An 89,085-nucleotide genomic window follows, 5' to 3' on the forward strand; every position below is an offset into this window, starting at 1 on the left:
GCCGGCTTGCTGGCGAATGCGGTGGGTCAGCAACATCAACAGTAACTGACCCATCGTATTGCTCGTGAAGCCGCCTTGCAGCAAAGAGCCTTCAGAACTGATGCTGACGGTCCAGCTCGATGGCCTTGTCCAGCGTTTCAAGGAAGTCCTTGCGCACTTTGAGTTTGGTCTGCTTGTGGGCCTTCATGTTGATCTTCTTCAACTGCAAAGCCACAGTGCGCGCGGCGTCGGTGAGTTCTTCGGGCGCGACGACCTTGTCGAGGAAACCCGCTTGCAGTGCGCCTTTGGGGTCGAACATCTCGCCGTTGATCACCGAGCGGCCGAACGCACTTTTATTCAAACGATCACGGGCCAGTTCGATCCCGGCGTTGTGCATGGTCATGCCGATCTGTACTTCGTTCAGGCCAATGCTGAACGGGCCGTCGACGCCAATGCGGTAATCGGCCGACAACAGCAGGAACGCGCCTTTCGCCACGGCATGGCCCGTGCACGCCACCACGATGGGGAAAGGGTGCGACAGCATGCGACGCGCCAGGGTCGAACCCGCCGCGACCAGATCCATGGCCGCCTCCGGGCTTGAGGTCATGATCTTCAGGTCGTAGCCGCCGGAAAGGATGCCCGGTCCACTGGTGATGATCACGACGGCGCGATCCTTTTCTGCCTGGTCCAGCGCGGCATTGAAAGCAGCGATGACCTCGTTGCTGATGGCGTTGACCTTGCCGTTGCTCAGGGTCAGCGTGGCGACGCCATCGTCCAGTTGATACGCGACCAGATCACTCATGGGACGAGTCCTTATTGTTGTGAAGTGGCGCAGACGTTACCCACACGAAGGGGCGAGGTAAAGCGTAAAGGGTGACCGATGGGTCAGGAATACGGGCCGCGTGGAGGGCAGAGAAGGGCGCGGCCCGAGGAGGGAAGAAGCGGGATCAGGCCTCGACAGCGTTCAGTGCGCAGTATTCTTCCCAATCCATGTCCAGAGCCTCGGCGGCTTCCTTATGGACAGCAAACCGCAGCGCCCTCACTTCTTCCTCTGGTTTGCCGCTGAAGTTCAGCGCCAATTCCCAGGTTTCAATGTTCAAGGCTTCGGCTTCGTCCTCGAAGGCCCAGCGGATCTGGTCTTTTTGATCTTTCTGGCTAAGGCCTGATATCTCTTCCTGCAGCGCCGGGTTGGTCACGATGTAGTTCGGCAGGGCAGCTTCGATCCATTCTTCTTTATTCATCTGAGGTAGATCTCCTGTGGGTCGAGCTGACAGTTTCTGTTGTAGGGATACTGAGGTGCGGCCCGATTGTGCGGGATGTCTGCGGCGCATGCCAGCCGCACGCAGTCCGTTTGTCGGTGTCGCGAATGAGAAGGGCTCGCGTGAGGTGCATCGTTCCCGATCCATTTCAGTTCGGGACACTCGGAATGCAATGCCTCTTTTATTGAGCGCCTGAGTGGAACAGCTTGCCCTTCACCGGTTGCCGGATCTGGCCGCCGGACGGGTCGAAACACGCACTGTCGTACTGCGGGGCAATGCAGGTCGACGGAACGCCAGGAGGCGGAGGCCGAATAGCCTGCATGTGGTCAGAGATTTCTTTTTCGTTGGTGATGATGATTTTCCTCCGACGGCTCACCCGGAGGATTTCAGTCGCGTTCTTGTTCACCCGATGCGGGAAGTCAGCTTCCTCCCAATCACTGGAGAGACGAGAGGGGACCGGGGGCAGCGGTATCGTATCGCCCACATAGGTCGGGCACGGCGTCGAGGCGAAACTGATCCTGCCATCGTGCGCCATGCACTTGAACACCTCCGCAGAGGCCATATTCCCTACGCCCAGCGTAAGCATGGCGAGTACGCCGGCAAACCGTCTCATCGAAAGAACCCCTCCCTGTCTGGCGCAAGGCTACCATTTGCGGAAAGGTGCTGTCAGCGTCGGCTCAATGCGTTTCGTGAGTCGCCTTATGCACTCTGGCCAGCGCCAGCGCGACGAACATATCGGCATCGCCCTGAAGGACCCGCAAATGGTCCTCGACATGATCGCCGTTATTCAGCTCTCTGGAGTCGATCAATCGGGTGACTTCGCACAACGCGTTGGCGGTGACCCACAGGCTCTGACGCAACTGACCAATGATTTTGACCACACTCTCGGTACTGTTGTCTTCGCTGTCCGAATACCCGTTGCGCCCTGCCGGCGGAACGGGCATAACGGGCACTTCCATTCGATTGTGCGAATCAATGCCCGTCACCACGCGGCTTATGTCGACGCCTGCCGCGGCGATTCGGAACAGATAGTCGGCTCTGGGTAGACGCTGTCCACTCTCGTAATGACCTTGAGCGTTGGCTTCCACGCCTCCGATGGCTCCGAGGGCACTTTGCGTCAGCTTCAAGCGTTTCCTTTCCTGTTTCAGGCGTTTGCCAATACCGTTCATCAACCTACTCCTGCGAGATCCACGCCCTGGTCTTCATTCTGGTCGGGCGTGCAATGGGGGCCGGAATACGGGCTGGGGGGATCTGTGTACAACTAGCCTCGTACTAACGCGCTACTTCCAAAATGGAAAGCACGGATAAACATTAGCTGGTCAATTGAAAGTGCGGCGCCCTTTCCGATGTTCTGCGGTTGAATCAGTGTACGGGTGCCAGGATTACCCGAAAAATACATCGTATTGGATGGGTGGCTCATCCGGGCGGATGTTTTAGAGGCGAGGATGTGCGAAAAGATTGCCGAACAGCGGGTGCCCACGTCCTGGGCCGTTCCCTCGTTTGGATCGGTGTCCACGGCGGGCGGAGGAGATGAACCCTGCTGGGTTGACGCCGGCACAGTGCTCGAATGTTCCAGATCAATTTTCAATCGGCCCGTTAAGTCAGTCAGTGCAGATGATGGTGATCCCTGATGCTTTATCTCAAGGCTTGTCGATTCCATCGTATTGTTCTGGATCGACAGACCCATACTGAGCCATGAGTACTCAACACAGGGCTTGAACTGGAGTCTCAGTTAGCCCAATTGCGGGCTGATCGGATTGCACGACGGTAGTACTACGCTTTGTCGGTATTGCCATGGCGATGACAATTCTCAAATGGATTGATATTCGCAGCCGCTTCAAGCCCGTCCTTCAAGCGAATGTCAGACAGCTCCCACCTCACTTTTTCGTGCTCACGCTTCAACGTGGTCAGCTCGTTTGAAAGGCTACTGTTCATCTGTACGAGCTTGGCGACATTCTTCCGCGATTGCCTCACCTCAAGCCATGCATCATCCAGCTCATCAATGAGTAATTTGCATTGCTGCTTATAGGCTTCCAGTAGGGAAGGCATGCCCAAGTCGAAAGCAAAATCGTCAGAAGGTTGATTGTCGTCAGTCATAGTGATCGCCACCGAAAGAGTACGGATGTTCTCCTTTCAGGGTAGCGCTAAGCACTGGATGGATCAACAGTGGTCTGATGAAGTGAGCAGGGTTGGAATCGAGGTTGAGCTGGCTGGACAGCTTCCGGTGTTGGCTTCACCGGTAGCTGTCGATGCTCCTGTGGTGGTATTGAAGCGCTTCGAAAGCTTTGCTAACGAAGGGGTGCACGATCTATTCGGGGATGTGCTGGACGCTGCGCCTGTGATGTTTAATGCCGGCGCTGACGTTCCCTGCGATGATCCTGTGCCGTGGTAATCACAACTGAGCCGGAAGACCTCCTTGCTCGTTGTCCTCGTGAGGTAGATTTGCAGTCTGATGCGTCATTTCTGGAGGCACGGATATTTCAGGATTAAACTTCTTAGTTATTTCTTCAGCGTCAAATTGCCATTTCGGCATGTATGCAGTTGCTTCATATGGCGTCGGTGTTGGAGGCGTTGATGTTGGTGGCGGGGTTATTACTGGTGTGAGCATTGCGTCGGGATTGGGCGCTGGCGTGCTTGGAGGTTTGCTTAGTGATTGATTAGCCTGAGTACCGCCCTGGGCTGTTTTTTCTAAAACGATATTCGGCAGCATAGGTGTTATCTTGATCGAATTCACTAAGCTGAATACGAGTATTCCAGCGCCAAACAGCGCAAAGAATATTCCCGGACTCACGTCTTTAAGACTAAGTTCTAGCTTTTCGCCTGTCTTAACGGTGAAGTCGCCTTGTTTGGCTTGCACTACGTAGAAAAGCCTGTAGCCGAAGTAGATACAGATGATTCCACCAAGAACTATCGAGGCTCTATATAGAATCAACGATTGTATATAGTCCATTGAGTTTGCTTCCTAGCGTGAGTTACCGTTGCTGAATGGCCTAGTCAGCCTAGCATGTGTCATCAAAAGTCGGCGAGCTATCCAAGGAGCGAGAGCATGAGCAAGGGAAAGAAACGGCGCCAACGCAGGGGCCAACCCAGTATCCCCAGAGATGAACACATCATTGGTCACACGGCTGGTGTGGTGACATCCCTCAAGGTAACGGCTCACCCAGTTCACGGAATCACCATCGCGGAGTTAGACCCGCTCAGTATCCGCCGCGAGCTGACACACGCCAGAGAGGGCAAGACTGGCAAGGTGATCACCTCCACGCCAGTGAGCGATTTCAACTTACTACGTGGTGGATTCGCTGAGCTACAGGCACGCTACGATTACCTCGCAGCGGTGGATACCAACACACTCAAAGACAAGAACGGTTTGGTGCGATACCGAGGGTATGCGGTAAGCGCCTGTGCACTCGCAGTGATAGCGGAGCCGTTGCAGACGCTGACCGACGTAGCACGGTATAGCGGGCTTGTGTGTTACCTGATCTTAGATTCCAACCCTGCCCCAGAGGTTAAACATGAGCCGCTAGGCTGGCATCTCGCACTCAATCACATGGCTACGCCATTTCTCCAGACAAAACGCATCGGCGTCATCGTTGATAGCGAACTGCGCGATCACCTAAAGATTAACACCCGTCAGAGGCCGTATTACGGTGATCACATTTTGCCTGCCCACGCGACTCTAATTTACGCATCGGCCGATAAATCCGAGACGCTATCTAACCAGATGATCAAGCATTCAGACGCTTTTGCTAAACAAGTCCTTTCGGAATTTCAGCGTCTTGGTATTGATTACATATTGGTGCAACCTTATACGGAAATGGGCACGGTTCGGTGTTATCGCATTATTCCAAAAACCAGCCTTTAACCTCTCTAAACCTCGAATAACCTCCGATCGAATGCAGTTGTCAGGTAGCATCGCCGCCAGTGAGCGTCCGGGCTTCACCAAGCTGATGGAACGCATGGAATCAGGAGACGTGGTGATCGTCACTTAGCTGGACCGGCTAGGCCGCAACGCTGTGGATGTCCGTCAGACAGTTGAGCGGCTGGCAGAATCAGGCATCCGTGTTCACTGTCTCGCCCTTGGTGGCGTAGACCTCACCAGTGCTGCGGGCAAGATGACTATGCAAGTATTGGGGGGTGGCTGAATTCGAGAGAGACTTGCTGGTCGAGCGTGCGCAACAAGGTCTGAAGCGAGCCAAGGCAGAAGGCAAGAAACTAGGTCGTCCAGAAGCAATCGACACAACAGCATCAGTGCAACGTCTCAAAGCCAAAGACATGACACAGGCAGCAGCCGAACTCGGTATTGGCATTGCTACAGTGAAGCGTCATTGGAACAAAGCGTAATCAATCCAGCCTCACCACAGCCCGCCATAGAGCGCGCTTTGTCGTCTCTGGTGATCAGGTTAGGCTCTCGCTGAACGTTCTCTAACAGCTCCACAGGCCACCAGATAACCGGGTGCGGCAAGGGCTAGGCTTATTTCATTTTTAAGAACGATTCCCATCTAACTCAAAACTACCGCAATCAACACCCCCGGAAGAACTGACAGGAATCGGTCTACTTCCCTATCGCCCCACCATTATTTTTGCCAGCCAGATTTGAAGCGGTTCGAACAGTGCGAAACCTCTCCGGGCGGCGGGGATTTTTGGCGGCAAATCGATGTGAACATTTCAAGCAGTGGTACGCTTCGCCCTTCACATAACAGGAGGCGGTCATGGCAACCACATGGAAGCTGAACGAGTTACAGGATTGGCTTGAGACAAATCGCCCTGACGACATCCAAACGGCCAACCTACCGAAGTCGCTTAGCCGCTCAGCGTTCATACTTCATTATCACGTACGACTCGCAAGGGACGCATTTGCAGAGTTCAAGGAGCCTGATGGAGGCTCCGAAAAAATGTTCGTTGCCATGATGAGTTTTGAACCTGACTTCAGCAGAGCGGCGCTCGTCCAAGAGGCCAATCTAATCGCCGCCATTCACACCGTGCGAAACTACGCCGACATCTTCGCCCAGTTGGTCAACACGCTGCTGATACCAGTGCCCGCGCCTCAAAAATATTGCAGCTTTGGTAGGGTGGCCGGAGACCTGCCAGAATCGGCCTTCAAGCAGCTTATGCAAGAACTGAATTCATCTCACTGGTTTCGCTACCTTGCCGCGTTCAGCAATATCTCCAAACACCGCCATCTGTTAGAGAGTCAACCGAGTGCATCTTTCGACGAGGATGTCATCGGGTTGCGAGTACAAGAATTCTCGTACGAATTTAACCCTAAGGAAGCGGAGACCGTCTTTCCCCGCTGTTGGGGGCACGATCTACTTGAGGAAACATACACCGTGTACCGGAGGATTCTGGAACTAGGGCAGATGTTGAATGAGCACGTCTTGCTCAGAGAGGTTGGCTCGATTTGCCAAAGTGGTGCCAGCCCCAGCCCCAGCCCCAACGACTGATCGCGATGACGCATTTGCCGCGCCCATCACTATTTTGCAGCGGTGCATGCACTTACTGTGACCAATACAACCTTTTCTTCGCGGCACGGCCACCTTCCCCGCAATGCGTTGAGGGTTTCTTGGACCTCATACCTCTGAGTGGCGTTATTGCCCCCAGTCTCCCCGCCCCATTCCTCAATTAAGGAGGCTAGAACTCTCCTTGTGAGGGCGCTGTACTCTGGAAAGTGACGGAGTTCATATATGTATGCTCGTTGGCTGACGAGCTTTAGCTGACCGGCACCATCGCTGCCTGTGCTGATGTCTCTGATTAGCTGGTGATACTTGCCGTAGCGTTTGTCCTTTAGTTCGTCTCTTCGGATGGTCACGTATCTATAGGCGGAGAAAGCGAGAACCACAATCGAGACCACGAATGCCAAAATCGTAGCAACTGTCCCAAGATTGTTCATGTTTAACGCGAACCACTGCACTATTTTGTCGAGCTGATCCATTGCGTTTGTTGCTCCTGATATTAAGCAGGTAGGGGCAGGAGGGGATGGGGAGTGGCAAGGGTTTTTTACGTACAATCAGAAAAGAAAAACCCCCGCAAACCATTGATTTGCAGGGGTTTTCGAAATGTGGCGGTGAAGGAGAGATTCGAACTCTCGATACAGTTTCCTGTATACACACTTTCCAGGCGTGCTCCTTAAGCCACTCGGACACTTCACCGTATCTCTTCAGACGTTCAGTCTGTCGAGGCGCGCTAATGTAGTCGAAAGTTCTGATGAAGGCAAAACTTTTTTTCAGAATTTTCATGCGGTTAAGCAGAAAAGCACGAAGCGCCGGCCTCATCGTGAGGTGACGGGCTTCGTGCGGGCGGTGACGACGTCTGTATCAGGCGCCGAAGCCGCCGTCGATGGTCAGACTGGCGCCGGTGACGTAGCCCGCTTCCGGTCCTGCGAGGTAGGCCACCATCGCGGCAATTTCTGTGGCTTTGCCATAGCGAGGCACCGCCATCAGGCCCATCAGCGAGGTTGCGAAATCGCTGTCCGCCGGGTTCATGTCGGTGTCGACCGGGCCGGGTTGCACGTTGTTGACGGTAATGCCGCGTGGGCCGAGGTCGCGTGCCAGGCCTTTGGTCAGGCCCACCAGCGCCGATTTACTCATGGCGTACACGCCGCCGCCCGCGAAGGGCATACGGTCGGCGTTGGTGCTGCCGATGTTGATGATGCGACCGCCGTCCTTCATATGCCGGGCTGCTTCCTGGCTGGCGATGAAAACGCTGCGTACGTTGATGGCCAGGGTGCGGTCGAAGTCTTCCAGTTTGAACTCGTCCAGAGGCGCGATCGCCAGCACGCCCGCGTTGTTGACCAGGATATCGAGGCCTTTGAAGGCCTCCACTGTTTTGACGACGGCGCTGCGAATCTCGTGTTCATTAGCGCTGTCAGCCTTGATCGCCAGGGCTTTGCCGCCTGCGGAGGTGATTTCCTCCTGCAGGGCGCGGGCCTTGTCTTCGGAGCTGACGAAGGTAAACGCCACTGCGGCGCCCTGTTCTGCCAGACGTTTGACGATCGCAGCACCGATGCCGCGGGAGCCGCCTTGAACCAGTGCGACTTTGCCGATGAGGTTGGTTGGGTGAGTCATGTCGATCTCCTGTAACCGTTTATCAGTGAGTGGATGGGTTCAGTATCTGTCGTGGATTGGGTTCTTGGTAGCCGGTAATCGCTATAGTCTGTGTAAACCAGAAGTTGTGAATGAGCGAGATGGAATACTTCAGCAGCATTGAGTGTTTTGTGCGCAGCGCGGAGGTCGGGAGCTTCGCTGAAGCGGCCCGGCGTCTGAGCCTGACCCCGGCGGCGGTGGGTAAAAGCGTCGCGAAGCTTGAAGGTCGTCTTGGCGTGCGGCTGTTCCAGCGTAGTACGCGGCGGCTGACGCTGACGGAGGCCGGACAACGGTTTCTTGAAGAGGTCCGCGCGAGCTTCAATACCATCCAGAATGCCGTCGCCAATCTGGCGAGTGCCGAAGGCAGTCCGGCAGGCACGCTGAAGGTCAGCGTGGGGACGATGTTCGGCTGTTTATACGTGGTGCCCTTGCTGGGCGAGTTTTTGCGTCGCTACCCGGCGATCACGCCTGACTGGCATTTCGATAACCGTCAGGTGGACTTGATCGGGCAGGGCTTCGATGCGGCGATTGGCGGCGGATTCGATCTGCCGCAAGGTGTCGTTGCCCGCAAGCTGGCGCCGGCCCATCGTGTGCTGGTGGCGTCTGCGCAGTGGCTGTCGATGCATCCGGGGCTTGATCACCCTGACGATTTGAGTGCGTGCGACGGCATCCTGATTCGTTCGCCGCAGACGGGCAGAATCCGTGCCTGGCCGCTCACTCATCGCAGCCAGGAGCAAAGCCCGCTGCGCCTGAAGGTGCGCATGACCCTGAGCGATTCCGAAGCGGCGTGCCGGGCGGCGATTCAAGGTTTGGGTGTCGCGTTGGTGAGCATGCCGTTTGCGCTGCCTTATTTACGCAGTGGCGCGTTGCAGCGGGTGTTGCCGGACTGGTATGTCGAGGATGGTGCGATCTCGATTTATTACAGCGAACACAAGCTGCTGCCTGGAAAGACCCGGGCGTTTGTCGACTTCATCATCCAGCAGTTTGCCGAACAGCAGTTGGCCAGACATTTCAGTGCCGTGTGAAGAGAGTGATTTCATGAACATCCATCCTAAGGCCGCGCTGGTCATTATCGACATGCAGCAAGGCATCAACCACCCGAAACTGGGGCGGCGTAACAACCCTGATGCAGAGCGACAGATGCTGTCGCTGCTTGAGGAGTGGCGCCGAACCGGCCGGACGGTGATTCACGTCCGGCATTTTTCCCGCGAACCGGACTCGGTGTTCTGGCCCGAACAGTCGGGGGTCGAATTTCAGCCTGCGTTTCTGCCGTGGGATGGAGAAGGCGAGCTGCACAAACAGGTGCCGGACGCGTTCTGCCACTCGGCGCTGGAGGGCTGGCTGCGCGCGGACGGAATCAATCAGGTGGTGATCGTTGGTGTCGTGACCCACAACTCGGTGGAGTCCACGGCGCGCACCGGCGGCAACCTGGGGTTTGAGGTGATCGTGCCCCATGACGCCTGTTACACCTTTGACGGTGCGGATTTTTTCGGTCATCCGCGCAGCGCCGAGGAGATTCACGGGATGTCGCTGGCGAACCTGCACGGCGAATACGCGCAGGTGGTGGCGACTGAGGCCATTTTGTCGGGCCTGGATTAGCGGGACACACGCTGTACCTGTGCGAAATTGCTCGCGAAAGCTGAGTTTCATTCGCTGGAAACGGCGCGAATGTACAGACTTCCTCGCGAGCAAGCTCGCACAGGTTTTGTATTCCGACAGCCACTCCAGTGGTTGATTACAACCTGAACCGCGCCATCTGTGCCGCCAGATGCTCCGCTTTTTCCGACAACCGCTGGCAGTCTTCCCGGCAGGCCTTCACATCGCTGGCCGTGGACTGCGCGAGGTCGGCGATGCCTTGCACGTTGCGGTTGATCTCTTCGGTCACGGTGCTTTGCTCCTCGGTGGCGGCGGCGACCTGATGGTTGCGGTCGGTCAGTTCTTCGACGTGTCCGGCAATGGCATCCAGTGAGTTGCCCGTCCGGCGACTGGCTTCGACGCCCGTGCCTGTCGCCGCTTGTCCGGCGCGCATGGACGTTACGGCCTGGTCCGCGCCACTTTTCAACTCCCCCATCATCTGCTGGATTTCCGACGTCGCGCTTTGGGTGCGGCCGGCGAGGGTGCGCACTTCGTCGGCAACCACGGCGAAGCCACGGCCCATTTCGCCCGCGCGCGCGGCTTCGATGGCGGCGTTAAGCGCCAGCAGGTTGGTCTGCTCGGAGATGCTGCGAATGACGCTGAGCACCTGGTCAATGGTCGAGATCTGCGTTGCCAGGTTTTCCACGGCACCGGCGGCAGTGCCGACGCCGTCGGACATGCTCTGGATGTGATCGATGGATTCGCCGACCACCTGCTTCGCCGACACCGCTTCCTGATGGGTATTACGCGACACGTCTGCGGCGGCGCCCGCGTTACGGGCGATTTCCTGCACGGTCAGGCCCATTTCGTGAACCGCAGTGGCGACCATGTCGGTCATCTGTTGCTGCTTGAGTGCGCGGTTTGAGGTGCTGTCGATCACACGCGCCACATCGACCACGCTGTGGCGCAGTTGCTCGCTGGTGGTCAAGACGTCGCCAATCAACAGGCGCAGGCTTTCGATGAATCGATTGAAGCCTCGGGCCAGGTCACCGAGCTCGTTTGCACGGCTGTCGTCAAGGCGCCGGGTCAGATCGCCCTGGCCGCCTCCGATGTCCACCAGTGCGTTCGTCACTTGTTGAATCGGCCTCACAATGCCTCGGGCGATCCACGCGACGAAGCCCAGGAAGCACAACACCACGGCCAGACTGATCGCCGAAATCGTCGTCAAAGCGTCCTTCGCCGGGCCATAGACTTCTGCCAGAGGGACCTCGCTCACCAGCGTCCAGCCCAGTGATGCAACGGGTTTGGCGACTGCCACGTAGGCTTGTCCGTCGCGTTCGAACTCCAGCGCGTGGCCGTCGCCATTCTGGCTCAACAGCGCCCGCGCGGCGGAATCGCCCACCCGTTGCGTTAACGTTTCACGGTCATTGAACTCCGTATTCGGGTGGACTTTGATCTTGCCGTCCGGGCTGACCAGATACACCTGGCCTTCCTCGCCGAAATGGAAGTCGCGGACCATCTGCGACAGTGCGCTCATGCTGAAGCCCAGGCCTGCCACACCCACCACGTTGCCGTCGTGCTCGATGCGTTGGTTAATGAACAGTGTCGGCACCTTGGTCGTGGCATCGATGTCGATGTCCAGCGAACGTTGCTTGTTGCTGTCAAGAAATCCGTAGAACCAGTCGTTCTCGGCGGGGCCGCGATGCAGTGTGCGGTCCGCCCCTTTGTTGGTGATGTAGTGGCCGCTTTGCCTGGCGACGATGAAGGTGGTCAGCGCGTGGTGCTGGTCGTTGATTTTCGCCAGGTAACGGATGAAGGACGGCTGCTGCGTCGGGTCTTCGCCAGTGCCCAGCCAGTCGGAGACCAGCGTATTGTCGGCGATGTCGCTGGCCGCGGTCAGAGGCGCTGCAAGGAGGCGTTCGAGGTCGTTCCGGATCGCTTCGACGCTGGCCGGCATGGCTTGCTGGAGCAGGTAGCGATCAGTGAGTTTATTCAGTGCGAAGGCGTAAATCGCGATGACGATCAGGCTGCTGATCACCAGTGCAGCTCCCATGCTCAGTGTCAGTTGCCACTGAATACTCTTTCGCCAGACAGGCATATAGAACTCCGCAAATACAAGCGCACAACCACGATGGAACAGTGCCGATGGCTTGCCCTGAGCAATAACCGGGCCACGATGTTGATCGAATGGTCAGCTTGCGGGTCGGCAATGCTCTCGAAAGCCCCACGCAGGGTGGATAGGGGCCATCAGAGGGATCGTTTCAGGCGGGCTGCGGTTGGGTTTTGTGTACAAGCAATGGGTAGTTTTGTATCGGGTTTCCTTGCACTACGCACCAATCTGGCAAACGGCCGGAAACACTGCCCCCGAACTTGTCATTTGTCTGACGCGAGCGTGGTGGCCGCTATCGCTCACACAACTGTCAACATCCGGGCATAAAACCTTCACCTGCGATTGATATAAGCCTCTGCAGCGATAGAAACGCCTTGGCCATCGAGCAGAGCAACGTATGGATGTGACCGTTCCCGGTAACCGCAAGAAAATCCTGATCACCGGCGCTGCAGGGTTTATCGGTTTTCATACCGCCAGACGGCTGTGCAAGGATGGCCACGACGTGGTCGGCATCGATAACCTCAACGGTTATTACAGCGTCGAACTGAAACAAGCCCGGCTGTCACTGCTCACGGCACTCCCCAACTTCGCGTTCAGGCTGCTCGACCTGGGCGACAAGCAGGCGATGTTGACGTTGTTCGCCGAACAGCGGTTCGACCACGTCATTCACCTCGCCGCTCAAGCCGGGGTACGCTATTCCATCGACAGCCCGGATACCTACGCGCAAAGCAATCTGGTGGGGTTCCTCAACGTGCTGGAGGCCTGCCGTGCCCACGTGCCGGCGCACTTGATCTACGCCTCCAGCAGCTCGGTGTACGGGTTGAACGATCATCTGCCGTACGCCACGACCGACCCGGTCGAGCGGCCGATGTCGTTCTATGCCGCCACCAAACGTGCCAATGAGCTCATGGCCCATTCGTACGCTCACCTCTATGGCATTCCCACGACCGGCCTGCGTTTTTTTACCGTGTATGGCCCGTGGGGCAGGCCCGACATGGCGCTGTTCAAATTCACCGACGCCATTCTCAACAGACGGCCCATCGATCTTTACAACGATGGCGCCATGTCGCGCGACTTCACCTACATCGACGACATCGTCGAGGGCCTGGCGCGCCTGATCCCGTTGCCACCGACCTCCGAAAGCGGGGCGCCGAACAAGGTCTACAACATCGGATTCGGTTCCCCCGTGAAGCTGCTGGACTTCGTCGAATGCCTCGAAGACACCCTTGGTATCCGCGCCATCAAGCACTTCATGCCGTTGCAGCCGGGTGACGTTCTGAACACCTGGGCTGACACCCGTGAACTGGAAGCGCGCACGGGGTTCCGGCCTCACGTCACGGTGTCGACTGGCGTGCCGTCCTTCGTTGACTGGTACTGCAGCTATTACCGCGTCTAACCCCTCATCTTCCAGCCTTGTGACAGGAACTTCATGTCCGAAACTCCTTACGTGTCGGTGCTTATTCCGGCGAAAAATGAAGCCGGCAACCTCATTCCGCTGTTGGAAGAAGTGCGCGCCGCGCTGGCCAACGAGACCTTTGAAGTCATTGTGGTGGACGACGGCAGCACCGACGCCACCGCCGCCGAATTACGCAGCTTGCAGGCCGCTGGCTACCCTCAGTTGCGAGTGCTCAGCCATGCGCGCTCCCTGGGCCAGAGCACCTCGATTCATCACGCTGCCGAGGCGGCACGGGGACACTGGTTGGCAACGCTCGACGGCGATGGTCAGAACGATCCTGCCGATCTTCCGAAGATGCTGGATCTGGTTCGTGGCTCGGAAGGAAAACCCGGGGGCGTGAAGCTGGTGGCGGGCCATCGGGTCAACCGTCAGGACACCGCGAGCAAACGCTGGGCGTCGCGATTCGCCAACCGACTGCGCAGCCAGTTGCTCAAAGACCAGACCCCCGACACCGGCTGCGGCATCAAGCTGATCGAGCGCGAAGCGTTTCTGCGCTTACCGTATTTCGACCACATGCACCGCTTCATTCCTGCGCTGATCCGTCGTCACAACGGCCGAATGCTGGTGCAGCCGGTCAACCATCGCGAGCGCGGGGCAGGGGTGTCGAATTACGGCAACCTGGACCGTGCGCTGGTGGGCATTCTCGACCTGTTCGGTGTGTGGTGGCTGATAAGGCGCACCCGTCTGGACGTTACCGCACAAGAAACCGAGGTCTGACATGGGCAGAGAATCGTTGTGGCTGGCCGTCGGATTCATCGGCCAGTTGGCGTTCACCGGGCGTTTTGTCCTGCAATGGCTGTACAGCGAATACAAGAAGCGCAGCATGATCCCGGTCGGGTTCTGGTACCTGAGCATCCTCGGCAGTGCGTTGCTGCTGGCGTACGCGATTTACCGTCAAGACCCGGTGTTCATCGTCGGGCAGTCCTTCGGGTTCATCGTCTACTTGCGCAATCTGCAATTGATCGCCAAACACGGTGAGAAGGCGTCTCCTGAACCGAACAAGGGAAGCTGAGGCCGTGCGGATACGATTGGCGTCTTCGCGGCTGGAGTGTTGGGCGTGTGTCGGGTTGGCCATCGTGCTGTTGGGCGCCGGTCTAGGCTGGCGGCAACCGCTCAATGTCGATGAAGAGCGCTTTCTGGGCGTCGCCCTGGAAATGCTGCAGAACGGCTCCTGGTTCATACCGCACCGCGCGGGTGAGATCTACGCCGACAAGCCGCCGCTGTTCATGTGGGCAGTGGCGCTGTGCGTGCAGTTGACCCATCTGCCCAAAGTCGCGCTCTACCTGCCGGCGTTGCTGGCGGGCGCGGTGTCCACCGGCTGTCTGTATGACCTGGGCCGGCGTCTGTGGGGACGGCGTGTCGGGGTGATATCGGCGCTGCTGTTCCTTTCGACCTACCAGACCTACAGCATCTTGCAGACCGGGCAGATCGACGGCTTTCTCGCACTCTGGATGATGCTGGGGATCTACGGCCTGTGTCGGCATGTGCTGCTGGGGCCGGCGTGGGGCTGGTTCTACATCGCCTGTGCGGCCATGGGCCTGGGTGTCATCAGCAAAGGCGTGGGTTTTTTGCCGGCCCTGATGTTGATTCCGTATGCCTACGCAGTTCGCAAAGGCTGGCACGGGGTGGTGCCGATGCCGGGCAAGGCCAGGGCCTGGTGGCTGGGGCTGGTGGTGGCGTTGGCGGCGATTGCGATATGGCTGCTGCCGTTGATGGTGATCGTGTCCCAGGGCGATGCCGACAGCCTGGCGTACGCTCGGGAAATCCTGTTGAAGCAGACCGCTGGCCGTTACGCCAACGCGTGGGACCATCGCGAGCCGTTCTGGTATTTCTTCGTCCAGGTCATCCCCAAGTACTGGATACCGATCATCTTCATGCTGCCTTGGCTGGTGCCTGCCTGGCGCAAGCAGTTGTCCAAACGCGACGGTCGAGTACTTGTTCTGCTCGGCTGGGTACTGCTGGTGCTGGTGTTCTTCAGCCTGAGCACCGGCAAGCGCAAGATCTACATTTTCCCGGCGGTGCCTGCGTTGGTACTGGCGGTCGCGCCCTTGATCCCCTGGATGCTGCGTCGCTGGTTCAGCCGCAGGCCTTGGCGCCGAACGCTGTTCGTGACGCTGACGGCGGTGTGGTTGTGTGCCTGGTTCGTCCGCGGTTTCGTCGAGCCTCGGCAGGAAGGCGTCAATCCGCACGAAACCATGATGCAGGACGTGGCGCGGTTGACCGGCCATGCAGAGATGGTGCTGGTGGGCTGGCGAGAAGGGCATTGGTTGTTTGCGCAGCAACCTGTCGTGCACTTTGGCTTCATGGACAAAACCCCGCTGGAGCACTCGGTCATCTGGTTACGCAGCCATCCGAACGCCTACGCCCTCGTGCCCGCCAACGATATGGCGCGCTGCTACGACCCGGCGAAGGCCCGCAGCGTGGGCGACACCTCGCGGGCCGAGTGGTACCTGGTCGGGGCGGATGCAGACAACGGCAGTTGCCAGTCCCCGCCGCCGGAGAAGGTGTATGTGTTTGAGTGGACGCAGCAGCGGGTGAGTGGTGTCGTTTCGCGTTGACCGGTAAACGACCACAAACCCTGTAGGCGTGAGCTTGCTCGCGAAGGCGATGGGTCAGCACTGTCACCCGTGACTGACACACCGCATTCGTCCGAATGGCGGCCCATACCCTCGTAACCTCGGACGTCTCCCACTGGGGCCGCGTCGTTCCGAAGACATGAGGACAACGCTGACAGGCTGTCAGTGCTGCACGCCGGCTCGCTTGAGCAGTTTCTTGCAGCGCTCGGACAGGTGCACGACCCGCAGGTGTTTGCCGGCTTTCTGATAGCGCTCGCGCAAGGTTTTCAAGGCGGCGATGGCCGAGTAATCGACGAAGCGCACGTGTCGGCAGTCCAGCGTCACGTGCTCCGGGTCATTGAGGTGATCGAACTGGTCGAGGAACAGTGTGGTCGAGGCGAAGAACAGGGTGCCGTGCAGGTGATAAAGCTTGCTGCCGTCGGCTTCGGCATGGCTGTCGGCATACAGCTCGCGAGCGTGTTGCCAGGCAAAGTTGAGGGCTGCGATGAGAATGCCGAACAGCACAGCGGTCGCCAGGTCCGTGAGCACGGTGACGAGGGTCACGGCGATGATCGCCAGCACGTCGTTCAACGGCACTTTGCGCAGTACCCGCAGCGACGCCCAGGCGAAGGTCTGTTGAGCGACCACGAACATCACACCGACCAGTGCCGCCAGTGGGATACGTTCGATCAGCGGCGACAGGAACAGCACGAACATCAGAATCATCACCCCGGCCACGATGCCTGACAGACGTCCACGTCCCCCGGAACTGAGGTTGATCACGGTCTGGCCGATCATGGCGCAACCGCCCATGCCGCCGCAGAAACCCGAGGCCATGTTGGCGACGCCCAACGCCACGCATTCGCGGTCCGGATAGCCTCGGCTTTCGGTTATTTCATCCGTGAGGTTAAGCGTCAGCAAGGTTTCCAGCAGACCGACCATTGCCATGAGGACGGCATACGGGGCGATGATGGAGAGGGTGTCCAGGTTCCAGGGAACCTCCGGCATCGCGACCCCCGGCAGGCCGCCCGCGATGTGCGCCATATCGCCGAGCGTGCGGGTCGGCAGGTTGAATAGGTACACCAGCAGCCCGACCCCAAGTATGGCGACCAGCGCCGGCGGGACCGAGCGGGTCAGACGCGGCAGGATGTAAACGACGGCCATGGTCAACGCCACCAGACCGAGCATCAGGTACAGCGGCGCGCCGCTGAGCCAGGTGTCGCCGCTTTTGAAATGTTCGAGTTGGGCCATGGCAATCACGATCGCCAGACCGTTGACGAAGCCGAGCATCACCGGGTACGGCACCATGCGCACCAGTTTGCCCAACCGCAACACGCCGAACGCAATCATCACCAGACCGCCGAGCACCACCGTCGCCAGCAGATACTGCACGCCGTGCTGCACCACCAGCGCGACGATCACCACCGCCATTGACCCCGCAGCGCCCGACACCATGCCGGGCCGACCACCGAACAGCGCGGTCAGTGTGCAGATGATGAACGCGCCATACAGGCCCATCAGCGGGTTGAGATGGGCGACCAGGGCGAACGCGATGCACTCGGGCACCAAGGCGAAGGATGTGGTCAGGCCGGCAAGGACATCGGCGCGTAGGCGGGCGGGTTTCATGAAATACCTGTGTGACGGCGCGGCGCTGGGACGGCCGCGTCAGCGAAAAAAGGGGTGATGTTACGGAATGTTGCGTGCGTAGGCCAGCAGGGGAGCCGTGCGCGTTTTTTCGTCGAGAGGCTGACGCGTCGTGCCTTGGGCCGATCGCAACGTCGCCGTCAGGTCCTTGCCTGTGGTCATGGCAACTGATCGATGGCCACTCATTCTTTTGGCGCCGCAGTCGATACACGTTCCATGACTGACCGTGGTGACCCCTTGCGAATTCCTATGCCAACGCTTCCCCCTTCGGACGCTTTAAATCCGAAAAGCCATCGGTCCAGTGTGGCGCTGGCCCGTGCCTCGCTCTTCAAATTCGTTGTGTTGTTGATCGGTGTGTTTGTGCTGGGAGCCTGCATGCTGGCTTATCTGGCCCGGGATCTTGACCGAGTCGAGGAAGCTGAAAGCGCGTTCTACACCCACAAGGCGATGCATTCGCTGGAAAAGTCGCTGAGTACGACCATCAAGGACTACGCCTTTTGGGGCGACAGCTACAAGCACCTCCACCTGCGTGTCGACGCCGACTGGGCCTTCGTGCGTCAAAACATCGGCGCGACGCTCTACAGCGATTTCGGGGTGGAGGGCCTGTTTGTCGTCAACGATGCCGATTCCACGGTTTACGCTGTCACCGAGGGAAACCTGACGACGGTTGACGCCGCGAAGTGGTTGGGGTCATCGATGAGCGAGATCCTCGCCCGTGCGCGAGAAGGGGCCGAGCAGGAAACCCCGACGACCGCCTATATCAAGGTCAACGGCGTCCCCGCGCTGGTCGCCGCCGCCGCGATAACGCCCGGCACTGACCCGACCGTCATAGCGGATGACCGGTCCCCATCGGTGCTGATATTTGTCACGTTGCTGACGGACGCGAAGGTCGCAGCACTGGGCAGGGACTACGGCGTCGATGCGCTTCATGTCGTCACGCGGAACGAGCCGGGGCAAGCATCGATGCTGACGCTTGGACAGGACGGCGAGGCGGGCGCCCTGGGCTGGACCCCGCCCCAGCCAGGCAAGCGTTTGTTGATGTTGGGGTTGCCGTGGGTCTGCGTGGCCGCACTGCTGGTCTGCCTGATGGGATGGGCCATTTTGCGTCGAGCCACCGCCAGCGCCAGATCGCTCGATGACAGTTACGCATCCTTGCAGCGCAGCCAGATCGCGCTGGCCACCAGTGAGGCGCGGTTTCGGGATGTGGTGGAAGCCAGCTCCGACTGGGTATGGGAAATCGATGAGCAGGGCCGGTTCACCTATTTGTCGGAGCGATTCGAAGCCGTCACCGGTCTGCCGCGCGACGGTTGGGCCGGCGCTTCCATGGATGATTTGCTGGGCACTGAAATGGGGACCGTCTCGCAGTGGCTGGCGATTCCGGATCGCAAGCCTGAGATCAGTATCCAGTGCCGTTATGCGGACTCGCGAGGGCAGGCGCGGATCACGCGCCTGTCCGCCCGGAAAATGAAAGGTGGAGGCTTCCGCGGAACGGCAACGGATGTCACCGAAGAGGTCGAGGCGCGACGGCGCATCGAATTTCTTTCGCAGCACGATGCCCTGACCGGCCTGCCAAACCGGGTCAGGCTTCAGGAGTTTCTGGACGGGAAGCTCAAGGCGACGCCGACGGTGCAGCGCCCGCTGGTCATGCTCAGTCTGGACCTGGACCGATTCAAGCCGGTCAACGATCTGCTGGGGCACGCCGCAGGTGACACAGTGCTGAATGAAGTGTCCCGACGGCTTTCCGATTGTGTCCGCCATGGCGACCTGGTAGCTCGCGTGGGGGGTGACGAGTTTGTGCTGATCCTGACCGATGTCGAGGGGCCGCAAGAGATCGAGGCGTTATGCCAGCGATTGATCGGGTCCATCGAGCATCCCGTGCAGCTTGGTGATCATGAGGTGTTCGTCAGTGCCAGCATCGGTATCGCAATGGCGCCCACTGACGCCCGTGAAGCCGCCGAACTGCTTCGCTATGCCGACATCGCGTTGTATGAGGCCAAAGCCGGCGGCAGGAGCACCTGGCGTTTTTACGCCGGCGACATGAACGCCCGGATCATCGAACGGCGTCGGCTGGAAAGTGATTTGCGCTTTGCCATCAAGCATGGCGAGTTAAGGTTGCATTTTCAGCCACGGTACCGCATCGCCGATGGGCAAATGGTAGGTGCCGAGGCATTGGTTCGTTGGCAGCACCCTGTCCGTGGACTGATCGCTCCCGACACCTTCATCCCGATTGCGGAGGAGACGGGGCTGATCATTCCGCTGAGCGATTGGGTCATTGCTACCGCATGCAGCCAGGCCACCACCTGGCCGTCTCCTCTGTTCGTGTCGATCAACCTGTCGCCTGCAGAGTTCAAGCGCGGCCAGGTTGCGCTCCGGGTTCAGAAGCTTCTGGAGGCGAGCGGCCTGGACCCGTCGCGCGTCGAGCTGGAGATCACCGAAGGGGTGATGCTGGAGGATGCCGCGGGCGCGCTGGAAGTCATGCGATCGCTCAAGCGTCTCGGCGTCAGGATTGCGATGGATGACTTCGGCACGGGGTATTCGTCATTGAGCTATCTGCGCACCTTCCCGTTCGACGGGTTGAAGATAGACCGCAGCTTTCTCACCCGCCTGAGTGAAAGCGAAGACGACCAGTCGATCGTCAAAGCCATCATCGGCTTGGGGCGAGCGCTCTCGCTGACGGTGACCGCCGAGGGCATCGAAACGGCCGAGCACCTCGCGCTACTCAAGGCCGTGGCGTGTGACGAGGGACAGGGTTATTACCTGAGCAAGCCATTGAACACGAGCGACTTCAAATCGCTGCTGGGGCTGACCAGTCCGGTCGAAAGCGACTGCTGACGGGCGGGCAAATTTTCCCGGTGTCCAGTCAGGCAAGTTTGTGTAACGATGCCTGGCTTGAATGTTCGTTGCCCACCCGATCCGCACGCCTTTAAGGACAGAACACGGATGCTCGCTGCCCTCAGACATTACCCTGCGTCAGTCAATCTGCTGCTGTCCTCGTCACTGTTTCTCACGCTGGGCAGGGCGATCACCTTGCCGTATCTGGTGATTTACCTGTCATCCAGCTTTGTATTGAGCATCAGCGACATCGGCATGATCGTCGGCAGTGCGCTGATCGTCGGCTCATTGTTGAGCCTCTACGGCGGTTATCTCACCGACAAGCTGTCCAGCTACAAACTGATCCTGAGCTTCACCGGGTTCTTCATCACCGGCTTCGTCGGCATGTGCATGACCAGTAAGCTGTGGCTGTTTTTTCTGTTTCTGGTGTCCTTCAACTTCGCCTATTCAGTGATCGACATCGTGGTCAAGGCGGCGTTTGGCAAGCTGCTGCCCGTGGCCGAGCAAAGCAAGGTGTTTTCGGTTCGCTACACGCTGATCAACATCGGTTATGCGGTGGGGCCCTTCATTGGCGCGGGGTTGGCACACTGGAACATGAAGCTGCCGTTTATGATGTCGGCGCTGCTGGGTCTGGGGTTCTTCGTGGTCTACTCGATTTTCGGCGACCGCAAACTCAGCTCGGCGGACCCTGCAAACGCGCCGGTATCATTCCTGGCGGTCGGGCGGATTCTGCTCAAGGATTATCGGTTGGTCTGCTTTACCGTGGGCGGTGTGCTGAGCGCGGTGGTGTTCGGCCAGTTCACGGCGTATATCTCGCAATACCTGGTGACCACCAGCACCCCGGAGTTCACGTATCAGGTCATCAGTTCGGTGGTGGCGGTCAACGCCACGGTGGTGATCTGCCTGCAGTATCTTGTCGGCAAACACATCAGTCATCAGTACCTGAATCAGTGGCTGACAGCAGGTTTCAGTCTGTTCCTGATGGGCGTGGTCGGCTTTGCCTTGTCGAGCACGGCGCTGCACTGGTCGCTGGCAGTGGCGATTTTCACCCTTGGCGAAATCATCGTCTTCCCGGCCGAGTACATGTTCATCGACCGCATCGCGCCGACGCACCTGCGTGGCATGTATTACGGCGCGCAGAACCTGTCCAACCTCGGCGGTGCACTGGGTCCGGTGTTGTGCGGTTTTGCGCTGGCGACGCAGTCAGCGCACTTCATGTTCTATATGCTGGCGGCCTTTATCGTGGCCGGCGGCTGTTTCTATCTGCTGGGAGCGTCCTATTCCAGACGTCACGATCAATCCTCCAGCCCGCGGTGAAGTCTTGCGATGAGTGTTCTGTCTCCTCTGGATGCCTGGCAACAGGCGGTCGATGCACAAGGTTTCCAGCCGGACGAGGCTCAGCGTCAGGCGGCGCAAAGGCTTCAGGAGTGCTGGCAGGCCCTGCGTGATCGCACGGCTCACGGGTCGCCGAAGGGCGTGTACCTGTGGGGCCCGGTCGGGCGTGGCAAGACCTGGCTCATGGACCGTTTCTACGAAAGCCTGCAGATTCCCGCACGTCGCCAGCATTTTCATCACTTCATGCGCTGGGTGCATCAGCGGCTGTTTCAGTTGAGCGGCGTCGCCAGGCCGCTGGAGGTGCTCGCCCGTGAACTCGCGCAGGACGTACGCGTGCTGTGCTTCGACGAGCTGTTCGTGAATGACATCGGCGATGCAGTCATTCTGGGCGGTTTGCTGCGAGCCATGTTCGAGGAAGGCGTGGTGCTGGTCTGCACGTCGAATCAACGGCCCGAACAGCTGTATGCGACGGGGCACAACCGCGATCGCTTCGTGCCCGCCATCACAGCGATCAATCACTACATGACCGTCGTCTCGGTGGACGGCGGTGAAGACCATCGCTTACACCCGGGGCAAATGCAGCAGCGTTATTGGGTGACGAACGCGCAGGGTGCCAGCGCCTTGGTCGAGGTCTTCGAAACGCTGAGCGGCGGTGAATCGGTGTCGACTCAGCCTGTACCGGTGGGGCGTCGTCATCTGCCGGTCGTACGTGCCAGCAGGACGGTGGTCTGGTGTCGGTATGCCGATCTGTGCGAGCAGCCCTTTGCGGCGATGGACTTCATCGAACTGTGCGATCGCTACCAGGCGGTGTTGCTGAGCGAGGTGCCTGCGTTGAGCGCGCCGCAGCGTGAAGGGCGCATCGCACGGGGAACGGAGGACGCCGTGGAGCAGGTGGCCGCGGGCGATCGTGAACTGCCGCAGTTGTCACCTTATGATGACGGCGTGCGGCGGTTCATTGCCTTGGTGGACGAATGTTACGACCGCAAGGTGCCGCTGTATGTCGAAGCGGCCCTGCCGATGCAGGAGCTTTACACCGAGGGTTATCTGTCCTTTGCCTTTCGCCGGACGCTGAGCCGCTTGCAGGAAATGCAGCTGGCGCGGTTCGGGCATTGATCGGTTTTCGGTCAGACGTTTGAGTCTGCGCCCTTGATTCCGGGCGCAGCCCAGGCGCTCCTGCGGGGGACGCCGCTAAACACGGTTTCTGCGTCGTTGCGCCAACACGTGCTTGCCGCCTTCACCCATCAGCACCATGACTGCGAGCCAGATCGGCAGGTAGGTCATCCATTCATCTCGCCCGATGGACTCACCCAGCAGCAGGGCGACGCCGACCAGCAGCACCGGTTCGACATAACTCAACAGGCCGAACACGCTGAATGCGAGCAGGCGACTGGCGAGGATGTAGGAGACGAGGGCCGAGGCACTGATCGCACCCAGTAGCGGAATCAACAGGTAGAAGCGCGGGTACTGTTCGACGATTGCCGGGTTGCCCTTGCAGATGAAGGTCACCGCCACCGGCAGGATCAGCAACATGTCCCACCACAGCCCGCCGAGGTGATCGGTCTTGAGCTTGCGACGCAGGACGAAATACACCGGATAGCCCAGGCACACCACCAGGGTTTCCCAGGAAAAACTGCCCAGACGCAGCAGCTCATTGCCCACGCCGACCAAGGCGCAGCAGGCGGCGATCTTCTGCAAATGCGAAAGCTGTTCGCCATAGACCAGGCGCCCGGTGAGGGTCATTGTCAACGGCAGCAGAAAATAGCCCAGCGACACCTCCAGACTGCGTCCGTGCAAGGGTGCCCACATAAACAGCCACAGTTGCAGTCCCATGAGAAATGCCGACAACGCCATGGCGCCGAGCAGTGCCGGGGTTTGACGAATGCGCCCGGCCAGCGCGCGGGCCAGCGGCCAGTCGCCACTGGACAGCATGAAGACCGTGGCGCAGGGCAGGGTCAGCAGCATGCGCCAACCGAATATCTCTTCACCACTCAACGGTGTGAGCAGTGAGGTGTAGTAGTACATGACCGCGAAGAGGCAGGAGGCCATGACCGATAACGCAACGCCCTTGTACACAGGGTCTCCTTGGTTTCGATGCTGGGGATTTTAAAGGCACGTATGGCGTCAGGCTCTGGCGGTCTGATCGCGGGAAACGGCGCTCAGTCTAGCTGAAGGTGCCGACCTCGTCGGCACGGAATCTGGTAAACGCCAGATCAGTTGGCAGTAAACGATGCACGTTTGGCAGAGAAAGAAACCGTGCCGGTTGAGGGATGACCGGCAGCGATGTACCGGGTCTGCCTGCGTCTTCACGAGCAAGCTCACTCCCACAGTATTGTGCAGTGCGCCGGGAACGTGCGTTGATCGTTGATTCCGAAAGACAGTTAAGGCTACTGTCTTCGGCATTGCGCCAACCTTTGTTAGGCTCGCTGCTTGTCAGTCCATGACGGGCGGCGTTTTCTACCGACAAGCAAAGGAGCAGCAATGACCTCCATTGGCACCGCAGCACCGACCGTGCCCGGGCGGCTCGAACAGTTTTCCACCCGCGTCACGTACTTCATCACCGGTTTCAGCATTTCCGCGTGGGCGCCGCTGGTGCCGTATGCCAAAAGTCGGCTAGGGCTGGACGATGCCAGTCTTGGCTTGTTGCTGCTGTGTCTGGGCATCGGCTCGATCATTGCGATGCCGCTGGCAGGGGCCATGACGGCGCGCTACGGCTGCCGTCGCATCATCACCGTAGTGGGCAGCATCGCCTGCCTGTGCTTGCCGCTGCTGGCGACGCTCTCCAACGTGCCGTTGATGGTGGCCGTGCTCTTCATTTACGGCGCGAGCATGGGGGCACTGGGCTGCGTCACCAACATTCAGGCGATTATCGTCGAGCGCGCCAGCGGCAAGACCATGATGTCGGGCTTTCATGGGTTGTTCAGCTGTGGCGGCATCCTGGGCGCGGCGGGCGTTTCCGCTCTGCTGAGCATTGGCGTGTGGCCTTGGTTGACCGTTTCGTTGGTGTCGGTGTTCATCGGCGTTGCCTTGTACAAGGCGCGCCCAAACATGTTGAGCTATGGCAGTGAGCCCGGCGGCCCTGCATTTGCGGTGCCCCACGGGGTGGTGCTGTTCATTGGTCTGATGTGCTTTACCGTGTTTCTCACCGAAGGCGCAATGCTGGACTGGAGCGCGGTGTTCCTCAGTGCGCAGCGCGGCGTCGAGCCGTCCTACGCCGGTTTTGGTTACGCGGTGTTTGCCTTGGCGATGGCCATCGGGCGCTTGTGTGGCGACCCGATCGTGCGTCGACTGGGTGTGCACAAGATCATTCTGTTCGGCGGGCTGTGCGCAGCGGTCGGCATGACGGTCGCGACGCTGGTTCCGTACTGGCAAGCGGCCTTATGCGGTTATGCGCTCGTGGGGCTGGGTTGCTCCAACATCGTGCCGGTGTTCTACAGCGCGGTGGGTCGCCAGAAAACCATGCCCGAAAACGTCGCCGTCCCGGCCATCACCACGCTCGGTTACATCGGTATCCTGATGGGGCCGGCCGGTATCGGATTCGTCGCCCACCTCAGCAGCCTCGGTGCGGCGTTTCTGATCATCGCCGTGATGCTGCTGGGTGTCGCGGTCAGTGGTCGCTATCTGAAGGTGTAGCGTCAGGCCGGAACCATCGCAAAGCCCACACCGAAGCGGTTCCAGGCATTGATGGTGGCGATCGCCAGGGTGATGTTGGCGACGTCCGTTTCGCTGTAATGCTCCAGCAGCGCTTCGTATTGATGCTGCGGCGCGTGATGGATCGACAGTTGCGTGAGGCTTTCGACCCAGGCCAGCACAACCTTCTCTTTGTCGGTAAAGAACGGGGTGTCTGCCCACACGCTCAGAGTCTGCAGGCGGGCTTCGGTTTCGCCAGCCTTGCGGGCGTCGTTGGCGTGCATGTTGACGCAATAGGCGCAGCCATTGATCTGCGAAGCGCGCAGGCGGATCAGTTCCAGCAGCGCGTGGTCCAGGCCGGATTTGGCCAGAGCGGCCTCTAGCCCGATCATGGCCTTGTAGGCTTCTGGCGATTTCTGTGCCCAGGCGATTCTCGTGTTCATGTGTGTGGCTCCGATGAAGTCAGTGGGAAATTCGTTGGATGTGGCACTACATTACGCGTGAGCCCACGATGGCCGAATAGCCAATGGATCAGGATTTTTGGAGTCCAATTGCCTGGGGTTCTGCAGGAGGGAGCTATCGCATCTCGCACCTGCGTCGTGATCTGTGAACACGCTTCATGAACCGCGCGGCCACGCTTTGCGCCTTGCCGCTCAGGCTCAGCGATCTAGCATGGGCGCCAACCATCACAAGGAGTCATTCATGTTTGCCGGATTCCAGAAAGACCAGCGTCTGGTCAACGGTGTACAGATCAGCTATCGCATCGGCGGTACCGGCCCAGGCCTGTTGCTGCTGCACGGCCACCCGCAGACACACGTGATCTGGCACAAGATCGCCGAGCGCCTGAGCCAGCATTTCACGGTGGTGGCCGCGGATCTGCGTGGTTACGGCGACAGCAGCAAGCCGCCTGCCACACCAGACCATTCCAGTTATTCCAAGCGCGAGATGGGCCGCGACATGGTCGAGTTGATGCGCGAACTGGGCCTGCCGACGTTCTCGATCCTGGCCCATGACCGTGGCGCGCGTGTCGCGCACCGGCTGGCGCTGGATCACCCGACGACGGTCACGCGCATGGCCCTGCTCGACATCGCGCCGACGCTGGCGATGTACAGCCAGACCAATGAGGCGTTCGCCCGTGCCTATTGGCACTGGTTCTTCCTGATCCGTCCGGCCCCGTTACCGGAAATGTTGCTGGAGGCCAATCCGGAACACTACCTGCGCAGTGTCATGGGCACCCGCAGCGCAGGGCTGACGCCATTTACTGATGAAGCCTTCGCTGAATACCTGCGGTGCGCGAGCCTGCCGGGTGCAGCGCGTGGCGTCTGCGAAGACTATCGCGCCAGTGCCAGCATCGACCTGGAACATGATCGGGCGGACATTGAGGCGGGTCATCATCTGACGTTGCCGTTGCTGGTTTTGTGGGGTGGCGAGGGGACGGTGGGCAAATGCTTCGAGCCGCTCAAGGAGTGGCAGAAAGTCGCCACCGACGTACGCGGCAAGCCGCTGCCGGGCGGGCATTACCTGGCCGAGGAGATTCCGGAAGAGTTATTGGCAGAGGTGTTGCCGTTCTTGAGGTGAGACCTGGGGCGTGATCTGTTTCTGGTGGCAAGCCGGCTCCCAAAGGTTTCAGGTCTGGGCATTGGTTTGTGCGTCACCCCGGATCCTGTGGGAGACGTCCGAGGTTACGAGGGTATGGGCCGCAATTCGGACGAAGGCGGTGGGTCAGTCACTGGTGATGTTGCTGACCCACCGCATTCGCCAGCAAGCCGGCTCCCACAGGTTCTGCGATCTGGACACAGGTTTGTGCATCAACAGGTTTGAAGTCTGGGCACCGGTTTGTGCGTCAACCCAGGTCCTGTGGGAGACGTCCGAGGTTACGAGGGTATGGGCCGCAATTCGGACGAAGGCGGTGGGTCAGTCACTGGTGATGTTGCTGATCCACCGCATTCGCCAGCAAGCCGGCTCACCACGGCATCTGGCCAGAATCAAAAGCCGGTCAGCGGGATGTGGCGCGGGTGTTGACTCGCTGGCTTCGCGCAACAACCCGCTCGCGCACCTTGTCCCACGCCATGTTGAACAGCATCGTATAAGGCAGGAATAACAGCAGCAGTCCGATATCCAGCAGGAACGCTTCCCACAGGCTGATCGACAGCCACCACGCCGCCAGCGGCACGACCGCGACGATCAAACCCGTTTCGAACGAGATGGCGTGCAGCGCGCGGGCCTTCAAGGTCATGGCAAAGCCGAGCCGCGCCCGCAGTCGGTCGAAGCCGGCATTGAAGACCATGTTCCAGAGCATCGCCACGGTGGAAATCATCACGGTCATCGCGCCCATTTTGCCGAGGGACTGGCCGAGGACCCAGGCCAGTCCCGGGGCAAACAGCAAGACACCGATGAGTTCGAACACCACCGCGTGCAGCGCGCGCTCTTTGACGGATTTAGCAGGGACAGCCGACTTCGCGGCCTTCTCCCTGGACAAGGCGTTAACAGGCATGACGTGTTCACTTTGTTACCGGGCAGGCGTGCATTGTCCACGGGCGATGGACTAAAGTGAAAATCGTTGCCATCGGAAAAACCGATGGATGCACGAGCGAGCGTGAGCATGAGTTATTCACCCGAAGCGCTGGAAGCGTTTTCCCAAGTGCGGGCGCTGGGTTCGTTCAGCGCCGCGGCGCGCCGTCTGGGCAAGAGTCAGTCAACCATCAGCGAGGCGATTTCCCGACTGGAAATCGACCTGGGCGTGACGTTGTTCGACCGGTCGTCCAGGCACCCGACGCTGACCGAGGCGGGCAGGGCGCTGCAAGGACGGATCGAAGCGCTGCTGGGCGCCTCGGACAAGCTGCGTCGAGCCGCAGCCCGTCTGGCCGAAGGCATGGAGCCACGCTTGACGCTGGTGTTGTCGGACGCCAACCAGTTCGCCGAATTCGAGGCCCGCATGGCCGAGCTCGATCAACGTTTTCCCGAGATTGAACTGGAATGCGTGTTCGCCGAACACGGTGATGCGATCAACCTGATCCAGAGCGGCCGAGCCTCGCTCGGGTTGCTGTCGGCGCAGGCAAGTTACCCGCCAGAGGTGGGTTACGCCACCATCGCCGAGCGGGCCGATTTTGGTCTGTTCGTGTCCCATACTCATCCGCTGGCCTCCGAGATGGCGGTCGACTACCCCATGCTCGCGCAGCATCGGGCGCTGCGCCTGAACACCATCGTTGATGAAAGTGTTCCCACCAATGACCTGCCCAGTGGTGCCCGTCGCAGTTGGTCAGCACCCAATTACCTGTTGTTGATGGACATGGCGGTGTTCGGGTTTGGTTGGTCGGCGCTGCCGCGCTGGCTGGTGCGTGGCTACGCACAAGGACGGCTCAAGGAGTTGCGGGTGCCGGGATGGCCACGCAGTTCGGCGGTGGATGTGATCTGGTCGCGGAAAAAGAGCCTGGGGCCAGCAGGCGCATGGTTGCTGGACACGTTGCTGGAGGGGCGAGGGGATTATTAGGGGACGACTCGCAGGAACGTTGCTTCGGCATTCCTGCGAGTCTGCTCTGTCGCTTACGTGATTACGCCGGGAACCTCAGCGCATTGGTCAGATCGCCCATCGGCGCCTGGCCGCGAGCGATCATGGCGTTGTCACGCTCGACGATGCCGTCGAGCTTTTCGAGTCCGTGGACGCGGGTGATCAGGCGCAGGATGGAGGCCGTGTCATAGACCGTATGGTCGACCGTGCCTTTACGGGCGAATGGCGAAATGACAATCGCCGGAATGCGTGTCCCAGGGCCCCAACGGTCGCCCTTCGGCGGTGCGACGTGATCCCACCAGCCGCCGTTTTCGTCGACAGTGACGACGATCACCATGTTTTTCCATTGCGGACTGTTACGCAGCATCTTCACGGCGCGGTCGATGTGTCGGTCCCCGGCCGCGACGTCAGCGTAACCCGCGTGCATGTTCAGGTTGCCCTGAGGCTTGTAGAAGGTTACCGCGGGCAGTTTGCCCGCCTCGACATCGGCGAAGAACTTGTTGGTACTGGAATCGTCGCCCAACCCGCCATCGCGCAGGCGTTTGTTGCGCTCCTCGCGGTTCTCCGGGCCCAGACGCTTGAAATAGTTCAGCGGCTGGTGGTGGTACTGGAAGTTCGGGATCTTGGGGATGCCCGCCGAATCCTTGTACTCGTCCAGCGTGACTTGCCAGGCGCCGGCGTACCACGCCCAGTCGACATTCTTTTTCGTCAGCTTGTCGCCGATGTGGTCATGGGTTTGCGGCACCAGCATGTTGGCCAGGTTGGGTTGCGAATAGTCCGGCTTTTCCTTGTCACGCAGCCAGGTCGGCCAGTATGGCGGTGCCATGGTATTCACCGCGTACCCGTCCGGGGTCAGCAGGCTGGGCCCAAATTGCGGTGGACCGTCCATGGCGCTGGCCGGGGACTTTTCCAGCGGCTTGAGACGGGTTTCCAGCGGGTCGTTGCTTTCCAGCGTGGCAATCTGCGACTTGGCGGGCGAGTTGGCGGCGTCAGGGTAAAACGGCACCTTGGCCGAAACCAGGTACTGGTGATTGAGGAACGAGCCACCGAAAGCGCCCTGAAAGAAGTTGTCGCACAGCACGAACTCCCTGGCGACGTCCCACAAACGAAGGGAATACTGGGTCTGCCCATAGTGGCCCATGGTCAGGCTGCCGGAGTCGGCCCATGCCACGAAGCCGTCATTCTTGCCGCCGTTGATCTGCATCTGGTTCTGATAGAACACATGCCAGAGGTCGCGGGTGACAAGGCCCAACGGCAAGTCTTCCCCGCTGGGCCCTTTGAGGGCATACGGTGCGTTGGGCAGGTTTTCCTGATACTGAACGCCGGTGGCGTAGGTCACGCCATCGATGCTCTGCGGGCCGATCTGGCAGACACCGCCCCAGCATTGCGGCAGTTTGTCGAGCACGGAGCCGTTGCGATCGCGCTGCCGGTAGTCCTCCGGCTTGACCGCAGACAAAGGTTTTTCCACACCGGGAAAGTTGGCGAACAGGTTGTTGAAACTGCGGTTCTCGCCATAGATCACCACGATGGTCTTGACGTTGTCCTGCAGGGCCTTGTCCAGCTCAGGACCACTGAGCACGGTTTCAGGGGCGGTGGACTTGCCATCGCCCGGCATTTCGCTGGCGGCCACGACACTGCTCAACGTAGCGCCAGCGCCCAGTACGGCAACGCCGCCGAGGAAACGACGGCGGCTGGTATCGGCGGGGGAATCAACAGGGTGATCGGCAGCGGACGGCTTGTTGGGGTCTTGTTGTTTGTCGCTCATCACGGCTCCTGCGGCGGCATTAGAGATGTTACCAATTATGTCGAAGGAGCCTAATCTTGCAATGTGACATTAATGCGACAGCTTGAGACGGCGGGTCTAGAGCGATTTCAGGACGTCCAGGCAGCACACTTCATCGCTCGGGTTCTGTCACCGCTGCGCCGCCGGCTGGTCCGGCGGCAATCCCGAGACGGTGTTGTACCGGCTCATGATCCGGTCGATCTCGCCGGACATGCGCATCCTCAGCAAGATCCGCATCAGCCGCTGCGCGGGAATTTGCGCGTCGTTGCGCACGATGCAACCCACCGGCTGCTCGTCGAGAACGGCGATGCCGCGCAGCTTCTGATTCTCGGGCAGGTTGCGATTGAACCAGTCCAGCGACCATTGACTGCCCACGGCGTAGCGGTAGCGGTGAATCTGCAGTTTCTGCAGCACCTGGACTTCGCTGCGCGCGTCATCACGCTTCAGGCGATGGCTGTCGAAAGCGGTTTGCAGGGTGGGGTAGGCGTAACCAAGCACGGTCCCGATGGTTTCATCGGTCAGGGTGTCCGGGGCTCTGGGCGTGGCGTTATCCGGCGTGCTGATCAAAAGATCACGCTGGATGAGCAGCGGCAGACTCCAGGTGTAATCGCCGGACAGATTGGGCATCCATGATTGCGCGGCGTAACAGCGCACATCGATACCGCCGCGCTCGAGCGTTCGCTGCACGCGCTGAACCGGGATCACGCGATATTCCGCCGTCAGGTTTGCCTGCGCCGCCATGCTTTGCATGATGTCGAAGAGGATGCCGCCGGTGGGTTGGTGGTCGTCGAGTTGCACCAGTGGCATCGACCACGCATCGGCGATGGAAAACCTTAACGGCGCTTCCTCCGCTACAACGAACCCACTTATTAGCAAAAAAGCGCTCAATGTCAGCAACCGCATGAGGTCCCTCGGTCTGAGCCGTATGCTATTGGGCAGTGATGGCAGTCTAGCGGCAGATTGTTTATATGCGCGCGTTCATATTGCCCGGATGCAATTTTGGCCCCGCTCCGCTAGCATTAGCGGTCTTCCGCAACCCAGTCGCGACGGTTTTCAATGAGTTATCAGGTTCTTGCACGTAAATGGCGTCCGCGCTCGTTCCGCGAAATGGTCGGCCAGACCCATGTGCTCAAGGCCTTGATCAACGCGCTGGACAGCCAGCGCCTGCACCATGCCTATTTATTCACCGGCACGCGCGGCGTCGGCAAGACCACGATCGCGCGCATCATCGCCAAATGCCTCAACTGCGAAACCGGTATTACGTCCTCGCCCTGTGGTGAGTGCTCGGTGTGCCGCGAGATTGACGAAGGTCGCTTCGTTGACCTGATCGAGATCGACGCCGCGAGCCGCACCAAGGTCGAAGACACCCGTGAGTTGCTGGACAACGTGCAGTACGCGCCCAGCCGGGGCCGCTTCAAGGTCTACCTGATCGACGAAGTGCACATGCTGTCCAGTCATTCGTTCAATGCCTTGCTGAAAACGCTGGAAGAGCCACCGCCCTACGTCAAGTTCATCCTGGCAACCACCGATCCGCAGAAGCTCCCGGCTACGATTCTGTCGCGCTGCCTGCAGTTCTCCCTGAAAAACATGACGCCGGAGCGCGTGGTCGAGCACCTGACCCACGTCCTGGGCGCTGAAAACATCCCGTTCGAAGACGATGCGCTGTGGCTGCTCGGCCGTGCCGCCGACGGTTCGATGCGGGACGCCATGAGCCTGACCGACCAGGCGATCGCGTTCGGCGAAGGCAAGGTGCTGGCCGCCGATGTGCGGGCAATGCTCGGCACGCTGGACCATGGTCAGGTGTACGACGTGCTCACGGCCCTCATTGACGGCGATGCGCGTTCCTTGCTGGAAGCCGTGCGTCACCTGGCTGAGCAGGGGCCGGACTGGAGCGGTGTGCTGTCGGAGATCCTCAACGTGTTGCATCGCATTGCGATTGCCCAGGCGTTGCCGGAAGGGGTCGACAACGGTCACGGTGACCGGGACCGCGTACTGGCGCTGGCCCAGGCACTGCCGGCCGAGGACGTGCAGTTCTATTACCAGATGGGCCTGATCGGTCGCCGCGATCTGCCTTTGGCGCCTGACCCCCGTGGTGGCTTCGAGATGGTGCTGCTGCGCATGCTGGCATTCCGTCCGGCCGACAGCGATCACGCGCCGAGACAGCCGTTAAAGTCAGTGGGGATCAGCCCGGCCACGGTTGATTCCCAGACAACGGTGGCCGGTGCGGCGCCTGTTGCAACGGCACCTGCAGCGGCTACGGCAGCCCCGGCGCCTGCTCCCGTTCTGGAAAAGCCTGCGCCTGCAACGCCACCCGTGCCCGCTTATGCGCCTGCGCCGGTCGCCGAAGTGACCGCGCCAACGCCGGTCGACGATGTTGACCTGCCCTGGAACGAGCCTGAGGCGGCACAGCCGGTCAGCGAGCCTGAGCCCGAGCCGGTTCCAGCCTCTGTTGTCGAAGACATCCCCGAACCGGTCCTTGACACCGTGGGCGAGCAACCCGAGCTGACGCCGATGCCGACACCGGCACCTGCGAGCCCGGTGCCGGATGCCCCGGAAGTCGAATCTCGGGAACACATTCAGGCGGCCACCGAGGTCGTCACTCCGGCGATGCTCGAACAGGTGCCCGACGCCGCGCCGTATGTGCCCGCGCCGATGGACCGTGACGACGAACCGCCACCCGATGACGATTATTACGAGCCGGACGTGGACCTCGATCCGGCGTCGTTCGCCTATCTCGATGATCTGGCTCACGACACGGCCGAGGCGGTGGAGAAAGAGCCCGAGTTGTTGCCGGCGGCCAAGCCGGCGACCGGCCTTGCCGCCGACTGGCTCGAGCTGTTCCCGAAATTGCCGATTTCCGGCATGACCGGCAGTATCGCCGCCAACTGCACCCTGATTTCCGTGGAGGGCGACAACTGGTTGCTGCACCTGGATCCGGCTCATAGCGCGCTGTTCAACGCGACGCAGCAGCGCCGCCTGAACGATGCACTGAACCAATATCATGAACGCACCCTCAACCTGACTATCGAGCTGATCAAGCCCGAACAGGAAACCCCGGCTCAGGCGGCCGCGCGTCGGCGTGCCGATCGCCAGCGCCAGGCCGAGGCGTCGATCCATGCCGATCCGTTCATCCAGCAAATGCTCGAACAGTTTGGCGCGAGGATCCGTGAGGATACGATTGCTCCCGTGGATGCTCCGGTTGTACAGACTTCTTAATGACCGCAAGGCGCTAAGCTGATTTAGCGTCGCGCAATGACCCCATCGACTTTCGAGGAGAATTCCCATGATGAAAGGTGGCATGGCTGGCCTGATGAAGCAGGCCCAGCAAATGCAGGAAAAAATGGCCAAGATGCAGGAAGAACTGGCCAATGCCGAAGTGACCGGCCAATCGGGCGCAGGCCTGGTGAGCGTGGTGATGACCGGTCGTCACGACGTCAAGCGCATCAGCCTGGACGACAGCCTGATGCAGGAAGACAAGGAAATCCTGGAAGACCTGATTGCCGCCGCCGTTAACGACGCCGTGCGCAAGATCGAAGCGGCCAGCCAGGAAAAAACCGCCAGCATGACCGCCGGCATGCAACTGCCGCCCGGCATGAAGCTGCCGTTCTGATCGAGCGGGTTTGCTGCACCCGAATGCCAGGCCAAGTGCCTGGCATTTTCGTTTGTGGGCCGCAGCAATGGGGGGCACGCGTTGGCCAGTGCGAGATTGGTCTGGCCGCAAGCATGATGTGTCTCATATCAACCGCGACATCCAACCGAACCCCGCCTGAGCGCTACGGTCTGCTTTCTATAGCCTGTCACTCATCGATAAAGGACCGCTCCGATGTCGCAAGAATTGATCCTCAACCAGCGTATTGTCCTGGCCTCCCGTCCGCAGGGGGCGCCAACCCCGGAGAATTTTCGGCTTGAGCGCGAGGCGTTGCCAGACCTGCAAGACGGCCAGGTTCAACTGCGCACGCTGTACCTTTCCCTCGACCCATACATGCGCGGCCGCATGAGTGACGCGCCGTCCTACGCGCCACCGGTTGAAATCAATGCCGTCATGGAAGGCGGGGCCGTCAGCGTGGTTGAGCAATCGCGTCACCCGGCGTTCAAGGAGGGCGATCTGGTGGTGGGTCAAACGGGGTGGCAGACCCACAGCATCTCCGACGGCAAGGGTCTGACGCCAGTGCCCAAAGACTTGCCGAGCCCGTCGATGGCCGTGGGCGTGCTCGGCATGCCGGGCATCACGGGTTACATGGGCCTGATGAACATCGGCCAGCCCAAGTCCGGTGAAACCCTGGTGGTCGCCGCAGCCTCCGGCGCGGTTGGCTCGGTGGTCGGGCAGGTCGCCAAGCTGCACGGTCTGCGCGTGGTCGGCATCGCGGGTGGCATCGACAAATGTCGTTACGTCATGGACGAGCTGGGTTTCGACGCCTGTATCGATCACAAGAGTGAGCATTTCGCCGAGCAACTGAGTGAGGCGTGCCCCAGCGGCATCGATATCTATTTCGAACTGGTTGGCGGCAAGGTCCTGGAGGCGGTGCTTGGGCTGCTCAACGAACATGCCCGGGTACCGCTGTGCGGTCTGATTGCGCAGTACAACGCTCAGGGGCTGCCGGAAGGTTCGGATCACCTGCCGCTGCTGATGCGCACCCTGTTGACCAAGCGCGCGAAGATTCAGGGCTTCATCGTCTTCGAGGAATACGCTCACCGTCTGGACGAATTCATGCAGGCCATGGTGCCGCTGGTGAAAGACGGAAAGGTGAAATTCCGCGAAGACGTGGTCGAAGGGCTGGAGCATGCGCCCGATGCCTTCATCGGCATGCTGGAAGGCAAGAACTTCGGTAAGTTGGTGGTGAAGGTCTCGTCACCGTGATTTGACGCTAATCGGAGGCGCGGGTATAAACCGCGTCTCGTGTATTTGTCGGACCTTTCTCCAATGAGCTTCAGCCCACTGATTCGCCAGTTGATCGACGCCCTGCGCATTCTGCCCGGTGTCGGTCAGAAAACCGCCCAGCGCATGGCGTTGCAGTTGCTCGAGCGCGATCGCAGCGGTGGCTCGCGCCTGGCGCAAGCGCTGAGCCAGGCCATGGAAGGCGTCGGACACTGCAAACAATGCCGCACCCTCACCGAAGACGAACTGTGCCCCCAGTGTTCGGATGTACGTCGGGATGACACGTTGCTGTGCGTGGTGGAAGGCCCGATGGATGTCTATGCCGTGGAGCAGACGGGCTATCGCGGCCGCTACTTCGTGCTCAAAGGGCACTTGTCGCCGCTCGATGGCCTCGGACCTGAAGCCATCGGCATTCCGCAATTGATGGCGCGTATCGAAGAGCAGGGCACGTTCACCGAGGTCATCCTGGCGACCAACCCGACCGTGGAGGGGGAAGCCACCGCCCATTACATCGCCCAGTTGCTCAACAACAAGGGCCTGATCACCTCACGGATCGCCCACGGCGTGCCGTTGGGCGGTGAACTGGAGCTGGTGGACGGCGGCACGCTGGCGCATTCGTTCGCAGGGCGTAAGCCAATACAGCTTTGACGTTTTGCCACGTATGGTATGAGCCGGCTTGCTGGCGAAGGCGTCGGGTCAGCCACAGCCAGGGTGAGTGACACACCGATTTCCCCGGCAAGCCGGCTTCTACAGTTGAGGCCGCTGGTGTGGCCGGCTTATTTATCGGTCAACGCAAACTGCGTCAGACAGAACGTCGGGATTTCCATGTCTTGCAGGCGCTGCGAGCCGCCCAGCTCGGGCAGGTCGATGATGGCGGCCGCTTCATGGACTTTCGCGCCCATGCGGCGGATGAGATTGGCCGCTGCGATCAGCGTGCCGCCCGTGGCGATCAAGTCATCGAACATCACCACCGAGTCGCCGTCGCACAGGCTGTCGGCGTGGACCTCCAGGAATGCTTCGCCGTATTCGGTCTGATAACCCTCTGCCAGTACATCCGCGGGCAGCTTGCCCTGCTTGCGGAACAGCACCAGAGGCCTGTTGAGCTCGTAAGCGATGATCGAGCCGATCAGAAATCCGCGCGCATCCATGGCACCCACATGGGTGAAGTCCGAGTCGATGTAACGCTGCACGAAACTGTCCATCACCAGGCGCAGCGCCTTGGGCGACTGGAAAAGCGGAGTGATGTCACGAAAAATGACGCCGGGCTTGGGGAAGTCCACCACCGGGCGGATCAGGGATTTGAAGCTGAATTCATCGAAAATCATCGAAAAGTCTCGGGCAGGAGATACACGCAAAGAGCGTAGTTTAAGCCTGCCCGGCCTGTGCCGCCATCAGCTTTCCAGCGAACCGCCCGCCAGCGCGCACAGCTGAATCGGGTCCAGAATGCGAATTTCCTTGCCTTCGGCGGCGATCAGCTCGTTTTGCTGAAAACGGGTGAACACCCGGGAAACGGTTTCCACCGCCAGGCCCAGGTAATTGCCGATTTCGTTGCGCGACATGCTCAGCCGGAACTGATTGGCTGAAAACCCGCGTGCCCGGAACCGGGCGGAGAGGTTGACCAGAAACGTGGCGATGCGCTCATCAGCGGTTTTCTTCGAGAGCAGCAGCATCATTTGTTGGTCGTCGCGGATCTCGCGACTCATCACGCGCATCAGTTGACGACGCAGTTGCGGCAATTGCACCGACAATTCATCCAGACGTTCAAAGGGAATTTCACACACCGAAGTGGTTTCCATGGCCTGGGCGGAGACGGGATAGGCCTCTGAGTCCATGCCCGACAACCCGACCAGTTCACTGGGCAGATGGAAGCCGGTGAGCTGCTCTTCGCCGCTGTCGCTCAAGCTGAAGGTCTTCAGCGCTCCGGATCGCACGGCGTAGACCGAATCGAAGGTATCGCCCTGACGAAACAGGAACTCGCCTTTTTTCAGTGGACGGCCACGTTTGACGATTTCGTCCAGTGCATCCATGTCTTCAAGGTTCAATGAAAGCGGGAGGCACAACGGGGCCAGGCTGCAATCCTTGCAGTGAGCCTGGGTATGAGCACGCATCTTTACTGGCTCAGACATCGGGTAATTCCTTGTAAAAAAACACACATAAGTCGTAAGGGTAACCCACGGGTCAATGCTTCGACTAGCACGCGCCTTCCTTGGCGTGAAAATGATTCCTGCCGCTGAAACGGAAATGTCCTAGATCACGCGCGAAAACCGCTGACGGTTCTGTACGCTCATGTACGCATCGAAGACCATGCAGATCGAGCGCACCAACAAGCGACCGGCCGGCGTGACCCGGATACCGTTGCTGTCCAGATGGATCAACCCGTCTTTGGCCATTTGCAGCAACTTTGGCCAGATGTCGTTGAAATAACCGCGAAAGTCGACACCGAACCGATCGTTGATCGAGGCGAAATCCAGCGCGAAATGACAGATCAACTGCTGGATGACCGCGCCACGGACGTGGTCGTCACCGTTGCGGATCAGCCCTCGCTTGGTGGCCAGTTGATCACTGGCGATCAGGGTCTGGTACTCGTTGAGGTCGTTGCTGTTCTGCGCGTACAGGTCGCCGATCTGGCTGATGGCCGACACCCCGAGTCCGATCAGGTCGCAATGGCCGTGGGTGGTGTAACCCTGGAAGTTTCGCTGCAGCGTGCCTTCTTCCTGAGCAATGGCCAGGTCGTCATCGGGCAGGGCGAAATGGTCCATGCCGATGTAGCGGTATCCGGCCGCGGTCAACTGCTCGATGGTGCGCTGCAGCATCTGCAGTTTGTGTTCGGCGCTGGGCAGTTGTGCCGTGTCGATGCGCCGCTGGGGCATGAAGCGTTCAGGCAGGTGAGCGTAGTTGAAGACCGACAGACGATCAGGTTGCAGCGCGATGACTTCGTCGACCGTGCGCGCGAACCCCTCTGGTGTCTGGAGCGGCAGGCCGTAAATCAGGTCGATGTTCACTGACCGGAACTGCAGCGTGCGGGCGGCTTCGACGATCGCACGGGTTTCTTCCAGGCTTTGCAGGCGGTTGATCGCGCGCTGCACCAGCGGATCGAGGTCCTGCACGCCAAGGCTGACACGGTTGAAACCCAGTTCCCGTAGCAGGCCCATGGTCGACCAGTCGGCCTCGCGGGGATCGATCTCGATGCCGTAATCGCCGGAGTGATCGTCGAGCAGGGTGAAGTGCTGGCGCAGGTGCGCCATCAATTGACGCAATTCGACATGGCTGAGAAAGGTCGGCGTGCCGCCACCAAAATGCAGTTGTTCGACCACCTGACGACCGTCGACATGGCGGGCGATCATCTGGATCTCGTGTTCCAGGCGCTGCAGATAGACCTGAGCGCGGCTGCGATCCTTGGTGATGACCTTGTTGCAGGCGCAGTAGTAGCAAATGTTGGCGCAGAACGGGATGTGCACATACAGCGACAAGGGACGCGCGGCCTTGCGGCTTTCACGCAGCGCATGCAGCAGATCGAACGCACCCACTTGCGTATGAAACTGCACCGCTGTGGGATAGGACGTATAGCGCGGCCCGGTCAGGTCGTAGCGACGGATAAGTTCAGAATCCCAACGAAGGTCGTCGAGCATGCGGGCATTCCCGAAAAGGCTGGCGGTAAAGGCAGTCTAAGGAGTACGCCGCGCGCACGTCGTGATCTGGGTCAATGTTTCAGGGCGATCAGTGCCCCATCAACCAATGCTGATGCGGGCCGGGCAGCGTCCACAGCCCAAACAATATCACCAGCAGTCCACCGCCGACCCGCACGCTTCGTTTACGCAGCAGGGCCGTGGTGCGTTCGGCGGCAAGGCCGGTGGCGATCAGGACGGGCCAGGTGCCGACGCCGAAAGCCAGCATCAACACTGCGCTGTACAGCGCATCGCCCTGACTCGCAGACCACAACAAGGTGCTGTAGACCAACCCACAGGGGAGCCAGCCCCACAGTCCGCCGAGCAACAGCGCGCGTGGCAGGCTCGACACCGGCAGCAGTCGACTGGCGACCGGCTGAATGCATCGCCACAGCCCACGCCCCAGTCCTTCGATGCGTGTCAGGCCGCTCCACCATCCGGCCAGATACAGGCCCATCGCGATCAGCAACAACGCAGCCACCACCCGCAACAGCATGGCGCCGGGGCTGTTGGCGACCGCCCATCCCGCCAGGCCTAGCAACAATCCAGCGCACGCATAACTGAAAATGCGCCCGACGTTGTAGGCCAGCAACAAGCGAAAGCGTCGGCCGCGTTGCTCTTTGGGGATCGCCATGGTCAACGCCCCCATCAGGCCGCCGCACATGCCCAGACAGTGACCACCGCCAAGCAGGCCGAGAATCAGGGCCGAGAGCAGTTGGGGGAGGAGATCAGGCATGCCGGTAGCCCGAAGGTTCTGTAGCGATTACACCCACGCCATCGCGGGCACGCGCGCTCCTACAGTTGACGTGCCGTGCGCAGACCCTCGCACCTGCACTGATCCCCTGTAGGAGCGCGCTTGCCCGCGAAGAGGCCAGCCGGTGCACCGTCAATCCTGGATTTATCACCCGATATCCTTCTCGTCCGGTTTCTGCCCGTTTTTTCCCGACGCCTCATCCACTCCGGCCTTGTGACCAGGGTCTTGATCATCGAACAGAATGCTGTGCGCCGGACCGTCAAGGTCATCGTACTGACCGCTGTCCACTGCCCAGAAGAAAACGTAAATCGCCACGGCCACAATCAACAGGGCCACCGGGATCATGATGTAAAGCGCGGGCATTGAACCTCCGAAAGCCATGGCGTGTGGGAACATCGCGCGTTCATGCCGGCAACGGCCGATGGCTACCGGCCAACGCAGGGGTGGGCTGATCGACCTTCATGCGGGTCAGCCGCAGCGCATTGAGCACGACGATCAGCGAACTGGCTGACATACCCGCTGCCGCCCACAGTGGCGTGATCCAGCCCAGCGCGGCGAAGGGCAGCATGAGGCCATTGTAGAGCGCAGCCCACCACAGATTCTGCAGAATGACACGGCGCGTTCGTCGAGCCAGCGTGAACGCCTGAATCAGCGTCTGTAGACGGTTGGACAGCAGCACCGCGTCGGCGGTCGTTTTCGCCAGATCGGTGGCCGAACCCATGGCGACGCTGATGTCGGCGGCGGCCAGGACCGGTACATCGTTGATCCCGTCACCCAGCATCAACACCTTATGCCCCTGGGCCCTGAGCTGTTGCAGGATCTGCAACTTGTCGTTCGGGCGCAGGCTGCTGCGCGCCTCGTCGATGCCCAGTTGTTCGGCCACGCGGGCGACCATCGGCGAGCTGTCGCCAGACAGCAGCACGGTCTTCCAGCCACGCTGTTTGCAGGCGAGGACCAAGACGGCCGCGTCATCGCGCAACCGATCATCCAGCACCAGCCAGGCCAGCACCTGAGTCTCGTCGCCCAGCAGCAGCCATTGGCCGGGCTCATCCGGCATTGTCGGCACGGGGCTGTGACTGAGCGCACAGACAAATTCCGCCTGGCCGATACGCAGTCTCTGCGCACCGACGCGTCCTTCAAGCCCCAGTCCCGGTGCGCTGACGACATCCTCGGCCAGCCGCGGCGTGTTGCCAAACGCCCGCGCGATCGGGTGTTCCGAGCGGCCCTCCAGTGCCGCGGCCAGGCTCAGACAGTCGTCGTTGTCCAGCGATCCCAGACGGTGAATGGTCCTGAGCGTCAAACGGCCTTCGGTCAGCGTGCCGGTCTTGTCGAAGATGACGGTATCGATCTCATTAAGCCCTTCCAGCACATGCCCACGCGTCAACAGCAGTCCGAGGGCATGCAAGGTGCCGGTCGCGGTGGTCAACGCGGTGGGTGTCGCCAGTGACAGCGCGCACGGGCAGGTGGCGACCAGCATGGCCAATACGATCCAGAATGCGCGAGCCGGGTCCTGCTGCCACCACAGCAGGCCGATGCAGGCGGCGAGTATCAACGAAGTCAGCAAGAACCATTGCGCTGCGCGATCAGCCATCTGTGCCAGACGCGGCTTTTCGGACTGAGCACGCTCGAGCAGCCGGACGATGGCCGACAATCGGGTGTCATGCCCGAGCGCGAGCACCTCGACCGTCAGCGCGCTTTCGACGTTTAGCGTGCCCGCCGTTACGGCATCGCCAGGCGCTCGGGCGTGAGGCAGGTATTCTCCGGTAAGCAGCGACTCATCAATGCTCGACTGACCGGCAACGATACGCCCGTCAGCCGGTAACACCGCGCCGGGATGCACCAGTACCTTGTCGTTGAGCTGCAGTTCACTGAGCAAAATCCGCTCGCTCTGACCGTCCTCGTTCAGGCGCAGACACGAAGCGGGCAGCAGGTTGATCAACTGCGCAGTGGCGGCGGCCGTGCGTTCGCGAGCGCGTCGCTCCAGATAGCGTCCGCCCAGCAAGAACAGCGCGAACATGCCTACCGCGTCGAAATACAGTTCGCCCACGCCGGTGATCGCTGTCCAGATGCCTGCCACGTAAGCCAGGCCGATGGCCAGTGACACCGAGACATCCATCGTCAGATGACGCGTGCGCAGGTCTCGAAGCGCGCCCTTGAAAAAGGGCGCGCAGCTGTAAAAGACGATCGGCGTGGTGAGAAACATCGCCACCCAGCGCAGGATGGTATGCATTTCAGGGCTGAGGTCGATGTTGAACTCTGGCCACGTTGCCATCGTCGCCATCATGGCCTGAAACCACAGCAGACCGGCAACCCCCAACTGACGCAGACTGCGGCGGTTGTCCCGAGCCAACTGCTCGCTGGCCTTGTCGGCCTGCCAGGGATGGCCCGCGTAACCGATGCTGCGCAGCTCGCTCAACACCTGGCTGAGCGAAAGGGAAGCGTCTTTCCAGCGCAGGTTGAGACGATGGTTGGACAGGTTCAAGCGTGCATCGACAACGGCAGGCAGGGCGCGCAGATGGCGTTCGATCAACCAGGCACAGGCGGCGCAACTGATGCCTTCGATCATCAGCGTGGTTTCGCTCAGGTCATCGTCGTGACGCACGAAGGGCGCCTGCACGTCGGGCCGGTCGTATAACGCTTGCTCGTCGATCAATTGCGCGGGCAGCGCCTGAGGGTTGGTCGAGGCTTCGCTACGGTGGCTGTAATAGCTTTCAAGTCCGCCGGCGACAATGGCGTGCGCCACGGCCTGACAGCCGGGGCAGCAGAACTCACGAGGTTCGCCGAGGACGATGCCGGTAAAGCGAGCGCCGGACGGAACGGGCAGGGCGCAATGGAAACAAGGCGTTATGGCCACGGATCGCTCTCACGTGCTGCGTCGTAACGATGATCGTGCCGATCGAGCGTCATATTCACTGCTTTTCGGCACCTTGAATCGGCTCGTCGCCCAGAATCAGGTCCTTGTCATGGGTAAGGGTTTCTTCCTCGAACAAACGCCACGTCTGGCTGTTTTCCACCCCCAGCAGCTCGACGAAACGCCGGCCTTCGACGTTGTCGCTCATTTGTCCGACGTAGCGACCGGGCTGGGCAGGGTTGCGCGCGAGGACGATCTTGCGATCCTTTTCCGGTTGGGTCGGCGAAATCAGGTTCAGGACCAGTGTTTCGGGCAGGCTGTTCCCCGTCAGGCGCAAATCCGCTTCGCCGGTGACGTCATCCAGGGTCAGGGTCGCTCGCAGTTTAAGCGTCTGGGCGAGCAGTTCACGGTCCAGCGAGCGGTTGATCCCTTTGCCCGCTTCGTAATAGTTGTCGTTGACCAGGTTGTCGGGGTGGTTGACCGCAATGGTCACCATGGCCAGCGTCAGCGTGACCGAGCAGGCCAGAATACCGATGATGATCCACGGCCAAAGATGCCGGTACCAAGGACTTGAAGCGGTTGCTGCGGTCATGTCTGACATCTCTTAACGAATGTGTGGGCCGATGAATCGGCTCTTGGCTTGAATTTCGGTTCCGCTGTTTTCGATGTCCTTGAGGATGAACGTCACGTCGTTGGTACTCGATGGCAGTTGCTCCGGTGAAACCGACAGCTCGACCGGCTGGGTGAGGATCTCGCCGGCGGCAACCCTGATCTCGCGGCGGCCTTGCAGTTTAAGGTCCGGCAGGCCAGTGGCATCGAGCACGTAGGTGTGATCGACCTGATCCTTGTTCATCACTTTCAGGCTGTAGACGTTCTCGATGCGCCCTTCGGCGTTCTCGCGGTACAGCACGCGGTCTTTGCTGACGTCGAAGCCCACCAGCGAACGCGTGAAAAATGCCCCGGTCAGCGCGCCGATCATCACCACCAGCACCACGGCATACCCGATCAGACGCGGCCGCAGTTTGTGCGTGGTTTGCCCGGACAGATTGTGTTCGGTGGTGTAGCTGATCAGGCCGCGCGGGTAGTTCATCTTGTCCATGATGGTGTCGCAGGCATCGATGCAGGCCGCGCAACCGATGCATTCGATCTGCAGCCCGTCGCGAATGTCGATGCCCGTCGGGCACACCTGCACGCACATCGTGCAATCGATGCAGTCGCCCAGGCCGTGGGCCTTGTAATCCAGATACTTTTTGCGCGGGCCGCGTTTTTCGCCGCGACGCGGGTCATAGGAGACGATCAGGGTGTCCTTGTCGAACATCACGCTTTGGAAGCGCGCGTACGGGCACATGTAAATGCACACCTGTTCGCGCAGCCAGCCAGCGTTGCCATAGGTGGCGAGGGTGAAAAAGCCGATCCAGAAATACGACCAGCCGTCCGCCTGGCCGGTGAAGAGGTCGACCGTGAGTTCACGGATGGGCGAAAAGTACCCGACGAAGGTCAGCCCGGTCACGAATCCGATCAGCAGCCACAGACTATGTTTGGCGAATTTACGCATGAACTTGGTGGCGCTCATTGGCGCCTTGTCGAGCTTCATGCGCTGGTTACGGTCACCCTCGGTGACCTTTTCGCACCACATGAAGATCCACGTCCATACACTCTGCGGGCAGGTGTAACCGCACCAGACGCGACCCGCGAACACGGTGATGAAAAACAGCCCGAAGGCGCTGACGATCAGAATGCCGGACAGCAGGATGAAATCCTGGGGCCAGAACGTCGCGCCGAAAATGTAGAACTTGCGCTCGGGCAGATTCCACCAGACGGCCTGATGACCGCCCCAGTCGAGCCATACCGTGCCGAAATACAACAGAAACAGCACGATCCCGCCGCCGATCCGCAGGTTGCGAAACACCCCGGTAAACGCCCGGGTATAGATTTTCTCCCGCGAGGCATAGAGGTCGACGGTGTCATCGTCTTTTCCGGGCGGTGGCGTGACGTTGTGTACCGGAATCTGGTTACTCATCGCAGCGTGCTCATCGAAAGCGTCCCACGGCAGTGGAAAGGTGCCTCGGTCAGTACATGCCGACCGGGGTCATTGGGTTGTTGTGATGCGGCACAGGATACTCCTGTCACTTTAGTTTGTTTTCACGTGGGGGCAGGGGGATCACCGCCAGCTCCTCCTTGTTTTGCCAGTCGTTGTCAGCGACTTTGCTGACTCTGAGCTGACGTGCATTGCGGTCTATCTCTGCGATCAGGTAGGTGCGCTGTGACGCCGAGCCGCTGAGAAACAGTGGCACCGCCCCGTAGTAATCCGCTTCGTAATAGCGACCCGCGTATTTATGAAGATGCCCTGCGAATACGGCCGTCACCCCAAAGGTCTTGATCATGTTCCTGAAACGCTGCTGATTCTCGGTGCTGGTCTGCCAGCCATCGGGCTTGTGCATGTTCAGCAAAATGGTCAGGTTGTCGGCCCTTGCACGCTTGAGCTGTTCTTCCAGCCAGTCAAGGGAGCCCGTTATCCTGAAGTCATACGTCTTCAACCCTTGGCGCGCGTTGAAACGAGTCTCGTAAGTGGGTTGGTTATTCAACTGGATGAGCAGAACGTCTTCGAACCGCTTGCTGTAGGCGAGGCTGCCGACCCACGTCTGGTTCCAGCGTTTCTCGCTGACGTCCACAGCCATCGTATCGACCTTGTTCTGCATCCGGTCACGCAGGTCGAACAAGCTGTCTCGAGCGCAACCGTTGTTGGCACAGTTGCCAATGTTGTTCTGGTAGTCATGATTGCCCAGACCGAAGTAATAATCACCGCTCAGATGAGCGTCCAGCGTGCGGTACAGATAATCGCGTTGCCAGCCGTGGCCATAGGCGGTCATGTCACCGTTGATCATCACGGGCACAGGCTGCTCGGGGTGGGCCTTGCGGAAATCGGCAATGCTCTTGTATTGCGCTTCAATCAATTCGCTCGACAGTTTGCGGTTGTCACTGGCGAGGATGTCTTCGTCATCATCGCTGTAAGGGGTCCAGGGGTATTGAGGGTCCGAGGCAAACACCAGCCAGGAAGGTGCTGCGTAGGTGTTCAGGCTGGCGAGCAAAAGGCTTAGTGCGCCCAGTAATCGTGTCCATGTATTCATGTTCTTGTCCGTCCTTGTGAATGCAAACGCCAATCGCGCTTCTGCGCCTTGTACGTAGAGCCTAAGGACGTAACCACAAAGTCATGCGTTATTTAATGCTTGAATGTGCCTGGTGGATCCCTGAAGTGTAAGTGTGAGTGACAGGGAAACCGCGCGGATCCTCGCCGGTGTGCACAGACGAGGACCTGCGTCGGACCATGGCCTACTGCGCCTCGGCGGGTTTGTCTCCGTGGGAAAGGCTGTAAACGTAGGCCGCCAGCAGATGCACTTTGTCGTTGCCTTGCAGCAGTTCCTGCGCGGGCATCTGGCCTTGGCGACCGTAACGGATCGTCTGCTGCAACTGCGCGAAGCTGGAGCCGTAAATGAACGCAGCCGGATGGGTCAGGTTTGGCGCGCCCATGGCGGGTGTCCCTTTGCCCTCTGGACCGTGGCAGGCCACACAGTTGGCGGCGAATATTTTTTGACCGGCAACCGGATCGGCCTTGGCATCTTCCGGCAGCTTGCGCCCGTACAACTGGGTCAACACGAATGCCGACACGTCCCGTACGCCTTGATCGCCCACCACCTCACCCCACGCGGGCATCACGGCGTGACGACCGCCCATGATGGTGGTCTTGATGGTCTGCGGGTCTCCCCCCCAGCGCCAGTCGGCGTCGGTCAGATTGGGGAAACCGTAGGCGCCTTTTGCGTCGGACCCATGACACACCGAGCAGTTGGAGGCGAACAGGCGACCGCCCATTTTCAGCGCCTGCGGGTCCTTGGCAACGTCCTCGATCGGCATCGCTGCGAACTTGGCGAAGATCGGCCCGAACCGGGCGTCGGAGCGCGCCATCTCCTTCTCCCACTCGTGTACGCCGGTCCAGCCGACCTGACCGTCGGAGAAGGCGATCTTCTTGTCGGTATCGGCGTACTCGTATCCCGGCAGCAGGCCTTTCCAGTTGCCAAGGCCGGGATACAGCACCAGATAGCCCAGGGCGAAGATGATCGTGGCGACGAACAGCATGAACCACCACTTGGGCAGCGGGTTGTCGTACTCCTCGATGCCGTCGAACGAGTGACCGACGGTTTCGTCAGTGGTGTCGGCGCGTTGGCCCTTGCGGGTCGCCAGTAGCAGCCAGGTCAGGCAAAAAATCGTCCCCAGCGACAGCACCGTAACGTACAGGCTCCAAAACGTAGTCATTCTTTGTTGCTCCTGGAAGCTTTTGCTTGCTCGAGGTGCTTGATGGCCTCGGGGTCGTCGGCAAAGGGCAGCAGGGTGGCGTCGTCGAATTCAGCTTTGCGCCGCGGGCTGAACACCCACAGCGCCAGACCGATGAAGGCCACCATCACGACCACGGTGCCCAGGCCTCGAATCATTCCGATATCCATAGCGATCACCGTTTGCTCTTGATGAGGGTGCCCAGGCCCTGAAGGTAGGCCACCAGGGCGTCCATCTCGGTTTTTCCTTTCACGGCGGCGCCCGCACCGGCGATGTCTTCGTCGGTGTAGGGCACACCGAGGCTGCGCAGGACTTCCATCTTGTGGCCGGTCAGCTTGCCGTCGAGCTTGTTTTCCACCAGGAACGGATAGGCCGGCATGATGGATTCCGGCACCACGTTGCGCGGGTTGTACAGGTGGGCGCGATGCCAGTCATCGGAGTAGCGGCCGCCCACACGGGCCAGGTCAGGGCCGGTGCGCTTGGAGCCCCACAGGAACGGGTGATCCCAGACGCTCTCGCCGGCCACCGAGTAATGCCCGTAGCGTTCGGTTTCGGCGCGGAACGGACGGATCATCTGTGAGTGGCAACCGACGCAACCGTTGGCGATGAACACGTCGCGACCTTCCAGCTCCAGGGCGGGACGCGGTTTCATGCCTTCGACCGGTTTATTGGTGACGTCCTGAAAGAACAGCGGAACGATCTGCGTCAGACCACCGATGGCAACGGCGATGACCATGAAGATCGACAGCAGGCCGATGTTCTTCTCGAGCATTTCATGTTTGATCATCAGTGGGCTCCCACGACAGCGATCCGGGCGGCCTCGTCGGCCTCTTCGGTATTCGAGGCGTACACGGTGCGGAACACGTTGTAGGCCATGAACAGCATGCCGCTGGCGAAAAATGCTCCGCCGAGGGCGCGCACGATGTAACCCGGATGACTGGCTTGCAGGGCTTCGACAAAGGAGTACGTGAGCGTGCCGTCATCGTTGATCGCACGCCACATCAGGCCCTGGGTAATACCGTTGACCCACATTGAGGCGATGTACAGCACGGTGCCGATGGTCGCGAGCCAGAAGTGCGTGTTGATCAGGCCGATGCTGTGCATCTGCGGACGGCCGTAGAGCCGCGGGATCATGTGATAGACCGCTCCGATGGAAATCATCGCCACCCAACCGAGGGCCCCGGCGTGTACGTGACCGATGGTCCAGTCGGTGTAGTGCGAGAGCGAGTTGACGGTCTTGATCGCCATCATCGGGCCTTCGAAGGTCGACATGCCGTAGAACGCCAGCGAGACGACGAGGAAGCGCAGGATCGGATCGGTGCGCAATTTATGCCACGCGCCGGAGAGCGTCATCATGCCGTTGATCATGCCGCCCCAGCTGGGCGCGAGCAGGATGATCGACATCACCATGCCCAGTGACTGTGCCCAGTCGGGCAGGGCGGTGTAGTGCAGATGGTGCGGCCCGGCCCAGATGTACAGCGTGATCAGCGCCCAGAAGTGAACGATCGACAGGCGATACGAGTAGATCGGGCGCTCGGCCTGTTTCGGTACGAAGTAGTACATCATCCCGAGAAAGCCGGTGGTCAGGAAAAAGCCCACCGCGTTGTGGCCATACCACCACTGAATCATGGCGTCGGTCGCACCGGAATACGCCGAGTACGACTTGAACAGGCTCACCGGCAGCGAAATATGGTTGACGATGTGCAGCATCGCCGTGACCACGATGAACGCACCGTAGAACCAGTTACCGACGTAGATGTGCTTGGTCTTGCGCTTGACGATGGTGCCGAAGAACACCGCCCCGTAGGTCACCCAGACGACGGCCAGCAGAATTGCGATCGGCCATTCCAGCTCGGCGTATTCCTTGGTTGTGGTGTAGCCCATGGGGAGTGTGACGAGGGCGCCGACGATCACCGCCTGCCAGCCCCAGAAATGGAAGGCTGCCATGCCGTCGGAGATCAGCCGTGTCTGGCAGGTTCGCTGCACGACGTAATAGGAGGTGGCGAACAGCGCGCACCCGCCGAAGGCAAAGATCACCAGGTTGGTGTGCAGCGGGCGCAGGCGTCCGAACGTGGTCCAGGGAAGGCCGAAGTTCAGGTCAGGCCACACAAGTTGTGAGGCGATGAAGACACCAAGCCCCATGCCAAGGATCCCCCAGACCACCGTCATGATGGCGAACTGGCGAACGACCTTATAGTTATAAGCAGTCGGACTGATTGCTGTGCTCATTCTAAGGTTCCACGGTTTGGGTGTTTTATTAGTGTGGTAACAGCCGCAACATCGAATTAAGCGTAGACCGTTTGCCGCGCAACGAGCGCGTGACACGGGTCAGAGAAACGACAGATGCGGTTTTTGGCAACCCTCCGCGCAACGAGGCGCAGGATTGAGTTGCCCGAGTGGGCCGTCAGGACGGGGGAACAGGACGAGTGAGGCAGCGCGCGTGAGTGCCGAAAACTGGATACAACCCTGCGGGTGACGAACAGATCGAAGCTGTCTGTCTGCAAGAGGGAAGGAGGGTCGAGCACAATCCTTTCACTGGGCCTGTGGCCAGCTGTCGCCGGACCACCATGACGGCAAGCTTAGACGTGAATGGCCGGCGATGGAAGCCGTAAAAACAACTGCGACACTTGGCCGCGCGGGATTGCCGAGGCACCGCGCCCGACTTCAGGGCGCGGCGCACGACGGTTTCAGAAGATAGCTGAAACGTTCCTCCGCCTGATCTCCCTGTCCTTTGGTGGAGGGTTTCTACGTCTAAAGTTGTATACAAAAGCCGTCAACTATTGCACTTTTAACCGCCCAAAAATTTGGCCCGAGCTGGCAGAAAATGTCGGCGATCGTTGCGGTTGATCGACCAGAACCGGACAAAAGGCTATGCCGGCAATGAAACCGCCCGGTTGTGTGTGGTTTGGGGCGCTCAGCGTGTCGGTGCTTTTATCCGAAGTGCCACGTCAGGGTAAAGACGGAAAGCTGAACCGTGGCTGTCTTGGGCGGGTATCTTCACGTCCCGTTCCGGGAACAGGGCACTCTGCGTGACGGAATTCGGGTTCGCCTGCGTCTTCGGCATAATGCGCAGCGCAACCATCCAGGGTAAGAGGTAAGCATGACTAAAAGACACGTGACGAGTACGGACGTCGATCGATGTGCACAACTGGCGCACGCCCATGGATGGCTGTGGAATGCGCCAGCTCCGGCGAAGAACGGGCATACCGCGATCCTGATCCTCGCTCATGGTGCAGGCGCGCCCATGGACAGCGAATTCATGAATGACATGGCCGAGCGTCTCGCGGACCTGGCCATTGGCGTGCTGCGGTTCGAGTTTCCCTATATGGCACAGCGCCGTATTGACGGCAGCAGGCGTCCACCCAATCCACAACCCAGGTTGCTTGACTGCTGGCATGAGGTGTACGCCGCCGTGCGTGCTGCCGTCTCTGGGCGTCTGGCAATAGGGGGCAAGTCGATGGGCGGGCGCATGGCAAGCCTGATTGCCGATGACGTCAGCGCCGATGCGTTGGTCTGCCTGGGGTATCCGTTCTACGCCGCAGGAAAACCGGAAAAACCGCGTGTCGCGCACCTGGCGGAGCTGAAGACGCCGACCTTGATCCTCCAGGGCGAGCGCGACGCTCTGGGCAATCGTGAAACCGTGGAAACCTACACCCTTTCGCACCAGATCGACATCCACTGGGTGCCCACCGCCAATCATGATCTGAAGCCGTTGAAAGCAGCGGGCGTGAGTTATGCAACGTGCTTGCAGGCGTCTGCGGAGCGAATCGCAAGCTTTCTATCTAAATGAAGCAGAGGCCACGCGCTCGTGGGGGCACACCAGGTCGAACATGCCTTCGGACACGCTGAAGTCGATCCATGGCATGGCGAACTCGAACGTACCCCTCAGGCGTCCCGTCTCTTGATTGCACTCCAGCAACGTGACGCTACCCTGCTGAAAATCCCGTGAATGATAAATCCGCGCCATCTGCGCTGGCGTAAGGTGATAGATGGCGGTGATGCGCTCATCCGTTACCAGGTTGTAGGTGCCCGGTTGCAGCGTTTGATCGATAAACAGACCCAGCACCGTGCGTCGACGGGCGACCTGGCCGACCGCATGGATTTTCCAGATCGCGTGCGTTCGCGCACCGGTCAGTTCCGGGCGCAGGCACGACAGCCCGCTCACGTTGCTGGCCAAAAACGGCCTGTTGTTCACCGATGCGTAAAAGCGCGGCGTTGCACGCTGTCCCGACGGTGCGCAGGCGATGAAACCCTTCATGAATAGATACTCCTTGTCCCTCGACATTCATCACGGCGACGCGCTGTCAGCCGGAGGCCGGGCAGGTCGGTTGCTGACTGAAAACCGGGGACTTCAGTGGAAAGTCCCCGGTCACAACGGGTCATTCAGTGGTGCCGAAACTCAGCGCAGCCCTACGGCCGGCAGGTGGCTGTAGGTGTAAGCGTCGATTTCCCGCCCGGTGTGCGGGTTTTTCACGTAGTACGTCTTGCCGAACGGCGTGATCGGTTTCGCCACCGTGGATGACCAGTGATCGAGCTTGTCCAGGGGCCAGCGTGAGTTGTACGCCGCGTGGATTTCTCTCAATTCCTGAATGCTCGGCAGACGAACATGCTGGCTGGCGGCCGCTGCGTTCACCTCATCGAACTTACCCTTGGGCAGCGAAACGCACTGAATCACACCACTGACCGTAATCGGGTAGGACAGCGAGGCGCCGGTAGCATCCGTGACACTGATGGTTGCCTTCCCGTTGCCGCGAGACCACACCACGCCGTCCCCCTGGACCTGCGCGATCGCGGGATTGCTGGAGCTGTAGGTGTAGGGTCTGACCCCTTCTTTAGCCACGCGCTGCGCGGAGTTGTCGGGCATCCACTTGTGGGTGACGTCCGGGCGGGAGGTCAGCACGTAGGTTTTGCCGGAGAGCGTCAACGGGCTGGTGTTGAACGTCAGCGTACTGAGCACCGACAATTTGAGCTTCAGCGATTCGCGGATGGCGCCCGCGCGAGTGACCTGGTACGTCACCGACGCCCTGGCGTTCTGTGTCGCCAGAATCAGCGCCTTCGGTACATTGAACACCAGGCCGGTACTGCCACTGGCCGTCTGTTCCGGCGTCTCGTACCGCGAAGCACCTACCCAGATCACCTTTACCATGTCGCCGCTCGACAGGTCGTCAAAGTCAACACGAACGGTCGCTCCCGTTTCAGCGATAAGCCCCGGCTTGACCACGCCATCCGGCCCCACGGTGTCCATCGTCGGCGCAGGCAGCTCGCGCAGCGTCGTCTTGACCTGCACTGAAAACACCTCGGACGTCTGCACCGTCCCGTTGGCGCGGGTGACGGAGTAATTCACCGAAACGCGCTCACCTTCATTGACATTGACCAGCGCGCTGGAAAACACCACCGACAACGCCTTGCCAGCATTGTCTGGGGCGACGACCTTTTCTTTTTCGTCACTGCCTTTGGCACCTTTCCAGCTCACCTTCACCTGATCGCCGACGCGCAGATTGGCAGAACTGCCGATGACGACGGTTGCACCGTTGAGGGTATCGGCCGGGTCGAGGGTGTCGTTGTCGGCTTCGAGGATGGTGGGGAGGGGGAGGGGCATATCGCGGTCGTCGCTAACCCGCAGCATCAACGATGTGGATTTGAAAAACGCCCGATTGAAGGTATTGACGGTGTAGTAGACCTCGACCGAGCCGCCCGCCAGCAGGCCGACCTTGTCATCCGGGATAGAGAAGTCGACCTGACTGCCGACGTCACCGCTCGCAATGGTTTTCAGTTCATCGTGCATGACGTTGGCACCGCTCTGCGTCTTGCCCATCCAGAACAAGTGCACGTCATTGCCTTCGGACATGAAGTAGTACGCAGGCACAATGGCGATGACGTTGCGCGACGCAGGATCCAGGACACCCTCGTTCTGTTCGGCCGCCGGCACGCGGGGAAGCGCAAGCTCCATGGGGCTGCCAACAATATTGAGTGTCAGACTCTTGGAGCGAAGCGCATTTCCGGCTTGCTGATAGACGCGATACTGCAAACGCGCGCGGCCCTGAGCAATCGGCTGAAATTGCGCGTTCGGCACCTTGAACTCGTAAAAGCTGCTTTGCGAGGTGATGGTTTGACTGGCCATGTAAGGTTCCAGTGGCTCGCCTTCGGGCGTATTGCGCTCCACCGTAAGCACCAATTCGTCTCCGCGCTGGATGTCTGGATGGGCGATCACCAGCACCTGAACATCGGCCTGCGACAGCCGATCAAGGTCGAGCTCCATATCAGGCGCTTGCGGCGTAACCGGCGCGGGCAGGCTCGACTCGCCTGCTTCCACTTCCAGATAGACCGGTAGTGACCAGCGCGACCAGTTATTCACGATGTCGCGAATCTCGTAGCGCACTTCCAGCCTGTCCGAATCACCGGCTTGATCGATGATTTCCTTGCTGACCGGGATGATCACCGGCTGACCGACTTGCGAGTCGTCTGCAATTTCGGCCCGGATCAGTTCGCCGTGCCACGAGAGGGTAATCGTGTCGCCGACAGCCATATTCATGTACGGCGCGATTTCGACAGAGACGCCTTCAGGCGAAGTGATCACGCCTTCAGGGGATACCTTGGGCTTGGCGAGCCGCTCGTTTTCGTAGGGGGTGGCGGGGTTGGTGTCGGTGCCGCCCGGGAGGGTGAGTTTGACCGGAATGGTCGCTGGAAAGGATTGATTTTTCTGACCGCCAATGGGGTTAGTGACTTCGTACAAGAGGGTAATCGAGTCTTGACGAATAAACTTCTGATCGAGCGGGAGAACGACGAAGTTATAACTGTCGGGCGTCAGGTCTTCGCGTTTTACGGTGTAATTGATGACCAGTTGATCGTCGCAGTAGAGGTCAATGACATCGCCTTCACCGATGTCCAGATAAGGACCAACACGCACTGAGAGTGGAACCTGCGGATCCAGGGTATCCGCATAACCGATGCCGCTCGGATCGTGCAGGTTCTGCATCGCCGGCGGTGCTAATAAAGCTCTAGTTGCAATCTTCATTATTCTGTCTTCCTTGTTTTGGTGTTTTGGTTGGCGAGCCCGGAGGCTCGCCGGTCTGCCGGCTCAGCAGTTCTCGCCTGGAAGGGGCATGGTGATGAACACTTGAGTGGTGAGCGAGTTGACCATCACGCCGCCAGGGCCCTCTACGCGGTAGTAAGCTTCGCCGAGACCTTTACAGATCAGTCTCAGTTGCTGGTCTGAAACCCGGAAGGTGAAGCCTTCGTCCTGCTCTGTGGCGTCGAGCACGTGGGTAAACTCGATGCTGGCGCCCGGTACAGGCGTATCGCCGTTGGCTCTGTTGTACCCGTGAAAGACCACGCTGATGCGCGGATACTTGTCCGCATTGACGTAAGGCGCGATGAAGATCGGCGTGCCGTCAGGGCTGTTAACCGGGCTGATTGCGTTGAATTCGTTGGCATTGGGGAATACCGGGCCGTCAAGGCCATCTGGCCCACCCGGCAGATCGCCTTCGGAACTGACCACCACCGTTTGCGCGCCTGACTTGGAGGTATTCGGGTTGCCAGCGTGGGTTACGGTGTAATACACCTTGATCGAATCTCCCGTCCCTTCGGCAGTCAGCAATGCGTTAGGAACACTCAGCACCAGATCGCGACCGATGTCGGGCGAGCGCAAGGTGTAAACGGCCGGTGTGCGTTGCGACCCCCAGTACAGGCTAAAGGTGTCGCCGATGGCAAATTCGTCTTTCCAGCCAATGAGGGCTTCGGCATCCAGCAGGAAGTCATCCTTGTCGATGACGTTGTCCTGATTGTCGGGGTTATTGCTGGTGCCGCGGATGATCGGCAGGGCCAACGCTTCGTTTTCAGGGGTTTCCGGATCTGGATCTACCGGCCCGGGCAAAGTCAGGTTCACGGTCACAGGCAGCGACAGCGATACGCCCACGAGCACATCGTTGCGGCGAACTTCATATTGCAACTCGACGTTGCCTTCGCCAGCTTGGGCGATCAGTGCGTAGGGCACGTTAAGGGTAAACACCGGATCCGAGGTTTCATCGCCTGCCTGCAAAGGCACTGCCGGGAGCGTGGCGCTGCCCCAATGCAATGTGATCTGGTCGCCAACTTGAGGATTCGGGTATTGCGGAATATCCACCGCCACCTTGGCGCGAGCGTCGGCGTCATCGATCAGCCCATCGTCAGCCTGTGCACATACAGGTGCGGGGTAGTCTTTCGGGATTTCTGTCAGAAACAGCTGGAAGCTTTGCTCAAGCGACTTGATCGAAGGATTTCCCGCACGGTCGGTCACGATGTAGGTAACAGGCTCCCGGACATCGCCGAGGTTTTCGAGAAACGCTCGCGTGAAGTCGATCATCACACGGTCCTGGGTTACCTCTGACGGGGTGACGGTGTGCCGTGGGCCTGCAACGCTGCCCCAGAAGGTCTCAATCCTGTCGCCCCACGCCATCCCTGCATAGCCCGGGACCTTGGCGGTGAGTACATCACCCATGGCGGTCAGTTCGTCCGAGGTCAGCGTGCCGTCCTGGGTCTCAGGCGGGAAGACCATGGCGGCCAGCAGGCCAGCGCCTGGCGCGGTGAGGTCGACGATCAGCGGGATTTCTGGGGACGGTGCAGTCTGTCCACCCCTTTCGTCCTTGGCTTCGTATCCGACGGCGTATTCGCCTTCGATTTCCAGCAGACTTGCGGGGATTTCCAGGGTCAATGGGTCGCCCGGGATTTCGTCGCTGAGGTATTTTTTCTCACCGACAGGTTGGCCGTTCCAGAGGAGCCGATAAGAGTCGCCAGGTTCGAATACTCCCCATGCCACCAGGTTCATGATGATCGGCTGCAGCAGATCCTCTCGGGTCAGTAGTCCGTCGACAGGGTCGGCGACGGGAACGCTCGGTTGCGGCAACGCTCTTTTTTTGCCGTGCCGAGTAACCAATGATTGATGATTTAAATTACACATTGTGCTTCTCCATTAAAAGGCAGTCGGGTTCCTTGATTGAAAAGGTCGCCGAGTTTTTATTAAGTTAACAGGCCATGGTGCGCCCGTGGGTGTTGCAATTAAGATAATCCGCGTACGTTTAAATAGGCTTTTATATACGGGATGCCGCTCAACTAATCGTAGTGGGTGTGGCTTGTCAATAGACATGTGGTAGGTGTTTATATTTTAGCGGGGTATAGATTGCTAAGTATTTCAATCGGGTTGACTGGCTGTTTGGATCTTATGTTGGATGATGCAGGATTTGGTTTTTATTGTTATTCGTTCTCACAGGTTCGTGTGTTTTCCAGCATATTGACGCTTCGTTAACAGCAAGCCTCATGTACGCGTGAAAAAACGCGCGGTATGCGAGTGCCACTTTTTAACTAATAGCGGTTTCTCGGGTTTGTCAATGGAGGGTGCTATGTCTCGGGAAGTGAAGCGACGATCTTGCGAGTTGTCGTGCTTTATTCGCTCATGATCGGGTTCGCTGTTTTAGCTAATTGCCCTAAATTAATCAGGCATTGTTCATTTTCTCCTCTCCTTTCGGCGCTATAACTGAATCCAGCCTAGGTTGAAATGGGCTTGTGCCAACCATGCGGCCTGATTCAGTCGGTATTCTTTTTAAGCGCTGCTCATCACAATCGTATTTTCTGTAGGAAAAGTATGACGATCATTTAGGAAAGTATCGCCGTGTTTCGTCTCCCTTTTAACTGCTAGCAGAACGTCTCTCTGTCGTAGTGTGTCGTTCTTTTAAAAGAAGGACGTGTGACGTGGACGATAAAAGCAGAAAATCTCAGGGCGCAGGTACCCATTGGCAACTTTTAGGAGTGTTATGTGGCATGTCGATGACATTGCAGGGCGTGGCACAGGAGCAACCTCTCAGGGATTTGCCGGGCGCTATAACTATTCCGGAGCGCGCTGTTGAAACCGTTGATCAGGCCACCGGTCTGGAGTATCTCCTGCATCGGGGCTCTACGTTGAACCTGCTTGAGGGGGCGGTGATCAACAACATTCAAGCTGACGGTAGGGCGGGGGTTGTGAATATCACAGGTGGCATGGTTGAGCAGACGATCGATGCCTCCACCATATCGGCCGCAATTTTGGTGCATGCGGGTACACTGAACGCAACAGACGCGATGATACGCAGCGATACCAAGACGGCCGTTGATATCGTTGCTGTTGACGACATCCGCAGTGCTCTGAACCTGAACAACAGTTTCGTATCGGGTGCTGGTAACGCGATAAGAGTGGCAAAGAGTGACGCCGTTCTGACCGCGACTCACGTGCTTGGTGTTGCGGGTGAGGGCCGTTCCGGGGTTGGTGTGCAGACTGGCGGTTCGAACCTTCGGATTGAAGATAACAGTCTTGTCGAGGGTGAACGGGTGGGGTTGACGGTCACCTCGTCTGGTCCAATACCGGGTACCGGCATTCTTCCGCCCCCAGACGTCGTGATTATTGATCATTCCACTGTGGTGGGGCACTTCGGGCCCGCGATAGAGCTTTTTGACAATGGTAAATCGCTCGCCGTTGCCACCGTCACGCTGCAAAACAACACAGAACTGGTGGCCGGTAACGGCAATCTGGTGGAGGTCAAAGATAAGGGCCAGCTTGACCTGATCGTCGACGACAGTCGTCTCAAGGGCGATCTGCTGGCTGCAGAAAGCGCTCGTCTTGATGTCGTTTTGCAAAACGACGCGCGATTGAGCGGGAATGTGACCAATGTGAACAGCATGACCATCAACTCCGATGCGCGCTGGAAGTTGCTGGCCGATAACCAGGTGCCGACGCTGACGATGGGGGCGGGTCGTGTCAGCTTCCGCGGTGACACCTTCAATACGCTTACCGTGGGCGAGTTGTCTGGCCGCGGGGTGTTCGACATGCGCATCAACCTGGATAACGGGGCCGGTGACATGCTCAACGTCGAGGGAACGGCCACGGGCTTTCACCACGTCAATGTCGAGAATACCGGCGCAGAAGTCGTGCCTGCGGAGTTCGACGCGCTGCGGATCATTCATACGGAGAGCGGCAACGCGGTTTTCGAATTGGCGGGTGACCGTGGCCGTGCCGACCTCGGTGTCTACTCCTATGCGCTCGAGCAGCAAGGCAACGACTGGTTTATCGTCGGCTCCGGCAAGATTATCAGCCCGTCCACGCAGAGTGCGCTGGCGTTGTTCAGCGCGGGGCCAACGATCTGGAACAGCGAACTGACCACTTTGCGCAGCCGCATGGGCGAGGTTCGCGGTCAGGAGCAGGGCGGTGGCTGGATTCGCAGCTACGGCAACCGCTTCAAGGCGTCGCTCGATGCCGGGGTGGATTATCAGCAGAAGCAGCAGGGGCTGTCGTTCGGTGCGGATGCGCCGATCCCGGTCAGCAAAGGGCACCTTTTGGTGGGGTTGATGGGGGGGTACAGCAAGTCCGATCTGGACATGAGCCGTGGCACTTCGGGTGAGGTGGACAGCTACTACGTCGGCGCTTATGGCACCTGGCTTTCGGACGAGGGGTACTACCTGGATGGCGTGGTGAAGCTGAACCAGTTTCACAATGCGTCCAAGGTAGCGATGAGCGATGGCAGCAAGGCCAAAGGCGACTACAGCAACATGGCGGTAGGCGGCTCTGTAGAGTTCGGCAAGCACATCAAGCTGCCTGACGATTACTTCGTGGCGCCTTATGCGCAGCTGTCGAGCGTATGGGTCGAGGGCAACAGTTATACGCTGGACAATGGCCTGCAGGCCAGGACCCGGCAGACGCAATCGGTGCTTGGCAAAGTCGGTACCACCGTGGGCCGCCAGTTTACGCTCAAGGACGGCGGGGTGGTTCAACCCTATGTGCGTGTGGCCTTGGCTCATGAGTTCTCCCGTAGCAATGACGTGAGCGTCAACGATCAGCGTTTCGATAACGACCTGTTCGGCTCCCGGGGCGAGCTGGGAGCCGGAGTGTCGGTGTCGTTGTCCGAACGCCTGCAGGTGCATGCCGACTTCGATTACATGAAGGGCGAGCATGTCGAGCAGCCATGGGGCGCAAACCTTGGTCTGCGCCTTGCGTTCTGATCGTCGGGCATTCGATCACCTGATCTGATGCGTGTGTTGTTCTTGTTGTGGGCGCCCCGGTTACCGTGTTGTAACCGGGGCGTTTTCATGTCTGGCCGAACTGGCCAGCGGATTTCAAGGGTGCGGCTTGCCGCGATGAAGTGCGCGGTTGCGACTTGATCGCCGCTTGGTATCGCCTTTCAACACGACAGTGAGCACTTCGGAAACCCCGACCAGGCGCGAGCGGCGAACGACTTCGTAACTGACTTCGACAAAGCCGTTTTTGTAGTCCGCTAGCGCCGCATGGGCCAGGTACTGCGTCAGTCGCGGCCCGGTACGGCGCTTTGACTCGCCGACTGTGGTCAGGAAGGTGTTGTAACCCCAGCGCATCTTCAACTGATCGCCCGTCCAGAGTTTGGGGGATCGAGGTACCTCGATGAAAACACCTGCGATGAGCTGATCGCGGGTCACGATCCCGCTCTTGTTGTTGAGCAGCGAGGGGGCCTCGAAGACGGGTGTGGCGTCCATGGACTCCTCATGAGGCTGCCAGGGAAAGCTGGGGACGCTGCGCAGGTAGTGCTCAAAGATCATGGCAGTTTCGTTGGCGGTAACGTCCGCAGAGGGCACCGCCCGGAACTCTTCAAAGTGCGGAATTGAGGACTTGGACGCTGCCCGCTGTTTCGGTTCTTCACTATTATCCATTACCGGATTTTCGTTAGGCTCCTTATCCTTTTCGGATGTATTTACTTGTGACTCAACGGGTGGCGGGATATCCATTTCGTCTTCCATGGAAGCTCCTTATTAGCGGACTGGGTTGATGTTTAAAAGCTCTGCCTATCAACAGGGTGTGTAGATCGGAGCGCTTTCCGCATATGTTCAGTTGCAAAAAAATTGCTGTCAATCACTCCAAATGCAGCGGTTTTGCATGACTTTTGAAGTGTAAAAAGGCTATTGAGGGATGACGAAAAGTGTGTTTCTCATCGTTTTTGGCCAAAATTTCGGGCTTGCAAATATTTATTTATATACATGCGTCACAAAAAATATGCATCGCCACCGGAAACTTCCGACAGAGTTGTAGGGAATGATGAAGCAAAAGTGCAGAATAAAATTGTAACCGTGCGCCGTTTTTTTGAAGATTAACCGAACCTCCACGCAAAAGCGTGGAGGCTTCTCTGTCAGGTATCCGGATGAATAGCGAAAATAATCCGTTACAATTGCAGAAAAAGTTGAACCGGCAGGGAAATGATCGATTGGTTGCCCGCTCGGTCGGTCACGAAGTACTCGATCGTGACGTTTTCATTCCCCACGCTTTGTAGGAAATCACGTTCGAAGGTGATTTCGATGGGTCGGAGGGTGAGCTCGTCGGCCTGAACGATATGGAATGGGCCTGGGGTTTTGTTGCACAAGGTCTGGATGACGTCACCTTGTTCCATGCCGGCGTAGCCGGGAACCAGGCCGGTCACCTCATCGCCGAACGGCTCAGGCGGAAGCACCACCGCCGCGAGAAGAGCTGCACCTGGAGAGGTACGATCAATTCTGATAGACGTGGCAGGTGAGCGAACGGATACACCACCTGGGAAAGTAGTAATTTGATAGGCAACGTCGTAAACGCCGTCTTTGATAACGTCCTCTTTAGGCAGCGTAAGCATCAACGTCGAGCCCTCTTCGGGTACGGGATCCGGAAGCAATAGGGCATCACCCGTGAGTTTATCGTTCAATACCAGTTGGAGCTTGTCGTTGGGGTGTGAGTAGGACCAGCTTTTGATGAAGATGGTGATGTCGCTTTGCGAGTCGACGAGAGAAATAAGGCCGTCCGCTGCGGCGACTGGGATAGAGGGTGCTGCCAAACCATTGTTCATTGTTTAATTCCTTTGTATTTTTTTTGCGAGCAGAAGTAGTAGCGGTTCGCTTGGAATCGATATGCCGCTTATTGTCATCAGGTGCTCTAGAACAGCGCCAACACCATCATGGTGTTAATTATTTTCGCTATCCGAATTTCAACTAATAGCCATTCATCCACTCTGTCAATCCCGCATTCCCCACTAAAACAGCAAAAAGTGGACGCGATGAGCAACTTTCGGAAACGTCCTACTTTTTTACCACCCATAAAAAAGCCCCGGCAGGTTCGCTGCCGGGGCTTGGGTATTGCGTGAGGCTATTAGCGGTTGAAGCGCTCCACCAACGAGTATTGCGTGTTGGCGGTGTGGGTCAGTTCGGCGCTCAGGGTGGCGGAGCGGCGGGCTTCGTCGGAGGTCTGGTCGGCCAGGTGGGCGATGGTGCTGATGTTGCGACTGACTTCTTCAGCAACGGAGCTTTGTTCTTCGGTGGCGGCAGCGATTTGTGTTGCCATGTCGGTGATGTTGGCGACAGCGTCGCTGATGCCGACCAGTGCCTTGTCGGCCTCCATGACCTGTTCGACGCCTTCCTCAGCCTGGCGGCGGCCATTTTCCATCGTCTGCACCGCGTTGGTAGCCGTCTGTTGCAGCTTTGCGATCAGCGAATGGATCTGTCCGGTGGATTCGGTGGTGCGCTGGGCCAGTTGACGCACCTCGTCGGCGACCACCGCAAAACCCCGGCCCATTTCGCCAGCACGGGCAGCCTCGATGGCGGCGTTGAGCGCGAGCAGGTTGGTCTGGTCGGCGATGCCTTTGATGACGTCGACCACGCCGCCGATTTCGTCGCTGTCCTTGGCCAGTTGGGTCACGGTCAAGCCGGTTTCCCCGACCGATGCAGACAGACGCTGAATGGCTTCACGGGTTTCGCTGGCAATGCCCCGACCGCGGCGGGTCAGTTCGTTCGCCTGTTGAGTGGCGTCCGCGGTGCGCTGTACGTGGCTGGCGACTTCCTGAGTGGTCGAGGCCATCTGATTGATCGCCGTCGCGACTTGCTCGGTCTCCACGCGCTGACGTTCCAGGCCGATGGAGCTGGCCTGGGCCAGGCTGTCGGACTGACGTGCCTGTGCGTTCAGGTGTTCGGCGGTGTCCTGCAAGCGCGTCAGGCAGGTTTTCAGCCGTGCTTCCTGGCTGAGAATGGACATCTCCAGTCGTGCTTGCGGGCCGCGGCTGTCGGTGTACATCTGCGCGATCAGTGGGTCAGAGGTGGTTTGTTCGGCCAGACGCAGCAAGCGCTTGATGCCTCGTTGCTGCCAGCTCAAACCGAGCAGGCCCAGCGGCACGGAGAGCGCGGCGGCCAGCGCAAAGCCCCAGTGGGAATTGAGCCACACGCCGATCAGGAAACTCACCTGGCTGACCATGATGAACGGCAGCCAGTCCTGCACCACCGGCAGCCATTTGTCGCGGCTCGGCACGGCGGCTTTGCCGCTGTTCAGGCGCAGGTACAGCGCTTGCGCGCGACGGACCTGTTCGGCGGTGGGCTTGATGCGGACGGATTCAAACCCGACGACCTGTTTGTTCTCGAAAATCGGCGTGACGTAGGCGTTGACCCAGTAATGATCACCATTTTTGCAGCGGTTCTTGACGATGCCCATCCAGGGCAAACCCTGTTTGAGCGTGGTCCACATGTGTTCGAACACCGCGGGTGGCACATCAGGGTGGCGCACGGTGTTATGCGGAGCCTTGATCAGTTCCTCGTGGGAAAAACCGCTGATTTCAACGAACGCGTCGTTGCAGTAGGTAATTACGCCGCGCGCGTCAGTGGTCGAGATCAACCGTTGATGCGCCGGGAATGTCCGTTCGCGTTGGGTGAGGGGCTGGTTATTTCGCATGAGCTGTTCGATCCGGGAAGGCTTTGATGTGTTATCGGCCCTCCTTGCGGGAAATTAAGCGTTTTGTGATCGGCGTCATGGCTTATCGATTGAACATCGGATAGGTGAACAGGCCGAAATGCGCCAGATTGAGCCCGAAGTGGGTGATGACGGCAGCCCCAAGTCCGCCAAAACGGTAGGCGATTCCGTAGCCGACACCCGCGATGCCCGCCAGCACAGCCCATTGCCAGCCGGCTCCGAGGTGAAACAGGCCAAACACCAGCGAGGCGAGCAGCAGGGCGAGGGGCTGGTGGTACGGCACGCGCTTGAGCAAACGGGTCAGCCCTCCCTGAAGGTAGCCCCGGAAAATCAGTTCTTCGGTGAGGGTGACCAATAACAGGTTGTTCAACGCCCAGATGCCGCTCTGCTCAGGCCATTTGGGCGTCCAGCCAATCAGGCTCATCGACATTGCCGTGATCAGACAGACAACGGCGGTGACGGGCAGCGTCACAGACGTGGTAATGACCGCACGGCGTAAGGCCACGGCGGTGAATACCCATGGACAGGCCAGTGTGACCCAGAAGCCGATCAGCGGTTTATCGAGGTTGAGGTACATCGAAAAAGGCGCGGCTTCCGGAGTGAAGCGTACCGCTGTGATCACACGGGCGCTGAAAAAACCGGGTAACCAGTGCGTGGCCAACCCCGCGGCGAGCGCGACGAACAGCGCGTGGCCAAACGTGCGTACACCCCAGTGTGTGAAATGACTGACGCAGATCCCGGCCATGATCAACAGGCCGAAGGTCACGACCACGGGCATGCTCAATTGACCGTAAATCAACGCGATGGAGTAACCGAGGGTGAGCAGCGTCAGTGTGCTCCAGCGGAGCGCCGGCATGGGGTCGTCCTTGAGGGTGAGATAACGCCGGCGATTTTAGCGTTGATTAAACGCGCGTGCTTGTGGGAATAGGCTGAAAGTCAGGAGAAGAGTGCGTTTCGAAAGTGATGCGGATTGTTCGACGAGGCTTGATGACAGGGGGGATCTGTGGGAGCGAGCAAGCTCGCTCCCACAGGGTTTGCGTGTGGCTGCGTTCGTGATTACGCCGCGATCAACTGCCGCAACACGTAGTGCAGAATCCCGCCAGCCTTGAAGTATTCCACCTCGTTCAAGGTGTCGATGCGGCACAGCACCTCGACGTTCTCCTGTTTGCCACTCTCGCGGGTGATCTGCAGGGTCAGGTTCATGCCCGGTTGCAGCGTGGCGCCGGTCAGGCCGGTGATGTTCAGCACTTCCTTGCCGGTCAGCTCCAGCGTTTTACGGCTTTGCCCGTTCATGAATTGCAGGGGCAATACGCCCATGCCGACGAGGTTGGAGCGGTGAATACGCTCGAAGCTTTCGGCGATCACCGCCTTGACCCCCAGCAGATTGGTGCCTTTGGCTGCCCAGTCACGGCTGGAACCGGTGCCGTATTCCTGGCCGGCGATGACCACCAGCGGCGTGCCTTCCTGCTGATAACGCATCGCGGCGTCGTAGATCGGCAGTTTCTCGTCAGTGGGTACGTGCAAGGTGTAGCCGCCTTCTTCGTTGCCCAGCATTTCATTGCGAATGCGGATGTTGGCGAAGGTGCCACGCATCATCACCTCATGGTTACCACGCCGCGAACCGTAGGAGTTGAAGTCTTTGGGTTCCACGCCTTTGCTGCGCAGGTAACGCCCGGCCGGGCTGTCGGCCTTGATGTTACCGGCCGGGGAGATGTGGTCGGTGGTGACCGAGTCGCCGAGAATCGCCAGCACACGGGCGTTCTGCACGTCGGCGATGACCGGCAAGGGCCCGGCCACGTCATCGAAGAACGGCGGATGCTGAATGTAAGTGGAATCGTCCTGCCAGACGTAAGTCGGGTCTTCCGACACCTGAATCGCCTGCCATTGCTCGTCACCGGCGAACACCTCGGCGTACTCCTTGTGGAACATACCGGTGCTGACGTTCATCACGGCGTCGGCGATTTCCTTTTGCGTCGGCCAGATGTCACGCAGGTAAACCGGCTGCCCGTCGCTGCCTTCGCCGAGCGGTTCGCTGCTGAGGTCAATACGCACGCTCCCCGCCAGCGCGTAGGCCACGACCAGGGGAGGCGAGGCCAGCCAGTTGGTTTTCACCAGCGGATGCACGCGACCCTCGAAGTTGCGGTTGCCCGACAGTACCGATGCCACGGTCAGGTCCGATTGTTGAATGGCTTTTTCGATGGGATCGCGCAGCGGCCCGGAGTTGCCGATGCAGGTGGTGCAGCCGTAACCCACCAGGTCAAAGCCCAGTTTGTCGAGGTACGGGGTCAGCCCTGCCGCGTTGTAGTAGTCCGTGACGACCTTCGAGCCGGGCGCCAGCGAGCTTTTCACCCACGGTTTACGCTGCAAGCCTTTTTCCACGGCTTTTTTTGCCAACAGGCCTGCCGCCATCATGACGCTCGGGTTTGAGGTGTTGGTGCAGGAGGTAATGGCGGCGATGACGACCGCGCCGTTTTTCAGGCGATAGCGATTGCCTTCGTATTCATATTCGGCTTCACCGACCTGCTCGGCGTTGCCCACCGCCACGCCACCGCCGCCTTCGCTTTCCAGACGGCTTTCTTCGGTTTTGCTGGGTTTGAGGGCCAGGCCCAGGAAGTCGCTGAAGGCTTGCGACACGTCCGGCAGCGCGACGCGGTCTTGCGGGCGCTTCGGCCCTGCCAGACTGGCGACCACCGATCCCATGTCCAGCTCAAGCGCATCGGTAAATACCGGCTCCTGGCCGGGCAGACGCCACAAGCCCTGCGCCTTGCAATACGCCTCCACCAGCTTGACCGTGTCGTCCGGTCGACCGGACAACCGCAGATATTCCAGAGTGACGTCATCGACCGGGAAGAAACCGCAGGTGGCGCCATATTCCGGGGCCATGTTGGCAATGGTTGCGCGGTCCGCCAGCGGCAGATCGGCCAGGCCGTCGCCGTAGAACTCGACGAACTTTCCGACCACGCCTTTCTTGCGCAGCATTTGGGTCACCGTCAGCACCAGGTCGGTGGCGGTGATGCCTTCTTTGAGCTTGCCGGTCAGCTTGAAGCCGATGACTTCGGGAATCAGCATCGATACCGGTTGGCCCAGCATGGCCGCTTCCGCTTCGATGCCGCCAACGCCCCAACCCAGTACGCCGAGGCCGTTGATCATGGTGGTGTGGGAGTCGGTGCCGACGAGGGTGTCCGGGAAGGCATAGGTGCGGCCGTCTTCTTCCTTGGTCCACACCGTGCGGCCCAGGTATTCGAGGTTGACCTGGTGACAGATGCCGGTGCCCGGCGGTACGACGCTGAAGTTGTCGAACGCCCCCTGACCCCAGCGCAGGAACGCGTAACGCTCGCCGTTGCGCTGCATTTCGATGTCGACGTTTTCGCCGAAGGCCTTGTCATCGCCGAACCTGTCGACCATCACCGAGTGGTCGATCACCAGGTCCACTGGCGACAGCGGGTTAATGCGTTGTGGATCGCCGCCAGCCTTGGCCACGGCGGCGCGCATCGCCGCCAGGTCGACCACGGCAGGTACGCCGGTGAAGTCCTGCATCAGCACACGTGCCGGGCGATACTGGATTTCCCGGTCGGATTTGCGCGCGGTCAGCCAGGCGGCGATGGATTTCAGGTCTTCGCCGGTGACGGTCTTGTTATCTTCCCAGCGCAACAGGTTTTCCAGCAGGACCTTGAGCGACATCGGCAGTTTGTCCAGATCACCCAGCGTTTTCGCGGCGTCTGGCAGGCTGAAGTAGTGATAGGTTTTGTTGTTGACGTCGAGTGTCTTGAGGCTTTTCAGGCTATCGAGCGAGGGCATGAACTAACTCCTTGACGAGTCCGCACGGTACGGACGGGGCGAAACGGACGATTCGGAACGGCGGTAAGACGATGTCGTCGAGCGCTCTGATCGGCGCCTTTTTATGCGCATTGAGTAGTACTGGACCGTCTGGTCAAGCCAGTGGTTCCTGATTCGGCTATCATGCGCCGCTTTCGAGTCATTGAGGTTAACCCTCAAGTATAGGTTGCGTCCGGCCGTTGTCCGGCGCGCGAGGAGACCGTCCAGTGAACACCCTTTTCATGCACTGCCGCCCCGGTTTCGAGGGCGAGGTCTGCTCGGAAATCAGCGAGCATGCGGCGCGGCTGAACGTGTCGGGTTATGCCAAGGCCAAACCCGATGCCGCCTGCGCCGAATTCATCTGCACCGAGCCGGATGGCGCCGAGCGCCTGATGAAAGCCGTGCGTTTCACCGATCTGATTTTTCCTCGGCAATGGGCACGCGGCGTGTTCGTCCACCTGCCGGAGACCGACCGCATCAGCGTCATCCTTGAGCACATGGCCGGTTTCGGCACCTGCGGCAGTCTGTGGCTGGAGGTGGTCGATACCAATGATGGCAAGGAGCTTTCGACGTTTTGCCGTAAGTTCGAAGGCCCGCTGCGCAAGGCGCTGGAGAAAGCCGGAAAACTGGTGGATAACCCGAGCCTGCCGCGCTTGCTGTTGACCTTTAAAAGTGGGCGCGAAGTGTTCCTGGGACTGGCGGATGCCGACAATTCGGCGATGTGGCCGATGGGCATTCCCCGCCTGAAATTCCCTCGCGAGGCGCCGAGCCGTTCGACGCTGAAGCTGGAAGAAGCGTGGCATCACTTCATTCCGCGTGATCAGTGGGACGAGCGGCTGTCCGGTGACATGACCGGCGTTGACCTGGGGGCCGCGCCGGGCGGCTGGACCTATCAACTGGTCCGGCGCGGGATGCTGGTGACCGCCATCGACAACGGCCCGATGGCCGAGAGCCTGATGGACACCGGTCTGGTGCAGCACTTGATGGCCGACGGATTTACCTACAAGCCGCGTCAGCCGGTGGACTGGATGGTCTGCGACATCGTCGAGAAGCCGGCGCGCAACGCCGCCTTGCTGGAAACCTGGCTGGGCGAGGGTTTGTGTCGCGAGGCGGTGGTCAACCTCAAACTGCCGATGAAGCAACGTTACGCCGAGGTGCGTCGCTTGCTCGAACGCATCGAAGAAGGTTTCAAGGCGCGCGGCGTCAAGGTTTCGATCGGTTGCAAGCAGCTCTACCACGACCGTGAGGAAGTGACCTGCCATCTGCGACGACTGGATATGAAGCGCAAAGCGTGAGACGGGTTATCTAGCCGTCCGTTGAGCAGGAGTGATCGAGTGCCCAAGGAACATTCACCCCGCGCCTCGGTGCTGCAGCACGTCAGCCTCAATGTGCGACGGCTGCGGCATGAGGCGGACTTGAGTCAGACAGCGCTCTCGGAAAAGTCCGGGGTCAGCCGGCGGATGCTGGTGGCCATCGAAGCGGGCGAGAAAAACGTCAGTCTGGCGACCCTTGACCGGGTGGCCGAAGCCCTCAACGTGGCGTTCAGCGACCTGATTCAGGCTCCCGACGAGCGCGATCCCAGCCGCATCAACGAGGTCGCCTGGGCCGGTTCGTCGCCGGGGAGCAAGGCTGTTTTACTGGCCAAGGCGGTCGCGCGGCGCGAGGTGGAGCTGTGGGAGTTCAGCCTCGCGCCCGGAGAGTCCTATGTTTCCGAGGCCGATCCCGAGGGCTGGAGCGAGCAGGTCTATGTGATCGAAGGTCGCCTGACCGTTGTCTTGCCGGAAGAAACCCGACTGGTTGCCGCCGGCGAGTTCTTCATGTTTGCCAGCAATCGGCCCCATGCCTATCGCAATGACGGCGACCAGGTGCTGCGGTTTGTGCGCAATGTGGTGCTGTAAAAGGTCGGGGCATCCCAAAATCAGCACTCGCGAGCAAGCTCGCTCCCACTGGGATCACGTTTGGCTTCATTGCTGTTGCAAACGCGACAGCTGATCAACAGTTTGCCCGCTTTGAATCACCAAACGCCGCCAAACCCGGCAAGCGCCGTGCCAAGCATGCTTCGTACCGCACCGGACCTACCAATGTCCTGTTTGAATTCCCTCGCATGCTCTTCATAATCCGGCGTGCGCGCCCGTGCTGATGGCATGGCTATGAGTAACGCGAAAAGGCGAAGAATAATGAGTTCAAAGAACACGCAAGCTGGGGCCGATATCCTCATCGTTGGCGGTGGCCTGAGCGGCACGATGTTGGCGGTGCAATTGCTGCGTCTGCCGGGCAGGCGTCGCATTGTGATTGTTGAATCGCGCAGTGAACTGGGGCGCGGCGAGGCCTACAGCGCCACTGAGTTGGGCCACACGCTGAACGGCAACGCGGCGCGCATGAGTGTCGATCCGGATAACGCCGATGACCTGACGCAGTGGCTGGGTGATTACCTCGCCGCAGGCGGCTGGCCTGAGTCGGACGAGCAGCAGGTGCCAGTGGCTGAGCTGTTTCCGCCGCGCGGGATCTTCGGGCTGTATGTGCAGCAGCGTCTGGCCGAAGCCAGGGCCGTCGGTGCTCGTCACGGTTCGACAGTCGAGCATATGCGTGGCGAAGCCGTCGATCTGCAAAGTGACGCCTCAGGTGTCGTGCTCACGCTTACGGACGGCACTCTGTTGATGAGCCGTTTTGGCGTGCTGGCCACCGGCATGTTCGCGGCCGCGCGGACACCGCAACGCGACTCGAACGCGCTCAATGCGGCGGCGGTCGACCCTTGGGATGTCAATGCGATGCGTCAGCTTGATCCGGGCGGACGGGTGTTGATCATTGGATCGGGCCTGACCATGGTCGATGCCGTCGTATCGTTGGAGCAGGCCGGGCATCGCGGCCCGATCGACGTGTTTTCTCGCCACGGTCTATTGCCTCACGTGCGTCGCCAACCGCCAGCCTGGCCGGACTTTCTCGGCGCCGATCACAGCATTCGCAGCACGCGGCAATTGGTCCGTGCGCTGCGAATGCAATGCGAGCAGGCGATTGCGCAGGGCATCGACTGGCAGGCACCGCTGGACACCGTCCGGGTGCATATCCCAAGGCTGTGGAGTCAGGCGACCGATCTGCAGCGGCGCCAGTTCGTCCGCCATGTGCGGCCTTGGTGGGAAAGCCATCACCACCGCTCGCCGCCGCCCAGCGCACGGTTGCTGGACCGGTTCGTGGAAGAGGGGCGATTGAGCATTCATGCCGCGTCGTTGCTGAGCGTCGAGGAGCCACACTCGGGGCAGGTGCGGATCAACGTGCGCTACCGTGGCGACGATCAGCCAACGGTCGAAACCGGCGCAGCGCTCATCAATTCGACGGGAATCCAATACGACTGGCGCCGCGTCGACCGCCCCTTGACCCGCCAGTTGCTGGCACGCGGGCTTGTTCAGCCAGGCCCCTTGGCGCTGGGAATCGCTGCCGATCCAGGCGGCGCGGTCGTGGACGCACACGGACAGGTGTCTTCCCGGCTGTTCGCCATGGGCCCGCCATTGCGGGGTCTGTGGTGGGAAAGCACTGCCGTGACCGACGTAGCGTTGCAAGCCAAGGCACTGGCGGCGCGTATCGTGACCTCTGTGTGAGGCGCCCTCAAACAGGTGCATGTGGTGTGTCTTGAGCGATCCACCGCATCGCCCGATTGTGTCGACTTCGACACAAATTTCCTTCTTTACCCTAAAGCGCTATCCGAACGCGCCGAAAGCCCGATATCGCCCCGGTTTTTCCGTTTGAAGCGGCCGGGTGGATCGATGCGATGTTAAGGGCTATGGAGGCGTTCATTCATGTTGAGCTTGAGTTTCAGGAACCCGGCGGACGCCGCGACGCGGGTGCAGCAAACACTCATCAACAATCAGCAGGCGGTCGAAGAAACCGCTGCGCCCAGCGCCGCCGAGCAGATGCGCGAGGGCATCGAGGTGTTGTTGTCGCCCGAGGCGCAACTGGCGGCGAAAACCGGTGACAAAAACGCCGACATCGACGCGACGAACCTGCCAGAGCGTATCAAGGATCAACTGAAGATGATCCGCTCGATTCAAGAGCGCATCGCCAAACGCATGAAAGACATGCAGGCGTTCATGAAAGACCGTTCGCTGTCGCCGAGGGCGCGTGAAGGCAAGATCCGTCAATTGCAGATGGAAATCATGGCCATGACCAACTCACTGATTCAGGCGACCAATCAGCTGAACGAGGCCATGCAGCAAATGAAACTGTCACTGGACGACCGTACATTGGCGGCAACACTGGTCAGCCCGCAGAACCTTCAGTCCTGATCCAGTAGTCGGGGCCCGGTGCCACTTTCGCCCAGGCTGTCGCCCCGGTTGCGCAGTGGGCAGGCCTCCATGGACAAGCAGCCGCAACCGATGCAGCCGTTGAGCTGATCGCGCAGCGCCGTGAGGCGGTTGATTCTTTCATCCAGGTCGGCTTTCCAGCGCTCGGACAGCCTGTTCCAGTCGTCCATGGTCGGCGGTCGATTGGCGGGGAGGGTATCCAGCGCCGATTGGATGCTGGCCAAGGGGATCCCCAGGCGTTGTGCGGTCTTGATCAGCGCCACGCGACGAAGCATCTCGCGAGGGTATCGGCGTTGATTACCGGCGTTGCGCTGGCTGCTGATCAGGCCCTTGGCCTCGTAGAAGCGCAGCGCGGTGATGGCCACGCCGCTGCGTGCCGAGAGTTGGCCTACGGTGAGCTCGCGGGGGACCAGCGGAGTTTCGGTGTTTCGCATGTCGCGTCGGGTTGCCTCGGTGGTTGCTGAAAGGCGCTTGACCTCTAGTTAAGTGGAGGTTTTACCCTGCGTGGCGTTGGTTCGCAACAGGGTGTCGGGCGACACCTCACCGTAACAGCACCGCAAGATTCGGAGTTCGCATTATCAGACCCTCAAGCATGCTGTCAGCGACCCCCCTCATCAGTGGAGAGCGTTCATGACGTTACAAGGCTTACATCTTCCATTCAGTCAGTTCGTCGAGTTTGTGGTGGACCCTCGCCATCAGTCGGGTCTGGTGATGGCGCTCAATGAGCGCTTCGAGCGATTCACCCGGACCTACCCCGGCTTCATTCGTGCCAGTGTGCACGTCAGTGAGGACCAACAGCGCGTCCTCAGTCATGTGCTGTGGCAGTCCAGGTCCGATTGTGAGAAGGCGTTCGAGAATGCCGAGCAGGGGGAAGGTGATCTGTGGGGGCTGATTCGTGCTCATCGCATTACGGCGATGACCTTCAATGCCTATGAGCGGGTGAGCGAAACGGTCGGGCCGCGCTGACCATAGGTGCGGATGAACGCTATTGAGCGTTGCAACCTGTGGGAGCATGCCCACTGCCACAAGCTGACTGCTACCGGTAAGAGGCAAGCTTTCGAGCCATGCGCATCAAACCGACAATCGAATCATCCGGTCACCCTGAGTCTGTGCGCCAGGGCGGCGCCTGTTAACGGCCAGCTCGCCAATCTTGATCAACCGGGCGCGAATCACATTGCGGCTCAAACCCAGCAGCTGCGCGGTATGAACCTGGTTGCAGTGGCTGAAACGATAGGCCGCACGCAGCAGGGCATCTTCGACCTTCTCATGCAGCGCGCCGGCCTGTTCCTCGAACAGCTTTTGAAATGCCCGGGCGAGCAGTGCGTCGCTCGAGTCGTCGACGATGGGGGCCGATGCCTCCCGACGTTCCAGCATGCGGTTCGACAGACGCAGATCATCGGCTCGAATCACGCCGTTGCGGCAAATCAGCAGCGTGTGATGAATGACGTTTTCCAGCTCGCGGATATTGCCAGGCCAGTTGTAGGTACGCAGCTTATGCTCGGCCTCGCTGCTGATCTGGATCGGCCCGCAGCCCAGACGTTGGCTATAGACCTCGATGAAGTGGCGTGTCAGGGGCATGATATCGCCGGGCCGTTCACGCAGGGTGCTCAGCTCCAGATTGACCACGTTAAGACGATAGAACAGGTCCTCGCGGAAATGTCCGGCGTCGATTGCCCGTTCCAGTTGCACGTTGGTCGCCGCCAGCACGCGTACGTTGATCGGGGTGCTTTTGCGTGAACCGAGCCGCACCACCTCACGTTCCTGCAACACCCGCAGAAGCTTGACCTGGATCGCCAGCGGCAGGTCGCCGATCTCGTCGAGAAACAGCGTGCCGCCGTTGGCTTCTTCGAACCAGCCGGCCTTGGCGGACAGGGCTCCGGTGAAAGCGCCTTTCTCATGACCGAACAGCTCGGCTTCCACCAGCGATTCAGAAAACGCGCCGCAGTTCACCGCCACAAACGGTTGATGCCGACGGCTGCTGAGCTGGTGCACGTGACGCGCGACCAGTTCCTTGCCCGTGCCGGTTTCGCCAATGATGAGGACGCTGGCATCGCTCGGCGCTACTTGCTGGATATGGGCGAGCAATGCTTGGGATTTCGGGTCCTCGAACACCTGCGCGGTGGCCCGGATCGACGTGGCCAGGGCGGGAGAGGGTGGGAGTGTCAATAGCTGCATGGGGATCACTGGTGGTTGAAACGGTACGCTGGCGGTCATGGATGACTCCTTGTCGCCGTGGGGAATGCCCGCCGACTGAGCGTCACGGTCACGCCCGGTAAACGCTGTCCCGGTAGGAGCGAGCTGGCTTGCGAAGGCTGCGCTACATCCACTGATGATGGGTGGATGCAGCGGGCCTCTTCGTGAGCAAGCTCACTCCCACCGAGGTTTGCAGGACGTTATTTTTGCGGCGGCAGGTCGTTGGCGATCATTTCGCCAAACGGGCCCGTCAGGTTGGTGATGCCGCGGCCGGCCAGGCTGCGGTAAGGCTCAGGCAGCAGCGGGAACACCAGTTCGGCGAAGCGATACGCTTCCTCCAGATGCGGGTAGCCGGAGAAGATGAAACTCTCGATGCCCAGGTCCGCATATTCCTTGATGCGGGCCGCGACCTCTTGCGGGTTGCCGACCAGCGCGGTGCCGGCGCCGCCACGGACCAGACCGACGCCTGCCCACAGATTCGGGGCGATTTCCAGGTTGTCGCGGCGACCGTCATGCAAGGCGGCCATGCGGCGCTGGCCTTCGGAGTCGAAGCGAGAGAACGACTTCTGCGCGGCGGCGATGGTGTCGTCGCTGATGTGTTCGATCAGGGTGCTGGCGGCTTTCCATGCCTCTTCGCTGGTCTCGCGCACGATCACGTGCAGACGGATGCCGAACTTCACGGTGCGACCGTTGCGGGCGGCACGTTCGCGGATGTCAGCGAGTTTTTCGGCGACAGCTGCAGGCGGCTCGCCCCAGGTCAGGTACACGTCCACTTGCTCGGCAGCCAGTTCGTGCGCGGCCTCGGAGGAGCCACCGAAGTACAGCGGCGGGTAGGGTTTCTGGATCGGCGGGTACAGGGCCTTGGCGTTCTGCACTTTCAGGTGCTTGCCTTCGAAATCCACCGCTTCGCCTTGCAGCACGCGACGCCAGATCTTGAGGAATTCGTCAGTGACTTCGTAGCGCTCGCTATGGCTCAGGAAGCTGCCGTCGCCCCGGTTTTCGTCAGGGTCGCCGCCGGTCACCACGTTGATCAACAAGCGGCCGCCTGACAGACGATCCAGCGTTGCCGCCATGCGCGCCGACACGGTCGGCGAAATGATGCCCGGGCGGATCGCGACCAGATAACGCAGGCGTTCGGTCAGCGGCACCAGAGCCGAGGCGATCACCCAGGAATCTTCGCAGGAGCGGCCAGTGGGAATCAGCACGCCGTGATACCCCAGGTCGTCGGCGGCCTGAGCCACTTGTTTCAGGTAGTTGAGGGTGACCGGGCGTGCGCCTTTGGTGGTGCCCAGAAAATGGCCGTCGCCGTGTGTCGGTAGAAACCAGAAAACATCCATGAAGAGTCCTTCGAGCAGAATCGGTGGCTTTTGTCAGAGCGGCTGTGCAGGCCAGGTGGGGATTATTTATAGAGGTTGCGATTTATTCCGTAAAAGAACTGAATTCCATATTTTTATAACGTAAAGAGATATAGCGAAGTTCAAGTCTTGAAACGATTGTTCATGGCGCGGTGGTATCCTCAGCCGCACATCACCTGTAGGAATGTGGCCCGGCAACAAACCACGCGCCTACCGTTGAGAAAACCGAAAACCGTGAAAGAAGCCGCATGACCGCAAAAAAAGAAGTGGCGCCACTCCCCGAAGACCTGCGGGTCTTCCTCACCGTCATTCGCAAAGCCGGATTTGCCGCTGCCGCGGACGAGCTCGGTCTATCGCCGGCCTACGTCAGCAAACGCATTCAGATTCTGGAATCGACCCTGGCCACGAGGCTGCTGCATCGCACCAGCCGCAGGGTCGCGTTGACCGAAGACGGCGAGCGTGTGCAGCGTTGGGCGGTGCGGATTCTGGAGGATTTCCAGCTACTGCATGACGAGTTATCCGATGCGCATTCGGCACCGCGCGGCAGGTTGCACCTGTGCAGCTCATTCGGTTTCGGGCGCAATCACGTGGCGCCCGCCATTTCGAAACTGGCCGAGGCCTACCCCGAGCTGGAGGTGCGCCTGGACCTGTTCGATCGGGTGGTGGACATCGTCAGCGAGGGTTTTGACCTGGAAATCCGGGTGGGCGATGACATTCCCGGCCAGCACATTGGCCGACAACTGGTCAGCAACCGGCGGGTGCTGTGCGCTGCGCCGGATTACCTGGCGCGTCGTGGTACACCGCAGCGGCTTGCAGACCTGGGGGAGCACGATTGTCTGGTGATCAAGGAGCGCGACAACGCGTTTGGCATCTGGCAGGTCGAGCGCGACGGGGTTCAGGAAAGCGTGAGGGTCAGCGGGCCGTTGTCGTCCAACAGCGGCGAGATCGTTTTGCAGTGGGGGCTCGACGGGCGAGGGGTGTTGCAGCGTTCGTTGTGGGACGTCAAACCGTTCCTTGAACAGGGACGGCTGGTGCAAGTGCTACCCGAGTACACCGAAAGCGCCAACGTCTGGGCGGTCTATCCGACGCGGCTGGCCAATTCAGGGAAGCTGCGGGTGTGTGTGGAGTTTCTGCAGGCGCATTTTCAGGGGTTGTCGTTGTAATTCGCAGGGCCTCACGTCTCCCCGTAGGAGCGCGTATCTCCGTAGGAGCGTGGCTTGTCCCGCGATCTGGCGCGAAGCGGCAGCAAACCCGGCAAATGCGGTGTGTCAGGTAGACAAAGGTGCCTGATTTTGCTGCCTGTTCCCGGCAGATCGCGGGACAAGCCACGCTCCTACAACTTTGGGTAACCCGGTGAGCGCCTACAGGTAGTTGCTGCCAGTCAGAGCCACGGATTCTCAGCCAGATGTTTCTGCTGGAACGCCAGTATCTGCTCGCGTTTTTGCAGCGTGCTGCCGATCGCATCCAGCCCCAGCAAGAGTGCGTCCTTCCTCAGTTCATCGATCTTGAACGGCATGACCCGACCGTCCTGCAGACGTATCTCCTGCGCCTGTAGATCCACCTCGATCCGCGCAGTGTCCGCCTGGCTGATCAGCTTCCCCAACACCTGAACCTGTGCCTCTTCCAGCACGATGGTCAGCACGCCGTTGCGTTGGCAGTTGTCGTAGAATATCCCGGCGAAACTGCTGCCGATCAGCGCTTTGATCCCCATCTGCTTGAGGCCCCAGACCGCGTGTTCGCGGCTTGATCCGCAACCGAAGTTCGGCCCGGTCACGAGGAACTTTGCCCCTTGCCAGCCGGGCTGGTTGAGGATGAAATCGGGATTGGGTTCGCCCGACGGCAGAAAGCGCAGGTCGAAGAAAAGGCCGCGATCCAGCCCGGCACGGTCAATGCCTTTGAGGAACTGTTTGGGCATGATCACGTCGGTGTCGATATTGGCTGCCAGCATTGGCGCGGCCTTGCCGCTGACCTGGATGAAAGGCTCCATCTCAGAAACTCCCTTGCAGGTTACGGACGTCCGTCAAGTGACCGGTAATGGCGGCCGCGGCGACCATCGCCGGGCTCATCAAGTGGGTGCGCGCTCCAGCGCCCTGACGGCCTTCAAAATTGCGGTTGGTGCTGGATGCGCAGCGATCGCCCGGGGCGAGTACGTCGTCGTTCATCGCCAGGCACATGGAGCAGCCCGACTGACGCCACTCGAAGCCGGCGTCACGGAAAATCGTTGCCAGTCCTTCGGCTTCGGCCTGATCACGCACGGCGGTGGAACCGGGGACGATCATCGCCCTGACATGCGCAGCGACACGCTTGCCGCGCACGACCTTGGCGGCGTCGCGCAAGTCTTCGATCCGGGCGTTGGTGCAGGAGCCGATAAACGCGTGGCTGATGACGATATCGCTCAGCGGCATGCCGGCCTCAAGGCCCATGTAGGTGAGGGCGCGGCGCATGTCCTGGCGCAGGATCGGGTCAGCGATGGCGTCAGGGTCCGGCACGCTGCTGTCGATGGCAGCGGCCTGGTCCGGGCTGGTGCCCCAGGTCACCATGGGTTGCAGGTCTCGGGCGTCGAGCCGGACCTCTCGGTCGAACACCGCGTCCGGGTCGCTGTGCAGGCGCTTCCAACTGGCCACGGCACGCTCCCATAGCTCGCCCTTCGGCGCGCGGGGTTTGTCCTTGAGGTAGGCGAACACCTTGTCGTCCGGCGCCATGAACGCGCCGCGTGCGCCGGCCTCGACGGCCATGTTGCAGATGGTCATGCGCGCTTCGACGCTCAGCGCTGCAATGGTCGAGCCGGTGAACTCGATGGCGTAGCCCGTGGCACCCGATGCGCCGATGGTGCCGATCAGCGCCATGATCACGTCTTTGGACGTCAACCCGCTGGGCAGGCCGCCTTCGACCGTCACGCGCAGGGTTTTCAAGCGCTTGTAGACCAACGTCTGCGAGGCCAGCAGGTGCTCGATTTCCGAGGTGCCGATGCCGAAGCCGAACGCGCCCAATGCGCCGTATGTCGTGGTGTGACTGTCTCCTGCGGCGATGACCATGCCGGGCAGAATGAAGCCTTGCTCAGGGGCGATCACGTGTTCGATGCCCTGACGTTTATCGAGCACGTCGAACAGTTCAATGCCGAATTTTTCGCAGTTGTCGGCCAGATACGACACTTGCAGTGCGCCACCCGGATCGGCCATGGCGGCGACGCGTTGCGGCGAGGTGGGGTTGACGTGATCGACCACGGCCAATGCGGTTTCAGGCCGCCAGACGCCCCGTCCCGCCTCGCGCAAACCGCTGAAGGCCTGCGGGCTGGTGTATTCGTTGATCACCTGACGATCGATGTAAAGCAGGACATGGCCCTGATCATCGAGCGTACACACGGTGTGCGAGTCGATGTGTTTGTCGTAAAGGGTTCTTGGGGTAGGCGTTGTTGGCGTCATCAGCAGGCTCACTCGAAAGAAATCACGGCCTTGAAGGCTCGCTGACATCTTAGGTCGGCGAGGGTGGCCATCAATGGCCGAACGGTGAGGGCTTGGAACATGGATCGTGTTTGATGCAACGTTCCGGTTTCCAAAAATCCTTGTAGGAGCCGGCTTGCTGGGGAAAGCGTGGGGTCCGTGACAGAGGGTTGCCTGACACGCTACGGATACGCGTTCGGCAAAATCGACGAGGGGGCCGTTTCTCGCGGACAAAAAAACAGGCGCCGAAGCGCCTGCGAAGGAGAGCACGTTAACCCATTGTCATCAGAAAATCTGGGTGAAGAACCAGTACAGCCCGCCCGACAACAGGATGGCGGCCGGCAATGTCAGGACCCAGGCCATGGCCAGGTTGCGCAGGGTTCGCATCTGCAGGCCGGAGCCGTTGGCGGTCATGCTGCCGGCCACGCCCGAGGACAGGACGTGGGTGGTGGACACCGGCAGGCCGTACATGTCAGCCGCGCCGATGGTCAGCATGGCGACGACTTCCGCCGAGGCCCCTTGGGCGTATGTCATGTGGGTTTTGCCGATCTTTTCCCCGACCGTGACCACGATGCGTTTCCAGCCCACCATGGTGCCCAGACCCAGCGCGATGGCCACGGCGATCTTGACCCACAGCGGAATGAAGCGTGTGGCATTGTCGATCTGCTGCTTGAACAGCTGCACCTTGCTCTGGGTGTCGGCGTCGAAGTTGCCGACCTTGTTCTTTTCCATCAAGCGGATGGCTTCGGACGTCAGGTACATGTCGTTTCGCACGTTGGCGGTTGCTTCAGCGGGGACTTTGGACAACGAGCCGTAGCTGCCGACCTGATCGCCGATCTTGCCCGCCATGACCGCCAGCGCCGGAATCAGCTCCGGCGTCGCCTGTTTGTCGCGAATGTAGATGGACAGCGTCTGGCGCGAATCGGCCGGCGCGGGCAGCGGCGCGGCCTTGGTCAGTGCCTGCTGGGTGACTTGCGCGACAGCGGCGAATTGCACTGACTGATCGGCAGGCATCGCCCGGTTCAGCGCGTAGGCCATCGGCAGGGTACCGACGAGGATCAGCATGATCAGGCCCATGCCTTTCTGACCGTCGTTGGAGCCGTGGGCGAAGGACACGCCCGTGCAGGTCAGAATCAACAGCCCACGAATCCACAGCGGCGGCGGCTGGTTGCCTTCCGGCGCCTTGTACAGCGCGCGGTTTTTCACGAACGCGCGCAGGGCCAGCAGCAACAGCGCCGCGCAGGTAAAACCCACCAGCGGCGACAGCAGCAGCGAGTAGCCGATCTTGGTGGCTTGCGACCAATCCACGCCACTGGTGCCGTCACGGCCGTGCATCAGCGCGTTGGCAACGCCGACGCCGATGATCGAGCCGATCAGCGTGTGCGACGACGACGCCGGCAGGCCCAGCCACCAGGTGCCGAGGTTCCACAGGATCGCGGCGATCAGCAAGGCGAAAATCATCGCGTAGCCTGCCGAGGAACCGACCTGCAGAATCAGCTCGACCGGCAGCAGGGCGATGATGCCGAACGCCACTGCGCCGCTGGAAAACAGCACACCGAGAAAATTGAACACGCCCGACCAGACCACCGCAAAGCTCGGCGGCAGGGAGTGCGTATAGATGACGGTGGCCACCGCATTGGCGGTGTCGTGGAAACCGTTGACGAATTCGAAACCCAACGCGATCAACAGCGCAACGCCTAGCAGCAGAAAAGGCGTCCAGGTCAGCACCACCGTGCCCAGTTCGTCCATGTCCTGCTTGAGGCTGAAGGCCGTGTACAGCAGACCCAGGCCGAGTATCGCGAAGAAGATCACCATCGTCAGCGCGCCGGGCTTGCGCCCGAATTGAGTACTCAGCCCGGCACCTTGTTTTAAGGAGCCTTGAGCCAGGGTAGGGGTCGCCATGATTCACAATCCTGTTGAGATGGGATGGCAATCATGATCATTTCAAAATGTGACAAAGGTGCGACGCAGGTCAACGTTGCGCCGGATTTATTGGGGTAAGGGATGGACGGTGTTTAGAAAAGTCGCTTGTGCAACACCCCGTTCAATAATCCCGGCTCTTGCGAAACGCCCAGCGCCCGGCGATGAACGTGAACGTCGCCACCAGCGCCACCAATACCCAGAACCCGTGAGGGTCGCCGGCCAGCGGGATGCCGCCGACGTTCATGCCGAAGAAGCCCGCGACGATGTTGATGGGCAGTGCCAGCACGGTCACGACGGTCAGGGTGAACAACGTGCGGTTGGTCTGTTCGTTGAGGTTGGCGGCGATTTCTTCCTGCAGCAATTTGATGCGTTCGCCCAGCGCCGTGAGGTCGCTGATCACCAGCGCCGACTCTTCGGTGGACTGTCGCAATTCCTGCAAGTCGTCTTCCAGCAGCCAGGTGGGCGGGCGGTGCAGCAAGCGCATCAGCGAGCCGGGCTCCAGCGCCAGCAGGCGTTGCAGTCGCACCAGGACCCGGCGCATCGTGCCCAGTTCGGTGCGGTTGTTGCTTAGCCGCTGCGACAACAACTGGTCCTCGATCTTGTCGACGCTGATGCTGGTCTTGCGCATGAACTGCGCCAGTACCTCGCTTTGATCGCGCAGCAGGTGAGCGAGCAGCTCAAGGGGCGAGCGGAAGATTTCCCCGTGTTTGACCGACGAGCGCAGCTTGTCCACCGAACGTAATGGCTGATGGCGAGCCGAGATCATCAGGTTGCTGCGCACGCAGACCCACAACGTGGCGATGTCGGTGGATACCCGGTTGAAGTCGAACACCACGTCGTTGACCACGGCCAGCAGGGCGGAGTCAACGTGTTCTATCCGCGTCGAGCGCGAGCCTTCGTGGAGGGCTTCGAGGAACTCGTCGGGTAGTTCGAAATTCGTTTTCATCCAGCGCTCGCAACTGGCATGGGCCAGGTTCAAGTGCAGCCAGACGAATTCATGGGGATCGGCAGGGGCGCGAAGGCATTCCAGGGCAGTGCTGGAGTCGATTTCTCGACCCGGTTCACCCGCACGGAAGCGAAAACCGTACAACAATCCGAACAGGTCGGATTCCTGATGAGGAGCAATGCGTTGATTCATGAAGGCTCGCAAGCGAAGAGGACGCTGAAGACACAGGATCTGAAGCGGCATCATCGCAAGCGGTTTTGACAGTTTTGTGACGGTTTGTGTCGGCGCGTTGCAGCAACGCTTTTGTAGGCGCGCACTTGCCCGTGATGGCGCCGGCTCAGATACCTTGATGCCGACTGACACGCTGCAATCGCGGGCAAGCGCGCTGCTATAGAAGGTGGGTCATCACACCATCGACAGGTGTTTTTTGCGAACCGGCGCCGGCCACGAGGTGTCGATCAGCAATTCATCCTCGATGCTCAATTCGATGCCTGCGGCGGCAGCGTTTAACTCAAGGTGATGCGGATCGACCGCTTTCGGAATCGCGATGACACCGTCCTGCCTCAGCACCCACGCGAGGCTGATCTGGGCAGGCGTGGCGTCATGGCGTTCGGCGACTTCGAGGATGGCCGGGTTCATCAGCAGGTTCCCGGCCTGACCGATCGGGCAGTAGGCCATCAGCGGCATATTGGCGTTCTGCATCCAGGGCAGCAGGTCGTATTCGATGCCGCGCTCTTCCGGGTTGTAGAGCACCTGGTTGGTGGCGCAGTGCGAGTTGTTCAGTTCGAGCATGTCCGACACGTCGAAGTTCGACACCCCCCAGCGCCCGATTTTGCCCGCTTCGCGCAAACGCTCGAAAGCCTCGACGGTTTCTTCAAGCGGATAAGAACCCGGCCAGTGCAGCAAGTAGAGGTCGATGTAGTCGCTCTTCATGCGTTGCAGGCTGCGTTCGCACGCCGTGGGAATGCCCGTGCGGCTGGCGTTGTGGGGGTAGACCTTACTCACCAGCATGACCTCGTCCCGCCGACCGGCAATGGCTTGACCGACCACTTCTTCCGCGCCGCCTTCGCCGTACATCTCGGCGGTGTCGATCAGGGTCAGGCCCAGGTCGATGCCCAGTTGCAACGCCGACACTTCCTCCGCGCGCTGATGACGATCTTCTCCCATGCGCCAGGTACCCTGACCGATGACGGGGACGGTTTTGTCTGCCAGTTGGAGCGTACGCATGGGGTGCCTCCTGCCGATGATGACTGCGTGTGTATAAAGAGCTCAGGCAGTGCAGGCGGGCGGCAGTTCAATCTGGAAAGCAGCTTCAGACTTCACGCTTGAAGCTTCACGCGCGACGGAGCGTCCGACGCAAAACCCCGGGGGAGCGGTTTCATTCGCGAGAGGCCCTTGCATTCGACACCTGTCTGTCGCCGTGACCTGCGTTGCGCGAATGAATTCGCCCACAGTCTGATCTCCATCAGACCGTTATTTCTGTGCCTGCACCTGTTCCTGAGTCTGCGCCGGCCTGGAATTCTCCCAACCCCCACCCAGCGCCAGGAACAAATCGATCTGTCCCATCGCGACCTGCGTATTCGCCGCCGCCAGTTGTGCGGTGACGTCGGTGTAGGTGCGGGTGGCTTGCAAGTCAGCCAGGAACGACTCGCGGCCCGCCATGAAGAAGCGATGGGTCTGGTCGGCGGCTTGTTTCGCCGAGGCTTCGGCATCGGCCAGTGCATCGCGACGCTCCAGCAGCGCGGTGTACTGGGACAGGCCGGTCTGGGCTTCCCGAATGGCGTTGAGCACGACGCCGTCGAAGTGCGCGAGCGCCGCCTGATTGGAAGCCTCAGCCATATGAATCCGGGCCCGGGCGCCGTTGGACGGGATGGTCCAGTTGATCACGCCTCCGAAACCCCAGCGGTTGGTGGAGGGCTCGCCCAGCTCATCGAGGATGCCGACGGTCGCGACTGTCGCGCCGATGCTGATGTCCGGATACAACTCGCCGGTGGCCACGCCGATCGCAGCGCTGGAGGCGGCCAGGCGACGTTCGGCCTGACGCACATCGGGACGGCGCTTGAGCAGCGCCGCGCCATCGCCCACGGGCATCACCTGAGCGATGTGCGGCAGCTCGGCACAGTCAGCGACGCCTTGCGGCAGTTGATTCAAAGGCCGGGCCAACAGCATCGACAAGCGATACAGTCCGGCGCGACGTGCCGCTTCGTAACGAGGCAAATCGGCGCGCAGGGATTTGAACTGGGTTTCTGAGCGGGTGACCTGGGTTTCGTCACCACGACCGGCATCGCGCAGGCGCTGGGTCAGCGACAGGCTCTGCTTTTGCAAATCCAGCGAGTGCAGAGCGATTTCGTGCTCTTCGTTAGCGGCGCAAATCTGCGTGTACGAACGTACGACGTCGGCCACCAGGGTAATGCGGGCCGTGTCAGCGGCGGCCTGAGCGGCATCGGCATTGGCATTGGCCGCTTCGATGCCGCGTTGCAGCACGCCAAACAGGTCGAATTGATAGGACGTGGTCAGCCCGACATCGCCCACGTTGGCGACCGGGACCTTCTCTGGCAACAGATACGCCTGACCCGCTTCTTGCAAGCGCTGAGCGCCGGCCTTGGCGGAGTTGCTGAACCCGCCAGCGGCATCGGCCTCGTTCACTTGATAACGCGCACGTTGCAGGTTGGCGGCCGCCACGCGCAGGTCGGTGCTGGACGCCAATGCCTGAGCCACCAGTTGGTCGAGCTTCGGGTCGTTGTACAGGCGCCACCAATCGGCAGGCACCGGCGCAGACACTGCGTTCGTCGAGGTGCCCGCGAGTTCGCCCTGCAAATCCTGGCGATTGACTGCCGCATCTTTAGGCTGCGTGTAATCCGGCCCGACCACGGTGCAGGCCGAGAGCAACATGCCCAAACCCACGGTTAACAGGCGCGCGCCGGGTTTCATCGAGCGACTCCTTTATCGGTGGCCTTGGCGTCGGTCTGGCGCGCCGTCGTGTCATCGATGACCGAGACCGTGGCGGTACGGCCGGCGATCATGCGGAAGTCTTCGGGCACTTCGTCGAAGGCAATACGTACCGGAATCCGTTGCGCGAGACGCACCCAGCTGAACGCCGGGTTGACGTTGGGTAGCAGGTTCGAGCCGCTGCTGCGGTCGCGGTCTTCGATACCGGCCACGATGCTCACCACATGGCCGCGCAGGCGAGCGTTGTCACCGATGACGCGGATGTCCACCGCCGACCCAATGTGAATGCCGTCCAGTTTGGTTTCTTCGAAGTAGCCATCAACGTGGTACGACGCGCTGTCGACCACTGACAGCACGGGGCGTCCGGCGCTGACGAATTCGCGGTCGCGCGGCGCACGGTCGTTGAGGTAACCGTCGACCGGGCTGCGGATCACCGAGCGGTCAAGGTTGAGCTGCGCGGCGTCGACCGCCACCTGGGCTTCATTCATCGCCGACAGGGCACGGGCTTCTTTGGACTGACTTTCTTCCAGTTGCTCGCGAGCGACCAGGTTGCCCAGGCTTCGGTTGCGTTTGTTCTCGCGTTGCGCCTGCGCCCAGGTTTCCTTGCGCTCGGACAAGGTGGCCTGGGCCTGACGCAGCGCCAGACGGAAGCGGTCCTGGTCGATGGTGAACAGCACCTGGCCTTTACTGATCGCCTGGTTGTCCCTGACCGAGACTTTTTCGATCAGCCCGGAAACGTCAGGCGCAATCTGGATGACATCGGCGCGAATATGGCCGTCGCGGGTCCAGGGGGCGTACATGTAATACATCACCATGCGCCAGACGACGATCGCGGCGAGGATGACAACCAGCAGTGTCAGGACCACACGGCCCAGCGTCAGTAGGGGTTTTTTCATTTCATCAGGTATCGACTAAGGGTATCCACGACGCCGAGCAGCAGAGCGTATAGACCGACGTTGAACAAAGCCCGGTGCCAGACCAGGCGGTAAAAGTGAACACGCGAGAGCACCGCGTGCACCATCAGAAAAATCACGTAAGCGATGCCCATCAGCACCAGTAAGGTCGGCAGGAAAATCCCGCTGATATCCAGATCACCGATCACAGTGGCGCTCCATCGATGCCATACGGCGGTTGTTCTTCCTGCTCGGCTTGCACATCGACGATCTCAACGCCCGGCAGCAACGCCAGGCGCAGTCCGCTCAAGGCGTGCAGCAGGTGCAGACGGGATTCGTCATCGCCCATCCATTCGAAGGTCAACGAGCGGCGTGCGCGGTCCATGGTCATCAACAGACCTTTGGGCGCGGGCAAACGCTCACGGGCCTTGAGGCAGGCTCGGAAATAGCTGCCGACTTCGGTTGCCACCTGGCGCAGCAACTGGCGGGGAACGGCGTGAACCCGTGGCATGTAGGCCAGCAGGTCGAGCATGTTCAACGCCACGCGCACTTCACGCAGGGCGATGTTGGTGTCTTGTGCGGTGATCGCCAGACGCGGCAGGTGTTGCATCAGGCGGTCAAGCATGCGCACGCCCATCCGGCGGTGTTCGGCCAGCGTCGCTTCTTCGCTGAGCGAAACGATGTCGCCCCAACTGAAGCGGGTGAGACGCCGGGCCGCGGTTTCCGTGCCGAAGGGCCGCACGATCAGGGTCCAGACAAACGCGAATGCCAGGCCGGCGGGACCCGCCAGGTTCGAGTTGACGAAATTCAGGAAGTCGGCGTCGTAGGCACTCTGGATGCTGATGAACGACGAGGTGTTGACGATGGTCAGCAGCGTGCCGAGGTAAAACTTCGGCTGGACGGTCAGGGTGCCGACGCAAATGAACGGCACCGCGAAGGCCAGCACCAGCATCGGGAAGTCGTGCAGGTTGGGCAGCACCACGAACAGATAGAGGCTGGCGAAGATCACCGACATCAGCGTCCAGAAGAAAAACCGGTAGATCTGTGGCGCAGGGTCGTCCATCGCTGCGAAGAAGCTGCACGAGACGGCCGCCAGCGCGACGGCACTGGCACCGTCCTGCCATCCCAGCAAAATCCACAGCACCGACGCGACGATGATCGCGCTGACCGAGGTGGCGACCGAGTACAGCATCATGCCCTTGTCGAGGAACGGCGACAGACGCCCCAGACGCCAGTGGCGATAGACCGCTTTCCAGGGCCGGTGATCGTCGGTTTCGATGGCGCATTGCAGGCTGCGGCAGTCCTGCCACAAATCGATCCACTCGCGCAGGCGATACAGCGCGTTGGACAGCAGCAACTGACGGCGGTCGTCCAGTTGCGCTGGCGTCGGTTGCAACCGGTCCAGTTCACTGTGCAGCGCTTCCCAGTACCGCAGCGCTGCGCCGTCGGCGGTCTTTTCCATCCAGTCGCGGCATTCGATGATCAACGGCGCCAGGTCTGCGACCAGCTCTGGTGTACGTCGCTCCAGCGCCCACAATGCGTCGTCGAGGGCATCGATGACGGGCAGCAGGTGGATCATGCGGCCACGCAGTTCCTTGGCGTTACGCACGGTCTGGCGATGGGCGCCTTCGTGGGGCAACTGGCCAATCATCAGCTCCAGGCTATTGAACGTGCCGACCATGGCCGTGCGCAATGCGCCGACCGTTTCCGGTGTGGCGCTGCGCGAGAGGAACAGGTCACTGTAGGTCGAGGCGTCCTTGAACCACTTGCCCATCGAATCGACCAGCACCGGCGCCAGGCGACGCGGCCAGAACATGGCGCCCACCACGGCGGCACAGACGATGCCCAGCAGGATTTCCTCGGTCCGCGCCACGGCGATGTCGAACACCGCCTGGGGGTTGTCCACCACCGGAAAGGAAATCAACGGCATGGTGTATCCCGCCAGCATCAGTGCATAACTGTTGGCGGTGCGCAGGTGCAGTGAGAGGAAGAGCAGGGTGCCGGTCCACAGCGCGATGACGACCGCCAGCAGGAAGGGTGTCTGCACGAACATCGGCACTAACAGCACCGAAGCCGCCGCGCCGAGAAAGGTACCGGCGGCACGGTACAGGGCCTTGGAGCTGGTGGGTGCCACGAACGGGCTGGACACGATGTAGACCGTGGCCATCGCCCAGTAGGGACGTGGCAACTCGAAGATCAGCGCCAGGTACAGCGCGAGCATCGACGCAGCGAAGGTGCGGACGCCGTAAAACCAGTCGCGTGACGGCGGAACACCGTCGAAAAAGCCTTTGAAAATGCCGTTCAAGATGACAACTCCGACCCCATCGGGCTGGCGTTGGCGAAGGCTTTGAAGACGCGCAGCGTGGCTTCCAGGTCGGCTGGATCAATGCTGCTGAACACATCACGGCGCAAGCGGATCAGTTCTTCTTCTATGGAATTGGCCAGCGCGCGGCCTTCATTCGTCAAGCTCAAGGCCTTGGCGCGGCGGTCGGTGGGGTCTTCGGTACGCTGCACCAGATTGGCCTTGCCCAGTTGGTCGAGGAGCCGCACCAGCGAAGGACTTTCGAGACCACACGCCTGAGCCACGGTGACCTGGCGCACGCCTTCGCCCAGACGCGCAATCATCAGCAGAGGGCCTGCGCAGGCTTCGGATACGCCATAGTTCATCAGCGTGGTCTGACACACGCGACGCCATTGACGGGACGCCGCGACGACGCCGCCAGTGATGTGCATTTGCAGTGAGTCTAGGGTCATGGAGGTGCCACTGGATGGATTCACAAAACGAGTTTTTGGTTAGGCGGTGAATGATTAGGCTCGGTATTATTAGGTTGCTAACTATTAATATCCTGTAACAAAGCTTGTTCGTCAAATGAAAAATTGGATGAATGCAGGGGCGGATGGGGAGCAATTGACGTGCGCTGATGTAATTGGCGGCGCACCAAGAGGGTATTTTTTTATACCGTCTATCGGACTTTTCTTCGGTTTCTGAACTTAATCTCCGATTCGGGCTCTCGCTCATCCAAAAAAATGGCGGATCGAGAAAAGAGTGAGGTGTCCAGAAAACGGGACGTTGATCAAATAATGTTCAACGACGAGCTCAAGGTGGTTGATGTTGTAATGATGGCGTTGGCTGTTTTTTGCTCAGTTTCGGCGGTTTCTTGACTGTGCCGATGCGTTAAAGAACAACCGATTCAGCCGATAGCAAAGGCGATGGGAACACGGCTTGAAACCCCTGTTCCAGACACCTCCCTTTGCTGGTGCGCAGTGCGCACCCACGAGTGCAACATGATCGATCTCGCCACCTGGAATCTTTCCGTACCGGTGGGTACACCCGCCGTCACCGTCGACACCCCTAAACTGGTCGGCGGCTACCAGGATGGTTACTTTCGCTCCGGAGATACCTTGTTCTTTTGGGCGCCAGTGACCGGATCACGGACAGACAACGCTATTTACCCGCGCACGGAATTACGCGAAACCTACGCCAACGGTGCCGTCCACAACTGGATGTACACCCAGGCGGACAATTTTCTGCGGGCTGCGCTGACCGTGGATCAAGTGCCGTCGTCGGGCAAGATCGTCATCGGCCAGATCCATTGCTATGGCAGCACCGAGCCGTTGATCAAGCTGGAGTATCAGTACAAAGAGAAGACCAAAACCGGCAACATCGTCGCCAAGTTTCGTCTGACGCCGACGTCGGAACCTGAAGTCATCCAGATCGCCACGGGTGTGCTGCTCAGGGAACGTTTCACCTACACCATTCACCTGACGCCGTCTGGCGCCCTGACGGTGAACGCGCACGATATGCAGTGGGGCGCGAAGCTCGATCCGAGCTGGAACGGCAAACAGCTGTACTTCAAAGCGGGCGTCTATACCCAGGACAACACCGGGTACGCGACGGAGGGCGGTGCGGCGACGTTCTACAAGCTGCAGATCTCGCACGACAAGAAGGCATAAACGCAATGCAGGTCACCCCGCACTCACTGTAGGAGATTCTATGTTTGGGGGGCAACCCCCGAACGTTTCGTAGGGTCATACTCTTCCCGTTTCTTCATCAGCGAGAAGGCCACCCCTGCCAGCTTCCTGCTCAATATCGTCAATGCTTCAGTTCTGGCTTTTCCCTCGCCTATTTTCTTCTCGTAATACGGCTTCCATGTCGCCGATCGGCAAGCGGCCATTGAAGCGTTGAAGCCTAGTCGGCGTACCTCAGGGTCGCCTTTTTTGCTTAGCCGGCGGCGACCTGATTTGTTCCCAGAGTCCGACACCCGCAAGTCCAGCCCCAGGTAGGCGATATACGCATCCACATTTTTAAACTCGCCTCGAAGAAAGGCCGCAAACAGCGC

Annotated in this window: 78 protein-coding genes, 1 tRNA gene and 2 pseudogenes; 29 read left to right on the forward strand and 52 right to left on the reverse strand. The window is 60.0% G+C overall.

Annotation, left to right across the window (positions count from 1 at the left end):
• Positions 1-91 precede the first annotated feature (91 nt).
• The 5 genes from BMY73_RS15440 to BMY73_RS15460 all read right to left on the reverse strand — a co-directional run bounded on the left by BMY73_RS15440 (position 92) and on the right by BMY73_RS15460 (position 3,335).
• A complete protein-coding gene (locus tag BMY73_RS15440; RefSeq protein ID WP_092408154.1) occupies positions 92-781 on the reverse strand; it encodes a crotonase/enoyl-CoA hydratase family protein in 690 nt (229 codons plus the stop codon).
• Positions 782-926: 145 nt separating this feature from the next.
• Positions 927-1,220: a DUF6388 family protein gene (locus BMY73_RS15445; protein ID WP_092408156.1), complete on the reverse strand. Its 294-nt coding sequence runs from the start codon at positions 1,218-1,220 to the stop codon at positions 927-929.
• Between the two features lie 199 nt (positions 1,221-1,419).
• The gene (locus BMY73_RS15450; protein WP_139214235.1) at positions 1,420-1,773 is read right to left on the reverse strand and encodes a DUF4124 domain-containing protein; all 354 of its coding nucleotides are present in this window, start codon (positions 1,771-1,773) and stop codon (positions 1,420-1,422) included.
• 142 nt (positions 1,774-1,915) lie between these two features.
• A complete protein-coding gene (locus tag BMY73_RS15455; protein WP_062385718.1) occupies positions 1,916-2,407 on the reverse strand; it encodes a helix-turn-helix domain-containing protein in 492 nt (163 codons plus the stop codon).
• A gap of 604 nt (positions 2,408-3,011) precedes the next feature.
• Complete coding sequence (locus BMY73_RS15460) at positions 3,012-3,335, reverse strand: hypothetical protein (RefSeq protein ID WP_092408160.1); 324 nt, start codon at positions 3,333-3,335, stop codon at positions 3,012-3,014.
• A 25-nt stretch (positions 3,336-3,360) separates the two neighbouring features.
• Between BMY73_RS15460 and BMY73_RS15465 the strand changes: the two genes are divergently transcribed.
• Positions 3,361-3,630, forward strand: coding sequence for a hypothetical protein (locus tag BMY73_RS15465; protein WP_092408162.1), 270 nt, complete (start codon positions 3,361-3,363; stop codon positions 3,628-3,630).
• Here the strand turns inward: BMY73_RS15465 and BMY73_RS15470 are convergent, their stop codons facing one another.
• Positions 3,631-4,188, reverse strand: a complete 558-nt coding sequence (locus BMY73_RS15470) for a hypothetical protein (RefSeq protein WP_092408164.1) — start codon at positions 4,186-4,188, stop codon at positions 3,631-3,633. It lies immediately after the preceding gene.
• A gap of 96 nt (positions 4,189-4,284) precedes the next feature.
• Here BMY73_RS15470 and BMY73_RS15475 point away from each other — a divergent pair, with 96 nt between their 5' ends.
• From BMY73_RS15475 to BMY73_RS15485, 3 genes and pseudogenes are all read left to right on the forward strand, one after another.
• Complete coding sequence (locus BMY73_RS15475) at positions 4,285-5,100, forward strand: hypothetical protein (protein ID WP_092408166.1); 816 nt, start codon at positions 4,285-4,287, stop codon at positions 5,098-5,100.
• Positions 5,101-5,137: 37 nt separating this feature from the next.
• Positions 5,138-5,579, forward strand: a pseudogene (locus BMY73_RS15480) (recombinase family protein); the annotation flags it as partial.
• 368 nt (positions 5,580-5,947) lie between these two features.
• Positions 5,948-6,679, forward strand: a complete 732-nt coding sequence (locus BMY73_RS15485; protein WP_092408168.1) for a hypothetical protein — start codon at positions 5,948-5,950, stop codon at positions 6,677-6,679.
• A gap of 29 nt (positions 6,680-6,708) precedes the next feature.
• Here BMY73_RS15485 and BMY73_RS15490 read toward each other — a convergent pair whose 3' ends face one another.
• The 3 genes from BMY73_RS15490 to BMY73_RS15500 form a co-directional block, all read right to left on the reverse strand.
• The gene (locus tag BMY73_RS15490; RefSeq protein ID WP_092408170.1) at positions 6,709-7,167 is read right to left on the reverse strand and encodes a hypothetical protein; all 459 of its coding nucleotides are present in this window, start codon (positions 7,165-7,167) and stop codon (positions 6,709-6,711) included.
• A gap of 127 nt (positions 7,168-7,294) precedes the next feature.
• A tRNA-Ser gene (locus BMY73_RS15495) sits at positions 7,295-7,384 on the reverse strand.
• A gap of 165 nt (positions 7,385-7,549) precedes the next feature.
• Complete coding sequence (locus BMY73_RS15500) at positions 7,550-8,299, reverse strand: 3-oxoacyl-ACP reductase family protein (protein ID WP_092408172.1); 750 nt, start codon at positions 8,297-8,299, stop codon at positions 7,550-7,552.
• Between the two features lie 119 nt (positions 8,300-8,418).
• Between BMY73_RS15500 and BMY73_RS15505 the strand changes: the two genes are divergently transcribed.
• Entirely contained in the window at positions 8,419-9,342 is a 924-nt protein-coding gene (locus tag BMY73_RS15505; protein ID WP_092408174.1) for a LysR family transcriptional regulator, read from the forward strand.
• A 13-nt stretch (positions 9,343-9,355) separates the two neighbouring features.
• Complete coding sequence (locus BMY73_RS15510) at positions 9,356-9,916, forward strand: cysteine hydrolase family protein (RefSeq protein WP_092408176.1); 561 nt, start codon at positions 9,356-9,358, stop codon at positions 9,914-9,916.
• Positions 9,917-10,052: 136 nt separating this feature from the next.
• On the opposite strand, the gene BMY73_RS28890 is transcribed toward BMY73_RS15510, so the two are convergent.
• Together BMY73_RS28890 and BMY73_RS28895 are read right to left on the reverse strand one after the other, a co-directional pair.
• Complete coding sequence (locus BMY73_RS28890) at positions 10,053-10,790, reverse strand: methyl-accepting chemotaxis protein (protein ID WP_370588158.1); 738 nt, start codon at positions 10,788-10,790, stop codon at positions 10,053-10,055.
• 120 nt (positions 10,791-10,910) lie between these two features.
• A pseudogene (locus BMY73_RS28895) lies at positions 10,911-11,990 on the reverse strand (cache and HAMP domain-containing protein); the annotation flags it as partial.
• 409 nt (positions 11,991-12,399) lie between these two features.
• Between BMY73_RS28895 and BMY73_RS15520 the strand changes: the two are divergent.
• The 4 genes from BMY73_RS15520 to BMY73_RS15535 are packed head-to-tail and all read left to right on the forward strand — an operon-like array spanning position 12,400 to position 16,016.
• Positions 12,400-13,398 carry an NAD-dependent epimerase/dehydratase family protein gene (locus BMY73_RS15520; protein WP_062385710.1) on the forward strand — a complete coding sequence of 333 codons (999 nt, stop codon included), beginning with the start codon at positions 12,400-12,402 and terminating at the stop codon, positions 13,396-13,398.
• Positions 13,399-13,431: 33 nt separating this feature from the next.
• On the forward strand, positions 13,432-14,175 hold the full coding sequence (locus BMY73_RS15525) for a glycosyltransferase family 2 protein (protein ID WP_062385708.1): 744 nt from the start codon (positions 13,432-13,434) through the stop codon (positions 14,173-14,175).
• Position 14,176: 1 nt separating this feature from the next.
• On the forward strand, positions 14,177-14,470 hold the full coding sequence (locus BMY73_RS15530; RefSeq protein ID WP_062385706.1) for a lipid-A-disaccharide synthase N-terminal domain-containing protein: 294 nt from the start codon (positions 14,177-14,179) through the stop codon (positions 14,468-14,470).
• Between the two features lie 4 nt (positions 14,471-14,474).
• On the forward strand, positions 14,475-16,016 hold the full coding sequence (locus BMY73_RS15535; protein ID WP_092408178.1) for an ArnT family glycosyltransferase: 1,542 nt from the start codon (positions 14,475-14,477) through the stop codon (positions 16,014-16,016).
• A gap of 180 nt (positions 16,017-16,196) precedes the next feature.
• On the opposite strand, the gene BMY73_RS15540 is transcribed toward BMY73_RS15535, so the two are convergent.
• Positions 16,197-17,639 (reverse strand): SulP family inorganic anion transporter, encoded by a 1,443-nt coding sequence (locus tag BMY73_RS15540; protein ID WP_092408180.1) that lies wholly within the window; start codon positions 17,637-17,639, stop codon positions 16,197-16,199.
• 267 nt (positions 17,640-17,906) lie between these two features.
• Here BMY73_RS15540 and BMY73_RS15545 point away from each other — a divergent pair, with 267 nt between their 5' ends.
• From BMY73_RS15545 to zapE, 3 genes are all read left to right on the forward strand, one after another.
• Positions 17,907-20,489 carry a bifunctional diguanylate cyclase/phosphodiesterase gene (locus BMY73_RS15545; protein ID WP_092408182.1) on the forward strand — a complete coding sequence of 861 codons (2,583 nt, stop codon included), beginning with the start codon at positions 17,907-17,909 and terminating at the stop codon, positions 20,487-20,489.
• A 108-nt stretch (positions 20,490-20,597) separates the two neighbouring features.
• Positions 20,598-21,806, forward strand: a complete 1,209-nt coding sequence (locus BMY73_RS15550) for an MFS transporter (protein ID WP_092408184.1) — start codon at positions 20,598-20,600, stop codon at positions 21,804-21,806.
• Between the two features lie 9 nt (positions 21,807-21,815).
• Positions 21,816-22,937 (forward strand): cell division protein ZapE, encoded by a 1,122-nt coding sequence (zapE, locus tag BMY73_RS15555; protein ID WP_092408186.1) that lies wholly within the window; start codon positions 21,816-21,818, stop codon positions 22,935-22,937.
• 75 nt (positions 22,938-23,012) lie between these two features.
• On the opposite strand, the gene rarD is transcribed toward zapE, so the two are convergent.
• Entirely contained in the window at positions 23,013-23,897 is an 885-nt protein-coding gene (gene rarD, locus BMY73_RS15560; RefSeq protein ID WP_062385696.1) for an EamA family transporter RarD, read from the reverse strand.
• 405 nt (positions 23,898-24,302) lie between these two features.
• Between rarD and BMY73_RS15565 the strand changes: the two genes are divergently transcribed.
• Positions 24,303-25,454 (forward strand): MFS transporter, encoded by a 1,152-nt coding sequence (locus BMY73_RS15565; protein ID WP_062385694.1) that lies wholly within the window; start codon positions 24,303-24,305, stop codon positions 25,452-25,454.
• Positions 25,455-25,456: 2 nt separating this feature from the next.
• Here the strand turns inward: BMY73_RS15565 and BMY73_RS15570 are convergent, their stop codons facing one another.
• The gene (locus BMY73_RS15570) at positions 25,457-25,894 is read right to left on the reverse strand and encodes a carboxymuconolactone decarboxylase family protein (protein ID WP_062385692.1); all 438 of its coding nucleotides are present in this window, start codon (positions 25,892-25,894) and stop codon (positions 25,457-25,459) included.
• Positions 25,895-26,153: 259 nt separating this feature from the next.
• On the opposite strand from BMY73_RS15570, the gene BMY73_RS15575 reads away from it, so the two are divergent.
• Positions 26,154-27,029: an alpha/beta fold hydrolase gene (locus BMY73_RS15575; RefSeq protein ID WP_062385691.1), complete on the forward strand. Its 876-nt coding sequence runs from the start codon at positions 26,154-26,156 to the stop codon at positions 27,027-27,029.
• 418 nt (positions 27,030-27,447) lie between these two features.
• Here the strand turns inward: BMY73_RS15575 and BMY73_RS15580 are convergent, their stop codons facing one another.
• Positions 27,448-27,930: a multidrug/biocide efflux PACE transporter gene (locus tag BMY73_RS15580; protein WP_371914980.1), complete on the reverse strand. Its 483-nt coding sequence runs from the start codon at positions 27,928-27,930 to the stop codon at positions 27,448-27,450.
• A 123-nt stretch (positions 27,931-28,053) separates the two neighbouring features.
• Here BMY73_RS15580 and BMY73_RS15585 point away from each other — a divergent pair, with 123 nt between their 5' ends.
• Positions 28,054-28,941, forward strand: a complete 888-nt coding sequence (locus BMY73_RS15585; protein WP_092408190.1) for a LysR family transcriptional regulator — start codon at positions 28,054-28,056, stop codon at positions 28,939-28,941.
• A gap of 61 nt (positions 28,942-29,002) precedes the next feature.
• Here the strand turns inward: BMY73_RS15585 and BMY73_RS15590 are convergent, their stop codons facing one another.
• Together BMY73_RS15590 and BMY73_RS15595 are read right to left on the reverse strand one after the other, a co-directional pair.
• Positions 29,003-30,724: an acid phosphatase gene (locus BMY73_RS15590; RefSeq protein ID WP_092408192.1), complete on the reverse strand. Its 1,722-nt coding sequence runs from the start codon at positions 30,722-30,724 to the stop codon at positions 29,003-29,005.
• Positions 30,725-30,871: 147 nt separating this feature from the next.
• Positions 30,872-31,645, reverse strand: a complete 774-nt coding sequence (locus BMY73_RS15595; protein WP_092408194.1) for a substrate-binding periplasmic protein — start codon at positions 31,643-31,645, stop codon at positions 30,872-30,874.
• A 153-nt stretch (positions 31,646-31,798) separates the two neighbouring features.
• On the opposite strand from BMY73_RS15595, the gene dnaX reads away from it, so the two are divergent.
• The 4 genes from dnaX (at position 31,799) to recR (ending at position 36,266) form a co-directional block, all read left to right on the forward strand.
• A complete protein-coding gene (gene dnaX, locus BMY73_RS15600; RefSeq protein ID WP_092408196.1) occupies positions 31,799-33,958 on the forward strand; it encodes a DNA polymerase III subunit gamma/tau in 2,160 nt (719 codons plus the stop codon).
• Positions 33,959-34,025: 67 nt separating this feature from the next.
• Positions 34,026-34,352, forward strand: coding sequence for a YbaB/EbfC family nucleoid-associated protein (locus tag BMY73_RS15605; RefSeq protein ID WP_092408198.1), 327 nt, complete (start codon positions 34,026-34,028; stop codon positions 34,350-34,352).
• Positions 34,353-34,565: 213 nt separating this feature from the next.
• On the forward strand, positions 34,566-35,600 hold the full coding sequence (locus tag BMY73_RS15610; RefSeq protein WP_062385678.1) for an NADP-dependent oxidoreductase: 1,035 nt from the start codon (positions 34,566-34,568) through the stop codon (positions 35,598-35,600).
• 63 nt (positions 35,601-35,663) lie between these two features.
• Complete coding sequence (gene recR / locus BMY73_RS15615; protein WP_062385677.1) at positions 35,664-36,266, forward strand: recombination mediator RecR; 603 nt, start codon at positions 35,664-35,666, stop codon at positions 36,264-36,266.
• A gap of 128 nt (positions 36,267-36,394) precedes the next feature.
• Here recR and BMY73_RS15620 read toward each other — a convergent pair whose 3' ends face one another.
• The 13 genes from BMY73_RS15620 to ccoN form a co-directional block, all read right to left on the reverse strand.
• Entirely contained in the window at positions 36,395-36,943 is a 549-nt protein-coding gene (locus BMY73_RS15620) for an adenine phosphoribosyltransferase (protein ID WP_062385675.1), read from the reverse strand.
• A gap of 66 nt (positions 36,944-37,009) precedes the next feature.
• Entirely contained in the window at positions 37,010-37,744 is a 735-nt protein-coding gene (gene fnr, locus BMY73_RS15625) for a fumarate/nitrate reduction transcriptional regulator Fnr (RefSeq protein ID WP_092408200.1), read from the reverse strand.
• 120 nt (positions 37,745-37,864) lie between these two features.
• Positions 37,865-39,247 carry an oxygen-independent coproporphyrinogen III oxidase gene (gene hemN / locus BMY73_RS15630; RefSeq protein ID WP_092408202.1) on the reverse strand — a complete coding sequence of 461 codons (1,383 nt, stop codon included), beginning with the start codon at positions 39,245-39,247 and terminating at the stop codon, positions 37,865-37,867.
• Positions 39,248-39,335: 88 nt separating this feature from the next.
• Positions 39,336-40,019 carry a sulfite exporter TauE/SafE family protein gene (locus BMY73_RS15635; protein WP_092408204.1) on the reverse strand — a complete coding sequence of 228 codons (684 nt, stop codon included), beginning with the start codon at positions 40,017-40,019 and terminating at the stop codon, positions 39,336-39,338.
• Between the two features lie 165 nt (positions 40,020-40,184).
• The gene (ccoS, locus tag BMY73_RS15640) at positions 40,185-40,400 is read right to left on the reverse strand and encodes a cbb3-type cytochrome oxidase assembly protein CcoS (protein WP_062385979.1); all 216 of its coding nucleotides are present in this window, start codon (positions 40,398-40,400) and stop codon (positions 40,185-40,187) included.
• 40 nt (positions 40,401-40,440) lie between these two features.
• On the reverse strand, positions 40,441-42,891 hold the full coding sequence (locus BMY73_RS15645) for a heavy metal translocating P-type ATPase (RefSeq protein WP_092408206.1): 2,451 nt from the start codon (positions 42,889-42,891) through the stop codon (positions 40,441-40,443).
• Positions 42,892-42,946: 55 nt separating this feature from the next.
• Positions 42,947-43,480 carry a FixH family protein gene (locus BMY73_RS15650; RefSeq protein ID WP_092408208.1) on the reverse strand — a complete coding sequence of 178 codons (534 nt, stop codon included), beginning with the start codon at positions 43,478-43,480 and terminating at the stop codon, positions 42,947-42,949.
• Positions 43,481-43,492: 12 nt separating this feature from the next.
• Positions 43,493-44,908, reverse strand: a complete 1,416-nt coding sequence (gene ccoG / locus BMY73_RS15655) for a cytochrome c oxidase accessory protein CcoG (RefSeq protein WP_092408210.1) — start codon at positions 44,906-44,908, stop codon at positions 43,493-43,495.
• Between the two features lie 106 nt (positions 44,909-45,014).
• Positions 45,015-46,016 carry a metallophosphoesterase family protein gene (locus tag BMY73_RS15660; RefSeq protein WP_092408212.1) on the reverse strand — a complete coding sequence of 334 codons (1,002 nt, stop codon included), beginning with the start codon at positions 46,014-46,016 and terminating at the stop codon, positions 45,015-45,017.
• 202 nt (positions 46,017-46,218) lie between these two features.
• Positions 46,219-47,196, reverse strand: coding sequence for a cytochrome-c oxidase, cbb3-type subunit III (gene ccoP, locus BMY73_RS15665; RefSeq protein WP_062385662.1), 978 nt, complete (start codon positions 47,194-47,196; stop codon positions 46,219-46,221).
• Complete coding sequence (locus tag BMY73_RS15670; RefSeq protein WP_062385661.1) at positions 47,193-47,384, reverse strand: CcoQ/FixQ family Cbb3-type cytochrome c oxidase assembly chaperone; 192 nt, start codon at positions 47,382-47,384, stop codon at positions 47,193-47,195. The genes ccoP and BMY73_RS15670 overlap by 4 nt, the downstream gene beginning before the upstream one ends.
• A 5-nt stretch (positions 47,385-47,389) precedes the next feature.
• On the reverse strand, positions 47,390-48,001 hold the full coding sequence (gene ccoO, locus BMY73_RS15675) for a cytochrome-c oxidase, cbb3-type subunit II (RefSeq protein WP_092408213.1): 612 nt from the start codon (positions 47,999-48,001) through the stop codon (positions 47,390-47,392).
• Positions 48,001-49,443, reverse strand: coding sequence for a cytochrome-c oxidase, cbb3-type subunit I (gene ccoN / locus BMY73_RS15680; RefSeq protein WP_062385659.1), 1,443 nt, complete (start codon positions 49,441-49,443; stop codon positions 48,001-48,003). The genes ccoO and ccoN overlap by 1 nt, the downstream gene beginning before the upstream one ends.
• Positions 49,444-50,314: 871 nt before the next feature.
• Here ccoN and BMY73_RS15685 point away from each other — a divergent pair.
• Entirely contained in the window at positions 50,315-51,004 is a 690-nt protein-coding gene (locus tag BMY73_RS15685; protein WP_092408215.1) for an alpha/beta family hydrolase, read from the forward strand.
• Here the strand turns inward: BMY73_RS15685 and BMY73_RS15690 are convergent.
• The 3 genes from BMY73_RS15690 to BMY73_RS15700 all read right to left on the reverse strand — a co-directional run bounded on the left by BMY73_RS15690 (position 50,993) and on the right by BMY73_RS15700 (position 56,149).
• Positions 50,993-51,472, reverse strand: coding sequence for a hypothetical protein (locus BMY73_RS15690; protein WP_092408217.1), 480 nt, complete (start codon positions 51,470-51,472; stop codon positions 50,993-50,995). The two genes, BMY73_RS15685 and BMY73_RS15690, sit on opposite strands and share 12 nt — an antisense overlap.
• Positions 51,473-51,613: 141 nt before the next feature.
• Positions 51,614-54,229, reverse strand: a complete 2,616-nt coding sequence (locus BMY73_RS15695) for a hypothetical protein (protein ID WP_139214236.1) — start codon at positions 54,227-54,229, stop codon at positions 51,614-51,616.
• A gap of 63 nt (positions 54,230-54,292) precedes the next feature.
• Positions 54,293-56,149 (reverse strand): hypothetical protein, encoded by a 1,857-nt coding sequence (locus tag BMY73_RS15700; RefSeq protein ID WP_139214237.1) that lies wholly within the window; start codon positions 56,147-56,149, stop codon positions 54,293-54,295.
• Between the two features lie 788 nt (positions 56,150-56,937).
• Between BMY73_RS15700 and BMY73_RS15705 the strand changes: the two genes are divergently transcribed.
• A complete protein-coding gene (locus BMY73_RS15705; RefSeq protein WP_256571186.1) occupies positions 56,938-59,214 on the forward strand; it encodes an autotransporter outer membrane beta-barrel domain-containing protein in 2,277 nt (758 codons plus the stop codon).
• A 114-nt stretch (positions 59,215-59,328) separates the two neighbouring features.
• On the opposite strand, the gene BMY73_RS15710 is transcribed toward BMY73_RS15705, so the two are convergent.
• The 5 genes from BMY73_RS15710 to acnA form a co-directional block, all read right to left on the reverse strand.
• A complete protein-coding gene (locus BMY73_RS15710) occupies positions 59,329-59,982 on the reverse strand; it encodes a hypothetical protein (RefSeq protein ID WP_139214238.1) in 654 nt (217 codons plus the stop codon).
• Between the two features lie 419 nt (positions 59,983-60,401).
• Complete coding sequence (locus BMY73_RS15715; RefSeq protein WP_092408225.1) at positions 60,402-61,052, reverse strand: hypothetical protein; 651 nt, start codon at positions 61,050-61,052, stop codon at positions 60,402-60,404.
• A 299-nt stretch (positions 61,053-61,351) separates the two neighbouring features.
• Entirely contained in the window at positions 61,352-62,917 is a 1,566-nt protein-coding gene (locus BMY73_RS15720) for a methyl-accepting chemotaxis protein (RefSeq protein ID WP_092408227.1), read from the reverse strand.
• 82 nt (positions 62,918-62,999) lie between these two features.
• Positions 63,000-63,791 (reverse strand): CPBP family intramembrane glutamic endopeptidase, encoded by a 792-nt coding sequence (locus tag BMY73_RS15725; RefSeq protein ID WP_092408229.1) that lies wholly within the window; start codon positions 63,789-63,791, stop codon positions 63,000-63,002.
• 200 nt (positions 63,792-63,991) lie between these two features.
• Entirely contained in the window at positions 63,992-66,733 is a 2,742-nt protein-coding gene (acnA, locus tag BMY73_RS15730) for an aconitate hydratase AcnA (protein ID WP_092408231.1), read from the reverse strand.
• Positions 66,734-66,978: 245 nt separating this feature from the next.
• On the opposite strand from acnA, the gene rlmM reads away from it, so the two are divergent.
• The 4 genes from rlmM (at position 66,979) to BMY73_RS15750 (ending at position 71,028) form a co-directional block, all read left to right on the forward strand.
• Positions 66,979-68,046, forward strand: a complete 1,068-nt coding sequence (gene rlmM / locus BMY73_RS15735; RefSeq protein WP_092408233.1) for a 23S rRNA (cytidine(2498)-2'-O)-methyltransferase RlmM — start codon at positions 66,979-66,981, stop codon at positions 68,044-68,046.
• Between the two features lie 39 nt (positions 68,047-68,085).
• Positions 68,086-68,649: a helix-turn-helix domain-containing protein gene (locus BMY73_RS15740; protein WP_092408235.1), complete on the forward strand. Its 564-nt coding sequence runs from the start codon at positions 68,086-68,088 to the stop codon at positions 68,647-68,649.
• A 279-nt stretch (positions 68,650-68,928) separates the two neighbouring features.
• Positions 68,929-70,344, forward strand: coding sequence for an FAD/NAD(P)-binding protein (locus tag BMY73_RS15745; RefSeq protein WP_092408237.1), 1,416 nt, complete (start codon positions 68,929-68,931; stop codon positions 70,342-70,344).
• Positions 70,345-70,542: 198 nt separating this feature from the next.
• Positions 70,543-71,028, forward strand: coding sequence for a hypothetical protein (locus tag BMY73_RS15750; protein ID WP_062382071.1), 486 nt, complete (start codon positions 70,543-70,545; stop codon positions 71,026-71,028).
• Here BMY73_RS15750 and soxR read toward each other — a convergent pair.
• The gene (soxR, locus tag BMY73_RS15755; RefSeq protein ID WP_092408239.1) at positions 71,019-71,480 is read right to left on the reverse strand and encodes a redox-sensitive transcriptional activator SoxR; all 462 of its coding nucleotides are present in this window, start codon (positions 71,478-71,480) and stop codon (positions 71,019-71,021) included. The genes BMY73_RS15750 and soxR overlap by 10 nt on opposite strands.
• Positions 71,481-71,676: 196 nt before the next feature.
• Here soxR and BMY73_RS15760 point away from each other — a divergent pair, with 196 nt between their 5' ends.
• A complete protein-coding gene (locus BMY73_RS15760) occupies positions 71,677-72,012 on the forward strand; it encodes an antibiotic biosynthesis monooxygenase (protein ID WP_092408241.1) in 336 nt (111 codons plus the stop codon).
• A 105-nt stretch (positions 72,013-72,117) separates the two neighbouring features.
• Here the strand turns inward: BMY73_RS15760 and BMY73_RS15765 are convergent, their stop codons facing one another.
• Together BMY73_RS15765 and ssuD are read right to left on the reverse strand one after the other, a co-directional pair.
• The gene (locus BMY73_RS15765; RefSeq protein WP_175500190.1) at positions 72,118-73,221 is read right to left on the reverse strand and encodes a sigma-54 interaction domain-containing protein; all 1,104 of its coding nucleotides are present in this window, start codon (positions 73,219-73,221) and stop codon (positions 72,118-72,120) included.
• A gap of 218 nt (positions 73,222-73,439) precedes the next feature.
• Complete coding sequence (ssuD, locus tag BMY73_RS15770; protein ID WP_062382074.1) at positions 73,440-74,576, reverse strand: FMNH2-dependent alkanesulfonate monooxygenase; 1,137 nt, start codon at positions 74,574-74,576, stop codon at positions 73,440-73,442.
• A gap of 266 nt (positions 74,577-74,842) precedes the next feature.
• Between ssuD and BMY73_RS15775 the strand changes: the two genes are divergently transcribed.
• Entirely contained in the window at positions 74,843-75,757 is a 915-nt protein-coding gene (locus BMY73_RS15775) for a LysR substrate-binding domain-containing protein (protein ID WP_092408243.1), read from the forward strand.
• 218 nt (positions 75,758-75,975) lie between these two features.
• Here BMY73_RS15775 and leuD read toward each other — a convergent pair whose 3' ends face one another.
• The 10 genes from leuD to BMY73_RS15825 all read right to left on the reverse strand — a co-directional run bounded on the left by leuD (position 75,976) and on the right by BMY73_RS15825 (position 87,499).
• Positions 75,976-76,581, reverse strand: a complete 606-nt coding sequence (gene leuD, locus BMY73_RS15780) for a 3-isopropylmalate dehydratase small subunit (RefSeq protein ID WP_092408245.1) — start codon at positions 76,579-76,581, stop codon at positions 75,976-75,978.
• Between the two features lies 1 nt (position 76,582).
• Positions 76,583-78,016: a 3-isopropylmalate dehydratase large subunit gene (gene leuC, locus BMY73_RS15785; protein WP_092408262.1), complete on the reverse strand. Its 1,434-nt coding sequence runs from the start codon at positions 78,014-78,016 to the stop codon at positions 76,583-76,585.
• A 303-nt stretch (positions 78,017-78,319) separates the two neighbouring features.
• Positions 78,320-79,936: an inorganic phosphate transporter gene (locus BMY73_RS15790; protein ID WP_092408247.1), complete on the reverse strand. Its 1,617-nt coding sequence runs from the start codon at positions 79,934-79,936 to the stop codon at positions 78,320-78,322.
• Positions 79,937-80,078: 142 nt separating this feature from the next.
• Positions 80,079-81,095: a transporter gene (locus BMY73_RS15795; protein WP_062382078.1), complete on the reverse strand. Its 1,017-nt coding sequence runs from the start codon at positions 81,093-81,095 to the stop codon at positions 80,079-80,081.
• Between the two features lie 213 nt (positions 81,096-81,308).
• Entirely contained in the window at positions 81,309-82,130 is an 822-nt protein-coding gene (locus BMY73_RS15800; RefSeq protein ID WP_092408249.1) for an aldo/keto reductase, read from the reverse strand.
• A gap of 246 nt (positions 82,131-82,376) precedes the next feature.
• Positions 82,377-83,834: an efflux transporter outer membrane subunit gene (locus tag BMY73_RS15805; protein WP_092408251.1), complete on the reverse strand. Its 1,458-nt coding sequence runs from the start codon at positions 83,832-83,834 to the stop codon at positions 82,377-82,379.
• Positions 83,831-84,748, reverse strand: coding sequence for an efflux RND transporter periplasmic adaptor subunit (locus BMY73_RS15810; protein ID WP_092408253.1), 918 nt, complete (start codon positions 84,746-84,748; stop codon positions 83,831-83,833). The genes BMY73_RS15805 and BMY73_RS15810 overlap by 4 nt, the downstream gene beginning before the upstream one ends.
• A complete protein-coding gene (locus BMY73_RS15815; RefSeq protein WP_062382082.1) occupies positions 84,745-84,954 on the reverse strand; it encodes a DUF1656 domain-containing protein in 210 nt (69 codons plus the stop codon). The genes BMY73_RS15810 and BMY73_RS15815 overlap by 4 nt, the downstream gene beginning before the upstream one ends.
• Positions 84,951-87,041: an FUSC family protein gene (locus BMY73_RS15820; RefSeq protein WP_092408264.1), complete on the reverse strand. Its 2,091-nt coding sequence runs from the start codon at positions 87,039-87,041 to the stop codon at positions 84,951-84,953. The genes BMY73_RS15815 and BMY73_RS15820 overlap by 4 nt, the downstream gene beginning before the upstream one ends.
• A 5-nt stretch (positions 87,042-87,046) precedes the next feature.
• On the reverse strand, positions 87,047-87,499 hold the full coding sequence (locus tag BMY73_RS15825) for a MarR family winged helix-turn-helix transcriptional regulator (protein ID WP_092408255.1): 453 nt from the start codon (positions 87,497-87,499) through the stop codon (positions 87,047-87,049).
• Between the two features lie 531 nt (positions 87,500-88,030).
• On the opposite strand from BMY73_RS15825, the gene BMY73_RS15830 reads away from it, so the two are divergent.
• On the forward strand, positions 88,031-88,699 hold the full coding sequence (locus BMY73_RS15830) for a polysaccharide lyase family 7 protein (RefSeq protein WP_092408257.1): 669 nt from the start codon (positions 88,031-88,033) through the stop codon (positions 88,697-88,699).
• 38 nt (positions 88,700-88,737) lie between these two features.
• Here BMY73_RS15830 and BMY73_RS15835 read toward each other — a convergent pair.
• Positions 88,738-89,085: transposase (locus BMY73_RS15835; protein ID WP_139214239.1), on the reverse strand; the 348-nt coding region annotated here is incomplete at its 5' end.

Source organism: Pseudomonas sp. NFACC02 (genome assembly GCF_900110765.1).
Taxonomy (GTDB): Bacteria; Pseudomonadota; Gammaproteobacteria; order Pseudomonadales; family Pseudomonadaceae; genus Aquipseudomonas.

Bases quoted from the DNA above. Each gene is read 5' to 3' on its own strand.
- BMY73_RS15610 (WP_062385678.1), top strand. From the start codon at position 34,566: ATGTCGCAAGAATTGATCCTCAACCAGCGTATTGTCCTGGCCTCCCGT.
- leuC (WP_092408262.1), bottom strand. From the start codon at position 78,016: ATGACGCCAACAACGCCTACCCCAAGAACCCTTTACGACAAACACATC.
- acnA (WP_092408231.1), bottom strand. From the start codon at position 66,733: ATGCCCTCGCTCGATAGCCTGAAAAGCCTCAAGACACTCGACGTCAAC.
- BMY73_RS15690 (WP_092408217.1), bottom strand. From the start codon at position 51,472: ATGAAGGGTTTCATCGCCTGCGCACCGTCGGGACAGCGTGCAACGCCG.
- BMY73_RS15650 (WP_092408208.1), bottom strand. From the start codon at position 43,480: ATGACCGCAGCAACCGCTTCAAGTCCTTGGTACCGGCATCTTTGGCCG.
- BMY73_RS15670 (WP_062385661.1), bottom strand. From the start codon at position 47,384: ATGGATATCGGAATGATTCGAGGCCTGGGCACCGTGGTCGTGATGGTG.
- zapE (WP_092408186.1), top strand. From the start codon at position 21,816: ATGAGTGTTCTGTCTCCTCTGGATGCCTGGCAACAGGCGGTCGATGCA.
- BMY73_RS15455 (WP_062385718.1), bottom strand. From the start codon at position 2,407: ATGAACGGTATTGGCAAACGCCTGAAACAGGAAAGGAAACGCTTGAAG.
- BMY73_RS15725 (WP_092408229.1), bottom strand. From the start codon at position 63,791: ATGCCGGCGCTCCGCTGGAGCACACTGACGCTGCTCACCCTCGGTTAC.
- ccoS (WP_062385979.1), bottom strand. From the start codon at position 40,400: ATGCCCGCGCTTTACATCATGATCCCGGTGGCCCTGTTGATTGTGGCC.
- BMY73_RS15500 (WP_092408172.1), bottom strand. From the start codon at position 8,299: ATGACTCACCCAACCAACCTCATCGGCAAAGTCGCACTGGTTCAAGGC.
- BMY73_RS15700 (WP_139214237.1), bottom strand. From the start codon at position 56,149: ATGTGTAATTTAAATCATCAATCATTGGTTACTCGGCACGGCAAAAAA.
- BMY73_RS15825 (WP_092408255.1), bottom strand. From the start codon at position 87,499: ATGACCCTAGACTCACTGCAAATGCACATCACTGGCGGCGTCGTCGCG.
- BMY73_RS15510 (WP_092408176.1), top strand. From the start codon at position 9,356: ATGAACATCCATCCTAAGGCCGCGCTGGTCATTATCGACATGCAGCAA.
- ccoN (WP_062385659.1), bottom strand. From the start codon at position 49,443: ATGAGCACAGCAATCAGTCCGACTGCTTATAACTATAAGGTCGTTCGC.
- BMY73_RS15440 (WP_092408154.1), bottom strand. From the start codon at position 781: ATGAGTGATCTGGTCGCGTATCAACTGGACGATGGCGTCGCCACGCTG.
- BMY73_RS15805 (WP_092408251.1), bottom strand. From the start codon at position 83,834: ATGAAACCCGGCGCGCGCCTGTTAACCGTGGGTTTGGGCATGTTGCTC.
- BMY73_RS15525 (WP_062385708.1), top strand. From the start codon at position 13,432: ATGTCCGAAACTCCTTACGTGTCGGTGCTTATTCCGGCGAAAAATGAA.
- BMY73_RS15790 (WP_092408247.1), bottom strand. From the start codon at position 79,936: ATGGCGACCCCTACCCTGGCTCAAGGCTCCTTAAAACAAGGTGCCGGG.
- BMY73_RS15750 (WP_062382071.1), top strand. From the start codon at position 70,543: ATGTTGAGCTTGAGTTTCAGGAACCCGGCGGACGCCGCGACGCGGGTG.
- BMY73_RS15695 (WP_139214236.1), bottom strand. From the start codon at position 54,229: ATGAAGATTGCAACTAGAGCTTTATTAGCACCGCCGGCGATGCAGAAC.
- BMY73_RS15540 (WP_092408180.1), bottom strand. From the start codon at position 17,639: ATGAAACCCGCCCGCCTACGCGCCGATGTCCTTGCCGGCCTGACCACA.
- ssuD (WP_062382074.1), bottom strand. From the start codon at position 74,576: ATGGATGTTTTCTGGTTTCTACCGACACACGGCGACGGCCATTTTCTG.
- BMY73_RS15760 (WP_092408241.1), top strand. From the start codon at position 71,677: ATGACGTTACAAGGCTTACATCTTCCATTCAGTCAGTTCGTCGAGTTT.
- BMY73_RS15550 (WP_092408184.1), top strand. From the start codon at position 20,598: ATGCTCGCTGCCCTCAGACATTACCCTGCGTCAGTCAATCTGCTGCTG.
- BMY73_RS15635 (WP_092408204.1), bottom strand. From the start codon at position 40,019: ATGCCTGATCTCCTCCCCCAACTGCTCTCGGCCCTGATTCTCGGCCTG.
- BMY73_RS15520 (WP_062385710.1), top strand. From the start codon at position 12,400: ATGGATGTGACCGTTCCCGGTAACCGCAAGAAAATCCTGATCACCGGC.
- BMY73_RS15775 (WP_092408243.1), top strand. From the start codon at position 74,843: ATGACCGCAAAAAAAGAAGTGGCGCCACTCCCCGAAGACCTGCGGGTC.
- BMY73_RS15620 (WP_062385675.1), bottom strand. From the start codon at position 36,943: ATGATTTTCGATGAATTCAGCTTCAAATCCCTGATCCGCCCGGTGGTG.
- fnr (WP_092408200.1), bottom strand. From the start codon at position 37,744: ATGTCTGAGCCAGTAAAGATGCGTGCTCATACCCAGGCTCACTGCAAG.
- recR (WP_062385677.1), top strand. From the start codon at position 35,664: ATGAGCTTCAGCCCACTGATTCGCCAGTTGATCGACGCCCTGCGCATT.
- BMY73_RS15485 (WP_092408168.1), top strand. From the start codon at position 5,948: ATGGCAACCACATGGAAGCTGAACGAGTTACAGGATTGGCTTGAGACA.
- BMY73_RS15605 (WP_092408198.1), top strand. From the start codon at position 34,026: ATGATGAAAGGTGGCATGGCTGGCCTGATGAAGCAGGCCCAGCAAATG.
- BMY73_RS15565 (WP_062385694.1), top strand. From the start codon at position 24,303: ATGACCTCCATTGGCACCGCAGCACCGACCGTGCCCGGGCGGCTCGAA.
- ccoO (WP_092408213.1), bottom strand. From the start codon at position 48,001: ATGATCAAACATGAAATGCTCGAGAAGAACATCGGCCTGCTGTCGATC.
- BMY73_RS15445 (WP_092408156.1), bottom strand. From the start codon at position 1,220: ATGAATAAAGAAGAATGGATCGAAGCTGCCCTGCCGAACTACATCGTG.
- BMY73_RS15575 (WP_062385691.1), top strand. From the start codon at position 26,154: ATGTTTGCCGGATTCCAGAAAGACCAGCGTCTGGTCAACGGTGTACAG.
- BMY73_RS15530 (WP_062385706.1), top strand. From the start codon at position 14,177: ATGGGCAGAGAATCGTTGTGGCTGGCCGTCGGATTCATCGGCCAGTTG.
- dnaX (WP_092408196.1), top strand. From the start codon at position 31,799: ATGAGTTATCAGGTTCTTGCACGTAAATGGCGTCCGCGCTCGTTCCGC.
- BMY73_RS15710 (WP_139214238.1), bottom strand. From the start codon at position 59,982: ATGGAAGACGAAATGGATATCCCGCCACCCGTTGAGTCACAAGTAAAT.
- BMY73_RS15745 (WP_092408237.1), top strand. From the start codon at position 68,929: ATGAGTTCAAAGAACACGCAAGCTGGGGCCGATATCCTCATCGTTGGC.
- BMY73_RS15470 (WP_092408164.1), bottom strand. From the start codon at position 4,188: ATGGACTATATACAATCGTTGATTCTATATAGAGCCTCGATAGTTCTT.
- BMY73_RS15545 (WP_092408182.1), top strand. From the start codon at position 17,907: ATGCCAACGCTTCCCCCTTCGGACGCTTTAAATCCGAAAAGCCATCGG.
- BMY73_RS15715 (WP_092408225.1), bottom strand. From the start codon at position 61,052: ATGAACAATGGTTTGGCAGCACCCTCTATCCCAGTCGCCGCAGCGGAC.
- ccoP (WP_062385662.1), bottom strand. From the start codon at position 47,196: ATGACTACGTTTTGGAGCCTGTACGTTACGGTGCTGTCGCTGGGGACG.
- hemN (WP_092408202.1), bottom strand. From the start codon at position 39,247: ATGCTCGACGACCTTCGTTGGGATTCTGAACTTATCCGTCGCTACGAC.
- BMY73_RS15595 (WP_092408194.1), bottom strand. From the start codon at position 31,645: ATGCGGTTGCTGACATTGAGCGCTTTTTTGCTAATAAGTGGGTTCGTT.
- BMY73_RS15585 (WP_092408190.1), top strand. From the start codon at position 28,054: ATGAGTTATTCACCCGAAGCGCTGGAAGCGTTTTCCCAAGTGCGGGCG.
- BMY73_RS15795 (WP_062382078.1), bottom strand. From the start codon at position 81,095: ATGAATCAACGCATTGCTCCTCATCAGGAATCCGACCTGTTCGGATTG.
- BMY73_RS15830 (WP_092408257.1), top strand. From the start codon at position 88,031: ATGATCGATCTCGCCACCTGGAATCTTTCCGTACCGGTGGGTACACCC.
- ccoG (WP_092408210.1), bottom strand. From the start codon at position 44,908: ATGAGTAACCAGATTCCGGTACACAACGTCACGCCACCGCCCGGAAAA.
- BMY73_RS15475 (WP_092408166.1), top strand. From the start codon at position 4,285: ATGAGCAAGGGAAAGAAACGGCGCCAACGCAGGGGCCAACCCAGTATC.
- soxR (WP_092408239.1), bottom strand. From the start codon at position 71,480: ATGCGAAACACCGAAACTCCGCTGGTCCCCCGCGAGCTCACCGTAGGC.
- BMY73_RS15660 (WP_092408212.1), bottom strand. From the start codon at position 46,016: ATGAATACATGGACACGATTACTGGGCGCACTAAGCCTTTTGCTCGCC.
- BMY73_RS28890 (WP_370588158.1), bottom strand. From the start codon at position 10,790: ATGACCGACATGGTCGCCACTGCGGTTCACGAAATGGGCCTGACCGTG.
- BMY73_RS15490 (WP_092408170.1), bottom strand. From the start codon at position 7,167: ATGGATCAGCTCGACAAAATAGTGCAGTGGTTCGCGTTAAACATGAAC.
- leuD (WP_092408245.1), bottom strand. From the start codon at position 76,581: ATGGAGCCTTTCATCCAGGTCAGCGGCAAGGCCGCGCCAATGCTGGCA.
- BMY73_RS15460 (WP_092408160.1), bottom strand. From the start codon at position 3,335: ATGACTGACGACAATCAACCTTCTGACGATTTTGCTTTCGACTTGGGC.
- BMY73_RS15590 (WP_092408192.1), bottom strand. From the start codon at position 30,724: ATGAGCGACAAACAACAAGACCCCAACAAGCCGTCCGCTGCCGATCAC.
- BMY73_RS15450 (WP_139214235.1), bottom strand. From the start codon at position 1,773: ATGGCGCACGATGGCAGGATCAGTTTCGCCTCGACGCCGTGCCCGACC.
- BMY73_RS15810 (WP_092408253.1), bottom strand. From the start codon at position 84,748: ATGAAAAAACCCCTACTGACGCTGGGCCGTGTGGTCCTGACACTGCTG.
- BMY73_RS15765 (WP_175500190.1), bottom strand. From the start codon at position 73,221: ATGCAGCTATTGACACTCCCACCCTCTCCCGCCCTGGCCACGTCGATC.
- BMY73_RS15720 (WP_092408227.1), bottom strand. From the start codon at position 62,917: ATGCGAAATAACCAGCCCCTCACCCAACGCGAACGGACATTCCCGGCG.
- BMY73_RS15465 (WP_092408162.1), top strand. From the start codon at position 3,361: ATGTTCTCCTTTCAGGGTAGCGCTAAGCACTGGATGGATCAACAGTGG.
- BMY73_RS15800 (WP_092408249.1), bottom strand. From the start codon at position 82,130: ATGCGTACGCTCCAACTGGCAGACAAAACCGTCCCCGTCATCGGTCAG.
- BMY73_RS15570 (WP_062385692.1), bottom strand. From the start codon at position 25,894: ATGAACACGAGAATCGCCTGGGCACAGAAATCGCCAGAAGCCTACAAG.
- BMY73_RS15505 (WP_092408174.1), top strand. From the start codon at position 8,419: ATGGAATACTTCAGCAGCATTGAGTGTTTTGTGCGCAGCGCGGAGGTC.
- BMY73_RS15685 (WP_092408215.1), top strand. From the start codon at position 50,315: ATGACTAAAAGACACGTGACGAGTACGGACGTCGATCGATGTGCACAA.